At 37.4% G+C, this 92143-nt stretch carries 77 protein-coding genes, 2 tRNA genes and 2 pseudogenes (1 of these 81 running past the window's edge); 60 read left to right on the top strand and 21 right to left on the bottom strand.

From position 1 onward, the window contains the following. Both AC0KSB_RS05320 and AC0KSB_RS05315 read right to left on the bottom strand, forming a co-directional pair. Positions 1-285, bottom strand: a 285-nt coding sequence (locus AC0KSB_RS05320; RefSeq protein ID WP_472307176.1) for a transposase, incomplete at its 3' end; no start/stop codon positions are given. A 100-nt stretch (positions 286-385) separates the two neighbouring features. Continuing rightward, entirely contained in the window at positions 386-2125 is a 1740-nt protein-coding gene (locus AC0KSB_RS05315; protein WP_472307175.1) for an AMP-dependent synthetase/ligase, read from the bottom strand. 397 nt (positions 2126-2522) lie between these two features. On the opposite strand from AC0KSB_RS05315, the gene AC0KSB_RS05310 reads away from it, so the two are divergent. From AC0KSB_RS05310 to AC0KSB_RS05300, 3 genes are all read left to right on the top strand, one after another. Beyond that, positions 2523-2596 (top strand) — tRNA-Gly (locus tag AC0KSB_RS05310). 15 nt (positions 2597-2611) lie between these two features. Continuing rightward, a tRNA-Thr gene (locus AC0KSB_RS05305) sits at positions 2612-2687 on the top strand. A 1143-nt stretch (positions 2688-3830) separates the two neighbouring features. After that, positions 3831-4022: a hypothetical protein gene (locus tag AC0KSB_RS05300; RefSeq protein WP_472307174.1), complete on the top strand. Its 192-nt coding sequence runs from the start codon at positions 3831-3833 to the stop codon at positions 4020-4022. A 269-nt stretch (positions 4023-4291) separates the two neighbouring features. Here the strand turns inward: AC0KSB_RS05300 and AC0KSB_RS05295 are convergent, their stop codons facing one another. Next, a complete protein-coding gene (locus tag AC0KSB_RS05295; protein ID WP_472307173.1) occupies positions 4292-4603 on the bottom strand; it encodes a hypothetical protein in 312 nt (103 codons plus the stop codon). Between the two features lie 50 nt (positions 4604-4653). Next, the gene (locus tag AC0KSB_RS05290; RefSeq protein WP_472307172.1) at positions 4654-5253 is read right to left on the bottom strand and encodes a hypothetical protein; all 600 of its coding nucleotides are present in this window, start codon (positions 5251-5253) and stop codon (positions 4654-4656) included. A gap of 279 nt (positions 5254-5532) precedes the next feature. On the opposite strand from AC0KSB_RS05290, the gene AC0KSB_RS05285 reads away from it, so the two are divergent. The 10 genes from AC0KSB_RS05285 (at position 5533) to AC0KSB_RS05240 (ending at position 18843) form a co-directional block, all read left to right on the top strand. Further along, positions 5533-7809, top strand: a complete 2277-nt coding sequence (locus tag AC0KSB_RS05285) for an AraC family transcriptional regulator (RefSeq protein WP_472307171.1) — start codon at positions 5533-5535, stop codon at positions 7807-7809. Continuing rightward, positions 7802-8767, top strand: coding sequence for a sugar ABC transporter substrate-binding protein (locus AC0KSB_RS05280; RefSeq protein ID WP_472307170.1), 966 nt, complete (start codon positions 7802-7804; stop codon positions 8765-8767). Before AC0KSB_RS05285 ends, AC0KSB_RS05280 begins: the two co-directional genes overlap by 8 nt. A gap of 178 nt (positions 8768-8945) precedes the next feature. Then, a complete protein-coding gene (locus AC0KSB_RS05275) occupies positions 8946-9956 on the top strand; it encodes a sugar ABC transporter substrate-binding protein (protein ID WP_472307169.1) in 1011 nt (336 codons plus the stop codon). Positions 9957-10082: 126 nt separating this feature from the next. After that, positions 10083-11597: a sugar ABC transporter ATP-binding protein gene (locus AC0KSB_RS05270; RefSeq protein WP_472307168.1), complete on the top strand. Its 1515-nt coding sequence runs from the start codon at positions 10083-10085 to the stop codon at positions 11595-11597. A gap of 1 nt (position 11598) precedes the next feature. After that, entirely contained in the window at positions 11599-12618 is a 1020-nt protein-coding gene (locus AC0KSB_RS05265) for an ABC transporter permease (protein WP_472307167.1), read from the top strand. Positions 12619-12693: 75 nt separating this feature from the next. After that, positions 12694-13788, top strand: coding sequence for a uroporphyrinogen decarboxylase/cobalamine-independent methonine synthase family protein (locus AC0KSB_RS05260; protein WP_472307166.1), 1095 nt, complete (start codon positions 12694-12696; stop codon positions 13786-13788). A 115-nt stretch (positions 13789-13903) separates the two neighbouring features. Then, positions 13904-14935, top strand: coding sequence for a uroporphyrinogen decarboxylase family protein (locus tag AC0KSB_RS05255; RefSeq protein WP_472307165.1), 1032 nt, complete (start codon positions 13904-13906; stop codon positions 14933-14935). A 175-nt stretch (positions 14936-15110) separates the two neighbouring features. Then, on the top strand, positions 15111-15299 hold the full coding sequence (locus AC0KSB_RS05250) for a hypothetical protein (protein WP_472307164.1): 189 nt from the start codon (positions 15111-15113) through the stop codon (positions 15297-15299). After that, positions 15224-15754 (top strand): 50S ribosomal protein L25, encoded by a 531-nt coding sequence (locus AC0KSB_RS05245; protein WP_472307180.1) that lies wholly within the window; start codon positions 15224-15226, stop codon positions 15752-15754. Before AC0KSB_RS05250 ends, AC0KSB_RS05245 begins: the two co-directional genes overlap by 76 nt. Positions 15755-15999: 245 nt before the next feature. After that, positions 16000-18843, top strand: a complete 2844-nt coding sequence (locus tag AC0KSB_RS05240; protein ID WP_472307163.1) for a bifunctional diguanylate cyclase/phosphodiesterase — start codon at positions 16000-16002, stop codon at positions 18841-18843. Between the two features lie 149 nt (positions 18844-18992). Here AC0KSB_RS05240 and AC0KSB_RS05235 read toward each other — a convergent pair whose 3' ends face one another. After that, entirely contained in the window at positions 18993-20396 is a 1404-nt protein-coding gene (locus AC0KSB_RS05235) for a hypothetical protein (protein ID WP_472307162.1), read from the bottom strand. 25 nt (positions 20397-20421) lie between these two features. On the opposite strand from AC0KSB_RS05235, the gene AC0KSB_RS05230 reads away from it, so the two are divergent. Continuing rightward, a complete protein-coding gene (locus tag AC0KSB_RS05230; protein WP_472307161.1) occupies positions 20422-20661 on the top strand; it encodes a hypothetical protein in 240 nt (79 codons plus the stop codon). A 432-nt stretch (positions 20662-21093) separates the two neighbouring features. Here the strand turns inward: AC0KSB_RS05230 and AC0KSB_RS05225 are convergent, their stop codons facing one another. Both AC0KSB_RS05225 and rlmD read right to left on the bottom strand, forming a co-directional pair. Then, the gene (locus AC0KSB_RS05225) at positions 21094-21342 is read right to left on the bottom strand and encodes a DUF3788 family protein (protein WP_472307160.1); all 249 of its coding nucleotides are present in this window, start codon (positions 21340-21342) and stop codon (positions 21094-21096) included. Between the two features lie 20 nt (positions 21343-21362). Then, complete coding sequence (gene rlmD, locus AC0KSB_RS05220) at positions 21363-22820, bottom strand: 23S rRNA (uracil(1939)-C(5))-methyltransferase RlmD (protein ID WP_472307159.1); 1458 nt, start codon at positions 22818-22820, stop codon at positions 21363-21365. 84 nt (positions 22821-22904) lie between these two features. Here rlmD and AC0KSB_RS05215 point away from each other — a divergent pair, with 84 nt between their 5' ends. After that, the gene (locus AC0KSB_RS05215; RefSeq protein WP_472307158.1) at positions 22905-23870 is read left to right on the top strand and encodes a M23 family metallopeptidase; all 966 of its coding nucleotides are present in this window, start codon (positions 22905-22907) and stop codon (positions 23868-23870) included. A 45-nt stretch (positions 23871-23915) separates the two neighbouring features. Continuing rightward, positions 23916-26255 carry a transglycosylase domain-containing protein gene (locus AC0KSB_RS05210; RefSeq protein ID WP_472307157.1) on the top strand — a complete coding sequence of 780 codons (2340 nt, stop codon included), beginning with the start codon at positions 23916-23918 and terminating at the stop codon, positions 26253-26255. Here AC0KSB_RS05210 and proB read toward each other — a convergent pair whose 3' ends face one another. Further along, a complete protein-coding gene (gene proB, locus AC0KSB_RS05205; RefSeq protein ID WP_472307179.1) occupies positions 26256-27062 on the bottom strand; it encodes a glutamate 5-kinase in 807 nt (268 codons plus the stop codon). It lies immediately after the preceding gene. A 259-nt stretch (positions 27063-27321) separates the two neighbouring features. Between proB and AC0KSB_RS05200 the strand changes: the two are divergent. Continuing rightward, positions 27322-27420, top strand: a pseudogene (locus tag AC0KSB_RS05200) (helix-turn-helix domain-containing protein); the annotation flags it as partial. A gap of 199 nt (positions 27421-27619) precedes the next feature. On the opposite strand, the gene AC0KSB_RS05195 reads toward AC0KSB_RS05200, so the two are convergent. After that, positions 27620-28666: an IS6 family transposase gene (locus tag AC0KSB_RS05195; RefSeq protein ID WP_472307156.1), complete on the bottom strand. Its 1047-nt coding sequence runs from the start codon at positions 28664-28666 to the stop codon at positions 27620-27622. Between the two features lie 124 nt (positions 28667-28790). Here AC0KSB_RS05195 and yicI point away from each other — a divergent pair, with 124 nt between their 5' ends. From yicI to AC0KSB_RS05115, 16 genes are all read left to right on the top strand, one after another. After that, positions 28791-31196 (top strand): alpha-xylosidase, encoded by a 2406-nt coding sequence (gene yicI / locus AC0KSB_RS05190; RefSeq protein ID WP_472307155.1) that lies wholly within the window; start codon positions 28791-28793, stop codon positions 31194-31196. A 276-nt stretch (positions 31197-31472) separates the two neighbouring features. Beyond that, positions 31473-32462, top strand: a complete 990-nt coding sequence (locus tag AC0KSB_RS05185) for a polysaccharide deacetylase family protein (RefSeq protein ID WP_472307154.1) — start codon at positions 31473-31475, stop codon at positions 32460-32462. A gap of 52 nt (positions 32463-32514) precedes the next feature. Continuing rightward, positions 32515-33306 carry a bactofilin family protein gene (locus AC0KSB_RS05180; protein WP_472307153.1) on the top strand — a complete coding sequence of 264 codons (792 nt, stop codon included), beginning with the start codon at positions 32515-32517 and terminating at the stop codon, positions 33304-33306. Between the two features lie 248 nt (positions 33307-33554). Beyond that, entirely contained in the window at positions 33555-34610 is a 1056-nt protein-coding gene (locus tag AC0KSB_RS05175) for a TRAP transporter substrate-binding protein (protein WP_472307152.1), read from the top strand. 2 nt (positions 34611-34612) lie between these two features. Then, a complete protein-coding gene (locus AC0KSB_RS05170; RefSeq protein WP_472307151.1) occupies positions 34613-35152 on the top strand; it encodes a TRAP transporter small permease in 540 nt (179 codons plus the stop codon). After that, on the top strand, positions 35142-36449 hold the full coding sequence (locus tag AC0KSB_RS05165; RefSeq protein ID WP_472307150.1) for a TRAP transporter large permease: 1308 nt from the start codon (positions 35142-35144) through the stop codon (positions 36447-36449). The genes AC0KSB_RS05170 and AC0KSB_RS05165 overlap by 11 nt, the downstream gene beginning before the upstream one ends. A 208-nt stretch (positions 36450-36657) precedes the next feature. Next, a complete protein-coding gene (locus AC0KSB_RS05160; RefSeq protein WP_472307149.1) occupies positions 36658-37377 on the top strand; it encodes a FadR/GntR family transcriptional regulator in 720 nt (239 codons plus the stop codon). Between the two features lie 88 nt (positions 37378-37465). Beyond that, entirely contained in the window at positions 37466-38782 is a 1317-nt protein-coding gene (locus AC0KSB_RS05155) for an ABC transporter substrate-binding protein (RefSeq protein WP_472307148.1), read from the top strand. A gap of 80 nt (positions 38783-38862) precedes the next feature. Then, positions 38863-39741 (top strand): carbohydrate ABC transporter permease, encoded by an 879-nt coding sequence (locus AC0KSB_RS05150; protein WP_472307147.1) that lies wholly within the window; start codon positions 38863-38865, stop codon positions 39739-39741. Between the two features lie 3 nt (positions 39742-39744). Further along, a complete protein-coding gene (locus tag AC0KSB_RS05145; protein WP_472307146.1) occupies positions 39745-40578 on the top strand; it encodes a carbohydrate ABC transporter permease in 834 nt (277 codons plus the stop codon). 77 nt (positions 40579-40655) lie between these two features. Continuing rightward, the gene (locus AC0KSB_RS05140; protein WP_472307145.1) at positions 40656-41465 is read left to right on the top strand and encodes a transketolase; all 810 of its coding nucleotides are present in this window, start codon (positions 40656-40658) and stop codon (positions 41463-41465) included. Then, positions 41458-42396: a transketolase family protein gene (locus AC0KSB_RS05135; RefSeq protein ID WP_472307144.1), complete on the top strand. Its 939-nt coding sequence runs from the start codon at positions 41458-41460 to the stop codon at positions 42394-42396. The genes AC0KSB_RS05140 and AC0KSB_RS05135 overlap by 8 nt, the downstream gene beginning before the upstream one ends. 62 nt (positions 42397-42458) lie before the next feature. Then, positions 42459-42860 (top strand): cupin domain-containing protein, encoded by a 402-nt coding sequence (locus AC0KSB_RS05130; protein WP_472307143.1) that lies wholly within the window; start codon positions 42459-42461, stop codon positions 42858-42860. Between the two features lie 148 nt (positions 42861-43008). Beyond that, positions 43009-44445 (top strand): glucuronate isomerase, encoded by a 1437-nt coding sequence (gene uxaC / locus AC0KSB_RS05125; RefSeq protein ID WP_472307142.1) that lies wholly within the window; start codon positions 43009-43011, stop codon positions 44443-44445. A 27-nt stretch (positions 44446-44472) separates the two neighbouring features. After that, positions 44473-45951 carry a tagaturonate reductase gene (locus tag AC0KSB_RS05120; RefSeq protein WP_472307141.1) on the top strand — a complete coding sequence of 493 codons (1479 nt, stop codon included), beginning with the start codon at positions 44473-44475 and terminating at the stop codon, positions 45949-45951. Further along, positions 45948-47471, top strand: a complete 1524-nt coding sequence (locus AC0KSB_RS05115; RefSeq protein WP_472307140.1) for a UxaA family hydrolase — start codon at positions 45948-45950, stop codon at positions 47469-47471. Before AC0KSB_RS05120 ends, AC0KSB_RS05115 begins: the two co-directional genes overlap by 4 nt. A gap of 2 nt (positions 47472-47473) precedes the next feature. Here the strand turns inward: AC0KSB_RS05115 and AC0KSB_RS05110 are convergent, their stop codons facing one another. The 4 genes from AC0KSB_RS05110 to AC0KSB_RS05095 form a co-directional block, all read right to left on the bottom strand. After that, positions 47474-47965: a MarR family winged helix-turn-helix transcriptional regulator gene (locus AC0KSB_RS05110; RefSeq protein ID WP_472307139.1), complete on the bottom strand. Its 492-nt coding sequence runs from the start codon at positions 47963-47965 to the stop codon at positions 47474-47476. Positions 47966-47986: 21 nt separating this feature from the next. After that, on the bottom strand, positions 47987-48520 hold the full coding sequence (locus AC0KSB_RS05105) for a glutathione peroxidase (RefSeq protein ID WP_472307138.1): 534 nt from the start codon (positions 48518-48520) through the stop codon (positions 47987-47989). A 349-nt stretch (positions 48521-48869) separates the two neighbouring features. After that, positions 48870-49301 carry a flavodoxin gene (locus tag AC0KSB_RS05100; RefSeq protein WP_472307137.1) on the bottom strand — a complete coding sequence of 144 codons (432 nt, stop codon included), beginning with the start codon at positions 49299-49301 and terminating at the stop codon, positions 48870-48872. A gap of 58 nt (positions 49302-49359) precedes the next feature. Beyond that, positions 49360-49947: a DUF3793 family protein gene (locus AC0KSB_RS05095; protein WP_472307136.1), complete on the bottom strand. Its 588-nt coding sequence runs from the start codon at positions 49945-49947 to the stop codon at positions 49360-49362. Between the two features lie 390 nt (positions 49948-50337). Between AC0KSB_RS05095 and AC0KSB_RS05090 the strand changes: the two genes are divergently transcribed. The 18 genes and pseudogenes from AC0KSB_RS05090 (at position 50338) to AC0KSB_RS05005 (ending at position 68041) form a co-directional block, all read left to right on the top strand. After that, positions 50338-50676: a P-II family nitrogen regulator gene (locus AC0KSB_RS05090; protein ID WP_472307135.1), complete on the top strand. Its 339-nt coding sequence runs from the start codon at positions 50338-50340 to the stop codon at positions 50674-50676. A 20-nt stretch (positions 50677-50696) separates the two neighbouring features. Beyond that, a complete protein-coding gene (locus AC0KSB_RS05085; protein WP_472307134.1) occupies positions 50697-51839 on the top strand; it encodes an ABC transporter ATP-binding protein in 1143 nt (380 codons plus the stop codon). A gap of 15 nt (positions 51840-51854) precedes the next feature. Next, positions 51855-52778 (top strand): ABC transporter permease, encoded by a 924-nt coding sequence (locus AC0KSB_RS05080; RefSeq protein ID WP_472307133.1) that lies wholly within the window; start codon positions 51855-51857, stop codon positions 52776-52778. A 16-nt stretch (positions 52779-52794) separates the two neighbouring features. After that, on the top strand, positions 52795-53607 hold the full coding sequence (locus tag AC0KSB_RS05075) for an ABC transporter permease (protein WP_472307132.1): 813 nt from the start codon (positions 52795-52797) through the stop codon (positions 53605-53607). A gap of 40 nt (positions 53608-53647) precedes the next feature. Further along, a complete protein-coding gene (locus tag AC0KSB_RS05070; RefSeq protein ID WP_472307131.1) occupies positions 53648-54706 on the top strand; it encodes an ABC transporter substrate-binding protein in 1059 nt (352 codons plus the stop codon). 66 nt (positions 54707-54772) lie between these two features. Continuing rightward, positions 54773-56273: pseudogene (locus AC0KSB_RS05065) on the top strand (aldehyde dehydrogenase family protein). Further along, the gene (locus AC0KSB_RS05060; protein WP_472307130.1) at positions 56260-57627 is read left to right on the top strand and encodes a putrescine aminotransferase; all 1368 of its coding nucleotides are present in this window, start codon (positions 56260-56262) and stop codon (positions 57625-57627) included. Before AC0KSB_RS05065 ends, AC0KSB_RS05060 begins: the two are co-directional and overlap by 14 nt. 79 nt (positions 57628-57706) lie before the next feature. Beyond that, a complete protein-coding gene (locus AC0KSB_RS05055; protein WP_472307129.1) occupies positions 57707-58552 on the top strand; it encodes a dimethylarginine dimethylaminohydrolase family protein in 846 nt (281 codons plus the stop codon). Between the two features lie 29 nt (positions 58553-58581). Then, positions 58582-59790 (top strand): PucR family transcriptional regulator, encoded by a 1209-nt coding sequence (locus AC0KSB_RS05050; protein WP_472307128.1) that lies wholly within the window; start codon positions 58582-58584, stop codon positions 59788-59790. Continuing rightward, positions 59783-60631, top strand: a complete 849-nt coding sequence (locus AC0KSB_RS05045; RefSeq protein ID WP_472307127.1) for a carbon-nitrogen hydrolase family protein — start codon at positions 59783-59785, stop codon at positions 60629-60631. Before AC0KSB_RS05050 ends, AC0KSB_RS05045 begins: the two co-directional genes overlap by 8 nt. A gap of 71 nt (positions 60632-60702) precedes the next feature. Further along, the gene (locus AC0KSB_RS05040) at positions 60703-61878 is read left to right on the top strand and encodes an iron-containing alcohol dehydrogenase family protein (RefSeq protein ID WP_472307126.1); all 1176 of its coding nucleotides are present in this window, start codon (positions 60703-60705) and stop codon (positions 61876-61878) included. Positions 61879-62009: 131 nt separating this feature from the next. Continuing rightward, positions 62010-63068 carry an ABC transporter substrate-binding protein gene (locus AC0KSB_RS05035; protein WP_472307125.1) on the top strand — a complete coding sequence of 353 codons (1059 nt, stop codon included), beginning with the start codon at positions 62010-62012 and terminating at the stop codon, positions 63066-63068. 43 nt (positions 63069-63111) lie between these two features. Beyond that, entirely contained in the window at positions 63112-63438 is a 327-nt protein-coding gene (locus tag AC0KSB_RS05030) for a P-II family nitrogen regulator (protein ID WP_472307124.1), read from the top strand. A gap of 21 nt (positions 63439-63459) precedes the next feature. Continuing rightward, positions 63460-63816 (top strand): P-II family nitrogen regulator, encoded by a 357-nt coding sequence (locus tag AC0KSB_RS05025; protein WP_472307123.1) that lies wholly within the window; start codon positions 63460-63462, stop codon positions 63814-63816. A gap of 25 nt (positions 63817-63841) precedes the next feature. Further along, the gene (locus tag AC0KSB_RS05020; protein ID WP_472307122.1) at positions 63842-64639 is read left to right on the top strand and encodes an ABC transporter permease; all 798 of its coding nucleotides are present in this window, start codon (positions 63842-63844) and stop codon (positions 64637-64639) included. Then, on the top strand, positions 64636-65448 hold the full coding sequence (locus AC0KSB_RS05015) for an ABC transporter ATP-binding protein (RefSeq protein WP_472307121.1): 813 nt from the start codon (positions 64636-64638) through the stop codon (positions 65446-65448). Before AC0KSB_RS05020 ends, AC0KSB_RS05015 begins: the two co-directional genes overlap by 4 nt. Positions 65449-65482: 34 nt before the next feature. Further along, positions 65483-66661: an iron-containing alcohol dehydrogenase gene (locus AC0KSB_RS05010; protein ID WP_472307120.1), complete on the top strand. Its 1179-nt coding sequence runs from the start codon at positions 65483-65485 to the stop codon at positions 66659-66661. Then, the gene (locus AC0KSB_RS05005; RefSeq protein ID WP_472307119.1) at positions 66662-68041 is read left to right on the top strand and encodes an aspartate aminotransferase family protein; all 1380 of its coding nucleotides are present in this window, start codon (positions 66662-66664) and stop codon (positions 68039-68041) included. Here AC0KSB_RS05005 and AC0KSB_RS05000 read toward each other — a convergent pair. Beyond that, positions 68007-69209: a MalY/PatB family protein gene (locus AC0KSB_RS05000; RefSeq protein WP_472307118.1), complete on the bottom strand. Its 1203-nt coding sequence runs from the start codon at positions 69207-69209 to the stop codon at positions 68007-68009. The genes AC0KSB_RS05005 and AC0KSB_RS05000 overlap by 35 nt on opposite strands. A 161-nt stretch (positions 69210-69370) precedes the next feature. Here AC0KSB_RS05000 and AC0KSB_RS04995 point away from each other — a divergent pair, with 161 nt between their 5' ends. From AC0KSB_RS04995 to AC0KSB_RS04985, 3 genes are read left to right on the top strand one after another with little or no spacing between them, the layout of a single operon-like run. Beyond that, complete coding sequence (locus tag AC0KSB_RS04995; protein WP_472307117.1) at positions 69371-70324, top strand: acyl-CoA dehydratase activase-related protein; 954 nt, start codon at positions 69371-69373, stop codon at positions 70322-70324. Next, positions 70317-71438: a 2-hydroxyacyl-CoA dehydratase gene (locus tag AC0KSB_RS04990; RefSeq protein WP_472307116.1), complete on the top strand. Its 1122-nt coding sequence runs from the start codon at positions 70317-70319 to the stop codon at positions 71436-71438. Before AC0KSB_RS04995 ends, AC0KSB_RS04990 begins: the two co-directional genes overlap by 8 nt. 26 nt (positions 71439-71464) lie before the next feature. Next, positions 71465-72454, top strand: coding sequence for an acyl-CoA dehydratase activase (locus AC0KSB_RS04985; protein WP_472307115.1), 990 nt, complete (start codon positions 71465-71467; stop codon positions 72452-72454). A 114-nt stretch (positions 72455-72568) separates the two neighbouring features. Here the strand turns inward: AC0KSB_RS04985 and AC0KSB_RS04980 are convergent, their stop codons facing one another. From AC0KSB_RS04980 to AC0KSB_RS04960, 5 genes are all read right to left on the bottom strand, one after another. After that, positions 72569-73030: a redoxin domain-containing protein gene (locus AC0KSB_RS04980; protein ID WP_472307114.1), complete on the bottom strand. Its 462-nt coding sequence runs from the start codon at positions 73028-73030 to the stop codon at positions 72569-72571. Between the two features lie 88 nt (positions 73031-73118). After that, the gene (locus AC0KSB_RS04975) at positions 73119-75800 is read right to left on the bottom strand and encodes a chemotaxis protein CheW (RefSeq protein ID WP_472307113.1); all 2682 of its coding nucleotides are present in this window, start codon (positions 75798-75800) and stop codon (positions 73119-73121) included. A gap of 249 nt (positions 75801-76049) precedes the next feature. After that, a complete protein-coding gene (locus AC0KSB_RS04970; RefSeq protein ID WP_472307112.1) occupies positions 76050-78386 on the bottom strand; it encodes a glycosyl hydrolase family 95 catalytic domain-containing protein in 2337 nt (778 codons plus the stop codon). Positions 78387-78517: 131 nt separating this feature from the next. Continuing rightward, the gene (locus AC0KSB_RS04965; protein ID WP_472307111.1) at positions 78518-79570 is read right to left on the bottom strand and encodes a Gfo/Idh/MocA family protein; all 1053 of its coding nucleotides are present in this window, start codon (positions 79568-79570) and stop codon (positions 78518-78520) included. A gap of 152 nt (positions 79571-79722) precedes the next feature. Then, positions 79723-80598: an AraC family transcriptional regulator gene (locus AC0KSB_RS04960; RefSeq protein ID WP_472307110.1), complete on the bottom strand. Its 876-nt coding sequence runs from the start codon at positions 80596-80598 to the stop codon at positions 79723-79725. A gap of 392 nt (positions 80599-80990) precedes the next feature. Here AC0KSB_RS04960 and AC0KSB_RS04955 point away from each other — a divergent pair, with 392 nt between their 5' ends. From AC0KSB_RS04955 to AC0KSB_RS04935, 5 genes are all read left to right on the top strand, one after another. Then, on the top strand, positions 80991-82109 hold the full coding sequence (locus AC0KSB_RS04955; protein WP_472307109.1) for a uroporphyrinogen decarboxylase/cobalamine-independent methonine synthase family protein: 1119 nt from the start codon (positions 80991-80993) through the stop codon (positions 82107-82109). 109 nt (positions 82110-82218) lie between these two features. Beyond that, entirely contained in the window at positions 82219-83598 is a 1380-nt protein-coding gene (locus tag AC0KSB_RS04950; RefSeq protein WP_472307108.1) for an ABC transporter substrate-binding protein, read from the top strand. A 129-nt stretch (positions 83599-83727) separates the two neighbouring features. Then, a complete protein-coding gene (locus AC0KSB_RS04945) occupies positions 83728-84606 on the top strand; it encodes a carbohydrate ABC transporter permease (protein ID WP_472307107.1) in 879 nt (292 codons plus the stop codon). After that, entirely contained in the window at positions 84603-85424 is an 822-nt protein-coding gene (locus AC0KSB_RS04940) for a carbohydrate ABC transporter permease (RefSeq protein ID WP_472307106.1), read from the top strand. Before AC0KSB_RS04945 ends, AC0KSB_RS04940 begins: the two co-directional genes overlap by 4 nt. A 114-nt stretch (positions 85425-85538) precedes the next feature. After that, positions 85539-87914: a glycoside hydrolase family 31 protein gene (locus AC0KSB_RS04935; RefSeq protein WP_472307105.1), complete on the top strand. Its 2376-nt coding sequence runs from the start codon at positions 85539-85541 to the stop codon at positions 87912-87914. Positions 87915-87963: 49 nt separating this feature from the next. Here AC0KSB_RS04935 and AC0KSB_RS04930 read toward each other — a convergent pair whose 3' ends face one another. Next, entirely contained in the window at positions 87964-88731 is a 768-nt protein-coding gene (locus AC0KSB_RS04930) for a response regulator transcription factor (protein WP_472307104.1), read from the bottom strand. Continuing rightward, entirely contained in the window at positions 88728-90605 is a 1878-nt protein-coding gene (locus tag AC0KSB_RS04925; RefSeq protein WP_472307103.1) for a sensor histidine kinase, read from the bottom strand. Before AC0KSB_RS04925 ends, AC0KSB_RS04930 begins: the two co-directional genes overlap by 4 nt. A gap of 350 nt (positions 90606-90955) precedes the next feature. On the opposite strand from AC0KSB_RS04925, the gene AC0KSB_RS04920 reads away from it, so the two are divergent. After that, a protein-coding gene (locus AC0KSB_RS04920; protein ID WP_472307102.1) for an NEAT domain-containing protein crosses the window boundary here: on the top strand, positions 90956-92143 show its 5' portion. It continues 663 nt past the right edge of the window; 1188 of the gene's 1851 nt are visible here — the first part of the coding sequence; it begins with the start codon at positions 90956-90958; the stop codon falls past the right edge of the window.

Genomic DNA, 92143 nt, shown 5'->3' with positions numbered 1-92143 from the left:
GTAACTACGGAATAAATCGGTAGAGAAGGTGCCATCACGGAATTTAGGCACGTGAAGAATCAGCGTTCCTACTCTAGTTGTCAGGGTACGCTCGCGATAGCCATTCCGATAGCTGACACGTCCATCACTTCGCTCATACGGCTCGGCATTCAATTGTTCGCTGGCCTGTCCTCGCAGCACCGCATCAAATACTTTTTCCAGTAATTTCGCCACCCCGTTCTCCCGATTTCCAAGCATAAGGTCTTTAAGAATTTCGTCTTCCAGTGTAAGATGTACTTGAGCCATGATCTCATTCCTTTCAGTTGTTAGTTTCGCAAAACCTATTATACCGAAAGCGAGCTCGTGGCTCTTTTTTATTTCTCAATTTACACCAAGTATACGGACTTTATCCAGTTTCTGCAGGTCTCTTAATTTTTAAAGTTGTTGTTTTTATCATTTCCTGTTCATTCCAGATATAATACTTAATTGCTTTATAAGGCGGCATTTCCAAATTTACCGCTTTGAGCTGATCGGAAAGATATCTACTGATAGAATCATCTTCTTTTCCCACTGATTCAGGTAGCTGATCTTTATCCATTGTAATTCTTATACAGATATCTACAGCGTCTCTTGAAGACTCATCGCCCCAAGCTAATGAGTCCTTAACACCTTCAATTTTATTAATGAGATACTCTATTTCTTCAGGGAAAGCTTTTTTGCCGTTAGTGAGAACTATCATAGATTTTTTACGGCCGGTGATATGAATACAGCCTTTTTTATCAAGATGACCTATATCACCTGTCCTTAGCCAGCCATCTTCTGTTTTTACTTCTTTTGTTGCTTCTTCATTTTCATAATAGCCAATCATTACGCTATCACTTCTTGTAAGAATTTCACCAGTAGCTCCAGGTGCAGTTTCTTCTGTATCAATAGCAACTTCTATTGAAGACAAAGGATTTCCTACACTACCATAAACATTCACAAACTGGTTACACACAGATATGACCGGTGAAGTTTCAGTAAGACCGTATCCGGCAAAAAAATCAACGCCTATGTCATTGAAAAAAGCAACGATTTCCTTATCTATGGCAGCAGCGCCGCTTACACAAAGATTAAGCCCCCCACCTACCGCATCAAGTATTTGATGAAATATTTTACGCCTTTTATCTATACCTGCTTTGCGCAGTACATTTGATATTTTACGCATTCTGTTAACAAGTTTAAGCTTACCGGATTTTGCCAAAGTTTTCTGAACCTGATTGTAGACATTTTCAAACAAGAGCGGAACAGCAAGCAAAATGTTAATCTTCCATTCCTTAAGATTCTGCGTGAAATATCTTAGACCATCTGTAAAACATATACAACAACCAAAATAGAGTATCATATACATACCTACGGTATTTTCAAAAGTATGATGCAAAGGTAAAACAGATAAAGCGTTCTGACCTTTTTCGATATGAAGAGTCGATGCAGCACCGTATACATTGAAAGTAATATTTTTATGACTTAGCATAACACCCTTTGACATAGCGGTAGTACCGGAAGTAAAAAGCAAAGAACACATGGCATCAGGATCTATTTCGCTATTTATAAAAGCTGAATCTCCGGAATCAAGTCTCTTTTTACCCTCTTCCATCAATTCAGACATCTGGATGAATCGGGAATCCTCTTTTTGCAATTCAGAATCAATAATGTCATCTTTCATACAAATAAAATATTTGATTCTGCTATTGACTTTTGCCACAGCCTTAGCTATATCATGGTGTCTGCCGCCATAAATAAAAGCATCAGCCTTGCCTCTTTCAGATAAGCTTACAACTTCCTGCTCCGGCAATTGGCGATCAAGAGGAACCGAAACGCCGGTACCATTAACAACAGCATTGTGAGCAATCGCCCACTGATATGAATTATCACCAATAATTGCAATATGGCTGCTTTTAAGACCCAGCATATGCAAAGCAGTACCAAAAATATCTATATCCTCAATAAGCTGATTAAAACTCTTAACAATTTCCTCTCCCTCAGGAGCCACATGATAACGATAAGCAGGCATATCATTATACTGACTGGCACAGTAATGGAGAAGCTCTCTCAAAGTCTGGAAACGTGGTTCATCAAAATATGTTTTCCCAACTACAGTTTGCATAATAATTCCTCCTCATAACTTGCATTTACCAAGCTATATATCATATTATATATCAAGCAACGAACATTTGAATATCAAATAATTTGATTATCAAAATATAGTTTAAGAATATCATGCATTCCTTAAAGAATCAATATGAACTTTTTACGGGGTCAACTAGGATGCACTCATGGTTTTATTCAAAATTGCTAAAAAGCGCTGGTAATAAGCTATTTGGCAACAATGCCTTGTTATTCATATGTGGCAGCAAGCTGATTGCTGAAATTAATCCTTAAAAGACCTGGTAGCAGTACGTTTCTAAATTTTAATTATCTTTTTTGCCTGACTCAACAAGGCTTGACAGGATATTAAACGACCGCTATAATTGTCAATGCACATTATGAGGGGGAAACAAAATGCGGGTGTAGTTCAATGGCAGAACTTCAGCTTCCCAAGCTGACCGCGAGGGTTCGATTCCCTTCACCCGCTCCACAAAATTAAACACATGCCTTTATAGCTCAGTAGGTAGAGCGCATCCATGGTAAGGATGAGGTCTCCGGTTCGATCCCGGATAAAGGCTCCAAAACGTAGAAAACTCTCCCCTCAGGGGGGAGTTTTTTACGTTATTAAGCATATACCATGATTATACTGAGCGATCTCAGCCTTACCATGGATGCGCGATCGGACGCGCAGCGGACGATTAGAGACTGCAGAGTCGAGCCAGGCAAGGCGCGGGAAGGTTGAGGAGCGCAGTGTACGAATGTACATGAGCACCGAAAATCTGACCAGCAACGCCGCATGGTGAAGGCTATCCAGTCTCAACAAGCAGCCATGGCAAGGTGAGGTCCGTTCGATCCCGGATAAAGGCTCCAAAACGTAGAAAACTCTCCCCTCAGGGGGGAGTTTTTTACGTTATTAAGCATATACCATGATTATACTGAGCGATCTCAGCCTTACCATGGATGCGCGATCGGACGCGCAGCGGACGATTATAGACTGCAGAGTCGAGCCAGGCAAGGCGCGGGAAGGTTGAGGAGCGCAGTGTACGAATGTACATGAGCACAGAAAACCTGACCAGCAACGCCGCATGGCGAAGGCTATCCAGTCTCAACTGTTAAACGACAGAATAAAATCTACAAAAAAAGTAGAAAAACAGCAAAATATAATAGTCACGACAAAATAACAGAAAAAGAAGACTATGGCAAAAACCATAGCCCCCAATAATAGATCAAGCTGTTTCATTAAATACAGAACTCAAAAAAGAGATTGTGCCTCAACAGCAGGCATAATGACATCGCAGACAATAGTAGATTTATTCATCTGTACACCAAGATCTAAAGCTTAACTCATGACATTATCAATTAATCTTGGATTGCCCTGTGCATAGCAGTGAATAGAGTTAATGACAGCAGGTAAGCGGGACACTCTATATAATTTAATTCAAGTCTGTAAATGCATTATTTGCAGGCTTATACAGGCTTTTTATTATAATTCTTGTCTGGCACTTGGTGCCAGACAAGGATATCAGAATAATCCTTTGAAGTGTCTTTATATCAGCATATTTGACGATTTAAAGCGATAACTTCGTCTGGTACTTAGTGCCAGACAATCTTATAGTCAAATACGGCTGTAAAGACCTATTGACAGGCATTCTAAGGCTTTTTTGATTTGAGATAGAGTGACCCCTAATAGTTGTCGTAGCAAAAATGCAGAAAGGAACCCTTAAATGGAACCTGAAAAAAATAAGCAACGACACATAGTAGACCGGTCGAAACGCCATCCCAAGAGAATTAAGGATGCAGTGTTGAGAATGATGCTGCCGCCAGAGAATTTAGGTAACACAGAAATTCACCAAATTTTTGGTATTCCAGTTGATACAATAAAAAAAGTTTCGTTTGAAGTGGAAGTCAGCAGGTAAGCTACTGCCAGCAGATAATGCACTAATCACAAAAAATAAAGTGTCGCTGTACATTTCACTTTGTTTTAGCTTCATTTTATTTTAGGCAAGCTGTTTTTGTTGTTTTTCTGTCGTCTGTGGTAACTATATTTTGCTGCTTAACACTCAACAAGCAGCCATGGCAAGGTGAGGTCTGGTTCGATCCCGGATAAAGGCTCCAAAACAAAAAGACTCCCATCAGGGAGTCTTTTTTGTTTTGGATTTATATGCGTATCACGCTGCAACCATTACTAGACCTCTGAACTGTCTGAGCGCCTCTTCTTCCGCGACAAGGCCAATCCTCCAAAACCACTAATTATCGCCATATAATATCCGAAGTCATACCACCAGCCACTGTTATAAACCTCGTATATCCTGATATCGCGATTAAATATACTTATAATTAGCGATAATGGAGCTAGCCAGCCATGCCAGACCCCCCAGAAAAAACCTGCGGTGTTCTGCGCATCTGCTTTACCGTCACCCGGTATACATCCACTAACAAAAAACGTCACAAGTATCAGTAAACAGATCAAAATAATTTTATTTTTTGAAATTTTCATATTGCACCTCTATCGGTATAAATAAGCAAATTGCTTTATTGCTAATTATATTAATTTGTTCTTTCCATTTCTATACGAAATATTTCTCCACCAATAGAATTTATAATATCTTGCGAAACTATATAAGTACCACCAATTATGCCCAAACGTTCACGCGATTCTTCATATGTTATATGTTCATTTTCAAAAAGATCAAGGGTCTTGTGTGCTTCCTTCTCAAGATAATTTTGAATTTTTTCATAACGGCTTTCATTATCAACTATGTGTTCATAATATATATAAAACATACTTTCTGAGTCTTTATTTCTGTATGCTTGTTTATATCTATTTACGGGGTTTGTTAATGTAGATATCAAAACAATTGCTAGTACACACACAAATATTGCTGAGGCAACAATAATTTTTATAAGCAACGATTTACTCGCCTTTTTTGTATTCATAGGCTGAGAATTATACAAATGCGCATTAGCAGGCTGAGCATAATAATCAGGTGTCATTTGAGCATTAGGATCTATGAATGAATTTTGCTGCACATAATTTTGTTCGTTACTAGCAATATTTGGTGCATTTTCGGGAATTTGCTTCATACCACATTTGGAACAAAATATACTTTCCTGATTCAGCTTAAAACCACAATTATTACAAAACATAGCACTTCCTCCACATTAACTATCTTGGCAGGTAGGTTTGTTTGTTGTTAGATTATTTCGTTTCAAGTTTTAACTAAATTCAACGGAAATAGAATACCATTTTTTTAAAACTTTAGCTACCTAACCACTTTTATTATTCAAGTTTATGTTAAAATCACTGCTAAAAAAAAGCAAAATAAGATAGATCAAAATACACTGGTTTTTAAAACTATTTAGCATCCTGTGATATAATAAGGCATTGTAAAAGTGCATAAAAGATATGGTGATTAGATGGTCAAGTTGATTGATTTTAGCAATATAAAAAAGCAAAAATTATCAAAGCAAATTTTCGTTGCTCTTTTTGTTATACTCTTTGTCTCTGTAATAATAATCGGCTCAACTACTTACAGCCTTCTCGCAACCGCTTTTAGCAATCAAATAGCTTATTCACAAGAAAGAACGCTTCAACAAACAGAAAGAACTACAAATTCTATTATAAGAGGAATAGAACAGTCTGTAATTGCCTTTTCACTTGACCAAGAAACAAATAAATTAATTAGTGAATTACGAAGTAATGATTTTTCTGATCTTGGATACATAATTAAAAGTTTACGTACATTTAGAAATACAAATAAAATTATAGACTCAGTCTATATCTGCCTGTATAAAGAAAAAATTATTTTGTCATCTAATGATGGCATATGGAGAATTGATAATTTTTATGATACAAATTGGGAGAAAGAACTCCCTCTTAACGAAAAAGCAAGTTGGATAAATACTAGAGGATTTGTTGATAACACAGGAAAAGAAACACAAGTATTAAGCTATATGACCTTATTGGCAAATGATTCTGAGGATTATTTAATAATTAATCTATCTGTTGAAGAATTGTCGAGGAACATTGAAAGCAGTAATCCGATCGACGGAGAGTTTACATTATTAGTCGATAGCGACGGAACTATATTAGTTAGCAATAATTATTCATGGAATGGAAACAGTTTGCTTGATTCTGATTTTGCAAATAATAGAAAATCTTATTTTGAAACTATGATTCAATCATTTTATAACGGCTGGATCTATATAAACTATATTCCGACAAATTATATTGAACAAAAAGTGGGTGGAATTTCTCTAAGTGTATCTTTAATTTTATTGGTTTGGCTAATATTTGGTATTATAATAGCCAAAATAATAACATCAAAAATTTCTAATCCGTATAGCAGTGTTGTAGAAGAATTGCAACAGGAAAGCGCACTTGATGAATTAAACATAACTTCGGTTAGTGAAGCTGATCTATTTAGATTAGCTTTTAAAAAAATCATGCAGCAAAATCAATCTATGTCAGAGAGAATTGTGCAAGATGAAATAAGTGCTAGAGATAGTGTTGCCAGATTTTTATTGCTTGAAAACAACATAGATCAAGGAAATTTTAATTATTATTCTGAAATTGCCAGAGATATTTTAGAACATGGCTCTTATTATGTAGTTCTTGTTTCGATAGATAATGCAAATAAATTTTTTAAGGAAACCAATATAAAAGATCGAGCCCTTTGGTTATTTTGCATACAAAACATTGTCTGTGAGAGATTGGGTGAATCTGGCAAATATTTATATACATTAATAGGTAAAGGAGACTTCACATTTATTGTTTCATCTAATGCAAACGATAGTGATATGATTGAAAAGTGCCAGAAAATTCACAACGAAATAGGATTATATCTACCATTATCAGTAAGCATTTCTATAAGTCACATGTTCGATGACCTTATTTATGCATCACACGCTTTTAACGAATGTTTGGAGTTAATTAAGCACAAAATGGAACTTGGTAGTTCAGTCATATATGAAGCATTAATTGAACGAGGAAAAAACAGTGATATAAATGATTTTATGAATCTTTTGAAAAGAGATCAATTAGACACTTTTATATCAAACGGGAGTTTGGAGCAAATAGAAAAAATAATTGACAAAATCGTAAAAACATATTGCCTCAAACCCAATCCTATGTCCGAAACAATTTTTTTGATGATGTCGACTATTTTAAGCGATATAATTTCCAAAACTATAGACAATGGCTGGTCACTAGAAGACTTTTTTTCTGAAGATAGAAATCTTTACCAAGAACTAATAGAGCAAGAAACAATTGTAGATATGGGAAATTGGTTAAAAATCAATATTAGAGTTTTAACGCCCGCATTAACTACTAAAAAAGGAACAAAGAATATTACGATAATTGACAGCATAGTAAAGTATATGACAGAAAATTATGGTGAAGATATAAGACTTGATAAAATGGCAGATAAAGTGTATCTGAGCTCACCCTATTTATCTCGATTATTCAAACAAGAAACCGGAATGAATTTCTCCGAAAAATTGACAGCAATTAGAATAGAAGCAGCTAAAGAACTTCTTCTAAATACAAATGAAAAAATACAAGAGATAGCTGACAAATGCAGTTTAGGTTCAACAAATAATTTTATTCGTATTTTTAAAAAATTTGAGGGTTTAACGCCAGGACAATACAGAAATAATTTTGCCAAAAATAATATAAAAGCAGAGGAGCAAAAAAGTGATTAGTAAAAACAGAGGTAAAATAGTATTAATTTTATGTGTTTTGCTTTTGGGAACGTTATATTTTCCTACTGGTTGCTACCCTGCCATCAAAAATGACGATAGTAATCTGCCCGTTAATGAAAATAGAAATAAAGATCAATATGTTATAGGTGTATCGTTCTTAGACATGACAAATCCTTATTATAGCGAGTCTTGGCGAGGTGTAAAGGATGAAGCTGCCAACTACCCTATTCGCTTGATAATGAAAGATCCTATGTCGGATCAGTACAAGCAGGTTGATGATTTGAATGAGTTCATCGAAATAGGAGTAGATGCAATAATTGTTGCTGCTCTTTCACCAGAGTTAGTAGATGAATCACTTCTTGCAGCTAGAGCAAAAGGTATTAAAGTTATCGCACACTCGACTAAAATTACCAACTGCGACGTTCATTTAGCATCTGATGAATGGCAGCTGGGATATTTGTTGGGAAAAGAAGCGGGTCAGTGGATTAATGATAATAATAAGAAGCAAACGGATGTTGCAATTCTTGATTATCCAAGAATTCCGCAAATCGAAAACAGGGTTAAAGGAATGATCGATGGTTTATCAGAGTATCCAGATATGGCAAGAATCATAGATAGGAAATCGGCTTCAAGACCCGAAGAAGGTTTTGCCGCAACGCAGGAAATATTAAAAGAAAATCCTTCTTTGAGGGTTGTTTTGTGTATAAATGATGGAGGAGCATTGGGTGCTCTTGAAGCTTTTGAAGCTAGAGGAATGCAAGAAGATACGTTTTTTATTGGAGGAATAGACGCAACTCCCGAAGTTCTTTCTGTCATTAGTCAACAGAGGGGCATAAAATGCACAGTAGACAATAATCCTTACCTAACAGGAACTCTTGGCATTGATTTTGCAATGAGACTGATAAAAGGAGAAATTGTTCCAGATCGTTACGATATACCAACAAATTTAATAAAATAGTATAAACATCTGGATGTTCTTTATTTGACATAATCACATTTTTTTATCTTTGAAAATGAATATGATAAAGATGTCCATCAAATGACAAATTTGAAATATTTACTGCCGAAAAATCCTTGTTTAAGATGAACCTCATGCAGAAACACCTGCACAAATCGAAAATCTGAGGAGGTTTATCATGAAAAAAAGGATTATTGGAATTGTTCTTATGTTGTCATTGTTTGCTGGGATTTTTGTCGGTTGTACAACAGATACCCCAGGACAAACTACTACCAAAAGTGAAGAACAAACAGAATCAGAAACTATGGATTCTGAGCAACCTGCTAATGGTGAAGAAACCTATAGAATAGGTGCTACTTTACAAGATCTTGGTAATGTTTATTTCGTTGATCTAGCAAAAGGGCTTGAGGAAAGAGCCGATGAATTAGGTTGGGATTTAACCATAGCAGATGGCAAATCCGATGCTCAGGCACAAATCAATTCTATTGAAAATTTCATTGCCAATAATGTAGACGCAATAATAATTGCGCCTTACGACTCTGCGGCTTTGGTTCCATATGTAGAGAAAGCACAGGAAAACGGAATAAGGGTAATATGTGTGACACAGCCTGTAGATGGTTATGATGCATGGTTAGGACTTGAAGAGCTTGCATTTGGTATTGCAGGGGGAACAATTGCAGGAAATTGGATCAAAGATAATTTTGATGCAGATCAGGAAGTAGAAGTAGGAATCATTTCATATCCCGAGATGGAATCTATTATCGATCGTGGCGAAGGACTTAAACAAGGAATACTTGCTATTGCTCCTAATGCCCAAATTGTAAACGAACAGTCCGCAGCAACACCTGAAAGAGGCGAACAAGTAACATCTGCTATGCTTCAAGCCAATCCTAATATAAAAGTAATCGCTTGTATAAATGATTCAGGAGCACTTGGTGCTTTAAATGCAGTACAAGCCGCAGGTAAAGACAGCGATGATTTTTGTATAGTCGGATTGGACGCTACAGAAGAAGCTATTGCAAAAATAAAAGAAGGCACTATTTATAGGGGCACAGTAGATATCGCCCCAATACAAACAGGTAAGGATACTATAGATTTAGTCGGTAGAGTATTAACAGAAGGGCCGGTAGAAGGTCTTCAAAAAATAGAAATGATCCCTGTTACAGTAGAAAATATTTCTGATTACTAAAACTGTTATTTGCATTCACATTAAAAAATGAATATCCAAGGAAGCAATATTCAAATCAAATTCTAGTTAGTAAAAGGGACGTGTGTGGAACACCCATATGCGTCCCATAACAAGGAGATAAATACTGTGTCGCAGAATAGTTCAAATATTTTAGAAATAAATAATATAACCAAATTTTATCCCGGAGTTACAGCACTCAATTCTCTTAGCTTTTCTATAAAAAAGGGAGAAGTTCATGCGATTGTTGGTGAGAATGGTGCCGGGAAATCAACATTAATAAAAACTATTACCGGTTGTATTGAACCGACTAATGGCGAACTTATATTCAATGGTGAAGTTATAAAAAAATACGATCCTTTGGATTCTATTAAGCGTGGAATTGGAGCTGTCTATCAAGAATTTAATCTTGTTCCTGAACTGACAGTTTATGAGAATATATATTACGGCAGGGAAATAAAAAAAGGCTTTTTCCTAAACAAGGAAAAAATGATTGCTGATTCGGACAAAGTGCTTAATACACTTGGTGTAAGAATCGATCCAAACCAGAAAGTTAAAAACCTAACTATTGCTTATCAACAAATTGTCGAAATTGCTAAATCTGTATCAAGAGATGTAAAGATGCTAATCTTAGACGAACCATCAGCGCCGCTTACCGGCCCTGAAATTTCTTCAATGTTTTCCGTCATTAACAAACTGAAATCTAACGGTGTAACCATCATTTATATTTCTCACAGACTGGAAGAAATATTTGAAATCTCCGATAGAGTATCTGTTATGCGTGATGGTCAATATATAAAAACACTTGAAACATCAAATAGTAACAGAGAAGAACTTATTAAACTAATGGTTGGCAGAGAGCTTACAAATGACTATCCCGAACAGGCAACTAAAGCAGGAGATACCATTCTCGAAGTTGATAATATTAGCAACTCATATCTAAAAGGTGTCTCTTTCTGTTTAAAAAAGGGAGAGATTCTGGGATTAGGTGGTCTGGTTGGTGCTGGCAGAACGGAAGTTGCAAGAGCTATTTTCGGGGCAGATAAAATAGAAGAAGGTTCGATTAAACTTTTAGGTAATAAAGTAATTGTTGCATCTCCTGAAACTGCAATTAAATATGGAATTGGTTTAATTCCTGAGGATCGAAAAAGGCAAGGGGCTTTGCTCGGATTAACTATTGGTGAAAATATTGTGTTTAGCAGTCTAAGCCAAATTTCCAATTATGGTTGGATCAACAAAAAGAAAGCAAATAGTATAATTCAACAACTAATTAAAAAGCTTCATATCAAAGCACCTTCTGAAAATCAACTTGTTAAAAATTTGTCTGGAGGAAATCAACAAAAAGTTGTTTTGGCAAAATGGCTGGCAACAAATTGCAATATATTAATATTCGACGAACCAACTCGAGGCATTGATGTTGGTGCAAAACAAGAAATATACAAACTAATGAGATTATTAACAAGTCAAGGAATATCTATCATTATGATTTCTTCTGAACTGCCAGAGCTTATTGGTATGAGCGATAGAATTGTTGTTATGCATGAAGGAAGAATCACAGGCGAATTATTAAGAGAGGAAGCAACACAAGAAAAGGTTCTTGACTTAGCTTCTATGGATACACACAACATGAAAAGGAGTTGGTAGTATGATTTCAAACAAATCCGAAAAACGTGCAGGGAAAAATGAAATACTACTTAAATATGGTATTTATATAGTAATGCTATTACTGATAGTTTTATTTTCAATTCTAAATCCAAGTGCTTTTTTGTCTAAAGGTAATATTTTCAATATTTTACGACAAGTTTCAGTTGTTGGCATTTCTGCAGTAGGTATGACTTTTGTCATGCTAACAGGAGGAATTGACTTATCAGTTGGTTCTACCATTGGTTTAGTCGGAATAGTGACAGCCTTCCTAATATCCCCTGAAAAAGGATTGGGCCTTGGGATGTTTATTGGCATTCTTGGCGGTCTATTGACAGGTTTATTTGTTGGACTGATTAATGGTTTTATTATTAACAAGTTAAAATTACCACCTCTCATTGCAACATTAGGTATGCTTACATCGGTTAGAGGAGTTGCATATCTTGCCACAGGAGGAAAACCAATTTTCGGATTTCCAAAAGGCTTTGAAATCATAGGTCAGGGATATATTGGAATTTTCCCAATTCCTGTTATTATAATGACCCTTATGTTCATATTGGGATACATTGTATTGAATAAACTAACTATCGGAAGGTACATATATGGTCTAGGCGGGAACGAAGAAGCAACAAGATTATCAGGCATAAATGTGAAAAGAATCAAATATTTTGTTTTTTCTTTTAGTGGATTGTGTTCATCAATTGCTGGCATTGTTTTACTATCAAGAACTAATAGCGGAACACCCAAAGCAGGTACTAGTTATGAAATGGATATAATTACAGCTGTTGTTCTAGGTGGAGTCAGTATAAACGGTGGCGATGGAAAACTTACAGGTGTTATAGCAGGCGTTCTCATTATGGGAATATTAGCAAACGGAATGATAATAGCAGGATTGTCAGACTATGTTCAGAGAGTAATACAAGGATTAGTACTTATAGCCGCAGTAGCTTTCGATATTTATGCTAAACAAAAGAAAAACAAGGTAACAGACATAAGCTGTGCTTGCCCAACTCTAAATAATTAATAGTTGCATATTACTAGAAAAAAGAATATTTGAGTTAAGTATAAGCCCCAATCAAATAATTATAGGAGATAATATATGTATTCTATTTCATGTAAACCCGATATTGAAGAATCCTTAAATAGAGTTCACAAGTGGTTAAACGGAGAAATTGTTGACAGACCGCCTGTTAGATTCAGCAGACACAACTCTGAATTTGAAGAACAAATAAAATCGAACAAACAGTGGGCATCTTTAAAAGACAGATGGTTTGACACAGAATATCAGTTAGATAAGTTTGAAAACCTTCTTTCCCAAAGTAGATTCCATGGGGAAACATTCCCGGTTTTTTGGCCGAATTTAGGTCCTAATGTCTTTGCAGCATGTTACGGTTGCAGGCATGAATATGGTGAGGTTACTGCATGGGCAGAACCAAGCATCTTTGATGATAGTCCAGCATATGAAAAGATTAAATTAGTCGATGGATTGCCTCGGATTGATTGGGATAGCGAGTATATAAAAAAGCTTGACGAAATGACTTCAGAAGCAATTAAACGAGCTGAAAACAAATATTTAGTTGGTTATACTGATTTGCATCCAGGATTAGATTTAGTCGCAGCTTTAAGAGGAACAGAACAACTCCTTTATGATGTATATGACAACCCTGATGAAATAATTAGACTCAACAATCATTTTCACGATGATTTTATTAAAATTTTTGACAAATATGACCAAAAGCTTAAAAGCAATAATCAACTATCTGTAACCTGGTTGAATATTCCATCAAAAAAGAAACTCCATATACCAAGTTGTGATTTTGCCTCTATGATTTCCTGCGATCAGTTTAATGAGCTTGCATATGAGGGGTTAGCCAGAGAAACCGCTTACATGGATCACAATATATTTCATCTGGATGGACCCGGAGTTGCAAGACATATCGATCAAATTTTAAAATTGCCTAATCTGAATGCAATTCAGTGGGTTCAGGGAGTTGCAGAAGATGCACCAATTATGCAGTGGATTCCATTAATTAAAAAAATTCAAAAAGCAGGAAAAGGAATAATTGTTGATTTAGCAATCGAAGAATTAACCGAATTTATGAACAATGTCGATCCTCAAGGAATTTATTTATGTATCGCAACCAAAACCGAACAGGAGGAATTAGACATCATCGAAGCTCTAAAAAAATGGTAATTCTTTTGCTTTCATAAAACAAGCTGATTATGAACTAGTCTAAGGAACAAAGCTATTCGCAAACTCTTTAGACTAGTTTTACTATCCATTTAGTATAGAAACGAGGATGGCAGTAATGGATTCAAAATCAAGAAGAAGCAGAGTAATCGCAGCTTTAAACCATAGCACTAGTGATATAATTCCACATTTTTGTGAATTTACAGAACAAGCCAAGACTAATATGCTCTTTTATTTAGATGAAGATTTTGAAAATAACACATTTAACAATCATCTTTACTATAAGCAATACTGGGGTTATCCAAAAGAATTTGATAGTAGCTTACCTGGTTATTTTAAGGACGATTATGGGGTGATTTGGAACAGATCAGGAGTAGATAAAGATATTGGTGTTGTAGAAAATCCAATTATTTGCGAACCAGATATTTCTTTGTATAAGGAACCGCAATTTGATGAAAACCTTTTTCGTAAAAGTATAGAGAATGTGGTCAATATAGAAAGTGACCAATTTAAGTTTTTTGGAATTGGATTTTCTTTGTTTGAACGTGCATGGAGTTATCTTACTATGGAGGAAGCTCTGTATAATATGGCGGCAGAAGAAAAGTTTATGCATAGCCTTTTCGACCGCATTTGTGAGTATAATTTGAAACTTATAGATATTATAAATGAATACCCTCTTGATGCAGTTTATTTTGGAGATGACTGGGGACAGCAACACGGAACGTTGATGGGACCATTGAACTGGCGCAAATATATTAAGCCCAGACTTGCCATGATGTACAAGGCAGCACGTAAAAACAACAAATACATAATACAGCACTCTTGTGGTGATATATCAGAGATATTTCCTGATTTAATAGATATCGGACTTGACTGCTATCAAACATTCCAAACAGAGATATACGATATTTCTTGGTTCAAACGAGAATTTGGTAAAGATCTTTCAATATGGGGAGGAATTTCCACACAGCAGCTACTTTCAAAAAAATCACCTGAAGAAATACGTAGAGAAACCATTAGAATAATGCAAACAATGTCTAAAGACGGAGGTTATATTGCCGCTCCAACACACGCGGTATCCCACGATATTAGTTATGAAAACATAATGGCAATGCAAGATATTTTCCAAAACCAATCAAAATACTTATAATTCATCTGTTGAAATATAACTTTACCTAATTCGTAAGCATTTACTTAAAACAATTTTTATATCAGATTTATCCGACTGGTTTTGACCTTACAAACCAACAACGTTATAATGCTAGATGTGATTAACTTAATAATGTCCAAACTAAAGCATACAAATTAGAAAGGATGGTTAAGTAATGAAACATGTAACACTCCAGGCTCAAAGGCGGCCAATTGGCAGTAAGAGTTATCTGAAGCAGCTGCGGAGAGAAGGTAATGTTCCGGCAGTTCTGCATAATCAAGGCGATGAATCTATTACCTTGTTTGTATCAGCAAGAGATCTAAAAAAGCACTCCACACTCCAGCAGGCAGCAATGTTGTACTAAACCTTGAAGTAGGAAAGAAAGATCAGCATCTTGCTCGTATTGAAAACATCCAGTATGACATACTTCGCGAAAATGTTTATACACATGTCGAAATGGGAAAAATCTCTCTCGAGCAAAAAATTGAATCAAATGTTCCGATTGTCGTTACAGGTCAACATGAACGTGTTGCAGATGATGGTGTGATCTCTTTGGTACTGCATGAGATCACAATATTGAGCAAACCAGATGAAATTCCAGCTAATCTTCATGCGGATGTAAGTAAATTATCGCTAGGAGATGTTCTCTGTGTTCGTGATATAGAATTGCCGGAAGGATGTACAACTAGTTTTGACCCTGATGAAACAGTTGTCACGATCATAGCTCCAAGAAGTGCAGAACCTTTGGCTGAAGAAAGCTCTGATGAAGCACTGATTTATGATACAGCAGCTAGTAAGGAACCTGAACTTGTAGAATGATAAAGATATAAAATAGCTAAGCTACAGGCTGATAATTTTATCAAATAACAGGTTCACAAAATAACTTTCAAATTACTAAACATTAGAATACACCTTTTTTTATTTTTATTTTTAAGAAGGCGATGAAGTAAAATTAATTTTGCATCATCGCTTTTTTTTCGTTCTTTTTCCGTTCTTTTCTCTTACAGTTCTCTTCTTTTTTCATGATATAATAACCCATATGTCAAATGAGAGGCGGTGCAGGTTTGGACTGGTTCAAAAAGCGAATCGCAAGAGAAATAGCAGTTTTGATGATAGCGCTGCTTCTTACCCTGCTTTTGCTTGCCGGTTTAATTCTGGGGCAACAGGCGTCTTCTAATATAATAAATACCAGCCATCAACAGCTTATTAAAGATACCCACTTGCTTCAGACAGAACTGGACGGCTGGTTTGCTGAGTATGTTGCAATGGTTGATGCAATGTCTACCAATCAGGACTTTCTTACTGTTATATACGAAACGGATAATCGATATGCAAAAAAATCTCATCCCCTCTACGATTCAGTTGTCAGTCAGCTGCAGGCATTACAGGAACAAAGACCTCATATTGCCTTAGCTTTTTTAGGACTTGCAAATGCGGACGATCTAATAACTAATAGCGAAGATTATGTTCTTCCTGCAGATTACTATCTGCGTGGGCGGGAATGGTATCAGGAAAGTAAAAAAGCTAAGAATGCTGTTATAACTTCACCTTATATAGATATAACCACCAAAGAGATGATCGTTTCTATATCTAAGACAATTTATAAAGATAGTCAGGATATAGGCGTTGTTGCCTTAGATATTTCTATAGATAGTCTTTACCAGATAATGTCTTCTTTTAATATTGGGCAAAATGGCTATGCCGTCATCGCTGCTGATGACGGACAGGTATTATATCATCCCGATTTGCCAGTTCTGCTAGAGCCAGGACAATACCAAATCGAGGATTTCTATCCAGAAAGTTTTTATCTAAATGAATTCAATGCCAATGTGTCCACACAGGAAATGTCTGGCAATGAAGTTCGTCAGTTCCATCAGGATAATACAGTATGGTATTTTACCGAAACCGCTCTTAAACAGCTACCCATGAGATTAATTGTTTTTTTGCCGGAAGATGAAGTTTTGCAGCCTTATTATGCACTGAGATATCGTTATTATCAGCTTATGTTAAGTATAACAGCATTATCCATATTAATTGCTTTGTGGATTAGCTCTAAACTGGCAAAACCAATCACTACCATAACTAATCAAGTCATGAAATACGAATATGAAAAACAAATAATGGATTTTCCTCAATCCTATTATAACCGCAAAGATGAGCTTGGCCAGCTGGCAAAAGGTCTAAGCAATATGAGTCAGGCTATCAGCCAGTATACAGAGGAGCTTCAGGTTCAAAACGAAGAGCTTATTACTGAAACCGAATATAGGAAGGGGATTCAGGAAAAACTGGAACTAACGCTTCAACTGCTTTCCGGCACTCAGGAAGCAACATTTGTAGTTACAGAAGATGGGAAATTACTATATGGCAATGAAGCTTTTTTCAAAGCTTTGCGAAAGACTCCTGAAACAATTGAAAACACCGAGATACTTAGAACTTTTTTTGATATAGAAATTTGGAATCTTAGCAATGCAAACAGTGGCAAATATCAAACCCAAGTGACCTTGCCAGATCAGCAAGAAAAAACATCAATCTTGTTTAATCTGGGAATTGAAGCATTATTCTATGGAGATAAAATATATTATCTGGGCTACCTTGTGAATATAACTGAAGAGCAAAAACAGGCTGAAGCTATTTTCAGGCTGAAAAATATTGATAGCCTGACTAATTTATACACACAATCTTATTTAGAAAATAAGATAATCCAACAGCTCGAGAAAAATCCGTTTCGACAGCTTGCATACATGCAGATAAATATAAAAGGTTTCAGACATATTAACGAGGCCAGAGGTTATCATTATGCCAACAAGGTTTTAATTCAAATGGCTAAAATATTAACAAATCATACTACAAAAACAGATATCGCAGCCCGTATAGCAGGTGATGAATTTGCTTTTTTTATGAGTGATATAAAAAGCAAAGAAAAATTATATCGCCGTGTGAAAACTATCTGTGAAGATCTTGAACGACGTTTTAACATTAATGACGAAGAATTTGAAATCAAGGCTGCTGTCGGAGTAACACTTTACCCCAATGATGCCAAAACTTACAGTGAAATAATTTCCAGTGCCGCTTCCGCACTTAATCAAGCAAAGGAAACAGGCGCCAAACGCATTCAGTTTTTTAACGAAAAACTAAACAAGCAAACTATTCAGCGTTTTGAATTGCGTAAACAACTGACAACAGCACTAGAGAAAAGGGAATTATATCTTGAATATCAGCCACAGGTGAATATGGATTCAAAAAATTGGATAGGACTAGAAGCCCTTGTCCGATGGAACAGTGAAACAGGTATGATATCTCCAGGAGTTTTTATTCCATTGGCAGAAGAAACAGATATCATTTTGCCTATAGGTGAATGGATACTACAGCAGGCATGCAAATTAGTCAAAGATATACAGCAAAAACAGCTGGATATAACGGTTAGTGTAAACCTGTCGGTTATCCAGTTCACATATCCATACCTGATTGAAATGATCGACAAAGTAATAGAAGAGACAAATATTGACCCCAAAGGTCTGGAGCTTGAAATTACAGAAAGCCTGCTGCTTCACAACGAAAACGAAGGAATCAAACTTTTGGAGGAATTGGATAACAGAAGTATCAAGGTTGCTATTGACGATTTTGGAACAGGGTATTCCTCCTTGTCTTATCTGCAAAAATTCAAAGTCGATAAAATCAAAATAGATCGGTCTTTTGTAAAAGATATTCCTCAAAAATCAGATGGTACTATCGCTAAAATTATTGTTGAATTAGCAGAAGCGCTCCAGCTTGGCGTTGTTGCAGAAGGAATAGAAACCATAGAACAGGAAACAACATTACGTCAAAAAGGCTGTTGTGTTGCACAGGGTTTCTATTATTCAAAACCATTGCCTGAGGCATCGGTTCGAGAAACACTGAAAATAACATAATCACTAAGATGATGGTCGTTTAATTAAATTTTTGAAACTGTTTTTTCTCCAATTTTTATCGATGTGCATATTTGGGGACACCTCCAATATTGGCTACTGTTTGTGTTGATTTATTGATCATTTTTATATATTCTATGAGAAATTATTATTCATTTGCCCCCTGAGTAAAAAGCTGTGATTGTTGCAGTCCTTTCACGTATTGAATAATCGCCAATATCAAAATTAGGGAATTCATAGGCATAACTATTAGTTTCAAACAAAAATCCATCTTCATCAAATGGCGAATTCCGGTCATAAGATAAATATAAAAAAGTGCATAAATCAATTAAGTTTTGTGATTTTGATGCAAAATATCTCACGTTGTCAAAATGCCCAAAATATTGGTAAGCACTGTCACCGTTTTGAGATGCACCAAATACGTTTTGGTCAAGTGATTCAAAGAAATCTGCACGGATTTTATTATCTGCTTCTTCATCACCGGTCAGCTCATCCACAGATAACCAGTCTAAGCGCGTGGCTGTTGCCTTCATTGCATCAGCAACAGATGCATAAATAATTTTTGCTCTTTGATTTGCAATGCCAAATTCGTCATATGAAATGATTACAACAATTTTAAATGGAGATTCATGTGCATCCACAGGCATATAAAACTCACCAAAATCAGTACGTGCATACCCATAATCATAGATTACACCCGCTGGCATATCAACCATGATGACAACATAGTCGTCCGTAGTCGGATAGAAGAAATCCTTATCCCTATCATTTATCGGGAAAATATCAGGAATTGGAGGGATATTAATATCCTCAACTGAAATAGCATTTGCATAAATTTCTTCCACTACAATATTTCTATTTTGGTCTGTAATAACTATTTTTTCGCAAGCAGACAGCAGGTTTCTTATATCTTTATAAAAAATAAGCCCCGAGCACCCGTTCTTCGTCATTGTTGCATGAGGATTCTCGTCACCACGAAGATAAACATCACTACTAGACGTTACTTGCATCAAGTTTGCTTGTACATATTCTTCGCCATTCCCGTTATCTTCCCCATATGAAAATGCAATTTTATATGAGGGTTCACGTTCTGAAGTGCCTTTAAGATAAAAACCTACCCATAATGTATCATTTTCGCTATCTTTTAAATTTTTCTGAATTACTTCACCTGACAAGCGAATAAGAACCTCATCATCGCTGTAATATATAAGCTTAACATTTGATTGATGTTCTTTTGCGGTTAAAACATCAGTCAAAAGTCCATATGCAAGCATATCTCCGGCGTCAACATTTGCCCCCTTATAGGAAACAGTATAACTGTCACATGAAGCAATTTTCTCCCCGATGTCAGCTTGCACTATTTCAAAAGATACTTTATTTTCAGATATATTAAACGTGTTTGGTTGACCATTTAACATATCATCAGGCGGTTGATTGCCAGAATTATTGGTAATAGAATATGAAACCCACCCCCCATGCGTTATATCAATGATATAAATTAGGTCATTACTGCTTGAAAACACTAAAGATATTTTGCCGTCGCTATTTTCTTTCATTACTTGATTTACGCGCTCATGCTCAATGCTTACGGCTATTTTATCCTTGCCGTGGCTTGTAATTTGCAATGTCTTTGGTTCAAAACCAACTAATTCTGAATCGCTTGTAGCATTGCTTGCTGAATCGCTTGTAGATGAATCAGTCTTATGGCTGCTGCAAGCTGTAAATATAGTAAATAGTATTAAGCATGATATAAGTATAGCTATTCGTTTCATTTTTCATTATCCCTTCTTAGCAATTTGTGATTTATTAACAACTCCCTAATAAATAAACATATAATTCTGGGTACTCTTTATCACTACACAAACGTTCCATCATTACTATTGTAGCCTGCCCATCAATTTCAACAGCCTTCGCAATATACCGTTTCATGCACGTTTCTATAGCCTCAATTTACGAACCTTTTGTAAGATTCATTGCAAGAGAAAACTTTTCATATATATATCTTCATTTATTGAAACAGTAATATTTCTATCCACAGTGGCACCTCTCTAATTAATTTAATGTTTCTAGTATAATATTTATATTATTATTAGCCAATATTAATATGAATATTTGTATGTTAAGAAAAAAACATTTCTTTCAAACACCAAAGGACGGATTGCAGTTTGCCGATTGATTTAGGCTGTATCGTCAGACCGATTTGATTACTACTGAGGGATACACAAAATTCCTTACACTACCTAAATATTCACCTTAAAAAAACCGTCCCAAATTGATAACAAAAATAGTTGTTTCGTTATGACCGTCTCGAATGCCCCTCTGCTTGAAAAGGCTCTTTGCCAACCACGGCTTTCCGTCGTTGTAGTAACGCCAATCTATTTGAATATCGTAGCTTGCAATTTCGTTGATAAACTTTATATAGGTGTTGTTCGTTTCTCCAAGTGCCTTTACAATAACATCACTTGACGGTGCAATATCAGTGTTTCTGCAAAGGAATAACATCGCTGTTAATCAACTGATCCCTAAAACATCGTATTTACCTTAACCCTTGACATCAATACTACCGTCTCAACGTGATCACTATGAGGAAACATGTCTACCGGTTGAATAGTGATTATTTTATATTTTTCTGACAATATTTGCAGATCCCTTGCCAAGGTAGCCGGATTACAGGAAACATATATTAAAGATTTTATTTCAGCTTCTAGCAGGCTTGACAATAGTTTTTTATCGCATCCTTTTCGCGGAGGATCTATGACAGCCAGATCACAGAATCCTCCGGTAGAAATATATTCTGGCAGCCAGTGCTCTGCTTCAGCAGCAATAAACTCTACATTTTTCAGATCATTTTCTTTTGCATTTATTTTTGCATCTTCTATTGCCTGCTTGACAATCTCTACTCCAATTACTTTTGCAGATTTTTTTGCCAGCAGAAGCGATATGGACCCGGTGCCACAGTAGAGGTCAAGTACAGTCTGTGTTCCGTTTAATTCGGCAAGTTCAAGCACCTGTCCATAGAGTATATTGGTTTGCTGAGGATTCACCTGAAAAAAAGCCATCGGTGAAATTCTATATCTTAAACCCAAAACAATATCCTCTATATATTCTTTGCCTTTAATTAAAATGTTTACAGGGGTTAAAATCAAATTGTTTTTTTGCTTGTTAATATTCAAAAACAAACTTGTTAATTCGTATTTTGAGGAAATATCATCAGATAATTGACTATTGCTACCAGCCCTGTCAAATAAACCAACTGCAATTTCAAGCTCATCTGCTAATTTTTCTATATGTGGTATTTTGTCACCGTTTATTACAAGAACAACCATAACCTGGCCTGTGTAAAAACCGACCCTCACAACAATATGGCGAAGCAATCCACTATGTGTTTCCTCATTATATGGACTTATTTTGTATTTTTTGATAAAAGACCTCACGGTTTCTCTTATTATATCTGCAACGGGATGTTGTATTTTACAGATACTGCTATCCACTATCTGATGACTACGTTTGGCAAAAAAACCAATCTGCGGATTTTCACAAGATCCGGAAACAGGCATTTGAACCTTGCTTCGATAATAAAAAGGTTGAGCCATGCCCTTAACCGGTCTTATCTCTGGTATCAGACCGATATCAAGACCTGATTTAGTTAAGCAGTCAGATATTCTTTTCTTTTTCCACATAATCTGGCTATTATAATCCATAGACAAGACTGAACAGCCTCCGCAAAATTCAGAAACAGGACATGGAGATTGTATTCTGCTCTCTGATTCTTTTATTAATTTGCTTGTTTCTGCAATTGCATAATGTTTTTTTATAAGTTTAATAACAACCTCGACCCTATCTCCAATAATTGCATTATCTACAAACACAATCAGACTATCAATTTTGCCAACACCCTGACCATGCTGATTTAAATCAAAAATATCTATTTCATAGTGCTGTCCTATCAATATGTTTTTTTCTCCAAGCTTCTTCTCCATCCGTTGTCCTCTCTGCGAATTGATTTTTATTCTATTTTACACTATAATGCTCTATGTGTATTTTTATTTCCGAAAGGAGACGCTATGCAAAAGCGTTGGCAGACATCTGGTAATACAGTTGTCAGAACTATTGGCAAGAACAAGTTAAGATTGATTAAATATAGAAGGATAATTGTTGCAGGAATAGCAGTCGTAGCTATTGCTGCTGCTTCATTGACTGGTTATCTGGTTGCAGAAAGCAAGCAAAGCAACCCTGTTGTCGAAGTTTCTTCAGATTATATTGGGTCAGCATCTAATGACATATCAGGAATTCAGGCTTTGAATGAATCACTCACTAGAGATGAACAGTTATGTGAAACCATAGAAAAAATAAATCTGCAAAGTGAGCTCGAGGCGGAGCGTGCCAAGGCAGATGAGCTGGGAGATGCTCTTGAAAATAAAGAGAATGAAATGACTCAGCTTGAGGATACAATTCTAAATGCATTGATGGCAAATTTTAATACTCAGCTCATTTCACGTTCAAGCGGCTCAGTTTCTTCATATGTAGAGGAAGCCAAAAATCTGATTAATTTGCAAAATAAGCTTTATGCCTTTAAGCAGACTCCTGAAGCTGAAGAAATTGATCTGACTGAATATGAAAATGCTATTAGCCAGAGATTGAATTCTCTACCGACTAAGAGACCTTCCTCCGGTTCACTGAGGGGATATGGAACCAGAGTTCACCCAATATACGGTTACAGGCATTTTCACCCAGGGGTTGATATGACCGCTTCTACAGGAACACCGATTTATGCCGCCGGTGCCGGGACAGTAACTACGGCAACCTATGGTAGAAGCCAAGGCAATTATATCGTTATAAATCACGGGAATGGCTTTACAACGGTATACATGCATTGCAGCAAGTTACTTGTAAGTGCCGGTCAGTACGTAGAGAAGGGGCAACATATTGCAGCTGTAGGAAGCACAGGTGCTTCAACCGGTCCGCATCTGCACTTTGAAATAAGACTTTACGGAGAGCCGTTGAATCCAACTACAATGATAATGCAGTAAAGGGAGGGGTTGCGGCCCCTCTTTTGTGATTAGAGGAGAAAAACTGTGAATAATCAAAATAATAGATATGCTCCACCTCCCAGACGCAGGTCAAACCAGGCTGTAAAAAAAGAATTACGGAGACGCGTTAACGGCAAGCCAACCCATAGTGGTGCCATGATGAGTTTTTCCAAAGTAATTGGTCAGTCATTTGGCAAAGCTTTGTTGCTCATACTTTTGATACTTGGAGTTGCCGGTTTTTTGCTTGGCGGTTTAGGAGGAGGTATGCTTGTTGGTTATCTTATGACTGCAAGACCACTCTATGTTGATCAGATAAAAAACACCAATGAGACAACTCATATTCTTGATCAATCAGGGAATGAGGTTGCCATGCTTACCGGCAGTCAAAATATCAACAGGGAATTCGTTTCTTTCTCATCTGTAGAACATACTTATATAGACGAAGCATTTAAAGCAATTGAGGATGAGCGTTTTGAGAGCCATATTGGTATTGATGCCAAAAGAATTGGCAGTGCGATTTTTTCAGCTCTTTCAAATGGAGGTTCTGCTACACATGGCGGTTCAACCATAACACAGCAGACAGTTAAAATGATTTCTGGTGAGGATCAGATCTCTGCTCAGAGAAAAATACAGGAATGGTATAATGCAATCCAGCTTGAGCAGCAAAAGTCAAAAGATGAAATTATGGAGCTATATATCAATCTTGTGCCAATGGGCAATAGCTATGTTGGAATTCAATCAGCTTCAAAGGCTTATTTTGACAAGGAAGCAGCCGAACTCACTTTGGCAGAATGTGCTTTTTTGGCAGGTATTCCCAACCGTCCTTCAACATATAATCCTTTGACTGAAAACGGTAGAAGAAACGCTTTGCGCCGTATGAGAATAGTTCTCTCAAAAATGTATGAACTCGGAATGATCTCTGAAAATGAATATAATGAAGCACTTGATACTGAACTTGAATTCAGAAAAACGCCTCCCAAAGTTTCACCAAATCAGGTAAACTCTTATTTTGTTGACTACCTTATCCAGACAGTCATCAGCGATCTTGTTGAGAAAAGAGGCTATAGCGAGCAGATGGCTTCACTGGCAGTCTACAATCATGGTCTTACTATAGAAACTACTTTGGATCAGGACGTGCAAAATAAAATTGAAGAAGTCTTCAAGACAGAAGAACATTTTGCTAAAAACCCCGCTGCATTGAGTCATTTACCTAGTGGTGCGACAGGCTCAATTGTAATAATTGATAATCTAAACAATCCTGGTCAGGTTAAAGGTATGGTAGGTGGTTATGGCGAAAAAACAGCAAACTTCGTTTTAAATCGTGCCACTTCTGCCAGAAGACAGCCTGGTTCAAGTATAAAACCACTTAATGTTTATGGACCTGCTTTGGAAACAGGCAAGCTTACTGCTGCCACAATTCTTTCTGATCAGATAGTCTTTTATGATGACAAAAACCCAACCACGCCTTACCCCAAAAATGCTGACCGTAATTATTTGGGAAATATTACAGTTAGAAGAGCAATCGAAATGTCCAGAAATACAACATCAGCCTATGTCTGGCAGGATGTTATCGGTGGTGAAACCTCAGTCAGTTATCTGAAAATGGTGGGAATCGATAGAACTGATCCCAGTGAGGTTCTGGTAAGTATGGCAATGGGTGCTTTTACCAATGGTGTAACATCACTTGAAATGACCGGAGCATACTCTACTTTTGCCAATAACGGTCTTTATACCGAGCCATATTTATACACCAGGGTTCTTGATTTTGATGGCAATGTACTGCTGGAGAACAGGCCGGTATTTACGGAAGTATATCGACCTGAAACAGCTTTTATCATGACCGATATTTTGAAGGGAGTTCTGACAAACGGAACTGCAGCCGGAAGAGGTCTTGATAACATGCCTGCAGCCGGTAAAACAGGTACTACTGATGATAACATTGATAAATGGTTTTGTGGATATACACCATATTACTCTGCAGCTGTCTGGTATGGTTTTGACAATGACTTTGGGCGCAGAACAGAAATACTGCCTGCGGATCAAAGCAATGCCATTCTAATCTGGCAGGCAGCAATGAATGCTATTCACGAGGGACTTGAATATAGAGATTTTGAACGTCCTGAGTCAATTCAAACTGCTGAGATATGTAAAGAGACAGGAATGCTGGCAACGGAGTTCTGTCCGGATAAGCAAACAGAGTATTTTATACCGGGCGTTATTCTTAATCCTTCTGAACCTTGTACTCTACATTTGCCTGGTGAAGAAGAGGAAGAAGAAAATACAGAAGATCAAAACGGTGTTGATCAGGCCGGACAGGCTGAAGATGAACCCCCTGCTCAGACAGGCATAGTGCAAATCCAACCGGAACCGGCACCGCAAGGATAATTATTTTTCCATTGCAGCAAACATAGTCCCGTGGTTTTTGCCTTCCATAATATTGTCAATTATATGAGGTATTGATCCATTGGCGATAACCGCATCCAGACCTGCAACCGTAGCAATACGTGCAGCCAGAATTTTGCTGCGCATGCCACCGGTTCCCCGCTTACTCCCCTCTCCACCTGCAAGAGATTCAATTTCATCAGTTATTTCAGGCACATAGGACATAAAACAGGCATTTGAATTAATTCTGGGATCGCAGTCATACAGCCCGTCGGTATCGGTAAGCATTATCAATAGATCGGCCTCTACCAGAACAGCAACAATGGCAGACAAGGTATCATTATCGCCAAAAGTTCCATTGTGATATATTTCACGTGTTGAGACTGTATCATTTTCATTTACAATAGGTAGAATTTCCATATCCAGCAAAGCTTCGAAAGTGTTAACGATATTCTTCCTTGTTTCCTGATCATCAATATCATCTTTAGTTAACAAAACCTGGCCTACAGGATAACTATAATCAGTAAGAATTCTGCTGTACATATTCATAAGCTCACACTGTCCTACAGCTGCAACAGCCTGCTTTTTTCTTATGGAAGCAGGCTTTTCAGGCAATCTAAGGCGCCCCACACCTACACCGATCGCTCCTGAAGAAACAAGAACTACTTGTTTACCCATATTCATAAGGTTAGCAATAGAACGGCATAAATGATCCATATTACTTAAATTTATTCTACCGTTTTCATATGTCAAAGTTGATGTTCCAACTTTTATAACTACTCTTTTTGCCTTCTTTATTTTTTCTCTCATTGCTTCGTGAGCTGACATAGATTTAATCTCCTATCTTATTACTGACATTCACGATTAAGAATAACGTGCCTTTAACTAAAAATCAATCTTAAACCTAATTAGATTATTATAAATTATAATAACTACTTTTATGCTAGAAAACATTTGACAATGTTCACTTTAGATTTGTATAATAGCAAATGTTGTTTAGTATATGTAAACATCTTGTTTACTGTCTCTATTTCATTATAGTTTCGGTAATGAAAAGAAAGGCATGGATATGAATATCGGAGAAAAAGTAAAATTTCTACGCTTGTCCAATCAGCTTACTCAAGAGGAACTTGCTGACAGATGTGAATTGTCAAAGGGATTTATTTCTGGTTCTGTTAACTAAGAATGAGAAAAAAGAGACTTGAAATGCAAACTGGTAAAGGAAAATTAAAAAACCATCACCTGTTTGGATGAAAGTAAGGTAACACGAAGGAAAATCGAAAGCAAGTATGCTGTTGAAAGAAAAACAGACACAGCAAACAAACCGGTGAGAACCGGTAAAGTGAACCTTGAGAATTGAATATTACTTAAGCTACTAAAAACCAGCTGTCCCTACTTCGTTTTGAAGAATCAAGCCCAGCCACTTGAGCTGGGGTTAGGTTGTCCAGAGACGAATGGGGCCGCAGGAAGTTGTAAAAGTAGATAAATGTTGCTAGCAAGCGATTGGCGCTGTCAAAGGAACCAAAACCGCGTTTCTGCTTATACCAGGCTTTAAGCTGACCGTTGAACGCTTCGATGAGATTGTTGGAAATGACATCGTGGAAGTCTTGAACCTGGATATGACTGGCCTTAGAGAAGAATAGTTTAACCGGCTGCTTATAAGCAAAATACCGGTCAGAAACAATCGCTGACCTAGGCGCACCAAACTTATCTTTGCAGCTCTTAACCAGGCTAAACGCACTGTCGGAGTTGCGATAAGGTGAAAGGTTAAAGTCGAGAACAAAACGCGTTTCAGAGTCGATGGCCAGCCACAGATAGTAGTCTTTACCATTGATCTTGACATAGGTTTCATCGAAGTGCCATTCGTCAGAATCGGACAGATTGATCTTTTCCAAGAAGCTGCTTTGTAGGTGCTGGAAGACGGGTGTAAAGCGCTTGATCCATTTGGAAATGGTGACATGGGAAACATGAACCTGGTGTACGGACGAAAGCAGCTGAGAGACCTTGCGCATGGTGACATTGGCCATGAAGTAGTAATTGAGAGCCGCAATGACGATATGAAGAGGATGTCTCATCCGCTTCATGGAAAAAGAATGTGTCATCAATGCTGAAGAAGGTGGTTTGATGTTGATCAGTTTAGGGACAAAGAATGAGTGATAGCAGAATTTATCACCACAACGGTAGTTTGAGTAATACGTATAGTCGTGATGCAGAAACGAAGCTTTACCACACTTGGGACAGCTTGGATATTTTCTTTTGCCAGACCTATGTCCGGTTACGGGATTGTCTGGAGCAAACTGCCTTTTACAAACAAGGCAACGATACTTCTGGAAACCTTGCTGATCCTTGCCAAAATAGTAAAATTTTTTCGAATGGCATCGCGGACATACGACGTTTGATGGTACAATTTTCATGAGACTTGATTCCGTCCTTTCTGGGAGAAATTGGTTTTGTGACGATTCCATTGTACCAGAGGCGTTTCAAGTCTCTTTTTTAGTTTTAAGTTAACAGACCAAATGATCCAAAAAGGAGGCAGAAATGAAATTTACTGAAGGTTACTGGCTAAGGAGTGAGCGTGCAAATGCGCTTTATGCAGCTGAAGCGTATGAACTTGAAATTATCGATGGTGGAATGAGGATTCTTGCCCCGGTCGGAGCAATAAATTCACGAGGTGATACTTTGAATATGCCTACTATAACGATAGAATTTCGTTTGGTCGGGCATAATGCTATCGCTGTGAAAGCTTTTCATTTTTCCGGGTATGAAAGCAAAACACCTCGTTTTAAAATCAGTGAAAAAGAAAATACTGTCAAGGTTGAGGATAATGATTTAGAAATTCTTATGTTTGCCGATGATATAACTGTCAGAGTTAATAAAAAATCATTTAGTTATCAGTTTGAATCAGACGGTAAAATAATAACATCATGTGGTTTTAGAAATTTAGGCTATATAAGATGGGATAAACAGCCTTCTACTATGCTACCACAGGAGCATTATCTGAATGAGTTCCGATACGACCCTTATATGGTAACGGAATTATCACTTGCACCAGATGAAAGCATATATGGTTTTGGAGAAAGATTTACAGCCTTTGCCAAAAATGGACAGACTGTGCAGACATGGAATGAAGATGGCGGAACAGCTTCTGATTTTTGTTACAAATCAGTTCCTTTTTATATGAGTAATAAAGGTTATGGAATTTTTGTCAATTATACCGGTAATGTATCATTTGAAGTTGCTAGTGAGAAGGTTGGGTATGTCGGTTTTTCTGTTCCGGGGGAAGAGCTTGAGTATACTTTTTTCTATGGTCCTGATTTGAAATATGTTCTTGAATCATATACATCTATGACTGGTCGACCAGCATTGCCTCCTGCTTGGTCTTTTGGCTTATGGCTTTCTACATCTTTTACAACAAATTATGATGAAGAAACAACCAGTTCGTTTATTGATGGCATGCTGGAAAGAGACATCCCCCTTAGTGTGTTCCATTTTGACTGCTTCTGGATGCGTGAATTTCGCTGGTGTGACTTTGAGTGGGATGAAAGAGTTTTTCCAGATACTAAAGCTATGCTTGAGCGATATAAACAAAAAGGTCTTAAACTTTGTGCCTGGATTAATCCTTATGTAGCACAGAATACTTCTTTGTTCAGGGAAGGAGTAGAAAATGGTTACTTCTTAAAAAGGTCAGATGGTAAAGGTGTTTGGCAGACTGATTGCTGGCAAGCCGGTATGGCAGTCGTTGATTTTACGAATCCCAATGCCTGCAAATGGTATCAGAAACAGCTGAAAATACTGCTTGATTTAGGAATTGATTGTTTGAAAACTGATTTTGGTGAAAGAATACCAGTAAATGTTGATTATTATGATGGCAGTGATCCTGTAGCCATGCATAATTACTATACTTTCCTTTATAATCAGTGCGTTTTCTCATTGTTAGAACAAGAAAAAGGTAAAGGCGAAGCAGTGCTTTTTGCCAGAAGTGCCACAGCTGGCTCACAACAATTTCCTGTGCATTGGGGCGGCGATTGTATGGCAAGTTATGCATCGATGGCAGAAACACTGCGTGGTGGTCTGTCTTTCGCGATGTCTGGTTTTTCTTTCTGGAGTCATGATATCTCTGGATTTGAGAATACGGCTACACCTGATCTCTATAAGAGATGGGCAGCTTTCGGACTTCTTTCTACTCATAGCAGACTGCATGGATCAGGAAGTTATAGGGTGCCTTGGTTATTTGACCAGGAATCTAATGAAGTGGTGCGTACTTTTACCCGATTAAAATGTCAGTTGATGCCTTATATATTTAGCAACTCAGTCCAGTCTCATGCCACGGGTGTTCCTGTTATGAGACCTATGGTTCTTGAATTCACAAACGATCCTGCTGTAAGATATCTTGATTTGCAGTATATGATTGGTGAATCGCTGCTTGTTGCACCTATTTTTAATGATGAGGGTATAGGGCGGTTTTATCTTCCTTCTGGTTACTGGACAGATCTTTACACAGGCAAGACTAGAGAAGGTGGGCGCTGGTATGAATCTGTATATGATTATTTTTCTTTGCCTCTTTACGTGCGGGAAAACACCTTGCTTCCGATAGGCACCAAAACAGATCGTCCTGATTATGATTATGCAGACAATGTACAAATAATATATTATCCGCCATTAGGGGAAGGTCTTGCTGTTTGTACGCTGACAAATATGAAAGGTGAGGTCGTGAATCAATTAACAGCAACCAAAACAATGGATGATCTGATTACTATAAAAGCAACTTCGCCTATTGTTGATAAAAGAATAATTGTGAACGGAATAAAAGAAATAAGTTCAATTAAAGGCGGCAAAATTATTTCTGTTGACGAAAATCTTGTAATGCCAGATAAAACAACAGGTTTAAAGGCCTCAGGTATTATTATTGAAGCCTCATCTAATGAAATAACTTTGCAATTATAAAAATCTTTTTGCTGAATTTTGATAAAAAGATATAGAAATTAATTGTAGTAGGGGATTGTTACATCAGACTTTGATGTTTGATGTAACAGCCCTTTTAATAGTTTGAGTAAAGGTCTATTGTATAAAAAAAAGAAAAAATATAAATTTTCGAGAAAAAGTTATATCTATTTGATATAATCGCTATCATAGCAGTGTTTCTTTTGTAAAAAAATTTGGTATTTTAATAATATAAAAGATGATTTTGCTTAGGTTAAGTAAAATTATTGAGGAGATACTATGAGTTTTGGCAGTGTTTCATTTTTCAAAAAGCTTATAAAAGTTTGCTTGTTTGTTATTCTGCCTTTATGCTTTGTGCTCTTGATATCTTCTTTGACGGTTCTTTTTGTATATCACAATAATGCCAGTCGTAAAATCTCTGATCTTCAAGAAAGAATATATACATTGGAGAAAATGATTGATGAAAACACTTCGAAAGAGTATAGTGCAGATCTTCACAACACACTTGCCGGTTCTCTTGATAATTCATCGATAGAGGGGTTGCTGGCTGAACTTAATCCGGACAGTGATCCTGCTCACAATGATTATCCAGCTCCTCAATTAGAATTTCTTCCTGATTTCTGGCAGCCGGTTATTGAATTTGCAGATCCCCCGGAGCAAAAAACAGCTTATCTCACTTTTGATGACGGACCTTCTGAGGTTACTTTGGGCATACTTGATACTTTGGATGAATATGACATTAAAGGAACTTTTTTTGTGATCAGCAGACAAAGTGAACGCGAAAAAGGAATTCTGCAGGAGATAGCAGACCGGGGACACTCAATCGGGATGCATTCGACAACCCATGATACAAATGTCATTTATAAATCTTCAGAAAACTATCTGCTTGATTTGTATGATAATTATAAATATATCTATGAAGTTACAGGTGAATATCCGCAGATATTCAGATTTGTTGGTGGCAGTAAGAGCAAATATAATAAACATGCTCCTGAAGAAATTTTATCAGAGATTAAAAGCAGAGGCTTTAATTATTTCGATTGGAATAGCACGGCAGATGATGCTTTGCTGCCATATCCCAATGCCAATCAAATTGTTCAGAATGTTATGAGAACAGTTTCTGATCAAAATCAGCTTGTTGTTTTAGCTCATGATTCAAGAAATTGTCAGGAAACAGCCAAAGCTTTACCGCAAATTATTGAATTGCTTATAGAAAAAGGATATGTATTTGATAGCCTTAAGGCCGACACGAACCCGATCAGATTTTGATCAGGATTTTATATAAAAAAGTACCGACCATCAGCAAACAGGAGGATTAACTATGTCTATTAAACAAAATTTCAGACAAGCTTTGAGTGAATTAAGCTCAAACCAGTCAAGTGAAACTAAAACAGAAGCCAAAGAAACTAAGCCGGTATCTGCAGATGTTAGTAATCAAAACAAAGTAGACTATCCTGTCGGTAGTCAGAATAATTATTCTGAAAGTTCTGTAAGCACAGAGCAAAAACCTAGAACTGAAACAGTTGTAAAGACAGAAAAATCGAATGATGAAGCGGTAAAACCTGCTGCGGTTATTACTGCAGATACTCAAATTAGCGGTGCTATCGTAACGAAATCTCACTTGAATATTAGTGGCAAGGTTAAAGGAAATATACTTTGCGAGGAAACTGTTCATCTTACAGGCGAAATTGAGGGCAATGTAACTGCAAAAGCTATAGAACTTACTGGTGCTAAAGTAAAAGGCGATCTTAGATTAAAAAATGATGCCAGTATTAATGAGGGGTCAAGCCTGACGGGTAATCTCGAAGCTCAGACTGCAATAATCAACGGAATTGTCAAAGGGGATATGCGTATTCACGGCAATACCTGCGTGAAATCAAATTCTGAGATAACGGGTGACATTTATACAGGTTCCCTGGAAATTGCAAAAGGTGCTGTGATAAACGGGAAGGTGACCGTTATAAAAGATGGTGTTATGCCAAAAGCCCAGCCTGCTGTGCAAAATGGAGATTTGAAAAGGGCTGTTTCTGCTGCTGCGGTTAATTCATCAACAGCATCAACTCAAACTATAAAACCTTCTGTTGTTTCAGGTGTGCAAAAAGCTTCAACCTGAAATAAATAGAAATACTTTCTGGTGCATTGACACTTTGAGTAGTAATTCCTATACTTGTATTTAGCAGTCGTTGTTGACTGTTGTTGTAGATTTGTAGTACGGAAGAAATGTAATCAGTGCTATTTGGCACAATTGGGGAGAACGGTAGAACGGCAGGGGAGTTTTGTATATTTTATTAAATTTCAACTGAATACAATACCAGCTGCCCTTCTATGTGTTTTTTGGGAACACATGAAGGAGATTTTGTTATGAAAAAAACCAAACTATCTATTACGGCAGTTCTTGTTGCCGTAGTTCTTATGGCGGCTCAGTTGTCTGCCTGTGGAGTTAAATCTGAGAGTGAAAAAATTGAATTGAGTCTTGCTCATTTTTTTGCTGCTTCGCATCCGGCTGAAGCTGTTTTTGTTCAGGGGTGGATTGAAGCTGTGTCCGAAGCAACAGATGGAAAAGTTGTAATTGAAAGTTATCCAGGAGAGACATTGTTGGCAGCCGCAGCTGTTTATAATGGTGTTGTTGAAGGAGTTGCCGATATAGGTATGTCCTGCTTTGCATATACTCCTGGAAGATTTCCTGTTCTGGAAGCTTTTGAGCAGCCTGGCATAATTTATTCAAATTCAAAAACTGCCAGTATGGTTGCCTGGGAGGGCATTCAGGAGCTAAATCCGCCTGAAATTCAAGATACAAAGCTATTAATGGTAATTGCGACCGGCCCTGGAGATATTTTTTCCAAAAATCCTATTCGCAATCTAGCTGATCTGCAAGGGATGGAAATAAGAGCAACCGGCATAAGTGCCGATACACTTGCAGCTTTAGGAGGTATACCTGTAGGGATGCCTCAACCCGATACATATGATGCTCTTTCAAAAGGGGTTGTTCAAGGGAATCTTTCGCCTGTGGAAGTTCTGGAAGGCTGGAACCATGCGGAGGTTACCGATTATCTTACTTTAACTCCCTTTATCTATAATACATTGTTTTTTGTCACAATGAACATAGATACTTGGGAAGCTTTGCCTTCTGATATACAGCAGGCAATAACAGAAGTAACCGAAAAATTCCATGCGGAAACAGGAGCCGCTTTATGGGATATGCAAAATGAATCGGCAATGAAATATGCTGTTGAGGAACATGGCCTTGAAGTTATAAAGCTTTCCGATGATGAAACTTCTCTTTGGATAGAACAAGTCCGACCAATTCAGGAATCTTATAAACAGAAATTAATTGATCAAGGTATAGATATGGATCCGTTAAGTTTAATCGAGGAATTAGCCGATCATTACAATAGTCTATATGCTCAGGAGGATTGAGTGTGCATTTCTTAAAATCTTTTACTGAGAGAGCTGCCAAAATACTTAATTATGTTTCTTGTGCCGCCCTGGTCATTTTAATGCTAATGATTACAATCAATGTCATATTACGCACTGTATTCAAGTCCCCTATCATGGGGACTTATGATATGACTGGATTTTTGACAATAATTATAATCGGCTGCGGATTGTCTTTTTGCTCTTTGCAAGATGGACATATTGAAATAAGTTTTTTTGTAGATAAATTAGGAACAGGTATTCAGAAATGGATTACCTTAGCTGGAAGAATAGCTACATGCGCAGTCTTGTTTTTATTCGCTTTTGCTCTTTTTAGCCGTGCAGGACGTATTATGAGTGCAGGCGAGGTTTCTGTTACTACCAAGACTCCGCTTTATATTTTTGTTTATCTTATGGCTTTATGTTTTGTTATTTTTGCTTTAAGTGTGGCAATTAAAGCTTTTGAAGGCTTTGTTGCAGCAGGAAATAAAAGTGCGGGTGATAAAAAGGTGATGATACAAAAGGAGCTTGTTGATGAGTCCTGAAATTATTGGTCTTGCCGGTATAATTGTTTTTCTGATATTAATATTTCTAAAAGTGCCTATTGCAATAGCAATGATGGGAGTGGGTTTTGTAGGATTTGGTATTATTAGATCCTTTCCTGCCGCTTTGGGAATGATAGCAACTGATATGCAAGGTGCTTTTTCCTCTTATTCCCTAAGTGTAATTCCTATGTTTGTCTGGATGGGTTTTATTGCTTATCATTCCGGGGTAGGTGCAAGCTTATATAGTTTTACCTATAAAATGGTAGGTCATAAAAAAGGTGGTCTTGCAATGGCTACGCAGATAGCTTGTGCCGTTTTTGGTGCGATTTGCGGGTCTAATACCGCGACGGCTGCAACAATGGGAGCGATCGCTCTTCCGGAAATGAGAAAATATAATTATAATGACTCCTTGTCTTCCGCAAGTGTAGCAGCAGGAGGTGCTCTAGGTGTATTAATCCCTCCTAGTGTAATATTTATTGTCTATGGAATACAGACAGAGCAGTCAATAGGAAAATTGTTTGTAGCAGGGATAATTCCAGGTATTTTGCTGATGCTGCTATATATTCTCACAATTTATATTATTGTTAAACGCAGACCTGAACTAGGCCCTGCTAGTGCTAAATTTACTTGGAGAGAACGTGTTGCAGGTTTGCAGAACGGTTTATTAGAAGTGATTTTTGTTTTTGTGATTTCCCTGGGCGGACTGTTTCTTGGCTGGTTTACACCGACTGAGGCTGGTGCAGTTGGTGTTGCCAGCTTATTACTAATAACCTTCCTTCGCAGGCAATTATCTATGTCCGGGTTTAGTAAATCTCTATTAGCAACGGTAAAAACAACGTCAATGATTATGCTGCTTGTTGGCGGAGCTATGATTTTTGGCAAATTTATAGCTGTTAGCAGATTGCCTTTTACTTTGGCGACATGGGCTGCTTCCTTATCCTTACCTCCTTTTGCGATTTTATCAATTATTTTACTTGTCAGTTTTGCTCTTGGCTGTGTAATTGATGCGTTGGCTCTTATTCTATTGACAATTCCTATTTTCTATCCTGTTGCGGTTGATGTTCTGGGTTATGATCCCATATGGTTTGGTGTGATTATAGTTCTTGTTGTGGCTCTGGGTGTAATTACTCCTCCTGTAGGAATGAATGTTTTTATCATCAAGGGGGTTGTGAAAGATCTGCCTGTGGAAACGATATTTAAAGGCGTTTGGCCTTTTGTCATTGCTGTCATTGCCTGCATAGCTTTGCTGATAGCTTTTCCTGGTCTTGTTACAATTTTGCCTGCGCTTGTGCAGTAGTATAGATCTACAAATTTTCAGCATTTGATAATTTATGACAAAATACACATTATAAAATGTGTTAAATAGAAATTTTTTGTATAAAAGATGTTGACAGACGTCAGACGTCGTGGTTAAATGTGTCTAGGCTGAGACGTCAGACGTCTGATAAATAAAAGGTTGTTTTTGTTTGTTTCGCTTATTAACCAGGAGGTAAGAAGTAATAGTTATGGCAAATAGCATTAGTAATAAACCAATTTCAGAACAAATTGCTCAAAAGAATCTGCCAGAGCACCTTGCCCAGCTTATGCGTAATATGATATTCAGCAAGGAACTTAATCCTGGTGATCGTTTCCCTACGGAGACTGAACTAATACAAAGATTTGGGGTCAGTAGATCTACTGTAAGAGAGACTATAAAAATACTAAAGGCTGAAAATGTAATTCAGATAAAAAGAGGTGTTGGCACATTTATAACCATGAGACCTGGTCAGGTTACAGATCCTCTTGGTTTAAATTATGCAAATAAAAGGCATCTGTTGGCTAATCTGATGGAAACACGTTTGATGATAGAACCTAAAATTGCAGCTATGGCTGCGGTGAGAGCAACGCAGGCCAATTTAGAAAAATTAGCCAAAATTCTTGAAACAATGTCAAAAGAAGATCAGAAAAGTGGCAATCATTCTCGTATTGATATAGATTTTCACACTGCAATTGCAGAGTGCACACAAAACGATGTTTTGCAAAGAATTTTGCCTATTGTAAATGAATCTATTTATGTTGGTTATACACAAACCATGGATGTGCCCGGTAGTTTTGAAAAAGCTATTGAGTATCACAGAAGAATATATAGAGCAATAAAAGAAAGAGATGCAGTATTAGCAAGAAAGGAGATTGAGGAGCATCTGATCGAATCTATGAAAGACATGAAGATCAAAATTGATCAGTAAAAAAATCATCACAAGTTGTGAAAGAATCAGGGAGATCCACTATATCTTCTGATTCGGTTTAGGATTCATTCAAGAGGAGGTTGACTTTATGAAATTAAGAAAATTATTAACAATTATTCTTGCATTAGCTATGATTTTTACTTTGATCGCTGGTTGCGGTGGCTCAGACAGTACTACAGCACCGGCTCAGACAACTGCTGCTGATAATGGTTCAGACGATCCTGATACAACCGAGCCTTCAGGTGATGGTGATCCAGTACAGATAACACATTGGTACTGGGCTGATAACCCTGACTATTCTGCTGTATTTCAGGATATGGTTGCAGATTTCAACTCTAAAAATCCAGATATTATCGTTACAGCTGAGGAACAGCCTTGGGATGGTGGCGGCTATGGTAATACTCTGTTAACAACGGTAATGGGTGGAGGTGGTCCTGATACATCATCTTGGAAACTCACTTGGACCCCTGCTTTTGCAGAAAATGACAAACTGGTTGCGCTCGATGATATGATTGCAAACTGGGACGATAAAGATGATATTCTTGATAATCTTTATGACGTTATGAAAGTTGTTCCTGATGGCAAAACATATGTAATGCCTTGGAATTGGCAGGTTTTATATGTCTATTACAGACCATCAATGTTTGAAGCTGCAGGTATTGATGTCCCAGAGACATATGAAGATTTCCTGGCTGCTTGTGAAGCTCTTACAGTTGATACCAATGGTGATGGATCAATTGATCAATACGGTTTTGGTATGCGTGGTTCAACCGGTGGGCAAGAACCATGGGGCAGCTTTATTCATGCAACAGGTGGTGACTTTATGAATATGAATACACCTGATGCAATTGCCGGTATGCAGGATTTTGTGGATCTTTACCAAAATGGATTCACACCGCCGACTGCACCTGCCGATGGGTTTAATGAAATAATTAACAACTTCAAGTCTGGATTGACTGCTATGACAGTTCACCATATAGGATCATCTACAGGTATGGTAGAAACTTTTGGTGATGATGTTGATGCTTTCCCATTCCCTGGCAGCAAAGGTCAGTGGACATCAATGGGAGACACAGAGAATGTTATTTTTACAGACTGTGAACATCCTGAAGAAGCTTTTAGATGGTTGGCATATCTGGCTGTAGAAGAAGGACAGCAAACATGGTGTGAGGCAACAGGAAATGTTCCTGTAAGTAAAACTGTTCAAAATCTTCCTTCATTCCAGGATAATAAATTCATGAAAGTTTCTATTGAAGGTGCTCCAGTGGCGGGCATACTTCCTGTACTTGATACAACAACATCTTGGATTAATGATCTGTGGCCTGCAACTGTTCAAAGAGCTCTTGCTGGAGAAATAACAGCTGAAGATGCCATGAATACCCTGCAGGATGGATTGCACGGATAAATATCGATTAATAGAAAGCAAATCAATATGTTCGGGCTGCTTGAAAAAGCAGCCCGGATCATATAAATGGAGTGTTTATAATGAATCGTAAAGGACCTTATTTATGGCCGTATCTTCTTATAGCCCCGGCACTGATTATAGTTATGATGGTTGTTTTTTATCCAATAATTAACACAATTATGATGAGTTTTCAGAACTATAATCTGCTTCAACCTAAGAGAATAGGTTTCGTTGGTTTAGAAAATTATATTAATGTTCTAACAAATGAAAGGTTCTGGATGGGTTTATGGCGTACTATTATATGGGTAGTAGTCGGTGTGGGTCTGCAGTTTGTTTTTGGCTTTATTTTGGCTACGCTGCTTAACAGGAAATTTCCCTTGAGAGGTCTGATTCGGTCAGTCACTCTAATACCTTGGGTTACTCCTGGTGTCCTGATAGCTTTAATGTGGACATGGATGTATGACGGTAACAGTGGTGTTATTAATGATTTGCTGCTAAAAACCGGAATAGTAAATGAAGCAATTCCTTTTCTTGCCCGGGCAAGCTCAGCTTTTCCTGCTGTAATTGTAACCATTATCTGGCAGGGGATACCTTTTTTCGCACTTATGATTCTTGCAGGTCTTCAGGGTATTCCATGTGAGCTTTATGAAGCAGCAGACATGGACGGAGCTAATGCCTTTCAGAGACTTTTTAAGATTACGATACCATCACTTAAAAACACTTTGTTTGTAACAACGTTATTGAGAATAATCTGGGTAGCAAATTCTGTCGATGTTATTTATAACATGACAGGTGGTGGACCTGGTTATGCTACTCAGACATTAAGTATTTATACTTTTACAGAAGCACAATCCTTAAATATGGGCTATGCATCAACCTTGTCACTGATGTTGACATTTGTTCTTCTTACCGTGGCAATACCCTATCTTAAGGGCATGTTTAAGGCACAGGAGAAGTAAGCAATGAATAGAAAATTTTTGCCTAGTGATATTATTTTATTTCTGATTCCGCTGTTTGTTTTGCTGATTTTTCTTCTGTTTCCTTTTTACTGGACTTTTATTACTTCAATAAAGCCGGAACAGGAGCTTTACAGTAGAGTATTAACTTATTGGCCGCAGATGCCTACATGGCAAAATTACCGCGACCTGTTTCTAAAATTTGACTTTGTAGAACCGATCAAAAATAGTTTGCTTGTAGCTGCAATGGCCACGGGCGTGAGTCTTGTAGTATCACTGCTGGCTGCATATGCTTTTTCCAGATTCGAATTTAAAGGGAAAAGAATATTTATGATAATGTTTTTGACAAATAATATGTTTCCAACTGTCTTGCTTTTGATACCCCTTTATACGCTAATGCGGCAGTTTGGACTACTTTTTACACCTGCCTCGCTTGTCTTGTCATATACAACCTTTACAATTCCTTTTTCTGTGTGGCTGCTAAATGGATATTTACATGATTTGCCAATGTCTTTGGAAGAAGTTGCTATGGTTGACGGCGCAAACCGGGCACAAGCATTTATGAAAATTATTCTTCCGCTTATGATTCCTTGTCTGATTGCGACCGGTGTTTATATTTTTATGACATCATGGAATGAGTATACTTTTGCCGTAATGTTTACTAATGCGGATAACAGAACCATTCCTGTTGCCCTTAAAAAAATGGTAGGGCAGTTTAAAATTGAATGGGGTCTTCTGACTGCCGGTGGCATTGTGACAATTATTCCAGTATGTACGATGTTCTTTTTTGCTCAGAGAAGATTGGTGGAAGGACTCACCGCCGGAGCTGTTAAGGGATAATCTTTCTGCTAGAAATTGAAAAAATTTCTGATTCAGATATTAAATCAGATTGTAATAAAATATAGGAGATATTAAACATGGAAATGAAAGAAAAAGCCAAGGCTTTAAGAGCCAGTATTCTCACGAGTATTTATGGTGCGCAGTCCGGCCACCCCGGAGGATCATTGTCAGTAGTTGAGATCTTACAGTCTTTGTACTATGACGTAGCAAACATACGTCCTGAGGATCCATACTGGGAAGATCGTGACCGTATTGTACTAAGTAAGGGACATGGTTGTCCGGCTCTTTATGCTATTTTGGCAGATAAAGGATATTATCCTTCCTGCGATCTTGAAAATTTCAGACAGGCTGACTGTCATCTTCAAGGCCATCCGGATGCCTGCAAAACACCAGGTATTGATGTGAATACAGGATCGTTAGGTCAAGGTGTTTCGATTGCCGGTGGACTTGCTCTTGCTGCTAAACATTTGAAAAAGGACTATCAGGTTTATGCAATTGTTGGAGACGGCGAACTTCAGGAAGGCATAGTGTGGGAGGCTGCTATGTCAGCGGCACATTACAAACTTGATAATCTGGTTGTTCTTCTGGATTACAATGGTCTGCAGATAGATGGCAGTAATGATGAAGTAATGAGTCTTGGTGATGTTATTGCCAAGTATGAAGCCTTCGGATTTGATTGCCAGCAGGTAGACGGACATGATGTAAATGCTATTTCAGCTGCAATTCGTAAAAAGGTCAAAGATAAGCCGCGTTTTATTTGTTGCAAAACGGTAAAAGGTAAAGGTATTTCCTTTATGGAGAATCAATCAGGTTGGCACGGCAAAGCGCCGAGCAAAGAAGAATATGAACTGGCGATGAAAGAACTGGGGGTTTCAATAAATGGCTGAATCAAAATCACTGCGTGTAGCATACGGGGAAGCACTTGCTGAGATAGGTGCTGTTAATGAAAAAGTTGTTGTTATTGATGCTGATCTGGCTCATGCAACCATGACTTCAATTTTTGCCGACAAATATCCTGATAGATTTTATAATTTTGGAATAGCTGAAGCGAATATGATGTGCGCCGCTTCTGGATTTGCTCATAGTGGACTTGTACCTTTTGTAAGTACATTTGCCATGTTCGGTGCTGGCCGTGCATATGAAATGATCAGAAATTCAATCAGCTACTGCAATCTTAATGTCAAATTTGGATTTTCTCATTCTGGTCTTTGTGTAGGTGAGGATGGTGGAAGTCATCAAAGTATAGAAGATATAGCTTTGATGAGAGTTCTTCCTGGAATGACGATACTTGTACCTTGTGATTCTATAGAGATGAATAAAGCTGTTAAAGCTTCTCTTGATATTCCAGGACCTGTATATATTCGCGTAGCAAGACCTGTAGTTGATAGTTTTACAAATCAGGAAGACCCATTTATTCCAGGCAAGGCTAATGTATTAAAAGATGGTGAAGATGTAGCTATTATTGCAACTGGCCTGATGGTATCCGAGGCTCTGGAAGCTGCAAATATTCTAGCACAGAAAGGTGTCTCTGCCTCAGTTGTTAATATGCACACTATAAAGCCTCTCGATAAAACCTGTGTACTTGAAATGGCAGAAAAATGTGGAGCAATTGTAACGGCAGAAGAGCATTCAATTATAGGCGGATTGGGATCGGCAGTTGCAGAAACTCTTGCCGGCAATTCGACGGCTAAGTTTGAACGCGTTGGTATTCAGGACAAGTTTGGAAAATCGGGCAAACCTGCTGAGCTTTTCTGTGAATACGGTCTTACTGCCGCAAATATTGCTGATCAGTGCCTTAAAGTTGTTGCACAGAAATAGAATATAGTAATTGTTTATTTATGTAAAAGATAAAACTATATTCTTCTGGAAAGGAAAAAAGGATGAGTAAAATAGAAATTACTGAATATAGAGGCGAAGGATTATCTTGGTTGTATGATAATGGATCGTGGACATTAGGCATCAAAAACTGGAAACCGGCAAATGATGTTGCTGAATTGGACTGCATAGAGAAGCATAATCAAACCGATGAGTTGTTTTTACTGATTGAGGGACGTTGTATACTTCTACAGGCAACAGAGACAGCAAATAATGGTTTGGAAATTGAAAAAATTGAAATGGAAGCTAATAAGCTTTATAAAATACCACAAGGTCTTTGGCATAACACTGTAACCTGGCCGGACACAAAACTTATAATTGCTGAAAATAGCAATACAGGTATGCATAACAGTGAAATAAGACAGCTCGAAGAATCTGAAATAGCCATGGTACGTGCTATCAAGTGATTGCTCTCCTGGTTTTTTCGATAAACATTCTCCAGAAAAGACGGCGAGAGTTTTAAACTGCGCCGTCTTTTCGTAAAAATGTAAGATTTAATTATTCAGGATTGACATGTAATAAAAAGCTTTTTGTAATATTATGGAGGTTTGAAAAGTGAAAAAATTTATGGGCGAAGATTTCCTGCTAGAGACGGCTGCAGCCAAGGAACTCTATCATAATTATGCAGCTAAAATGCCGATCATTGATTATCATTGTCACATAGATCCTGCGGATATTGCCTTAGACAAGAAATATAAAAACATAACCGAAATATGGCTTGGAGGTGACCATTATAAATGGCGTGCTATGCGCTGTAATGGTATTCAAGAAAAAGATATTACAGGTGCAAAAGATACAGATCCATATAAAACATTTGAATGCTGGGCACAAACTCTTCCGCGATGCATAGGGAATCCTTTGTACCATTGGACATATCTGGAATTAAAAAAGTATTTTGGTATAGAAAAACTATTAAATGAAAAAACAGCAAAGGAAATATACGATGCTTGCAATAAGCGATTGGCTGATCAGGATATGAGTGTAAGAGGTATTATTAACCAGTCTGCTGTTAAATTGATCTGCACAACAGATGACCCACTTGACGATTTAGTTTATCACAAACAGATTTCAGAAGATAAAACCTGCAATGTGAAAGTGTTGCCTGCTTTCAGACCTGATAAATCAATGAACATTGATAAGCCTGGATTCAAGGAATATATATCTAGACTTGAAGAAGTAACCACACTTAAAATACAGTCTTTTTCAGAATTAAAACAAGCACTATTTAGTCGCCTTGAATATTTCAAATCCTATGGTTGCCGTGCTAGTGATCATGCACTGGATGAAATGATTTTTGCCGAAGCAACAGAAGAAGAACTTGATCATATTCTGATTGAAGGTCTTGCTACTGACAGTTCATTATCTATAAGTAAATCAAAAGCAGATAAATTTAAGACTGCGATCCTTCTTGCTTTGGCAGAAAAATATTATCAATATGATTGGGTTATGCAGATACATTATGGCTGTCTGCGTAATAATTCAGATACTATGTTCAATAAACTGGGAGCAGATACTGGATTTGATAGTGCAGCAGATTCCGGTGGTGCAGCAGCTCTGGCTGCTTTACTCAATGGTATGGAAAGCAGAGGCCATTTGCCAAAAATGATATTTTACTCCTTAAACCAGTACGACAATGAAATTATTGCTTCTGTTGCCGGAGGATTCCAGACTGACAGCAAATGCCCTTCAAGAATTCAGCTCGGATCAGCATGGTGGTTTAATGATCATAAAAGCGGCATGCTAAAGCAGCTGACAGATCTTGCCAATCTGGGAGTGCTGGGTAATTTTGTGGGTATGCTTACAGACAGTCGCTCTTTCTTATCATATACAAGACATGAATATTTTCGTAGAATTTTATGCAATCTAATAGGCGGCTGGATTGAAAACGGTGAATTGCCTGCTGATATGGAAACAATCGGTGGAATAATTGAAGATATCTGCTACAACAATGCTGCAGCGTTTTTCGGATTCAAAGAGATATTAGGCGATTAAGGAACTGATTAAGAGGTGACGTGTAAAATGAAATTATTAAATTACTCTGTTTTGAAAGACATAGGCTATCAGGGATATGTACTTGAGCAAGCTCCAGAAAGAGTTCTGCAGTTTGGCGAGGGCAATTTCTTACGTGGTTTTGTCGATTATTTTATCGATGTCATGAACGAAAAAGCGAATTTTAATTCAAAAGTTGTTGTAGCACAGCCAATAGCTCCTGGTCTGGCTGATCTGATAAATCAGCAGGAAGGATTATATACATTGTATCTGCGAGGCAGAGAGAATGGCAAAAAGATAAATCGCAAACGAATAATATCAAGCATTTCACGGTGTATAAATCCCTATAATGATTACCCGGCTCTTTTGCAATGTGCAGCAAACCCAGATTTGCGTTTTATCGTTTCAAACACAACGGAAGCAGGAATAGTATATGATCCGGAATCTCTGCAGGATCAACGCCCGCCGGAATCTTTTCCTGCAAAGCTAACTGCCTTTCTGTTGGAAAGATATAAACTTAATTTGCCCGGTTTTATTATTTTGTCTTGCGAGCTCATAGATAATAATGGGCAGGAACTGAAAAAATGTGTTGATAAATATATAAAGCAGTGGCAATTGCCCGATGCTTTTAAGAACTGGGTGGATCAGGAGAATATTTTTTGCTCCACTTTAGTAGATAGAATAGTTACAGGTTATCCTCGTAGTGAAATTGCAAACTTAAATGAAGAAAACGGGTATATTGACAATATTATAGATACAGGGGAAATATTTGGCTTTTGGGTTATTGAAGGGCCTGAATCTATAAAGAAAGAGCTGCCGTATGAAGCAGCAGGTTTACCAATTACTGTTGTTAATGATCACTCGCCATATAAGCAGCGTAAGGTTAGAATTCTTAATGGCGCCCATACTTCCATGATTATGGCTGCATATCTTTCAGGCCAGGATATTGTAAGAAACTGTATGGAGGATGATACAATTCGTGGATTCATGGAAAAAACAATATATGAAGAAATTATTCCTACTTTGACTCTTCCGGAAAAAGAACTGCAAAGTTTTGCTGCCTCCGTAACAGAGCGTTTTGCCAATCCGTATATAGACCATTCTTTGCTGGATATTTCTCTTAATTCTACAGCTAAATGGAAAGCCAGGGTAATGCCTTCTTTGTTAGCATATTATGCCAAAAAGAAATCTCTGCCGGCATGCATAACTTTCTCTTTTGCTGCGTATATTGACTTTTATAATCGAGGTGAGAAATTACAGGCTGGTTCTCTCACCGCTAAGCGTGGGGATAATAAATATGAGATAAAGGATGATCAATGGATTCTTGACTTTTATGCTGATCATAAAGCTGATTCCATAGATATCTTGGTAAAAGCAGTAATTAATAATGAAAAAATGTGGGGGGATAGTCTGAAAAATCTTGAAGGATTTGAGCAGGCTGTGGTAAAAGATCTGCAAAATATTAAAGACAAAGGAATGTATGCAGCTTTGAAAGGAGTATTGTCATGAGAGCAATAAGGATAAATACTCAGGATAATGTAGCTGTTATTTTACAACCGGTTGTAAGCGGAGAAATAATCCAGATTGATACTGCCACTATAAAGGTGCAAGAGACGATAGATAAAGGACATAAGATAGCAATCAGAAAAATAGCTAATCAGGAAAAAATCATAAAATACGGCTACCCTATTGGTCATGCTGTCCAAGATATAGAGCCGGGATTTAAAGTGCATGTTCACAACATGAAGACGGATCTTTCAGAAAAAACAGAATATTCATATAATCCTGAAAATATATCTGAATTTAAGGAGTTAGCCGAAACCGTAAATTTCGATAGTACTTTAGATAGTTTTTTCTATGGTTTCAAGCGACGTGATGGTAAGGTTGCAGTCCGTAATGAATTATGGATAATTCCTACGGTTGGCTGCGTTAATTCGGTAGCTCAAAAGCTGGCAAATGACAATCAGAAACTTGTTGCCGGATCTCTCGAAGGAATCTATACTTTTACTCATCCATTTGGTTGCAGTCAAATGGGAGAAGACCACATTATGACTCAAAAAGTTCTGGCTGCGATGACGCAGCATCCAAACGCTGCTGGTGTACTTATTGTGGGTTTGGGTTGTGAAAATAATACAATGGATCAATTCAAACAAGTCATAAAGGATAAAAATCCTTCTTTTGACCCAAATAGAATCCGCTATCTTGTTTGTCAGGAAGTTGAAGATGAATACTCTGCCGGTAGTGAAATGCTAGGCGAGCTTGCGGAAATAGCCAAACAGTATTCAAGGGAACAAGTTCCTGTTTCAGAATTGATTATTGGCATGAAATGCGGAGGTTCGGATGGATTATCAGGGATCACTGCAAATCCTGCTGTAGGCATATTTTCTGATTTGCTTATCAGTAAAGGAGGTTCGACCATATTGACAGAAGTTCCTGAAATGTTTGGCGCAGAAGGTATGCTTATGAAGCGCTGCATTTCAGAACAGGTTTATACCAAGTTGGTAAAAACCGTAGATGATTTCAAAAAATATTTTGTTGACCACGGCCAAGTTGTATATGAAAATCCTTCCCCTGGTAATAAGGACGGGGGTATATCAACTTTGGAGGACAAAAGTTGTGGTTGTGTGCAAAAGAGCGGCAATGCTCCTGTAGTCGATGTAATTGATTATGCTGACACCGTAAAAAAACCAGGACTGAATCTGCTTTCTGGTCCTGGCAACGATCTTGTATCAACAACCGCCCTTACTGCAGCCGGAGCACATATCATCCTCTTTACTACTGGAAGAGGAACTCCTTTTGGTGCTCCTGCACCAACAATAAAAATCAGCTCAAATACTGAATTATACGAAAAAAAAGCAGGTTGGATAGATTTTGATACCGGCACAGTAGCATCAGGGAAAGAGACGATTCTGGATGCAGGTGACAGATTATATGAATATGTATTAAAAGTAGCAAGTGGAGAGCAAACAAAAACTGAAGAAAATGGATTCAGAGAAATATCTATATTCAAGGATGGAGTTACTCTCTGATTTTATATTTCACAATCAGAGGTCAATACCAGGTGAAGAAGTCTTTGCAGCTCCAGAGCGTCCTCAAGTTTAAGGCTTATGCATTCAGCAACCTTAAAGGGGACCTCTGCTGCCTTCTTTTTCATATCATATCCTTTTTCAGTTAATATAATTGCTACATTTCTTTCGTCTTCAGGCATTCTTTGACGCATAATCAGATTCTGACTTTCAAGTTTCTTTAACAGAGGAGTTAATGTCCCGGAGTCAAGAAATAATCTTTGGCCTAATTCTTTTACTGTAATTTTATCATTTTCCCACAATACCAGTAATGTAATATATTGTGTATAAGTTAGACTCAAAGGCTCCAAAATAGGAGTATAAAGCTTAATTACTTTTCTTGATGCGGCATAAAGAGGAAAGCATAGCTGGTTTTTCAGCAAAAGCGCCTGATCAATAATTTTATCTTCCATATTATTTTTTTCAATTATCTTATTCAAAGAATTTTCTAAATTCAATTACTTCACCTCTGCGATTAATTACAGCAAATTTTTTATATGCTCTTCTATCTGCTCAGGCTTGTAAGTAGGAGCAAATCTAGCTACTACCTTACCCTCTCTATCAACTAAAAACTTAGTGAAATTCCATTTTACATCATTTCCGGTTACATTTTTAGCTATTTTTTTGAATAATCCTTTGAATCCCTGCTTTTCATTACCTTGTTCATCGTTTAGAGTATTCTCTTTTAACCAGCTAAAAAGAGGATCTGCATTTTTACCGTTCACATCAACTTTGGCAAAAGTCTGAAAATTAGTACCATATTTAAGTTGGCAAAATCCTGCAAGTTCTTCGTCGGAACCAGGCGCTTGATTCATAAATTGATTGCAAGGAAAATCAAGAATTTCAAAACCTTGATCACGATACTGGTCATATAATTTTGACAAACCTTCGTACTGAGGTGTAAATCCGCACCCGCTGGCTGTATTGACAATCAATAGAACCTTGCCTTTATAATCTGACATCTCAACATCATTCTTTTTTACATCCTTAACCTTAAAATCATAAATACTCATAAAAAATTCCTTTCTTTTACCTTAATGCCTTAATAATGTTTATAAACAAATTAGTCAAAATACAATTAAATTGCTTGCAATTGAATTGTATCAAATGTAATTTTAAAAAGCAAGTCTTTTTTACAGAAAAAGACCGTCCTACAAATAACTCGTAAGACGGTCATGATTTCTGTCGAACTGACCATACATGCTAAGTATACGGGAACAAGTCAGCTCATTTGGGAATATAAGGGAGATGATAATAGATTGGAGGGTCTATTATGTAAACATTTTCATGATTACCAAATTTAGTGTCCGTAACTGCAAACTCCTTAACAAGAAGTTTGCAGTTATGGAGATGTGCAATGTATTAGAATTCAGCAAAATTACCACCAAATTCCATACATAGCTTAAGACCTGCTTCATCTGGGGTTTCATTAATGATCAAACCTTCGTCATTGAATAAAATACCTGACTTCGATTTAACTCTTTCCTGCCAGTCACGCATCCATTCGCCGTCACCCCAGCCATATGATCCAAACAACGCAATTTTCTTGCCGGAGATATTTTCTTCAAGTGCTGTATAAAAAGGTTCGAATTCCTCTTCTTCAAGGACTTCAGCACCCATAGAAGAACAGCCCAGAACAAGTTTGTCATATTTTACTGCTTCCTCAGCAGATATTTCAGATACGCTAAATAGTTTACAATCAGGTTGGGTCTTTTTTATTCCTTCACAAATAGCATTTGCCATCTGTTCTGTATTTCCTGTTCCGCTCCAGTAAATAATTGCAATACTTGACATTCTTATTAAGCTCCTTTTATGTAATATTGATTTTGTATAAACCATAGGACGAATTATGCTATGCAGTTATAAGGTTGTTTAGCATAATTCCTTTGTAGTCACTAACAATACCGCCGCTTAGCTGACTGCAAAGGTTCTCTCTGCAATCATTGTATAAATTAAATAGTTTTTGTGCTTTTTCAGGATTGCCATATACCTTCCAATAGCCGCATAATTTATAATTTTTGCCTGCCTCTTTTGTAAACCCTATTACATCCTCAAGAGGATAGCCAAGAAAAAGACCAATTTCATGAGGGAAGTCATCAGATTGCAAAAATCTTTGTCTTAGTATTCTCAGAAGATCATTCAGTCTGTCTGTAGAATGATAACCGTTATTTTGAAGATAAAGTTTGTTTCTTTCGTTATTGCAGCAGGTCTCCTGAAGTAATTCTGGCTGATATACCAATATCAGATCATTTTCATGAGAACTACGCAAAACAATACATTTTATATTACGATTAAATAACTGCCCTACAATGCAGCTGGAAGTTTTCAGATAATTTCTGGTTTCCCTATAAGTTCCTTTTTTTAGTGATATCAGACTTGCAGGCTTGATTCCCATTAACGTGGGAGCACAATAATATGCAAGCTTGTATTCCGTACTCATCTGAAACAATATCCTCCTCAAAGACAAATCCCAAGACTGTGTCTCTCTGTTAACCTTGGCTAACAATTGCATTCTAATCCATATTTAGCTGCAACGCAAGAAGAATTTTCACAATATTGACTAAAGTTAACGTCGGTTAACGATGGCGTCTAGGTTTTAGTTGTTCTGAAAATAAATGAAAAAACAGCAAATATGAAAGAAATTATATTTTTGATTTCATTTTGAGATCTAATAAAAGGTGTTTTGCTCAAAAATAAGTGCTTTTCTGTGTATATTTTGCAGCATTTGAGTATTGAACTTTCATAAGTCAAGTGGTAAAGTAAATGCAAACAAGCAATGAGGCGCCAGAAAAAGGCTCCTCATTTTTTTATTTCAGAGGGAGGTAATTAAATGAAAAAACTGGAGATAATTGTACGCCCTGACAAATTAGAAGTTTTGAAAGAAGTTCTAAATAGCGCGGATGTTGGTGGAATGACTGTTTTTAGTGCTATGGGATGTGGCAAGCAAAAGGGCAATGTCAGTGAGTTCAAAAACCTCAAGATCAATCTTAATCTAATTCCAAAAGTTATGGTATATGCTGTCGTTTCAGATGATGCTGTTGATAGTATTTTGATGGAAATACACGAAAAACTTGCGACCGGCCAGGTTGGAGATGGCAAAGTATTTGTCTCTAATGTAGAGGAAGCATTCAGAATAAGGACAGCCGAAAAAGGAACAAGGGCATTATAAGAAGACGGGGAGGGAAAGATATGTCAGATAATAATTCAATCATAGATTTGCGTCATGTTAGTAAATCTTATGATGATACACCGGTAGTCAAAGACTTAAATCTGACTGTGCAATCAGGTGAGTTCTTAACTTTACTGGGTCCCTCCGGTTGTGGTAAAACAACAACTTTAAGAATGATAGCAGGGTTTGAAGCTGCAACTGAAGGGGAAATATTGTTAAAAGGTCTTAATGTTGCCGATTATGAGCCTTTTGATCGTGAAGTAAATACTGTATTTCAGAATTATGCTCTTTTTCCACATATGTCAGTTTATGAGAATATAGCTTTTGGTCTACAGATGAAGCATGTCTCCAAAAAAGAGATAAGCAATCGTGTTTCGGATATGTTGAATCTGATTCAGCTTGAAGGATATGAGAGCAGAAGTCCTGCTCAACTATCTGGAGGACAAAGACAACGCGTAGCTATTGCCAGAGCACTTGTTAACGAACCCAGTGTTTTGTTGCTTGATGAGCCCCTAGGTGCTCTCGATCTGAAGCTTCGCAAACAAATGCAGCTGGAATTAAAACGTCTGCAAAAAAAACTTGCCATAACATTTGTATATGTTACTCATGATCAGGAAGAAGCACTTACCATGAGTGATCGCATTGCCATAATGAATGAAGGTGTTTTAGAGCAATTAGGTACTCCGGCTGAAATATATGAAAAACCTCAGACAAAGTTTGTTGCAGGATTTATAGGAGAAAGTAATATTTTTGAAGCACAGATAGCTGGAGTAGAAAACAATCTGATAAGCATGATGATGGAAAGTGGATTTTGCACTGCTGCGAGATTAGCTCAAAGAGATAAAGACAAAAGCCCCGGAGAAATGGTTCACCTTTCTATCAGGCCGGAAAGGCTTATTCTGAGCCCAAAGCCTTTGGCTGGCTTTAGTTTGCCGGCAATGGTCAGAGAAATGACTTATGTAGGTAATATTATCAAGGCAATTGCAGTTCTTGGGAATGGACAAGAAATTGTTTGCAGCAAATTAAGTGGAAATGACTTACCAAAGCCCGGACAAGCTGTTTATGCAGGCTGGGAACCAGAAGATGTAGTAGTAATACCGGCTGACCGTGAAACAGCAATATTTGAAATGATAGATAAGGTTGATCTTGCTCAGGCTCAGTAAGAAAGGAGGTAAAAGATGATTCCTTCTACAGCAAATAAAGACTTACTTGTTGAAAGAAAAACTATTAAAAAGAAGCATAAAAAACTTTCTCAGAGTGGAAGAATTGCTCCTTTTCTGATGATTGGGCCTGTTGCACTGTGGCTACTGATTTTGATAGTTGTGCCACTTGCATATGTTATAGTGATCAGTTTTCTGAAAAAAGGCCTTTACGGAGGTATAGTTTTCGACCCTACTGTAGAAAATTATACGCGTTTGATCAGTATTCAATATCTGAAAGTTTTTTGGCAATCATTAACCCTGGCGATTGCAACAACGGGGCTATGTCTTTTGGCCGGCTATCCTTTTGCCTGGTTTATAGCCAAAACAGCACCTAAATCTAAAATTATACTAATGATACTTTTGATAATACCTTTCTGGACAAATTCTCTGGTCAGAACATATGGCTGGATTTTACTTTTGCAAACAGAAGGGATTATAAATAATCTGCTCATGGGTATAGGATTAATCAAAGAACCTTTAACAATGTTATATACACGTGGAGCAACTTTACTGGGCATGGTATACACACTATTTCCGTTTATGATACTTCCACTGCACACTGCAATTGATAAAATTGACCCCTCTTTGCTGGAAGCAGCCAGTGACCTATATGCCACAAGGAGTAAGACTTTTCGCAAAATTACCTTGCCCCTGACCAAAGGCGGAATCTTTGCAGGTTGTATTATGGTATTTATCCCTACTCTTGGTTATTTCTTTATTTCTGATCTGCTTGAAGGCGGTAAAACAATGTATATAGGAAATCTTGTACGAAATCAATTTCTCACAGCCAGAGACTGGCCGTTTGGAGCCGCTTTATCAGTGCTTTTGATTCTGCTGACCTTGATTTTGGTAAAGATATATACATCGTTTGGCGGTAAAATGAAAGACTTAAATTTATAGACAGGAGGTGACATCATTGGCTGCTGAATTGAATCGTAAAAACCACAAAAAAATTAGGATTAAACCAGGTGCAATAGTTTATACCTGCATGATTTACATTTTTTTATATTTACCTATAGCAGTATTAATCATATATTCATTCAATGATTCTCCCAGAGGTCTTGTTTGGAGTGGGTTTACTACAAAATGGTATCATGAAGCTTTGCAGGATAAAGCTTTGATGGCGGCTTTTGGTAATACTTTGCTGATAGCTGTATGCAGTACAATTCTCTCTGCTATGGTAGGAACAATTGCTGCTATCGGCATGTACAGATACAAGTTTAAGGGTCAGGGGCTGCTTGACTCATTGCTTTATATACCAGTGGTAATTCCTGAAATAGTACTGGGAATAGCATTGCTTTCCTTTTTCTCACAAATGCAACTGACATTGGGCGTTATGACACTTATCATTTCTCATGCAACCTTCAGTATACCTTTCGTTATTTTTACTGTAAGGGCAAGACTTGAAGGATATGATAGCTCAGTGGAAGAAGCCGCAATGGATTTAGGCGCGGGGCGTTTAGCTACGTTATTCAGAATTACACTTCCTATATTAGCTCCAGGAATTCTTGCAGGTTGCCTGCTGGCATTCACATTATCTCTCGATGATGTTGTAATAAGCTTTTTTACGGCTGGTGCAGAAAGTACAACTTTACCATTAATGGTATTCTCCATGGTCAGATATGGAGTAAGCCCTAAAATCAACGCTCTTTCAACAATGCTGCTGTTATTTATTATGCTGCTTGTTGTTACAACTCAGGGTCGTCAATTATTTAGAAAAAAGAAATAAGATTTATCAGCAGAGGCATAGCTATTTACGGAGGTTTGCTATGAAAAGAAAAATGATTGTTCTTGCTTCGATTTTTGTGCTTATAAGCTTGATTGCGAGTTTATTTGCAGGTTGTTCAACATCTAAATCAGATGATGAGATTCTCAACTTTTTTATGTGGTCGGAGTATATTCCTCAAAGTGTCGTAGATGAATTTGCAGAAGAAACAGGCATAAAGGTTAATATGAGTTACTTTTCATCAAATGAGGAAATGCTGGCAAAAATACAGGCTGGAACCAAAGGTGCATATGATCTTACTGTCGCCAGTGATTACATGGTAGACATAATGATAAAACAAGGCGATATAATTGAACCGCTTGATCTTTCCAAAATTGAGAATAGTACCAATATTAATCCGATATATATGTCTCAAAGCTTTGATCCTGAAAATGAGTATTCCATACCCTATATGGGTGGAGCTGTACTTCTTGCTTATAATAGCTCAAAAATAAATTTTGTGCCCGAAAGTTTTGAAGATCTTTTTAGACCTGAACTTGCCAATGATCTGGTTGTGCTTGATGATCAAAGAGCTGTAATAGGTCTTGTACTTAAAAGTCTTGGTTATTCGATGAATGAAACAGATAGTGATAAATTAGAAGAAGCCAAAACCAAATTAGGCGATCTGATACCAAATATCAAGGCTTTTGACAGTGATAATCCCAAAGCTAAATTAGCAAGTGGTGAAGTCTCCATAGGTTATTGCTGGAGTGCGGAAGTTGCTTTGGCTATGCTTGACAATTCAGACATTGAGGTTGCCTTTCCTAAAGAGGGAACATACCTTTTCCTTGACAACTTCGTAATTCCTAAAGACGCCAAAAACGCAGAGGCTGCTTACAAATTTATTGAATACTGCTTACGTCCTGAAGTAAGTGCTGCAATTACCGAGGAATATCCGTATATGAATCCTAACAAGGCGGCGCAGTCTTTGTTACCGGAATCTTATATTGATAATCCTGCCTCAAATTTACCAGATGAAGTTTTTGAAAAAGGTGAATACATTCTGGATGTAGGTGAAGATACAAGAACTTACGATGAAATTTGGACGGCGGTAAAAGGATAAAAACTATCATCTAATACTAGCATTCAACAAAATAGAATAAAAAAGATCTGTAAGTTGGAGGTAACTATGCTGCCATATAGTCTTAAAAATAAGCATTATATAAATGGTCATTGGCTGTGTTCTGAAAATGAATTAAAAAGAGAAATAATAAATCCAGGCACAGGTGATATTTTATCTGCCGTTGCCGAAGGTAATTTTTCAGAAGCCAAACTAGCAGTAGATGCAGCCAGAAAAGCATTTGATCAAGGTATCTGGACGCAAAAACCTGCAGCAGAAAGAGCTGCATTCTTGTTCAAATTGGCCGATAAAATAGAAGAAGAGTCCGAACAGTTTGCTTTATTGGAAACACTAAATAATGGCAAACCTTTAAGAGATTCTCAAGGAGATGTAGCTGATACAGTTTCATGCTTCAGATATTATGCAGGACTTGTAGGCAAACCATCAGGTATAACTTGCGATGTTCCCGATCCTGCTATGCAGACTTTGATTGTTCGGGAACCTGTTGGAGTATGTGCCCTGGAATTATCCGTTGATGATGGCTGCATGGAAGATTGCCCCCGCGCTTGCGGCAGGAAATACCATCATTTTTAAGCCATCCGAGCTTACTCCGCTTAGTGCTATCAGACTTTTTGAGATTATGGACGATATTGGTCTGCCACCAGGAGTGGTCAACCTTGTACTAGGTGCAGGTTCAACGGTAGGGCAATATTTATCCGAAAGCCCAGATGTGGATAAAGTTGCCTTTACCGGAGGAACAAAAACCGGTCAGGAAATCATGAAAGCTGCAGCCGGCAATATCAAAAATATTTCTCTAGAGCTCGGGGGGAAATCTCCCAACATTATTTTTGCTGATACAGATATAGAAACAGCTGTTGATTTTGCGCTTTTTGGCATCTTTTGCAATCAGGGACAGGTATGTTCGGCAGGTTCCAGAGTGTTGATTCAGGAGGAAGTAGCCGATAGATTTATAGACTTGATCGGCAAAAGAGCAGCACAAATTAAAGTTGGGCGCGGAGATGAAGACGGTGTTGAAATGGGTTCACTTATAAGTGAAGTGCATTTAAAAAAGGTTATCGGATACATAGAAAATGGCAAAAAAGAAGGTGCCAGACTGATAACCGGTGGACAAAGGATTATCAGAGATGGGCTTGACAAAGGTTTTTTCCTTGAACCTACTATTTTTGCAGATTGCACACCTGATATGAAAATTGTTAGAGAAGAGATTTTTGGCCCTGTTTTGGTAATTCAGAGATTTTCTGATGAGGCAGATGCAGTCAGACTGGCAAATGATAGTGATTATGGATTAGCGGCTGGTGTTTTTACCAAGGATTCAGCAAGAGCAATGAGGGTAGTTCGCAAATTAAGAGCAGGAATAACCTGGATCAATCATTATCATCCTACTTTTTGTGAAGCTCCCTGGGGAGGCTATAAACAAAGTGGAATCGGACGGGAACTTGGACCATGGGGACTGGAAGCATATACGGAGATAAAGCAGATAAATATAAATACGCAGCCTGAACCTATTTACTGGTTCGAGGACAGGAGGAATCAGCATGAAAACAAATAATCTAAATGAATCTCAGAGCGAATTGATGTCTGAACTGGAAAAAGTAATTAGTCTAATTGAAAAAGACGATCTAAGTTCTCAAAGTGCAGAAGAAATGATTCAGGATTCTATTTACAATTATAATAATCATATAAATCCAGGCTGGCTGAAATACCGCAAATCAGTATCGACAAATGCCGCATATGTCGAATGGAAGGATGAAGGCAGTTATTTCACAGATGTCTATGGAGAATCCTTTCTTGATTGTCTGGGTGGATTTGGCATTTATCTTTGTGGTCATCGCAATCCTGAGATTATGTCTACTGTTGAAGCTCAGCTGAAACATCAGGCACTTCACAGTCAGGAACTGCTTGATCCATTGAGAGGATATCTGGCAAAAGCAGTTGCTGCAATTACACCTGGAGATTTGCAGTATTGTTTTTTTACAAATGGAGGAGCAGAGGCAGTTGAAATGGCACTGAAGCTTGCCAGAATTGCCAGTGGTGGCAGTTGGTTTATTTCTACCGTAGGCGGTTTTCACGGCAAATCAATGGGAGCAATTTCAGTAGGTGGTAAAAGTACTTACCGCCAGCCTTATTTGCCTATGATACAACAGGTTCGACATGTTGATTATGGTGATGCCATTCAGATTGAGCAGGCAATTCGACAGCTTAAAGCAGTTGGAGAAAAGATAGCAGGCGTAATTATGGAACCTGTACAAGGTGAAGCCGGAATTATTGTGCCTCCTAAAGGTTATTTACAAAAAGTCAGAGAAATATGCGATCGTGAAAATGTAGTACTGATTTTTGATGAAATACAGACCGGAATGGGTAGGACAGGTTCGTTTTTCCGTTGCGAAGCAGAAGATGTTGTTCCAGACATATTAACTTATGGCAAGGCTTTCGGCGGAGGTATTATGCCTATTACAGGCATAATCGCCAGACCTCATATGTGGGTTGAAGAACTGCAGGATAACCCTTGGATTCTCGGTTCTCCCACTTTTGGGGGTAATCCGCTGGCTTGTGCTGCAGCACTGGCTACAATCAAATATATGATTAAGTATGATATACCTGGCCAGGCAGCTGAAAAAGGTGAATATTTACTTTCAGGGTTACGAAAAGTGCAGGGAAAATACCCTGATATTATTGTAGATGTTCGTGGTATAGGACTAATGATAGCAGTGGAATTTCCTGAATCTGAAATAGGCTATGAAATTGCCAAGGGGCTGTTTGCGCGCAAAATAATGACGGCAGGAACATTGAATAATGCTAAATGTATTCGTTTTGAACCAGCAGCAACAATGACATATGAAGAATTTGATCTTGTACTAACTGCTTTTGAAGAAGTGGTTGAGTTAGTCGGCAAAACAAATTGATTTGTGCCGTAACACAATGACACTGGTTTCTTTAGGTTTTACACTTATCACAAAATAAAGAAATGTGAGTGTGAAATAAATGGAATACGTAAAAAATGCAACAGGAACATTAAAAAAAGTTATGCTTTGCCCACCTGAACATCTTGAACTTGAACCTATAAATGTTATATCAACGACATGGTTGAAAGACAACAGGCCACTAGATAAACAGAAGTGTCTGCAAGAACATTCTGATTTTGTACAGGCATACAGGGAAAATGGTGTAGAGGTAGTACTTGTAGAACCTGATAGCACTCTCAAATATCAGGTTTTCGCCAGAGATTTCGGGGCTTGTCTTGCTGATGGGTACATTGCCGGTAGATTTAGAGAACCCTGTAGATACGGTGAAAGCAAGATCTATCAGAAAAAGATGAAAGAAATGGGGATACCAGTAATTGCCAGGTGCACATCAGGAGCATTTGAAGGCGGGGATTACTGGCAATTAGACGATTACACGATAGTTCACGGTGTAATTGCTAGAACAGATGAAGCAGGATTCGATAATATTAGACAGCAGATAAGTGAATATGGTTATACAATGACATCTGTTCAATGCCATAGCCGCAATCTGCACTTGGATATGTGTTTCAATCTTGTTGCCGAAAGATTGGCCGTAGTTTGCAGTGAGGCATTGCCGGAAAGTTTTCTGGCAATGCTTAAAAAAAGAAAATTTGAGTTGATTGATGTATCTCAGGAAGGAGTATTCAGGCATTATTGCAATATTCAGTGTCTAGGCGATGACCGGGTAATTTCATTCAAAAACAATTCTGCTGTTAATGAACGTTTGAGATCATTTGGAATAAATGTTATTGAAGTAGAAATAGAAGAAATCCTTAAAGCAGGAGGAGGACCTCATTGCATGACATTTCCCTTGCTAAGAACTTGAATTTTGCAAAATACTGATAATTGGTGAAAATGCTGACCAGAGATTTGATTAATATTAAAGAGCTCAAGGGGTTAAAGCTTCTGGCTGGTGAAAAAGGACTTAGCCGTTCTATAAGATGGATATATTTTGCGGATAGTCTTGAATGCACGGATAAGGAAGATGACCCTCAAGACTGGATACATAACGGGGAACTTATAATTATTACAAATAATAAAATGTTGGAAAATCCTGATATTATCAACAGTCTTATTAGAAAGGCTTATGAAAAACAATCAGCAGGTTTTATAATCAATATAGGGAAGCAGCAGCAGTCATATCTGGATCTTTGCAACAGTCTTAATCTGCCTCTTTTTGAAATTCCCTGGACGGTTAAACTGATTGATTTATCACAGTATATATGTACAAAAATTATACAAGAAGCTCAGCTTCAACAATCTATGGAACATTTGCTGGACAGTATTATTTGTTCAAATTATGAAACAGCACAGACTTTGATTGATAGAGCATCTTTTTTAGGAATTGATCTTAACCAGAATTGCAGAATTGCAGTTTTTAGAACTACACACAGTAGTGGACCGGATAAGTCAGAAGAGTATAAATATGGTTCTGATCAAGCAGAATATATTGCCTCTATGATCAGACATATCTATCATGGCATAACAAAGAAGAATCTGCTCACACAAATTAGAGGTAATGATATTGCTATTTTATATGCTGACAAAGATATAGGAAAGACAGCATTTTCTGTGATGATAGAACAAATACGTACTAATATAGCCGAGAGGTATGACGGCATGACCATCCGTACAGGGATTGGAAACCCTTATGCAAATGTCAGTCAATTCAAAAAAAGTTATCAGGAAGCTTTAAAAGCAGTAAACTTAATTGATACTGTCGGTAATGAGAAAGCTACTTTGTATTTCAAAGATACAGGCATGTATTCACTATTTTTTCTGATTCAGGATCAACATGAGCTATCAAGATTCTGTGACAATCAGCTGGCGCCCCTTGCTGAATATGACAAAATGAATAATACCGATCTTTGTTATACACTTGAAAAATATTTACAGCATAATAAAAATACAGGGATAGCAGCAGAGGCTCTTTTTATACACAGGAATACTATGAGATACAGATTAGAAAAGATACAAAACATACTAGACCTGGATCTTGATAACCTCGATCAGATTGTTACTATAAGTACTACTTTGCATGTAAGAAGGTACCTTGATGCATAGCCGGCAGAATGATGAAAAAAAAACAATTGCCATTGTACAGATGGATTGTATTCCCGCGGATATAATACATAATTGCAGCTTGCATTTAAAATTCATAAAAGACATTTCACAAAATGTTCCTGACACAAAATTAATAGTGTTTCCGGAATTAAGTTTATATGGCTATGCTGAATTTGAAAAAATATTTGATGACCGAATCTACCGGCAAATAAAAACTGCGGAAAACGAAATTGCTGCTGCAGCCCAAAAAAATAGTATAGACATTATTTTTGGCTCATTATCAAAGACTTTGACTGATGAAAAATACAGTCCTCAATATCCAAATATCTATAAAAATGATCTTGTCTGGATTAACTGGAAGGGAAATACCTGCAGCCGTTACTCAAAGAAGCATCTTACATCTGCGGACAAAAAAATCTTTTTGGAAGGCAAGGAATCTAAGAGCCTTGAATGTGCCTGGGGTAAAAGTGGCTTGTTAATCTGCTGGGATATTATTTATCCAGAAACCGCAAGAGTTTATAGGAGAAAAGGTGTTAAGCTTCTTATAGTTGCAGCTGCCTGGGAAAAACCTTATCAAAAGCAGTGGGAAACTGCAATCTTAGCAAGAGCGATGGAAAACCGCATGTGGATTTTGGCTGCTAATAGAACAGGCAGGGATGATAATTTTGAGTTTTTTGGCAAAAGCTTGATAGCAGATCCACTTGGCAGAATTATCAGCCAAACAAACGAAAATAAATCTGGCTACCTGCTCTTTGATACCAGCATTATGGAAGAAAAGTTAATTTGTGAAGAAATGACAGCTTTTGGAGATCCTTTTGCAGATCTCCCCCAATACGATTAAGACATAACCTAGAACATCCAAGCAGATTAAAGATTTATCAGCAAATATATATTTTGATACATAGGTGAGTAATGGATATAAAAAAACTTTTTCAGACAAAAGAATTCTATATAGGCTCCAATGCCAGAAAAGAACTGCCTGCGATTATGGAACAGAATAAATATACCAGAATATTGATTGTTTCGGATCAGAATCTAACCCAAACAGGTGCTGTTGAGCTAGTGATAAATTCCCTGAAAATCAGCGGCTTAAGCTGTAAGCTTTTTGATCAGATAGAAAAAAATCCTTCTGTAGAAAATGTTTTATCCTGCCTTGAAGCATTAATAGATTTTAAGGCAGATTGTATAGTTGCATTAGGTGGCGGATCAGTCATAGATGCATCAAAAGCAGCGGCTCTGGCTTATACAAATAAATATCTTAGGGATATAGTATCTATGGAAGGAATTAATAAATGCAAAAATCCAGGCCTGCCTTTAATTGCTATGCCTACCACCTGCGGAACCGGATCTGAAACGACAATGGATTATGTTATTACAAATAAATCAACTAATCGAAAAATGGCTTGTTTGGATAAATATGCTTTGCCTGTTGCTGCTGTAATTGATCTGGATATTCTTGCAAGTTTACCGGCTGAATTAATCGCCGCTACGGCAGCAGATGCACTTACGCATGCTATTGAAGCCTATACAACAATTACAAAATGGGAAATTCCGCAATTTCTTGCAGAATCAGCAGTAAGACTTATTTTTAAAAGCTTAAAAAAAGCTATAGCATCACCAGATGAACATAAATATCTTCATGATCTGGCTATTGCCCAATACCTGGCAGGTATAAGCTTCACAAATACTGGACTAGGCCTATCACATGCCATCGCTCATCCTCTGAGTGCACATTTAGGAATACATCATGGTTTGGCAAATGCCATCGCTCTAATACCTGTAATGCGTTTTAATCAGGAGATATGTGAGAAAGAATACTCTGCACTTGCCTTTGCATCAGGTTTGACCGCAATAACAAATAAAAATGATGCAGATATATTTATCGATGCGGTGGCAGATTTATTAAGCGAATGCTCGTTGCCTGCAACTCTCGGTCAAATCTCAAATCTTGACAAAGAAAAAGTCTCCTTGATGGACTATGATTTACTTGCTAATGATGCAATGAATGATATTTGCATTTCAGACAACCCCAGAGTACCGAAAAGAAAAGATGTACTTCAAATATATCAGTCAATTTGTATAGAATAAATCATACGCCTTGTGCAAACATAACATAGGGGTTTGTGCTGTCAGACATATGAACCTTCACGTAACTGATCTAAAATAACGGCAACTAGAAAATATAAGAAGCTTTTATCAAAACATTAGGAGGAATTAAAATGAATCGCAAAAAAACAATAATAAAAATATTATGTATGCTGACTGCAATAATTATTTCATTCTCATTAGCTGCCGGCTGTAATTCAAAATCTTCAGAACAGCCATCATCTCAGGATCAAACTTCAGCTTCTGATTCAAACGATGAATTAATAAAAATTTCTTTTGGAACTTCACCATGGCCAACCAGCATGTTTGCCTATTTAGCACAAGAAAAAGGCTTTTTTGCCGAGAATGGATTAGAGGTTGAGCTTAATACTTTTGGTTCATTTGGTGATTCCCTTCAGGCTTTTGTCGGCGGTAACATAGATATTGTAACAGCTGCATCACCTGATACTCTGGCACCATTCAGCCAGGGAGCTGATTTCCAGATTGTAATGATGACAGATAAATCAATGGGTTCAGACGGAATGGTTGCCAGCAAGGATATTAAAAGTATAAATGATCTTGCAGGTAAAACGGTTGCAACAGAATTATATAGTGTCGATCACATGTATCTTTTATCGCTGCTTGATGAGGCGGGTATGTCTGCGGATGACATAACGCTGACTAATATGACAATAGCAGATGCCGGCACGGCTTTTATTGCAGGCCAGGTTGATGCAGCTGTTATTTGGGAACCCTATCTAAGCAGGGCAGTAAGTGAAGGCGATGGAAATCTTTTGTATTCAACTAAAGATAATCCTGATTTAATTACTGATTGCGTTGCTGTAAGTGCAAAACTTCTGGAGGAATCTCCCAAAGCCATACAGGCTTTTGTAGATAGTTGGTATCAGGCAGTCAAGTATTGGCAGGAAAACGAAGATGATGCAAATGCTGTTATGGCTGCAGCTCTTGAAGTATCTGCAGAGGACTTTGCGGATATGATGGATACTCTTTACATAACGTCAGCCAGAGATTCTTTAGAGGCTTTTGAACCTTCAGAAGGAGAGAGCAGCTTTATCAGTATAAACCAGTCTATTGCTGAATTTCTCAAGGAGTTAAAAGTTATAGAAAAATTGCCTGATGTTTCAGAGATGATCAATACAGAATTTTTGAAAAATAGTGCCATGCTTGACTGAATGTGAATATAGTACGCATAAGAAAGATTGCGAGGTGTTCGGCTTGAAAATGATTAAAGCTGCGGTAAGACCGGAAAAATGTGCAGAAGTACTTGATAGATTAAATAGTAATGGCTTTAGAGCAGCAACCAGATACAGTATTTTAGGCAGAGGCAAGCAAAAAGGTCTTAAGGTTGCAGATGTTTACTATGATGAAATACCCAAGGAAATGATTATGATTGTCGTGGATGACAAAGATGAAGACAAGGTTATTGAAATAATTTCACAGACCGCAAGAACAAATAAAGATGGTGCTTTTGGCGATGGTAAAATATTTGTTCTGCCGGTTGAACGGACAGTCACAATCAGTAGTGGTCAGGAAATTCTGTAAATATTTCTGCCGGAGGTAATGATGAAACAGGTATTAATAATTATCAGGCCGAATATGTATTACCAGACAAAAAAAGCATTGATAGAAAAGCATTTTTATTCAATGAGTATCAAAGATGTTGTAGGCAGAGGCTCATCAGCTATATCGTTCTATTCGCAAGAGGATGAAAAGATGGTAAATAGTGCATATTCTGATCCTATGATAGCCAAAAAAATGATTGAGATTTATGTTCGAGATCAGGATGTGGAAGAGTTAATAAATACAATAAGACTTGTTAACAGTAAAAATCAGGCTGGTGATGGGAAAATTTTTGTGATCCCTTTGGAACGCTGTCAAAGAATTCATACAGGCGAGACAGACGATAATGCTTTGATGTAAATAATAGAGAAGGAGGGAAACAGATATGAAAAAATCCTTTGGGTTACGTAGTCCTATCAGCAAAAGAAAATTTGTAATCATAGCTGTCTTATCATTCGTAGTTCTGATTGGAATATGGACTGTGCTTACGGAAGCTGAACTGGTGAATAGTCTTTTTCTTCCTTCTCCTGTCAAAGTAGTACAGAATATTATCAATGGTTTTAAAGACGGTACCTTGCTGCAAAACTCAGGAATAAGTATATACCGCGTGGTAATGGGATTTTTGCTTGCTGTTGTTCTGGGTGTGCCGGCCGGAATTATGGTAGGATCATTTAAGTCGGCAGAGGCTCTCATAAGGCCATTATGCGAATTTGTTAGATATATGCCTGTGCCAGCTTTCGTTCCTTTGGTAATGGTTTGGACAGGTATTGGCGAAATGGCAAAAATAACCCTGGTTTTTCTGGGAACTTTTTTCCAACTTGTATTAATGATTGCTGATGATGCGGCATCTGTGCCTGAAGATTTGTTAAGTGCCAGCTATACACTTGGAACCAGACGGTGGTCTACAATAGTAAAAGTCCTGATTCCTGCTGTTGCACCGCGTATAATGGAAACTTTACGCATGTGCATTGGCTGGGCATGGACATATCTTGTTGTTGCAGAGCTGGTTGCGTCGAGCTCTGGACTTGGTTTTTCAATTCTAAAAGCACAGAAATTTTTCCAAACGGAAGCTATTTTTTCGGGGATCCTTACAATAGGTATTATTGGCTTGATAACAGATCGTATTTTTGCTCTTGCTATAAGATTAATGTTCCCCTGGCAGGAAAGAGGTGCAAGCAGATGAAGAATGATCTGAATACAATTGCTGTTTCTGGAAAACCTCTTGAAGCAAGTGTGGCAAATAACAAAATTGTAGCCAGAAAAATAAGCAAATGTTTCACGTCGAGAAAAAAGCATATAGATGCAATTTTGGATGTGACAATTGAAATTCAGGATAATGATTTTGTTTGTGTTGTAGGCCCTTCAGGTTGTGGTAAATCAACACTCTTGAGGATAATGGCAGGTCTTGATTTCCCAAGCAGTGGAGAAATTCTGGTAAATGATAAAATTGTTCAAGGTCCAGGTGCAGACCGAGGTATGGTTTTCCAGACTTACACACTTTTCCCATGGATGACTGTTGAAGAGAATATACGTTTTGGCTTAAAACTAAAGAAAATGCCTGAAGGAGAAATGCGGGATATTACCGATCGCTATCTCGAACATATAGGTTTAACTTCTTTTCGCAAATGTTTTCCCAAAGAATTGTCTGGAGGAATGAAGCAAAGAGTTGCTATCGCACGAGCACTTGCCAATCAACCGGAAGTCTTATTGATGGATGAACCCTTCGGCGCTCTTGATCCTCATACTAAGGAAACAATGCAAATGTTGCTTCGTGATATCTGGCAAAAAGAAAAGCCTACTATTGTATTTATAACACATGATATTGACGAGGCCGTATTTATGTCAAACAGAGTTTATGTTATGTCGGCAAGACCAGGAATTATTCAAGAAACAATACCTGTGTATCTTCCCTATGAAAGAACAAGAGAACTTAAAGATGGATCAGAATTCAGACTCATAAGGAACAAAATCAACAAAATGCTTTATGATTAATTTGACTGGATTTTTAAAAAGTTTTGGGGGAAATATGATTGTTTTTGATTTCAAAACCAGGATATATCAGTTTGAAAGCTATAAAAATTTTTCTGACACGTTTGCGGTGGGTGCAAAAGATTTGATTGTTACGAGCGGTCATTTGGCAGAAACAAATATTCTACCTGTTTGTGATAAGAAAAATATGCCTACCATAATTGATATAAGAAAATATGGGTATGGTGAGCCAAATGATACAATTGCCAGAGCATTAATTGCTGACACGCGCGATTTAAACTATGAGAGAGTTATCGGAATAGGCGGTGGCTCGGTATTAGATCTGACAAAACTGATCAGCCTTGAAAGACCGCTTGATTTATTGGCTTTATTCCAAAAAGAAATAATTCCTGTAAGGAAAAAAGAATTGATACTGATTCCTACTACTTGTGGAACAGGAAGTGAAGTGACTTCCATCTCAATTTTAAGTTTTTCTGAACCCAAAACCAAATTAGGTATTTCTGATTTGGCGTTACAGCCAGATTATGCAATTATAATTCCTGAACTGGTGTACTCCTTACCATATATTCCTTTTGCTGCCAGCTCTATTGACGCACTTATACATGCAATAGAATCATATTTATCTCCCCGCGCCAATGTTTTTACCGAACCATATGCAATCCGGGCTATAAATATGATTTGTGAAGGGTATATAAGTTTTATAGATAAAGGCTGCAAATTATTGAAAAATAAAGCAACTTTATTTTTGCAGGCAGCTTCACTTGCAGGCATATCTTTCGGACAAGCTGGCGTAGGTGCAATTCATGCCTTGAGTTATCCGATTGCTACTAAATCCGGACTTTCACACGGAGAAGCAAACTATGTTTTGCTTTCATCTGTTTTACAAAAGTATAATGAAAAAAATAAAAATGGCAAGATGAGAAAGCTTAAACAAATCTTGGCAGAAAGCATAAAGTGTGATGCCGATTTCGCTCTTGAGGCTTTAGATAACTTGCTTGAAGACATCTTGCCGGTCAAAAAGATGATCGAAATAGGTTTTGGCAATTCAGATTTCCCTTTCCTTGCAGAAAATGTTATTTCAAACCAACAAAGACTCTTAACAAACAGCTACATAAAACTAGACAGTCAGGATCTGATAGAAATATATAGTAATGCCGCACAGAGATCAGAAAAAAATTTTTCTGCAAAGGATAGTCTGAAATTGGAGGAAGTTTAAATGTTAAAAAAGCACATTGATGAATCTTCACTAGGATACTCTCTGCCTAAGATAAAAACTTCTTCTGTTCCCGGACCGGAAGCCTCACGGATTCTTAAACGCAGACTTCAGGCAATTCCTGCTGCTATACGTACTTCTTATCCGTTAGTGATAAAAAGAGGGCAGGGAGCAATGGTTGAGGACGTTGACGGAAATTTGTTTCTTGACTGGGTAGGCGGCGTTGGTGTTTTAAATATAGGTTACAGCAATAAAGAAGTTATTGAAGCAGTAAAGCAGCAAAGTGAATTATATTTCCACTCGATGATGAATATAATTACTCACGAAGGATACATATCGCTTGCAGAAAAACTGAATCAAATTGTTCCTGTAAGGCAAAATGAACGAAAAACAATGCTCGTAAACAGTGGGGCTGAAGCTGTTGAAAACGCTGTGAAAATAGCTAGAGCACATACTGGCAGAGAAGGTGTAATTGTATTTACAGGTGCTTTCCACGGCAGAACCAGTTTAGCAATGCAGATGACAGCAAACAAAGCATATTCAAAAGGCATGGGGCCTTTTCCTTCCGGAGTATATAGAGCTGCCTTCCCTGATCTCTTGCGAAAAACAGCATCTGAAGCATCCGAGATTGCAGAGATAAATTGTGCTTTGTCAAATCTCGAACAGATTATTCTAGAAAATGAGGGTGAAATTGCTGCGATAGTTGTTGAACCTGTGCAAGGTGAAGGGGGATTTGTGCCTGCTCCTTTTGAGTGGATAAAAAAGATAAGAACTCTATGTGACAAAGAAGGCATTTTGCTGATTGCAGATGAAATACAAACAGGTTTTGCCCGTTCGGGAAGAATGTTTGTTTCTAATTATTGGGCAGAAAACGGTTATGCACCTGATATTATCATTATGGCAAAATCAATTGCCGGGGGTATACCGCTATCTGCTGTGACCACAGGTGCCAACATTATGGATAGTGTGCCTGCCGGTACTATAGGCGGTACATATAATGGTAATCCACTTGCTTGTGCAGCCGCACTCGAAGTTATCAGAATAATTGAAGAAGAAAACTATTGTGAAAAAGCACGTACAATAGCTGAGTTTTGTAAAATAAGATTTTTAGCATGGAAGACAAAATGGGATCAGATTGCTGATGTTCGTGGAATCGGTGCAATGATGGGCATAGAATTTGTCAAAGATAAAAACACTCTCGATTACAACGGTGGTGTGGTTACAGCGCTGGTTAATCTCTGCGCTCAAAACGGCCTTATAATCGAAAGTGCAGGCGAGCATGGAAATATAGTCAGATTTCTTTGTCCTTTATGTGTAACAGAAAAGCAGCTTGTTGCTGGTCTTGATATTATGGAATCTGCTCTGATTTCATTGCTAGATTAAGTTGATCAAGAGCTTTTTTCAGAGTGGTACGAGGACATGCTATATTAATTCTCTCAAAACCAGACCCTTCTTGACCGAACATAGTTCCATCATCGAGCCATAGTTTGGCTTTGTTGTTTATAAAGTCTTTACGCTTTTTATCATTCGGCATGAAAGCCGAAAAATCAATCCAGGCAAGATAAGTTCCTTCTGGGTTAACTAACTTTAAATCAGGCTGGCTGTTTTTCAAAAAATCCTCCAGTAATTTTATATTGCCTTCCAGGTAGATCAGTAATTGATTAAGCCAGCTTTCACCATATTGATATGCCGCCTGACACGCTACCAGTCCCATGATATTTAATTGGCTATACCCGCTGCGATTCATTTCTTTACGGAATTCTTTCTGCAGTTTAGGATTAGATATAAAAATATTTGCCGCTTGTAATCCAGCCAGGTTAAATGTTTTACTTGGTGCTGTACATAAAACAGTTAAATCACTGCACTCGGGATTGATCTGATTAAAAATCAGATGTTTATGACCCGAATAGACAAAGTCTGCATGTATCTCATCGGCAATAACTATGACGTTATGTCTGCTGCAAATATCACCTAATTTTTTTAATTCATCCTCCCGCCAGACTCTGCCGACAGGATTATGAGGATTGCAGAATATAAACATCTTGACATTATTATCAATTATCTGTTTCTCAAAATCAGCAAAGTCTATACGATATCCATTTTCTAAGTCGGATACAGTTTTATCATAGACCAGACTATTTATAACAAGCTTGCGCTGATTGTCACGGACAATTTTAGAAAAAGGATAATAAACAGGTTGCTGAATGATGACGGCGTCTCCTTTTTTAGTCAATGCTCTGACGGCAGTAGCAATCGCATAAACAACACCTGGTGTTTTTACCAGCCAGCTGTCATGAAAATCCCATGAAAATCTTTTGTTAAACCAGTTATGCAAAGCATCTGTATAATCGCGACCGACCTCACTATAACCAAAAATGCCATGCTGTGCATATTCTGATAAAACAGATGAAACTTCCGGAGGAGTTTGGAAATCCATGTCAGCAACCCAAAGAGGCAAAACATCATCTGGCAAACCGTATTTGCTGGTAAAATCATATTTCAGTGAATTTGTATTTTTTCTATTTATAACATTATCAAAATCAAAAGTCATGTTTCTATTAAAACTCCTCTGTACTTCTGGAAAAACCACACTTAAACGTATATCATAATTACAATGCATTATAAATGATATTATCAATATCTGTATTAGTATAAGACAGTGGTAGAGATGTTTCAATTAACACTAGTTACAACAATATAGGAGCAGACAAAATGGTAATTGGCATACCGAGAGCTTTTTTATATCACAAGTACAATATGCTCTGGAAAACTTTTTTTGACCAACTGGGTGTAGAGTATATAGTTAGTCCGGAGACGAACAAACAGATAGTTGATGCTGGTTCGAGTTTGGCAATTGATGAGGCTTGCCTTTCCTCCAAGATATATCTTGGACATGTAAACTGGCTTATAGATAAATGCGACTATATACTGGTGCCACGAATATCAGGGTATGGTCGTGAAGGATCTGTCTGTACTAAATTCCAGGCCATCTATGATGTTGTTTACAATACTTTCCGAGATCAAAAAATACGCCTTATCAATTATAATATCGATCCTGGCAATTCAGAAGGTGAAATAAGAGCCTTTATCAAATTAGGCAAACAGCTTAAAAGAAAAAAAACCCGCATAATGCTGGCATACATGATAGCCAAGCAGGCAGAGAAAACCTCGCAGCAGTTGCTTGAACATGAACAGCAAAAAACACTTGCAAAGGCAGGCTTCAAGGTGCTTGTTGTTGCACACCGGTACAATATCTGTGATAAATGGATAGGTGAGCCGATAATAAATATGATTAAACAGCAGGGAGCAATTACTGTTATTGCCGACTATGCCGATAGACGCAATGCTTTGGAAAAATCTTCAGAAATCAGCGCAACTCTTCCCTGGGCATTTAATAAGGAACTGGTAGGTGCGGTTGCAATTTATCAGGAACAGGTGGATGGAATTATTTTGATGAGTACATTCCCTTGTGGGCCAGATTCATTGGTGAATGAAATACTGTCAAGAAGAATAAAAAACAAACCGGTTTTGAATCTTATTCTTGATGGTCAAGAAGGGCAGGCTGGTCTGGAAACGAGAATAGAAAGCTTTATTGACATTATTAAATTCAGGCAGGAAGATATCAAGGACGGAATTTTTCTAAAAAGGACAGATGACAATGAATAATATTCAGAAGAAATTGTTTCATACCAGAACAGATAACAGACCAAGTGAAATCAAAGTTACTTTCCCGCAACTTGGTAATTACAGGGTGCCTTTGGAGCTTCTTTTTACAGCAGGCCTTGAGGTAGAATATATTGTGCCGCCGGCAATAACCAGAAAAACTTTAGAGGTGGGAAGCAGACATAGTCCCGACTATGTTTGTGCTCCTTTTAAATATAACCTTGGTAATTACATTGAAGCTATAGAGGCAGGTGCAAATTTACTTGTTCAGACAGGCGGAGTTTGCCGTCTTGGTTATTATGGTGAGCTGCATGAACAGATTCTTAAAGATCTGGGATATGAAGCCAAATTTGTAAATATGGCCAGAGCAAAATACTCTAAACCGATAACGTTTTATAATGAGTTTAAGTCTGTTAATCCAGAAATGTCGCTTAAAAAAATAGCTGCAATTTTACCTGTTGTTCTGAAGATGGTTGAATATATTGATAAATCGGAGGATTACATTAGAAAACACGTCGGGTTTGAAAAGCATGCAGGGACATTTGAGGCTTTGCACAATGATTTTCTGGAGAAATTAAGACAAATAAAATCAGGAAAAGAATTAAAAAGAGTTTTTGCAGAGTATATGGAAAAACTTCGTTCAGTGCCTGTAGCAATGCCGGATAAACCTCTTAAAGTGGGCATAGTAGGTGAATACTATACAATAATGGAACCATTTAGTAACCACTATATGGAAAAAGAATTGGCACAAAAAGGCATAATAATAGATCGCTGGATGAATTTATCCAACAGTCTTTTCCATTATAAAAAAAAGAAAATGAAAGAGTATATCAAGGATTATGCGAAATTTAATATGGGAGCAACCGCCATGGCCACCATATATTATGCCCATAAATTTGCCAGGGAGGGCTATGATGGCATTATACATGTAAAATCCTTTGGCTGTACTCCTGAAATAGATGCTATGCCTGTTCTTCAAAATATAAGCAATGATTTCAAAATACCCGTTTTATATTTCAGCTTTGATTCTCAAACCAGTGAAACCGGTATACAGACAAGACTTGAAGCCTTTTATGACATGATTATGATGAGAAAGGAGATTCGGGAAAACAAATGAATTAAAGTTTCCCGTGATTAACCAGGATGCATACAGAAAGAGGAAAAGAAAAAATCCAGGCATATCTTGGACTTGATATAGGATCTATTTCAACCAAGGGTGTAATAATTGATCATAATAAAAATATACTTGCCAGTGAATATATATGGACACAGGGTGACCCTGTAGATGCTGTTAAACGTCTACTGCCATTATTGCGCAGCCAGATGGAATATAAAGGATGTTTAGATAAAACGGAAATTTGTGGTGTAGGAACAACAGGCAGTGCTCGCAGACTGATAGGCGCAATGACAAATGCTGTGGTTGTAAAAAATGAAATAACCGCCCATGCAATTGGTACTGCCAGCTGCTATCCGGAAGTGCGCACAATTTTTGAAATCGGTGGACAGGACTCGAAAATAATCCTGATAGAAAATGGTATCGTAGTTGATTATGCCATGAATACACTTTGTGCAGCAGGCACAGGCTCTTTTTTATCTAGCCAGGCTCAAAGACTTGGTGTAGCCGTTGAGGAATTTGGACAAATAGCTCTTAAATCTAAAAAACCTACATCAATTGCTGCACGTTGTACGGTTTTTGCTGAATCTGATTTGGTACACAAAGCACAAATAGGGCATAAAAAAGAGGATATAATAGCCGGATTATGTAAAGCTGTGGTAACAAATTATCTTAATAATGTCGGTAAGGGCAAACGTATCATATCTCCGATTGTATTTCAAGGAGGTGTTAGTAAAAACAAAGGAGTAATAAAAGCTTTTGAACAAGCAACAGGAATGCCCATTATAGTTGATGAAAACAGTCATTTGACGGGTGCTCTGGGAGTGGCAATTATTGCTTCCAAAACTAATAATAAAAAAACTTTCAGTTTTGACACCGCAGATATGGAATTTCAGACAAAAGGCCTGGAATGTCATGGCTGTGCCAACAACTGTGAACTTGTATGCATATATTGTGAGGACAATCTGATTGATGCATGGGGGAATAAATGCGAAAAAGGAGCACTTAAAACTCTCTGATCTAAGTGCTCCTAAAAATATAAATCTGCATTATTAGAGGCGTTTTACTATGTTAAGTCTGTAAGTACAATATTTCCATCAGAACTTATTGACTACAGCCATTGATTAGTTCAATTAATCTGCTTCGATAGCTGCAAATACTTCTTCAATATCCGGAAGCTGTGAAATAGGATATACTTTAACCCATTTTACCTTGCCTTCCTTATCAATTAGAATATTCACTCTTTCAGAAATACCATCCTCTTCTATAAAAATGCCATAATCAGAGGCGGTTTTGCCATGTGGCCAAAAATCACTGAGTAATTTTGTTTCCCTAATAGAAAGTACGGCAGACCATGCAGCCTTGCTGGGGACAGGGTCTACACTCATTCCCAAAGCTACCGTATCCAGTTCTGCAAATCTGTCTCTGTTAGCTTCCAGCGCTCTCATTTGATCCGTACAAACTGAAGTCCAAGCTAGAGGATGCCAGGACAAAAGTACATTTTTGCCGCGAAAATCGGATAGCTTAACATCCTGATCATTATTATCTTTTAAAACGAAATCCGGGGCAACATCTCCTGCTCTAATTGCTTTCATAATCCATAACCTGCCTTTCTGTCTTGCTTTAGATATTATTATATCATCAGCGGCATTTGTTAATGTAACAGAGGGAACTTAAACATAATTAATTTTGCAGACTGGCAAGTGCTGTCTGCCAGTCCCGGCTGAGCTCGTTTTCAGCAAGTTTATTCATCATTGTCAAATGATCGAGCATTAGAATTGTTTTAGCACTGCTCTGATCATCTTCAGAGCTCTTTATACTTATAATACCACTAATGGATGAAGCCATAGGAACAGGTTTAACCATGCTGTCAGCAATTTCAAGAACCTTATGCAGTCCATCAACAATCAGTGCAACTGCACTATCTTGTTCATGCCTTATAACTAGCAGATTCAGTGAGTCTGCATGGGAATCGGTTTTGTTAAACAAAGCACGGGTATTGATTACCGCAATATAATTTTCTTTGTATTTTACCGCCCCTGCCAACTGACCGTTTATATCAGGGATTGTAACAATTGCACTAGCGTCGATTACCTCTAGAACGACATCATGATCGAAAGCAAATAATTGTGAATCAACACTGAACGTTGCAATTTTACGTGTTTTGCTTTTGGGTGGAAGTACAATTTCTCTTTGCTCAACTTCTTGAACGGCAGACTGATCGATTTCAGCAGCCGAGCTGCAATCAGACAAGCGTTCAAAAACAAAAGAAAAAACATCATTGCTATAATTATCTGTACTTTTATATTCACGATAGCCGGAAGAACAGGCGCAACCGACAGCATAATAACAACCATCAAAATTTATGATATCAGCCTTTGCTTTTCCGTTTGTAAGCTTAAAAAAATCATTTGTTACTTCAAGCTGTGACCCTCTGCTTAAATCTGCTGTGGTTGAAGATATTATGAAACCTTTGTTATCTGTGTAGACGGCAAAACTATTTTCATTATTATCCAGAGCGTCTGTAAGCATCGTTTGAAACTGATCTGTGCTGTCAAAAACTATAGCAATGCCACCAATTGTTGATTCGCTGTTTTCAGGATCTGTAATAGATGCTCCATATATATATGTGAAATCACCATTATAGTGGCTGCTTTTCTCAAATCTACTAACAAAATACCGTTCTGCCTTTGTATTTGATAGTATTTGCTGAACAAGCGAGCTTTGGTAAAATTCCTGGCTGCTTTCTGATGAAATAGTTTCTTCACTTTCAGTTTTCAGTCCGGCTTTTTTATCTAGATAAGAGGAAGCCACGATTTCTCCCTGTTTGTTAAAGATGAACAGTTTACTGTAGACAGTATATAAGCTATGAATATAGCTTAAAACCATTTCTATCTTATGCTTGTCGCTGTGTGTCAGAGAATCTTTGCGCAGCAAGTTGCGGAAAGTTGAGTTTAGCGCCCACCAACGGCAGTCATTAGCTCTTTCATAAAGATTGCGGTCCATAATATCTATGCTTAAAGAGGCAAGATAATCTGCGTCCTCAAGCGTTTTTGAAACTACTGTGGCAAAAAGATTCGAAACAGAACTTTGAAATAATTTACTTGTTTTTGAACCAATTTGTCCGATTGAATTCAGAATAGGTCTTAATTTTCTATATTCTTCGTCTGCGTTGACCGAATTATCCATATCGTCTTTTTCTGCATTAATCAGATTGTTGGCAGAGTTCTCAGAAACTTCGGAAGACCTTGCCATTATCTGACCGTTATAGACAATTCTATTCAATAAATTATTAATTTTTCCTGTTTTTTCTATTATTTTTTTTAGTTCAACCGAGAAAGAATCCGCCATTTCCATCAGACCTGTAACAGCATCATCTTCGACACCGTCTAACCTTTTTTTCTCAGGGAAAGCCAGCTGCAGAGGAATAATTACTTGTCCCTGCCAGCCAAGACCATAATATGATTCATAACCCTTTGTTGGTACGGTACAACTCAAATATGCTTGTCCACGATAATAAATTAAATTTTGTGTATAAGGCTTGACGATTTCCATAGTTATTCCTGTAGGCACATGATTATTGTCGCTGCTTGCAATAACACATCCTTTTTCATCAACAATCATTATTGCTGAACCATCGTAGTCTTTAGCCAGTTTGTTAAAAATTAATTCCATCTCATCATAAAAACGAAAACATAGACATATCATACCAACGGTTTCATTCGTATCTGGTTGTAAAATTTTTCTGGAAAAAATATGAGCTTTCTCCCTACATGGTAAAAGAGAACTTGATTGGAAACTTTCTTCAAAATCCTTGCTTGAATTAATAGTTCTATCCACTATTTCGTCATCTATTTGTCTGCCCAGAATATCATTTGACTGATCAAGGTTGGCAAGTACAAGTCCTTCTTTGTCCAGTATAATAATTTCTTCATATACGGAATATTTGGCTACGTATTCTGCCAGCCTGTTTTGGATAATTTGTTTCTGCTGCTTGTTTCTGTTCTGATCAAGTAAGAAATTGCAGATTTCAATATCTGTAGCAAGAAATCCTACGTCAGCAGTTCTTTCATAAAGATTTCTTATTAATATATCCACTGTGACCTGAGCTTTTGAAATCATCTTTCTTTCAGTTTTTTTGAGATTTTCAACAATTAAAGTATCAATTAAATCCTGTTTCAAGCTTACAAATCTATTTTGGATTCTCGACATATTAGGCAGCAGATTTTGCGATTCATGAGGACAATTTATTTCACTTAAAAGCTTTAAGTTTTCCCACTGGTCGTTTAACCCAGAAATACTTTCATCGTACATTTTTACCCTTGGCATATAGCTAAGTAAATCTCGTTTGTGGAATTTTTGCATAATTTTTGTCCCCCTTGACTTTGAAAATCTAACTTTTTTATAGCAAAAAATAAAAAAGGCGTTCGAAACAAAATTTCGAAGACGCCTTTGTCCATAAAATTTATTTACAACTGATGACAAGTTGATGATTTATTTTATTTCAGCTGTATAATAAAATATTTGCAGCTTGTTAAGAATATACCATCATTATTGGTCTTTATCCAGTGACAAATAATGATAAATAAGCATGTTTGTGCATGGTTTTATTATTCAACTTGCAAAAGAGCTGAGATTGATTTTTACTGTTTTATCAGCCTTAAGATCTGCTGAAAAAGTTTTTCCTTGATAACGCAAAATTCTTTTTTGATCAATTTCACTATTTATCCAGACTTCGTCCAGCTTGCTATCACTCCAGAGCATTGTAATATTTATTCTGCCTTCTGCATAAAAACCGCAAGCCTCTCCCTGCTTCCAACTTTCAGGCAAAGCGGGCAGCAAATCTATAATTCCTTTATCTGATTGCAAAAGCATTTGAGCAATGCAGGTTGTTAGACCTGTATTACCGTCAAGTTCATAAACATCATCAAAAGAAGGCGCGCCACGTGTTGGTGGATGTATGACCAACAGCGAGGAAAGAGTTAATTTTTTTAGCATTTTTTTTATGTGTGAATAAGCCTCGTTGCCATCAAAGAGTCTGGCACTATAGAGCATAAGCATAGATCTCGCCCAGCCTGTATCTTCCCAGGTTTCAGCAGGACTTGTCCTGGATTCAATAGTTTTTGCTGCTGCCTTAGCCAGTTCAGGTGTATGTTCCTGAGAAATTTGATTATAAGGGAATAATCCCAAAAGATGACTGGTGTGTCTGTGCTGTCTGTCCTCTGCTGGAAAATCATGCAGCCACTCTTTTATCGTACCATCTTTAGCAATACTAAAGGTTGGTAAAAATGGAAGCTGAGCATCGATTTTTTGTTTCAATTCAAGATAATCTTTTTTCCCTTTTCCTCCAAGTTCGGCAAAAGCATATAGAAATGTGTTAAACACATCTCGTATAACCGTTATTTCATAAGTTGGACTAATAGAGGCCTGATACTTTTTACCATTTGCAATAAAAGTGTTCTCAGGAGATATTGATGGTCCGGAATGAAGTGTTAGATCCTGGCCTGCGGAGAAAATATATTCGCTGAAAAATAAAGCAGCCTCGTAGATTATTGGCATTATTCTGTCGGAAAGCTCTTTGATATTTCTAGTGTATTGATAGTGCTGCCATAAATTTTGAATCAACCATGCTCCACCTGTAGGGCAGGGGCTTAGATTAGGACTCCAATAAGGAGCAGAAAAGCCCCAGGCATTTGAAACCAGCTCTGCTGCCCAGCCGGAAAGACCATAGCATTTTTTGGCAGTAATTCGTCCCGAAGGGACAAGTACATTTTCCATCCAGTTTAGCAAAGGATAAATCGATTCTGAAAGTCCTGTCAAATTAGCAGGCCAGTAGTTCATTTGTGTATTAATATCAAGATGCATATCACAAGTCCAACCAATGCGACTGGCAACATTATCATTCCATATTCCCTGAAGAGGAGCAGGTAAAGGGGAATCGTATCTGGAACTTGAAATTAATAGATAACGTCCAAATTGAAATAATAGTGAAATAAGACCTTGAGTTTGATTTTCCGACAAAAGTATATCTGAAATTGAGAAGTCAAGAGGCATATCCCAATCTTTGACGGAACCAAGCCGAATACTTGATTTTTCCATAAGTGGTTTAAAATCCCCAATATGCTTGCTATATAAAATCTTCCAATCAGGAATACCGATTTTTTCTTGAATTTCTGAACATTTTTGTTCTGGATTTTCGCCAGCAAAATCAGTTTCTAAAGACAATACAATTATGCATTTATCGCTTCCCTTGAGAACAATGCCATCAGGTGTAATACTGATGCTGCCATTTTCGCTCCAAACTCTAAGACTAACTGTATAACCAACACCGCTTGTTCCGTCACTATGAATTTTTTCCAGAGCTTTGCCTTCTGCCCTTAATTCTCTATAAATATATTTTGAAGCAACTATTTTTTGATCATAAACACTATGTTCGAACTGACGAATGAAATTTTCTCCCTCAAAACGAAAACTAAGAACGCTATTTTTTAAGTCTTGATCTGAAATTAAACCGATAAACGCTTTATCCGCATGCGAATGGAAAAAACTACGCTTCGTCAAATCGCTTTTTATCTCACAAAGACCGGTAAGTAAATCCAGGCTTCTGCAGTATTGATTAGATATTCCGTTATGGGGAGATTTTTCAATAATAAGACTACCTATAGGAAGATTGGTACCGTAATTTAAACGTCTTCCCATATATTTATGTGTTAAATTTCTAAGATCATCATAATTTCCCCCGATAGCTGCTTCACGCATTTTCTGAAAATGATAACTGCCGTCATCAGGACAATTATTCTCCCAGTCGGCATTGCCGGAAAAACACGTCAAAGCCGAAAGATCAATTTTTTCGCTATCTTCTTTACCATAAATCATTGTTCCAAAAAAACCATTGCCCAGAGGACTGCCTTCTGCCCAGCGGGCAGCAGGTTTACTCATATAAATTTTCATAAAACACCGGTACCTTAGTATTGATAGTGGCACCTGCCTCCTCATTAAAAGTAATCACCACTAATATACACAAATAAAATAATTTTTGTAGCTTTTGTAAAAATTTTATATAAAAAATATCTTGAGATTTTTTATATAAGCTTTACAGGCATACCTGTTTTTAGAGTTTTTTCCATAGCTGCCATAAGTTCTAAAGTAATAATTGCTTCAGCAGCATCAGGTTTGGCGATAGTTCCATTGTCAAGGTGATTTGCAAAATGTTCAATATAATTCTGATATTCACCAGCGTGATGAGTTTCTTTTTCGAAACGAAAATAATAATCATGTAACTCGTCGAATGTTTGAATAGCTTCCTGGTTCTGAAAATTAGAATAATAGCGCAGACGCGGATATTCAGCCCTGGAGATTCCTTTGCTGCCTCTTAAAAGGCAAGATATTGCCGGTTCGGCATCATAGTTTAAAACTGGTGAGGCATATGAACCACGAATGACAGCAGTTCTTCCTATAGTGTCTTTAGCGATAAAAGTTAATGTATCTGGCGTTTGCAGACCTGCAGAGATTGTATTTTCACTGATAACTGAATATCCGAAAATTTCAGCAATATCAGGAATATACCAGCGCACCATATCTACAGCATGAATCATAAAGCCATACATCCAGCTAAATCCAGGTTTTTTGCTCCACTCCTTTTCCAAAAACCATCTTCCATCTGTAATATATTGTGTTTCAATGCTTAGTAGCTGACCATGTTTTCCTTTTTCATAATCAATTCTTTGTTGAATAAACGGTTCAAAAAATCTGCTGCTCTGGCCGACAAAAACTTGTTTTCCGGAATCATGCTGTGCTTTTAATATTTCGTCTGCTTCATCAAGAGAGTTTAGCAGTGGTTTTGTACAGATTACATGCTTACCTGCTTTGAGTGCTTGAATAATATGTTTGCCATGAAGCTGATCTGGAGTATAAATAGCAATCACATCGATTTCTTCATCGTTTAGTAACTCTGAATATGCTGTCGTATAACTCTTTAATCCAAATTCATGTACTCTTTGTTTGCATAAATTTTCATTTAGATCGCAAATGTTTGATAAATTCCAACGTTTGCTGCCTATAATTGCAGAAAGAACACTCCGTCCTTCGCCCAAACCAATAACACCTATATTATAAACTTTTTTTGCTTCTGACATTGCTATTATCCCCTAGTATCAACAAATAACTTTGAATGCAACAAACACAGCCTTATTTCAAAAATTTGCTAAAAGTGATAATTGATAAGACTGTATTTAGTATTTTACAGAGTTGAAACAGGAATACTTGCAAAATGTTCAGATTTACATGATTAATATTCGGGTTTTCTTTGTTTTCTGTATTGAGCCGGACTAACACCTAAATGCTGAGAAAAAACTCTGCTGAAATGAGCCGGGCTGTTAAAGCCTGTTCGCAATGCAATATCTGTTATTGTCTTGCCGCTTGACTGCAGGCTTATGCAAGCTTTTCTTATTCTCAAATTTTCCAGATAAGTTGTAAACCCGATATTCATTGTATGTTTAAAAACGGTTGAAAAATAAGTCCTGTTCATATGAGCTTTTCTGGCCGCGGTTTCAAGGCTTACATTTTCACAGTAATTGCTATTGATATAATCCAGAGCAGGACGTATTGCTTCATAATTTTTCCTAAAACCTAAGGCTTGCTCGTTTAGTTCATTTGCTTTTTTATAATGTCTGTAAAGCAGAGCAAGTATTTGTAATAAATATGCCTGAATCATAAGCCTGAAACCCTCTGCCTGATTTTGCCATTCATCGCTGAGTGCTTTTATCAATGTCAAAATATGGTTATATTCTGAATTTTCCGGCGTAATAAGGTTTGAAAAATTGATTTCTCTGTTGAAAAAAGGTTTAAGATAATTATAGTTTTCTTTATATCCTATGCCGCTGTCAAAAACCAGAGTGGGATCAAAAACAATTACAAGCATTTTTAATGATCCGGCTGATATACCCATATGTTGTTCTTTATCATTAATTATGTAAATTTCTCCAGGATGGATTTCGTATTTTTTGCCCTCTATCAGATTAACTCCGCAACCATCTTCTACATAATCTATTTCCAGGCAATCGTGATAATGTAACTGGGGTTCTGTTTCTTTAACTCCGGAAGTCCAAAATACATTTATAGGGAAATCTTTATTTAGCTCAATATGTTCTTTGCGTGCTCCCATATTAATCCTCCGCTAGAATGTCACATCTTCATAATGAATATTCATATAATATCACTTTTTTATGGAAACGTGTTTCAGGTGCAAAATGATTAAGCATATATAAATACAGTTCCATTTATTGATACAAAAAACAAAACAGCAAAAATTTGTTATATATGTCATAAAATTTTTGTTTTATATGTGCAAATGTCATAAGAAGCTTTTGTGAAGCAAGAGGGTGTTGTAAAAAAGGTACAAATTGAATACAAAAAAGTCCATAGACCGGACATAGCCTCTCGGATTATAAATAAAGTGCAAGGTAACCAAAGAAGCACAGAAAATAATATATTTTCTGAAATAATGTGTACAATAACCAAAATTAAAGTGCAAATAAATCTGGAGGCTTAGAGAAAATGAAATATAAACAAAATTGGCAGCAGACACAAGAAAAATTCAGAGGTTGGTGGCAGAGATCTAACTCTGGGAGACCGCTGATGATAGTAACTGCCAGAAAAGATGGTGTTGATACACAACTACCTTCTGAGTTTGCTATTCAATCTGTCAATGACAGATATCGCGATGCAGAAAGAATGGTTGCCAGATTCCGTTATTATTGTGAAACAAGAGAATTTCTTGGAGAAAGTTTTCCTAATATAAGTGCTGATTTTGGTCCAGGTTCTATGGCTGGTTATCTTGGATCAAATATTGTTTTTAATCATGACACTGTCTGGTTTGATCATTTTATTGAGGACTGGTCTGAAGTCCCTGAATTTAAGTTTGATTCCAAAAATTCATGGTGGATTGAGCACTATAATCTAATTAAAAAAGTAAGAGAATTGGCTGGGGATGATTTCTACGTAGGTATTCCTGACATAATTGAGAATATTGATATACTTGCTTCTATGCGTGGTGCCAATGATATGATATTTGATCTTATTGATGAACCAGAAGAGGTTGAAAAACGTATAAATGAGCTGGACAACACATATTTTGAATACTATGACAGATTCTATGATTTGGCAAAAGACAAGGATGGAGGCTCCTGTTATACAGTCTTTCAGATATGGGGTCCAGGCAGAACTGCAAAGATACAATGCGACTTTTCTGCAATGATATCACCACAGCAATTCAGAACTTTCGTTCAGCCATCCTTAAATAAACAAGCTGCTAATCTGGATCAGGTTTTATATCATCTGGATGGACCGGATGCGATTAAGCATCTGGATGCAGTTCTGGAAATTGATAAAATTGATGCACTGCAGTGGACAAGTGGTGATCATGGACCTGACGGTACGCTCGAAGACTGGTACGAAATATATGACAAAGCCAGAGCGGCCGGCAAATCTTTGTGGATAAAAGTATATAGCGGAGAGTTCAATGACTGGGTTGCCGGTATAGAGCGACTGGTTGCCAGATATGGCTCAGAAGCAATGTTTTTACATTTGCCGGAAATGAGTAAAGTTCAGGCAGAAGAAATACTAGCATATGCCGATAAAAACTGGTCTGATATTAAAGGTTCATTCAGACCCTGAATATAATTTCTAATTATTTTATAAAGATGCGTAGACCGGCAGGCTCGGTTTATACATAAAACAATTTTTCTAAAAAGAGAAAAGAACCCAAAAAAGAGGAGGAAAAAACATGAATAAGAAATTGGTCAGTCTGGTACTTTGCATAGTGATGTTGTTTTCATTACTTTCTGCATGCTCAGGCAGTAATGACACTACTACCACTACAACAGCCGCTTCAGCAGATGGAACCACAGAAGACGGTGGCAACGAAACCACAACTGATTTTGCCGGCAAAGAACTAAGTATTCTCGTTTCTCAGGGCTGGATGGATAATTATTATGATGGGATTATCGCCAGATTTGAAGAAGAATATTCCGTAACTGTAGATCTGCAGACTATTCCTGCAAATCAATACGATGATCTGCTTCAGTCAAAATTAACCAGTGGCACATCAACAGATATTTTCTGGATTCAATCAAATCCTTTTGCTATAGAAAGCGTCCTGGTTGATCCTGCTGCTTACTGTATGGATTTCACAGGGGCAGAATGGGCAAATGTTATTCCAGAAGAGAGACTTCCTTCATGTATGGTAGGAGATACACTCTATGGATTGATGCTTTGGACAAATTCTCCTGAATTTGTTATGACCTATAACAAAACTCTTTTCGAGGAACTTGGAATTAATGATACACCTAAAACATATGCTGAGCTTCTTGCTGCAAGTGATATCATTGCCGCTGAAGGAATTACACCATGGTTTATACCTGGTGCAGACGGCTGGCAGCATCAGTTATCCTTCTTCCAGATTGGTGGAGTTTATGAAGAAGCAAAACCAGGTCTTTTTGAAGGTCTGAATAATAACACAGAAACTTTTGCTGATAATGCAAAAATGCTAGAGGTTCTTACCCAGTTCAAAGAATTTAGCGATAAAGGCTATTTCGGTCCTGACTGGATTGGTACAGACAGCACAAATATGGCTAATATGTTCGGTGATCGTGAAATTGCAATGGCAATGGCAAGTCCTGGATATATAAATCAGATAATTGATGAAACTGGAACTAAAGATGAGTTTGGACTCTTTTTAATACCTCTTGGTGATAATCAAAATTATCCTACAAATCCTGCCGGTCCTATTATGCTGGGATACAAAGATACACCTCATCCTGAACTTGTAAAAGCTTTCTTTGATTTTGTTGTCAGAGAAGAGAATTTGCAGGACTTGCTGGATGCTCATGTTGACTGGACAAACCTTGCTGTTAATGAAGATTATGTAAATATTGAACAGCACTGGCTGCCTGTAGAAGAAGAACTGATTGCAAATGTTGACGATGCAAAACGCATGACCCCTGTTCTTCAGACAGGTACAAAATATACAAATGATTACTGGATGGATTTTGGTTCTGATATGGTTGCCTATTGTGTGGGACAAATCGAAGCCAATGACGTACTGTCCAATATGGATGATTATCGTGCTAATTCTGCTGAATTACAAGGTGATCCCGCTTGGTAAGTATTATTTGTTAGATCTGATTTTCAGATAATGCAGACAAGGGTGCCGGGAGCCCAAAACAAAGTGCTTCCGGCATCACTTATGTCAATCCTTCCCTCTAAGACGGGAAAAGAAAGTGGTGATTTAAGCGTGAACAAAAAGAAAACGTATCCGCAGTGGTTTCTTTTCCTGCCACTAGCCATATACACAGTATTTTTTCTGGCACCTGGACTATTAGGTATTTTTTATTCCTTCACCGATTGGAATGCCCGCAGTATGGGTGATCTTAATTTTGTCGGTTTGAAAAATTTTGTTGAAATTTTTACTTCAAACAGAAATTACAGCCAAGGTATTTTTAATACTCTTAGGTTTACCATAGTTTCAAATGTAGTTAAGCTGATTCCTGCTTTGATGCTGGCGATTATGCTGCAGAAGAATTTAAGAGGCAAAAATTTCTACAGAACAGTTTTATATCTGCCTTCGATTCTTCCTTTCCTGATTATAGGTCTTACTTTTACATCCATTCTTAATTTCAATAACGGGCTATTAAATAATACTCTTGATTTTATTGGTCTGGGTTTTCTAAAGCAGCGATGGCTTTCTGATCTGAATATGGTGTGGAAATCTATTTACGGAGTAGATGCCTGGAGAGGTATTGGTTATGTTATGACTATATTCCTTGCCGGTCTGAATGCTATTCCCAACTCTTATTATGAAGCTGCAGAAATCGATGGCGCTAATTTTTTCCAAAAACTGCGTTATATAACTTTGCCTATGCTATCTGGTTCCATAATGATCAATCTTGTTTTTGGTATCACTTATGGACTTAAGGTTTTTGATATAGTCTATATTCTTACAAATGGCGGACCTGGTAATTATACCGAGGTCATTACGACATATGCATATTCACTTTATGCTACAGGGCAGTATGGCATGTCAACGGCCCTTAATACTATTCTATTTTTAATCACAATGATAGTTGGTATAGCAATTGTAAAATTCATGAGCAAACAGGAGGTACAGCAATGAAACAGTCACTCCTGATAAGATCAGTTAAGCAGCTGATAAGTATTTTTCTTAGTCTTGTGGTATTGCTGCCATTTTACATGGTAATAATTAATTCATTTAAATCTAAAGGCGAGTCAGCACGTATGAGTCTGGCATTTCCCACAGAATGGCATTTTGAAAATTATTTGATTGTTATTGAGCAAGGTAAGCTTGTACAAGGCTTTTCAAATAGTATGCTTTATTCTGTTCTCTCAACAACAATCGCCTTGCTGGGTTGTGCAATGGCAGCATTCGTGTTAAGTCGTAAACGCACAAAAATCAATAATTTTCTCTACTATTTCATTATTTGCGGACTTTTCTTTCCGGTTAATTATGTAACCTTGGTCAAAGTGCTGCAGGTTTTTAATGTTTATAATACGAGAGCAGGACTGATTATCGCCTTCACCAGTAGTATGATTCCTTTTTGTATGTTTGTTATCAAGAATTTTATTAGTTCGGTTCCTGTGGAGCTGGACGAGGCTGCTGTTATAGATGGTGCCGGCCCCATGAAATTATTCTTCTCCATAATTTTACCTTTACTTAAACCTATTATGGTTACTGCTTTTATTCTGCAGTTCATGGGTGTATGGAATGACTTTATGACACCGCTTTATCTTTCTGGCAGTAGCAGTATGTGGCCGATGAATCTGGCGGTATATAATTTCTTTGGCAAAATGTCCAGCTACTGGAATTATGTTTTTGCTGATATTGTCTTAACCGTTCTGCCGGTAATAATAGTTTATCTGATAGGTCAAAAACATATTATTGGTGGTCTGACTTCAGGTGCTGTTAAGGAATAAAATATATAATTTTAATAATACAAATTAAAGCAATATAAACTATTTATTAAGGGTATTAAATGCTTGTAATAAAATATAATTATTAATTGACAGAATCTACTTGGAGGTAAAATTATGCAGATGGCTGATTCAGAAAACTTAATAACTAAGCAATCGGTAAAAATATCTAAAAACGGCAAAAATCTCTGGATTATGCCTCTTTCGGAGGAACGGATTCGTTTTGTTTTCTCTCTTAGTGATAATATTTCTAAACAAAAAAGTAATATTATCGAAAGCCAGCCAGCTTTTGCCGGCTGGTCTGCAGATGAGCAGTCAGATAAAATCACTGTGAAAACAGAAAAATTAAGTGTAAAGGCAGATAAACAGAGTCTGCAGGTGGAAATTTATGATTTAAACGGGAAACTGATTTATAAAGAAAATCCTGTTTTGTGTAAAGAAATAGAACCTGTAGATGTTATAAAAACTCGTTCAAAAGATGACGATAGTCTTAAAATGGAAATAACAGCGGATGGCCTACGTGTAAGAGCACAAAATCTTGAATCCTATGTTGACAGGAGGGCGGCTCAGATCAGATTGCACTTTGATTTTCAGCCTGATGAAGCTCTTTACGGTTTAGGATCGCATGAAGAAGGGGTTGGTAATTTACGGGGATCTCATCAGTATATTTATCAGCAGAATATGAAAGCCTGTGTTCCTGTTATTGTTTCAACTAAAGGCTATGGTCTGTTATTTGACAGTAGTTGTTTTATGACTTTCCGTGATGATAACTACGGATCATATATGTGGTTTGAATGCCTGGATCAGTTGGATTATGTTTTTTATGCCGGAGAAAATCTGCAGCAGCTCAACAGTCATTATTATACTCTTACAGGAAAACCGCCGCTTCTGCCACGCTGGTCTTTCGGGTATGTGCAGTCAAAAGAAAGATATGTTGATGCCCAAGAACTTATAGAAGTTGTTAAAGAGCACAGACAAAGAAAGATTCCCTTAGATTGTATTGTGCTTGACTGGCGTTCATGGGAAGGCGATTTATGGGGAGAGAAAAATTTTGACTTTACCCGTTTTCCGCAACCTTCGGAGATGGTTAACAAGCTTCATGATATGAAGACAAAAATGATGATTTCAATTTGGCCTAATATGGCTCCGGGGGGATCAAATTCCGCTCAGATGCTGGAAAAAGGTTATATGCTGGGAAATCAGTCAACTTACAATGCTTTTAGCAAAGAAGCGAGAGATTTATATTGGCAGCAGGCGTCTAAAGGGCTCTTTTCTAGTGGTCTGGATGCCTGGTGGTGCGATTGCACCGAACCTTTCGAAGGAGATTGGAAAGGCAGCATCAAACCTGAACCTGAAGCAAGAATAGCAATAAACTGTGATGAAGCCAGGAAATATCTTGATCCTTCAGAAATAAATGCATATTCGCTTTTACACTCAAAAGGCATATATGAAGGACAAAGAAGCGAAAATGATCATAAAAGAGTAATTAATCTTACCAGATCTTCATATGCGGGACAGCACAGGTATGCGACTATTACATGGTCAGGGGATACTGCTGCCAGCTGGGAAATGTTCAAATCACAGATTACGGCAGCAACAAATTTCTGTGTTACTGGTGAACCATACTGGACATATGATATCGGAGCTTTTTTTGTTTATAACAAAGAACAGTGGTTCTGGTCAGGACAATATAACGATGGCTGCGATGATCCCGCTTATAGAGAATTTTATCTAAGGATGTTTCAGTTTGCTGTCTTTTTGCCAATGTTCAGATCTCATGGCACAGATACCCCCAGAGAAGCATGGCGTTTTGGACAGCCTGGTGAAGATATTTATGAAGCCATTTTGAAATCTATGCGTCTAAGGTACAGCCTCCTGCCTTATATATATTCTCTGGCAGGGAAAATAACCCATGATTCCGGATATATGATAGCTCCTCCAGGTATGGTGTTCCCACAGGATGTGAAAACACACAGTATAAAGGATGCGATTATGTTTGGCGAATCTTTGCTGATATATCCGGTGACAGAGTCAATGTTTTATAACCGTGACGGCAAAAAAACAGCAGCAATAAATATTGCTGATTTGAAGAAAGAATTGTATCTTCCGGAAGGAAGCGACTGGTATGATTTTTGGACAGGAGAAAAGTATACCGGTGGCCAAACTATTGAAGCAATGATTTCTCTGGAAAATATTCCTGTATTTGTAAAGGCTGGTTCAATTATACCGCTTACCTGTAGTCAACAGGTTGAAAATGCTGAATGCAGCAGCGATATAACGACAAATAATTTAGAAATAAGAGTTTATGCCGGTGCAGATAGTCGCTTTGATTTATATGAAGATGAGGGAGACGGCTATGGTTATGAGCAAGGGAGATATGCTGTTACAACTTTCGAATGGTCAGACCGGTCTCAAAAACTCAAGTACAGTACCAAAGGAGACTTTCCAGGTTTTAACAATGATAAAAAAATAAATATTACAGTAATGATGTGACTGCCAGTAAAATCAGAAATTAAGGATCTGCAAATTCGATTGCAGATCCTTAATTTTCTGTATGACCCTCGCGATATTCGATCGGACTGACCCCAGTATATTTTTTGAAAATACGGCTGAAATATCCTTGATCCTTATAGCCGATTGTTTCACCGATTTGGCGCACAGATAGTTCCTGATTATGGGCAAGTAGGGTTTTTGCTTGTGCTATTCGTAAACCGAGCATATATTTAGATGGTGTTGTGTCATACTGCTGACAATATACTTTGGTTAACCAGGCAGCACTGTAATTTAGCTTTTGAGCAATAATATTCAAATTTATATCTTCACGGAAATTATTTTGAATATATGTTTTTAAAGTAAAAGCAATTTGTTCAGGGTTATTGCGTAGCCATGACTCGTCAAATGCATCATTATACTCCTCGTGCTCCTGATCAAGCTGTGTTTTTACCTTTAATAAAGCCTGATAAAGCTCATTTGGATCTACAGGCTTAAGCAAGTATTCACTTACCTGAATTCTTAATGCCCTTCTGGCATATTCAAAATCAGAATAGCCGCTGACAATAATGGATTTTATATATGGGAAATAGTCATTGACTTGTTCCAGTAAAGTAACTCCATCCATCATTGGCATACGTATGTCAGAAACTATCAGTCCAGGAGAAAGCTCGTGAACCAGTTCTAATGCCTGCTTGCCGGTTTGGGCTTTGCCCACAATTTCAAAACCTAAACCTGAGGATTCTATTTTGCTGACTATATCATTAAGCAAAAGTTCTTCATCTTCTGCAACTACAACAGTATAAGATCTGCCTGTCATTTTGAGTACCTGCCAATTCTTATTCTGGCACCGCCGCTATCTTTATTGTCGCAGACAAAAATACATTCATTATCTGTATGTAGTTTCCAGCGCGCATAGACATTGGCAAGTCCCATACCATCTATATCAATATCCGGTAATCCTTCAGTATTAATAATATCATTTTTAAGATCAATAAACTGTTTTAATGCTTCTTTTGAAAAACCAGGACCATTATCTGTAACTTCTATATACCAGCCGGAAAAACATTCAGGGCTGTTTGGATCCGTAACAGCCTGTGAAATGTCATTTTCAAAAAAATAACTTTTTATACTAACAGTCCAGGGAGGATAGCAGTCTGTTCCATATTTGAGAGCATTTTCAACCAAGGGCTGAATAATCAGTTTTGGTATGGGGTTATCATAAAGCATGGGATCAACTGATATTTCATATTTTAAACTGCTCTGATAGCGTATTTTCATGCAATAAAGATATTTTTCCAGATACTCAAGTTCCTCTTTTATGGTAACAATCGGAGAACTGCCTTTTGTAATATAGCGCATAATACTGTTAAGATTACGACTAAGTGTAACGACTTCGTCACATTGCTTATTTTCTGCCAGTATAATAATACTTGAAAGAGAATTATAGTAAAAATGAGGATTGATCTGTGATTGTAAAGCTACTGTTCTGGCCTTCACTTCCTGATGTTTGGCAAACAATGCCTGATCCATGGAAACTTTGAGTTTATCACTTAGATCGTGAAAGCTCTGATTTAGTTCCTCTACTTCTTCATACCCCCCATCAAGCGGTAACTTTGCCTGTTCTCCCAGATTATCGAGCTCGGTTTTACGCATGATATTTCTCAATTGCTTTATAGGTCTAGCTAAGCGAAAAGACATAGAGTAAGAAAGAGCAATTGTAATGACAAACAGTATCAAAACCATACCGCTGATAAGCATGATTAGTTGTCTGGCAGGTGCCAGGATGGTTTTTTCCGGTAGCACGGTTACATATGTCCAATTTGAATAAGAGGAATTTTTATAGGCTATCAACTCTTTTTGTTCTGTATGAGGATTATTGAAGATAGTATGGTTTGTGTTCTGTTCTATAGCGCTCAGATATATTTCTGGCTGATTAAGTTTTTCCTTATCATCAGTTTTGAAGGGATATACAAGCTCTTCCGATTCGTTGAAAACGTAGATGGCAGGTGAATCAGGATTACTGTTTTTTAATGAAATCAATGGCTTAAATACAGTATTGCATCGTTGCATTGTTTCGATTATCCCTACCTGACGGCCGAAACGATTATAATAAGTACGATAAAGAGAAATATAATAAATATCGGCTTTATTTGTTCTTGATAAAATGTTAGTGCTGTATGGTGCGGAAACGTATTTATGCCCTTGTAAAGCCAGGGTAGGATAGTACCATTCTTCTGCGCGCAGATCTACTTGCCCACTTACATTGGTATAACCAAATCCAATTACTTGTCCTGAGAAATTGAATATGTTGATTTGATCTGCCTGAGTATCTGTACCGTTAATGGCAACAAAAAGATCTGCCAGTCTATTGGTCTGATCCATATCATGTTCTGTTTCAGAAAAGTATTCCTCCAGGTTTGACATAATAAGATTACTATAACCTATGTTGATAGAAAGGTTATCTATCGTTCGAATAGCTTGATCAGTCTGAACCTGCATGTGATCTGTAAGACCAATGATATTTTCAGTTTCTCTCTCAATGAGGATGGCAGATGTATATTGATAGAAAAAAACAGAGAAAATTATAACAATGGCAGTAATAAGAAGCAGATACGATCTAAAAAAGTGAGCTTGCAGTGATTTTTGCTTTAAGCGCACCTGCGGCAGTTTAGAATTAAGGTTTTTTGACATTTATTTCCTCCGGAAAAGATGTACCAGCTAAATCTGAAAAAGCAAGAGTTTTCTAGCTATTGTATTATAACATTTTGTGAGTGATGTTGTATCATTAGAAACATTTGAAGACAATAAATATTTAGATTTTGATTTAGAAGTTGCCATGTGACAACATAAGATAATACAGGCCTGTTACTCCCACTTTGTTTCAAATGACTAACTTTTGTTGCGCCGGCGCAACTGGTTTTGATATTGACATGTATTTAGACCAGAGCTAGAATCGCAGCAGTGAAAGAAGTAATTTTTTTGTCTTTTAGTTAGACACGGCTAACTAAAAGACAAGGATGTAAAAGAAGAAAGGGTAAAAAATGTTTAGGGGAAAAAGCAGAAAATTATTAAAAAATATCGGAGTTATTATAGTATTTGCAATTATTATGGCAGGATTGCCTTTGGCTACCATGGCAGAAAGTGAAAACTCAGAGAGCCTGGCAGATGGTAAATATGTTTTACCGATAAGATTATGGCATATAACAAGTGACCAAGCCTCCATGGCAAACCAAGCTTTGGAGCAAACTTCTACACTAATAATAGAAGAAGGTAAAGGTACTTTGCATGTGATTTTCAAACCTCTTTCTATGATGGGTGCAGCTGGCTATCTTTCAGAACTGAATCTACTTGATAATATAGTTTTTAATGCCAGTAATTCTCCTATAGAATATGATAAAGTACCGGCAACTGTTCTTTCAACATATGATGTAGTCGATGAATATAATGATCCAGATAGTACAGATCCTAATTGTGCTGGCAAACCTTATCCGGAAGAAATGACAATTCCGGTTGTACCGGGCCAGGAATATACCTATGTTCACGTATACATTCCGCTCATGGGAGGAATGGGATTTGGTAATCAGTTAGCAAGGATAAAACTTTTATATGACGATATTGAAGAAATTACAGATGCGACAGAATTATTAGACCTTCTGGAAACCGCACTTTATATTAACCAGGGTAATTACACTGCTGAAAGCTGGAACGCTTTACAAACAGCAATCAATAATGCTCAAATTGTGGCAGATGATGAAAATGCCACACAGATCCAAATAAATGAACAAGTATCTGTACTTGGTGCTGCCATCAATAATCTGGAAAAAATAATAGAGCAAATTGATGTCCTGGCGGATGGAACCTATTCCATTACCGGAGAAATGGTTAAACTCAATCGTCATGAGATTTCTATGGCAAATGATGCGATTTCTCATAACATAAGGTTAGAAGTTGCGGATAAAGATATAACAGTATTTCTCGACCTAAAAGCAATTTCAGTGATGAATAGTTTTGGATATTTGGGTCAGCTTTATTATTTTGGTACAGGTTTTACCTATGATCAAAATGGATCTCCTCGGGGAAATTTATTGCCTGTTACCGTCCATTCAACACAAAAAGATAGTGATGGTAGGGAAATTATTGATAACTATAATGATAAGGACAATCTATATCCGGATTTAATTAGTTTTCCACTTGTAGCAAGTGGAGAGTTTATTCCTTTACAGGTTGTT

This window comes from Ercella succinigenes (assembly GCF_900002895.1).
The sequence above is the reverse complement of the archived record's forward strand: the minus strand, read 5'-3'. Positions and strand labels throughout refer to the sequence as shown.

What these genes read in the sequence shown, in the direction of transcription:
- AC0KSB_RS05315 (WP_472307175.1), bottom strand. Translation starts at nt 2,125, where the DNA reads ATGCAAACTGTAGTTGGGAAAACATATTTTGATGAACCACGTTTCCAG.
- AC0KSB_RS05300 (WP_472307174.1), top strand. Translation starts at nt 3,831, where the DNA reads ATGGAACCTGAAAAAAATAAGCAACGACACATAGTAGACCGGTCGAAA.
- AC0KSB_RS05295 (WP_472307173.1), bottom strand. Translation starts at nt 4,603, where the DNA reads ATGAAAATTTCAAAAAATAAAATTATTTTGATCTGTTTACTGATACTT.
- AC0KSB_RS05290 (WP_472307172.1), bottom strand. Translation starts at nt 5,253, where the DNA reads ATGTTTTGTAATAATTGTGGTTTTAAGCTGAATCAGGAAAGTATATTT.
- AC0KSB_RS05275 (WP_472307169.1), top strand. Translation starts at nt 8,946, where the DNA reads ATGAAAAAAAGGATTATTGGAATTGTTCTTATGTTGTCATTGTTTGCT.
- AC0KSB_RS05265 (WP_472307167.1), top strand. Translation starts at nt 11,599, where the DNA reads ATGATTTCAAACAAATCCGAAAAACGTGCAGGGAAAAATGAAATACTA.
- AC0KSB_RS05260 (WP_472307166.1), top strand. Translation starts at nt 12,694, where the DNA reads ATGTATTCTATTTCATGTAAACCCGATATTGAAGAATCCTTAAATAGA.
- AC0KSB_RS05255 (WP_472307165.1), top strand. Translation starts at nt 13,904, where the DNA reads ATGGATTCAAAATCAAGAAGAAGCAGAGTAATCGCAGCTTTAAACCAT.
- AC0KSB_RS05250 (WP_472307164.1), top strand. Translation starts at nt 15,111, where the DNA reads ATGAAACATGTAACACTCCAGGCTCAAAGGCGGCCAATTGGCAGTAAG.
- AC0KSB_RS05235 (WP_472307162.1), bottom strand. Translation starts at nt 20,396, where the DNA reads ATGAAAGAAAATAGCGACGGCAAAATATCTTTAGTGTTTTCAAGCAGT.
- AC0KSB_RS05230 (WP_472307161.1), top strand. Translation starts at nt 20,422, where the DNA reads ATGCTTACGGCTATTTTATCCTTGCCGTGGCTTGTAATTTGCAATGTC.
- AC0KSB_RS05225 (WP_472307160.1), bottom strand. Translation starts at nt 21,342, where the DNA reads ATGTTATTCCTTTGCAGAAACACTGATATTGCACCGTCAAGTGATGTT.
- rlmD (WP_472307159.1), bottom strand. Translation starts at nt 22,820, where the DNA reads ATGGAGAAGAAGCTTGGAGAAAAAAACATATTGATAGGACAGCACTAT.
- AC0KSB_RS05215 (WP_472307158.1), top strand. Translation starts at nt 22,905, where the DNA reads ATGCAAAAGCGTTGGCAGACATCTGGTAATACAGTTGTCAGAACTATT.
- proB (WP_472307179.1), bottom strand. Translation starts at nt 27,062, where the DNA reads ATGAGAGAAAAAATAAAGAAGGCAAAAAGAGTAGTTATAAAAGTTGGA.
- AC0KSB_RS05195 (WP_472307156.1), bottom strand. Translation starts at nt 28,666, where the DNA reads ATGAAAATTGTACCATCAAACGTCGTATGTCCGCGATGCCATTCGAAA.
- yicI (WP_472307155.1), top strand. Translation starts at nt 28,791, where the DNA reads ATGAAATTTACTGAAGGTTACTGGCTAAGGAGTGAGCGTGCAAATGCG.
- AC0KSB_RS05185 (WP_472307154.1), top strand. Translation starts at nt 31,473, where the DNA reads ATGAGTTTTGGCAGTGTTTCATTTTTCAAAAAGCTTATAAAAGTTTGC.
- AC0KSB_RS05180 (WP_472307153.1), top strand. Translation starts at nt 32,515, where the DNA reads ATGTCTATTAAACAAAATTTCAGACAAGCTTTGAGTGAATTAAGCTCA.
- AC0KSB_RS05175 (WP_472307152.1), top strand. Translation starts at nt 33,555, where the DNA reads ATGAAAAAAACCAAACTATCTATTACGGCAGTTCTTGTTGCCGTAGTT.
- AC0KSB_RS05165 (WP_472307150.1), top strand. Translation starts at nt 35,142, where the DNA reads ATGAGTCCTGAAATTATTGGTCTTGCCGGTATAATTGTTTTTCTGATA.
- AC0KSB_RS05160 (WP_472307149.1), top strand. Translation starts at nt 36,658, where the DNA reads ATGGCAAATAGCATTAGTAATAAACCAATTTCAGAACAAATTGCTCAA.
- AC0KSB_RS05155 (WP_472307148.1), top strand. Translation starts at nt 37,466, where the DNA reads ATGAAATTAAGAAAATTATTAACAATTATTCTTGCATTAGCTATGATT.
- AC0KSB_RS05150 (WP_472307147.1), top strand. Translation starts at nt 38,863, where the DNA reads ATGAATCGTAAAGGACCTTATTTATGGCCGTATCTTCTTATAGCCCCG.
- AC0KSB_RS05145 (WP_472307146.1), top strand. Translation starts at nt 39,745, where the DNA reads ATGAATAGAAAATTTTTGCCTAGTGATATTATTTTATTTCTGATTCCG.
- AC0KSB_RS05140 (WP_472307145.1), top strand. Translation starts at nt 40,656, where the DNA reads ATGGAAATGAAAGAAAAAGCCAAGGCTTTAAGAGCCAGTATTCTCACG.
- AC0KSB_RS05135 (WP_472307144.1), top strand. Translation starts at nt 41,458, where the DNA reads ATGGCTGAATCAAAATCACTGCGTGTAGCATACGGGGAAGCACTTGCT.
- AC0KSB_RS05130 (WP_472307143.1), top strand. Translation starts at nt 42,459, where the DNA reads ATGAGTAAAATAGAAATTACTGAATATAGAGGCGAAGGATTATCTTGG.
- AC0KSB_RS05120 (WP_472307141.1), top strand. Translation starts at nt 44,473, where the DNA reads ATGAAATTATTAAATTACTCTGTTTTGAAAGACATAGGCTATCAGGGA.
- AC0KSB_RS05115 (WP_472307140.1), top strand. Translation starts at nt 45,948, where the DNA reads ATGAGAGCAATAAGGATAAATACTCAGGATAATGTAGCTGTTATTTTA.
- AC0KSB_RS05105 (WP_472307138.1), bottom strand. Translation starts at nt 48,520, where the DNA reads ATGAGTATTTATGATTTTAAGGTTAAGGATGTAAAAAAGAATGATGTT.
- AC0KSB_RS05100 (WP_472307137.1), bottom strand. Translation starts at nt 49,301, where the DNA reads ATGTCAAGTATTGCAATTATTTACTGGAGCGGAACAGGAAATACAGAA.
- AC0KSB_RS05095 (WP_472307136.1), bottom strand. Translation starts at nt 49,947, where the DNA reads ATGAGTACGGAATACAAGCTTGCATATTATTGTGCTCCCACGTTAATG.
- AC0KSB_RS05090 (WP_472307135.1), top strand. Translation starts at nt 50,338, where the DNA reads ATGAAAAAACTGGAGATAATTGTACGCCCTGACAAATTAGAAGTTTTG.
- AC0KSB_RS05085 (WP_472307134.1), top strand. Translation starts at nt 50,697, where the DNA reads ATGTCAGATAATAATTCAATCATAGATTTGCGTCATGTTAGTAAATCT.
- AC0KSB_RS05080 (WP_472307133.1), top strand. Translation starts at nt 51,855, where the DNA reads ATGATTCCTTCTACAGCAAATAAAGACTTACTTGTTGAAAGAAAAACT.
- AC0KSB_RS05070 (WP_472307131.1), top strand. Translation starts at nt 53,648, where the DNA reads ATGAAAAGAAAAATGATTGTTCTTGCTTCGATTTTTGTGCTTATAAGC.
- AC0KSB_RS05060 (WP_472307130.1), top strand. Translation starts at nt 56,260, where the DNA reads ATGAAAACAAATAATCTAAATGAATCTCAGAGCGAATTGATGTCTGAA.
- AC0KSB_RS05055 (WP_472307129.1), top strand. Translation starts at nt 57,707, where the DNA reads ATGGAATACGTAAAAAATGCAACAGGAACATTAAAAAAAGTTATGCTT.
- AC0KSB_RS05050 (WP_472307128.1), top strand. Translation starts at nt 58,582, where the DNA reads ATGCTGACCAGAGATTTGATTAATATTAAAGAGCTCAAGGGGTTAAAG.
- AC0KSB_RS05045 (WP_472307127.1), top strand. Translation starts at nt 59,783, where the DNA reads ATGCATAGCCGGCAGAATGATGAAAAAAAAACAATTGCCATTGTACAG.
- AC0KSB_RS05040 (WP_472307126.1), top strand. Translation starts at nt 60,703, where the DNA reads ATGGATATAAAAAAACTTTTTCAGACAAAAGAATTCTATATAGGCTCC.
- AC0KSB_RS05035 (WP_472307125.1), top strand. Translation starts at nt 62,010, where the DNA reads ATGAATCGCAAAAAAACAATAATAAAAATATTATGTATGCTGACTGCA.
- AC0KSB_RS05025 (WP_472307123.1), top strand. Translation starts at nt 63,460, where the DNA reads ATGAAACAGGTATTAATAATTATCAGGCCGAATATGTATTACCAGACA.
- AC0KSB_RS05020 (WP_472307122.1), top strand. Translation starts at nt 63,842, where the DNA reads ATGAAAAAATCCTTTGGGTTACGTAGTCCTATCAGCAAAAGAAAATTT.
- AC0KSB_RS05015 (WP_472307121.1), top strand. Translation starts at nt 64,636, where the DNA reads ATGAAGAATGATCTGAATACAATTGCTGTTTCTGGAAAACCTCTTGAA.
- AC0KSB_RS05010 (WP_472307120.1), top strand. Translation starts at nt 65,483, where the DNA reads ATGATTGTTTTTGATTTCAAAACCAGGATATATCAGTTTGAAAGCTAT.
- AC0KSB_RS05005 (WP_472307119.1), top strand. Translation starts at nt 66,662, where the DNA reads ATGTTAAAAAAGCACATTGATGAATCTTCACTAGGATACTCTCTGCCT.
- AC0KSB_RS05000 (WP_472307118.1), bottom strand. Translation starts at nt 69,209, where the DNA reads ATGACTTTTGATTTTGATAATGTTATAAATAGAAAAAATACAAATTCA.
- AC0KSB_RS04995 (WP_472307117.1), top strand. Translation starts at nt 69,371, where the DNA reads ATGGTAATTGGCATACCGAGAGCTTTTTTATATCACAAGTACAATATG.
- AC0KSB_RS04990 (WP_472307116.1), top strand. Translation starts at nt 70,317, where the DNA reads ATGAATAATATTCAGAAGAAATTGTTTCATACCAGAACAGATAACAGA.
- AC0KSB_RS04985 (WP_472307115.1), top strand. Translation starts at nt 71,465, where the DNA reads ATGCATACAGAAAGAGGAAAAGAAAAAATCCAGGCATATCTTGGACTT.
- AC0KSB_RS04980 (WP_472307114.1), bottom strand. Translation starts at nt 73,030, where the DNA reads ATGAAAGCAATTAGAGCAGGAGATGTTGCCCCGGATTTCGTTTTAAAA.
- AC0KSB_RS04975 (WP_472307113.1), bottom strand. Translation starts at nt 75,800, where the DNA reads ATGCAAAAATTCCACAAACGAGATTTACTTAGCTATATGCCAAGGGTA.
- AC0KSB_RS04970 (WP_472307112.1), bottom strand. Translation starts at nt 78,386, where the DNA reads ATGAAAATTTATATGAGTAAACCTGCTGCCCGCTGGGCAGAAGGCAGT.
- AC0KSB_RS04965 (WP_472307111.1), bottom strand. Translation starts at nt 79,570, where the DNA reads ATGTCAGAAGCAAAAAAAGTTTATAATATAGGTGTTATTGGTTTGGGC.
- AC0KSB_RS04960 (WP_472307110.1), bottom strand. Translation starts at nt 80,598, where the DNA reads ATGGGAGCACGCAAAGAACATATTGAGCTAAATAAAGATTTCCCTATA.
- AC0KSB_RS04955 (WP_472307109.1), top strand. Translation starts at nt 80,991, where the DNA reads ATGAAATATAAACAAAATTGGCAGCAGACACAAGAAAAATTCAGAGGT.
- AC0KSB_RS04950 (WP_472307108.1), top strand. Translation starts at nt 82,219, where the DNA reads ATGAATAAGAAATTGGTCAGTCTGGTACTTTGCATAGTGATGTTGTTT.
- AC0KSB_RS04940 (WP_472307106.1), top strand. Translation starts at nt 84,603, where the DNA reads ATGAAACAGTCACTCCTGATAAGATCAGTTAAGCAGCTGATAAGTATT.
- AC0KSB_RS04935 (WP_472307105.1), top strand. Translation starts at nt 85,539, where the DNA reads ATGCAGATGGCTGATTCAGAAAACTTAATAACTAAGCAATCGGTAAAA.
- AC0KSB_RS04930 (WP_472307104.1), bottom strand. Translation starts at nt 88,731, where the DNA reads ATGACAGGCAGATCTTATACTGTTGTAGTTGCAGAAGATGAAGAACTT.
- AC0KSB_RS04925 (WP_472307103.1), bottom strand. Translation starts at nt 90,605, where the DNA reads ATGTCAAAAAACCTTAATTCTAAACTGCCGCAGGTGCGCTTAAAGCAA.